This window comes from Streptococcus sp. 'group B' (assembly GCF_002073795.1).
Taxonomy (GTDB): domain Bacteria; phylum Bacillota; class Bacilli; order Lactobacillales; family Streptococcaceae; genus Streptococcus; species Streptococcus agalactiae.
This window is the reverse complement of the sequence record NZ_CP020432.1, coordinates 988529-1103871: the sequence shown is the minus strand read 5'-3', so window position 1 is coordinate 1103871 and position 115343 is coordinate 988529. Positions and strand designations below refer to the sequence as shown.

Below are 115343 nucleotides of genomic sequence, written 5' to 3'. Positions count from 1 at the left end.
CTGCAATACGAGCACCAGGAACCGCTACGATAACATTAATACCAGTCTTGACATTTGGAGCACCACAGACAACTTGACGAAGTTCATCGTCCCCTGTATCAACTTGACACAAATGTAAGTGGGTATCTGGAACATCTTCACACGAAACAATATGACCTACAACTAATTTTGATAAACCTTCCGCTGGTGTCTCCACACCTTCAACCTCAATACCAGTGGTTGACATTTTCTCAGCTAGTTCTGCTGTTGTGACATCAACATCCACTAACTCTTTTAACCATTTATACGATACTAACATGTAATTTCTCTCTATTTATTTTCTTTTATTTTTATACAAGTGCTTTGTAGTTTTTAGTGTAAACTTTTTCTTAATAACCAATCCGTATCCACTTTATCACCTACTGAAAATTGGTGCTCAGAAAATTTTTCAAATCCGTATTTAGCGTAAAATGCCTGAGCTTTATGATTAAACTCCCAAACACCTAACCAAGCCCAATCTAAGCCTGATTTATAAGCTAAATCCAAAGCAAATTCGAAAGTAGCCTTACCTATACCTTTCCCTTGGTAGGCATCTAGAAGATAAATCCTTTGAATTTCAAATGCTTTATCAAGTTTTTTTCAGTTTGCTGACTTCCCCAGTTTACTTTTAAATAACCCACTAAATCTGTATCAAGATAAACAAAATAAGTATCAGATTCAGCATGGGTAATTTCCGATTTTAATACTGGTAAAGTGTAAGACTCATTGAAAAATGCTTGAAGTTGTTCCTCACTATTATCATGAGAAAACGTCTGCCGAAAGGTTTCTATAGCAAGATTCTGTAAAATATTCACATTATCAAGGCCAACCTTTTTAAAAGTAATTTGAGACATTAGAAAACCTCCTATTGAGTAAGGTAATAGCGTTAACATAAATTTATCATCACACCAATGATGCTACTTGCTATCTAAAATCTTAAAATTGATCTGTGAAGCGAACATCACCTTGATAGAAGCCACGAATGTCATTGATACCGTAGCGTAACATTGCAATACGTTCTTGACCTAAGCCAAAGGCAAAACCGGAGTATTTCTCAGAATCAATACCAGACATTTCCAAAACACTTGGGTGAACCATACCAGCACCCAATATCTCAATCCAACCTGTCTGTTTGCAGACATTACATCCCTTACCTCCGCACTTGAAGCAAGAGACATCAACTTCAACTGAAGGTTCTGTGAATGGGAAATATGAAGGACGAAGTCGGATTTTACGCTCTGCTCCAAACATTTTTTGAGAAATCAGTTGAAGTGTTCCTTTGAGATCGCCCATTGAAATATTTTCTCCAACAACTAAGCCTTCAATTTGATGGAATTGATGGCTATGAGTAGCATCATCAGTATCACGACGGAAAACACGTCCAGGAGAAATCATTTTTAAAGGCCCTTTAGAAAAATCATGTTGGTCCATTGTTCGTGCTTGAACAGGCGAAGTATGAGTACGTAGCAAGATTTCTTCTGTAATATAAAAAGTATCTTGCATATCACGGGCTGGATGATCTTTTGGTAAATTCATTCGTTCAAAATTATAGTAGTCTTTCTCAACTTCAAAACCATCAACCACTTGGAATCCCATACCTAAAAAGATATCTTCAATCTCTTCGCTAGTTTGTGTTAAGACATGACGGTGACCTAATGTCATTTGACGACCAGGCAAGGTAACGTCGACACTCTCAGACTCTAACTGTGCTTGAATCTTCGCAGCTTCCACTACTTTAGCTTGTTCCTCAAACGCTTTTGTTAAAATATCACGTACTTCATTGACTTGTTTTCCAACAACTGGTCGTAAATCATTAGATAAATCTTTCAGACCTTTTAGTAATTCTGTTAGAGAACCTTTTTTTCCTAAAACTTGTACACGTAAGTCTTGTAATTCTTTAGTGTGGTTCCCAGTCATTTCTTTAAGCTTTTCTTGAGTTGATATTTTCAACTCTTCTAATTGTTTTTGTAAATCCATCTTTCCTCCAAGTCAAAATAAGTAGCTTTGAAAACAAAAAAAGCGTGCCACTCCCCCTTAATCGGAGCGTTGACACGCGGTACCATCCGTTTTCTATCTGATCGACCAATCAGACCTTAATTATAGTCCTATTTGTGAGTGAATTCCACCCTCTTTCACTGATTCAGCTTGCAGTCACGGCTGAACTCCCTAAGCAGCTTCCCTTGGTTTACTAGTCTCACAGACCTCTATTCAATTAAGGACTATTTTATCAAATTTTTCAGTCTTTAACAAGCACTATTAGATAAAGATTACTTTGTCTGCTTCACTTTTCCTGTTGCATAATCAAATAATAATCCCGATTGTACATTAGGAATAAAAACATTAAATTCTAAACTTCCATCTGAAGATTTAGCCTCAATATGTGATCCCGAAGATAAAAGATTATCTCTGTCATAAATTAAAGTCACACGATACCTAACAGTTTTATGACGATCCAATGCTTTACGAACTAAAGTTTCATAATAATTTTGCCCTGTTGATTGGTTGCTATTAGCTTGGTTTGCCCAAGCTGCTTGTGTGGCAATATTTTCAGGATTACTTGTGGAGGCATCAAATCCTCTTAAACTCCCTACTAAAGCATAACCAATTAAATGGCCTCTGTCCACAGCGTGGTTATAGCTCCCTTTTAATCCATTTATCTGATGCCATCCAGCTGGTTTCCAATAAGTTCTACCATTCCCTGTTTCTTCTCGATTTCGATATTGACGAGTTGCTTTTGTTAATAAGGCATTTGCTTTAGTTGGAACAATTTGGTTATTAACCTTCTTTATTTCATTAATAGCATATGGTGCACTTGACACTTTAGCATTCAAATCTGTTTTATTTTGATTAATGATAAAAGCACCTGACTGGTTCCAAGCTATATTTGTTCCCAATTGTTTTTTAACATTGCTAGTCAAAACAGATTCAGATAACTCTCTACTAGGGGTTCCTGATATATTTTTAAGGGAAGTATTTTTGCCAGATTCATTACTAATAATTAAATCTGTCACCTGTTTTAAAATGTGATCATTAGGCAAAGATTTACTTTCACCTAACCCTATTGCCAGTAATGAAAAAAGCAAAGTTACAATCGAAGCTGTTATTTGTTTTTGTTTTTTTGTCATTGTATTATTCTACTGCTAAAATTAACTCTCAAAGGAAACCACTATAAGCATCAAATAACTTATAGTGGCTCTTTCTATTTTCCTAAAAATTTTCCAATAATATTTTGCCATTTATCCAGCGATAAAATAGAGTAAGCATGCTCTCCGTCACCAAAAACACTATAACCCAACATCAATCCAACCGCTAAAAACAGCAAGGCTAACAGTATGACTAATACTATTAGACCGATTTGTTTTAGTACATATTTCCAACCACTAGATGCCATATTACGCCTCACTTACACGTTTAATATTAGCACCAAGAGCCGCTAATTTTTCATGGAATTGATAATAACCACGGTCTAAATGGGTTAATTGGCCAACTACTGTTTGCCCTTGCGCAACCATTCCTGCCAAGATTAAAGCTGCACTAGCTCGTAAGTCAGTAGACATGACCGGTGCACCTTGTAAGGCTCTCCCACCATGAATCATTGCAGTATCTCGTAAAATTTCCGTTTGTAATCCCATGCGACGCATTTCTTCCAAATGTTGAAAACGATTTTCAAAAACTGTCTCAATCATAGTTGATTCGCCATTAACTACTGCCATTAGAGCTGTAAATTGAGCTTGCATATCAGTAGGAAATCCTGGATGAGGGAGTGTTTTCACAGTCACTGGCTTCAATTTTTTAGTATCAGCTTTTACACGAATACCATCTTCTTCCTCTGACACTTCAACACCCATCTCCATCAATTTAGAGATTAAAGGACGGTTATGTTCCCAAATAGCATCCTTTACTAGAACATTTCCAGAAGTCATAGCAGCTGCCACCATAAAGGTTCCAGCTTCAATACGATCTTGGACAACATCATGTTCTGTACCATGTAAAGCATCAACACCAATGATCGTTAATGTTTCCGTACCAGCACCCTTGACTTTAGCTCCCATTTTATTTAGTAACTGCGCAAGGTCTACAATTTCTGGTTCACGTGCAGCATTCTCTATCGTTGTTGTGCCTGAAGCAAGTGTAGCAGCCATCATCAAGTTTTGAGTGGCACCGACTGAGGGAAAATCCATGTATATATTAGCCCCCTTAAGCTTTTCAGCTTGGGCAGTAATATCACCACCATTTTGTGTAATCGTAGCTCCCATAGCTTCTAAACCTTTAAGATGAAGGTCAATTGGTCGGCTACCAATTGTACAACCGCCTGGCATTGAAACCTTAGCATGGCCATTTCTAGCTAAAATAGGTCCCAAAACAACAATAGAAGCTCTCATTTGACTAACAAATTCATAAGGTGCAACATCTAAAATATCACCTGAGGCATCCACTAAGATTTCTTTTTTATCGCAATTAAAGTCAACTTGAATATCTAAACCACGAACAACATTGTTCATTGTAAATACATCAGACAAGATAGGAACATTGGTCAATAATGTTTTCCCTTGGCTTGGTAAAATTGTGGCTGCTAAAAGAGGTAAAACTGCATTTTTAGCTCCTTCAATAACAACTTGACCTTGAAGCCGCGTTTGCCCACCTTCCACAATAATTTTATCCATTTGAATCTCCATTCTTATAACAATAGTAAGTTGATTATATCATAGTTCAGCTAATATTTCCTTTATTGGAGAGCCCAAAAGATTGATTGACACAACTGAATCACTTCCAATAAAAAATGACTAACCACATAGCCACCAACTATACTTATCAACAAAATAAAAACTTTTAATTTTGAGATGTTTTGAGGGGACATTTTAATCATTTTAGACCAGTCAAATAAATCTACAAAAAGTTGATAAAAAAGGGCAATAAAAATAAAATTACTAACTATAGTTACTATATTTAATATCATATTCATGCCTTCTATTATACACTAAAAAAGCCTAATTAGTCACAAAACTAATTAGACCATTTTTCTACTTTTTACCGACGCTAATACGGTTAATTGCGCGACGAAGAGCAACCTCAGCTCTACGCATCTCATCAATATTCTGAGTTGTTTGAGCTTTTTCTAATGCACGCTCAGCGCGTTCCTTAGCCCGTTCTGCACGGTTAAGGTCTATATCACGTGCTCGTTCTGCTGAATCCGCAACAATTGTCACCTGATCCTCATTAACTTCAATTATACCACCATTAACAGCTACCCAGTCTACACCTTCTTGATGAGAACGATTAATCTTCATCTGATGAACAATAAGGGGAGCAATCAAATTTATGTGACCTGGTAAAATTCCCATTTCACCATCTGGCGTTCTAACAGTAATGAGACTAGCGTGATGGTCATATCTAATACCATCTGATGTTACTACTTGAACAGTCAATTGTGCCATAGCATCACCTCATTAATAGTTCATTTTTTCTGCTTTTGCGATAACATCCTCAATACCACCAACCATACGGAAGGCATCTTCTGGAATTTGATCATGTTTACCATCTAGGATTTCTTTGAATCCGCGAACAGTTTCTTCAACCGGAACATATGAACCTGGTTGACCAGTAAATGTTTCTGCAACATTGAAGTTTTGAGAAAGGAAGAATTGGATACGACGTGCACGTCCAACTAACGTTTTTTCCTCATCTGATAATTCATCCATACCTAAAATCGCAATGATATCTTGTAACTCACGGTAACGTTGAAGAACACGCTGTACTTCTGTTGCAACTTCATAGTGCTCATCTCCAACGATTTCTGGTGTGAGTGCACGAGAACTTGAAGCTAATGGGTCAACGGCTGGATAAATCCCCATTTGTGTCAATTTACGTTCAAGGTTAGTTGTTGAATCTAAGTGAGCAAAGGCTGTAGCTGGCGCAGGGTCAGTATAGTCATCTGCTGGCACATAAATAGCTTGGATTGATGTAACAGAACCTTTTTTAGTTGAAGTGATACGCTCTTGTAATTGTCCCATTTCTGTAGCAAGTGTTGGTTGATAACCAACGGCTGAAGGCATACGACCTAAAAGCGCTGACACTTCTGACCCCGCTTGTGTGAAACGGAAGATATTATCAATGAAGAGAAGCACATCTTGTCCTTCTACATCACGGAAGTATTCAGCTATTGTAAGACCAGTAAGTGCCACACGCATACGTGCTCCTGGTGGTTCATTCATTTGACCAAAGACCATAGCCGTTTTTTCAATAACGCCAGATTCTTTCATTTCCCAATAAAGGTCATTCCCTTCACGAGTACGTTCTCCTACACCAGTAAATACTGAAATACCACCATGTTCTTGGGCGATGTTGTGGATTAATTCTTGAATAAGAACGGTTTTACCAACACCCGCACCACCGAAAAGCCCGACTTTACCACCTTTTAAGTAAGGTGCTAATAAGTCAATAACTTTAATACCTGTTTCTAAGATTTCTGATGATGTTGATAATTCATCAAACGATGGTGCTTTTTTATGGATTGGTTGACGTTCTGCATCTTCTGCAAAAGGCTCTTCAAGGTCAATAGCATCTCCAAGAACGTTGAAGACACGACCCAAAGTATCCTTACCAACCGGCACACTAATTGCGCGACCAGTATCTAATACTTCCAAACCACGTGTAAGCCCATCAGTTGATTCCATAGCTATTGTACGAACGAGGCCGTCACCAAGTTCAAGAGCAACTTCAAGTACTACTTTTTGTGACTTATCGCCATTTTTATAGACAATCAATGCATTATTAATCTCAGGAAGTTTGTCGCCACTTGCAAATACAACGTCAACGACAGGTCCAACTACCTGAGCAATTTTGCCTGAGCTCATGTATTTCTCCTTATCATATGATACAAAGGATTTAAAATACCTTTGTTCACTATTTTTTCTATAGACTAATTAATTATTCAAGTGCATTAGCACCTGCAACAATTTCTGTAATTTCCTGTGTGATAGCTGCTTGACGAGCACGGTTATATTGAATAGTTAAATCATTGATAACATTTTTAGCATTATCGGTTGCAGTCTGCATAGCTGTCATACCAGCCGCATGCTCTGCTGTTTTAGCATCAATAATAGCTCCATAAATCAAACTCTCAGTATATTGAGGCAATAATTGCTCCAATATAACTTCACGGTTTGGCTCAAGTTCAAAACCAGTAATCACTCTATCCTCAGAAGCCTCTTCTGCATCCAATTCTTTGATAGGAAGCATTTGTTGCATTCTGACTTGGCTAGTTAAACTGTTAACATGGTGATTGTAGCAAACATATAATTCATCGAACAACTCATTTTTGTACATTTCAACTGCTTGAGCAATAATTTTACCAACTTGATCAAAACTTGGTTGGTCCTCTAAACCACGTAATTCGAAAGAAACATTCATTCCACGTGCTTTGAAAAAATCAGAACCAACACTACCAATTGAAATAATGGCATAATCATCATTCTCAGTATGATAGTCAGTTATAGTGTCCATCATCGCTTTTAAGATTTTTGAATTGTAACCACCAACTAAACCCTTATCAGAAGTAATAACAATATAACCTGTCTTCTTCACCGGACGTGAAGCTAACATAGGGTTATCTGATCCAGATACTAAGTCTGACTTCAAGAGGTTAGTAGTAATTTGACGAATTTTAGAGGCATACACTTGAAAATCTCTAGCAGCTTGTTCAGATTTAACCAACTTGGCAGATGAAACCATCTGCATCGCACTAGTAATCTTACTTGTTTTTTCTGTAGAAAGAATCTTGTCTTTAATTTCACTAAGAGAGCCTGCCATATTAGAACCCTCCTATTATTTAAATTGTGATTGATCTTTAAATGCTTGAATAGCAGCATCTAATTCTGCTTCTTCTGGTAAATCTTTTGTTGTGCGGATTGTTTCGAAGAGATTATCATAATGAGCATCAAAGTAATCATACAAAGCTTCTTCAAAAGCTAAAATATCATTTACAGGTACATCATCAAGGAATCCATGTGTTAGAGCATATAAAATCACAACTTGTTTCTCAACTGGCAATGGTTTGTGTAATGGTTGTTTTAACACTTCCACTGTGCGACGACCACGATTTAGTTTTGCTTGTGTTGCTGCATCAAGGTCTGAACCAAATTGAGTGAATGCCTCAAGTTCGCGATAAGAAGCAAGATCTAGACGAAGCGTACCTGCAACTCTCTTCATCGCTTTAATTTGCGCTGCACCACCAACACGAGATACTGATGAACCTGCATCAATCGCCGGACGAATACCTGAGTTAAAGAGATTTTCTTGCAAGAAAATTTGGCCGTCAGTAATTGAAATAACGTTTGTAGCAATATATGCTGAGATATCACCTGCTTGTGTTTCAATGAACGGAAGCGCTGTAATCGAACCTCCACCTAAAGCATCTGATACTTTAGCTGAACGTTCCAAAAGACGACTATGAAGATAGAAAACATCCCCTGGGTAAGCTTCGCGACCTGGAGGACGGCGAAGAAGAAGCGAAAGTTCACGATAAGCTACGGCTTGTTTTGATAAATCATCATAAACAATCAAAACGTGTTTCCCGTTATACATGAATTCCTCAGCCATTGCTACTCCTGCATATGGAGCAATGAAAAGTAATGGAGATGGTTGTGATGCTGAAGCTGTCACAACGATTGTGTAATCAAGGGCACCATATTTACGCAAAGTTTCAACTTGTGTACGTACTGTAGACTCTTTTTGACCGATAGCCACATAGATACAGATCATATCTTGACCTTTTTGATTCAAGATTGCATCAATCGCTACAGACGTCTTACCAGTTTGGCGGTCACCGATAATCAATTCGCGTTGCCCACGTCCGATAGGAACCAAAGCATCAATCGCTTTGAGACCTGTTTGAAGAGGCTCAAAAACTGATTTACGTTGCATAACACCAGGTGCTGGTGTTTCAACTGGGCGTGTTGCTGTCGTCTCAATTTCACCTAGTCCATCAACTGGTTGACCAAGCGGATTGACGACACGTCCAATCATAGCTTCCCCTACTGGTACTTCCATAATTTTACCAGTACGTTTTACCACATCACCTTCACGAATTTCTGAGAAATCACCCAAAATAATGATACCCACGTCATTAGACTCAAGGTTTTGAGCCATACCGTACGCACCATTTGAAAATTCAAGAAGTTCTCCACTCATAGCATTATCTAGCCCACGAGCACGAGCAATACCATCACCGATATATGTAACAATACCAGTTTCTGTGACGTCAAAATTTGGCTGGAAGTCTTCAATTTGCTTTTTAATTAAAGCGCTAATTTCTTGTGCATTAATTGCCAAAAGTCACACCACTTTCTATTTTAATTTCATTTTAAATTGATGTAATTGATTACGAACACTTGCATCAATTACTTTATTGTTTGCATTGACAACAAATCCACCAACAATAGATGGGTCAATGTGCTCAACTAACTGTCCATTTGGTAAAGCTAATTTAGTTTTAGCAATATCAAAAAGACGTTCTTTTTGTTCTGGAGACAAAGCAACTGCAGTTGTAATTTGAATTGGATATTGACCATTCACTTTGATAAGTTCCTGATCAACTGATTTCAAAATAGGATATAGAAGTGCTTCACGTTCATTTTGTACAATAACCTCAAGGAAATTAACAAGATAAGTTGAACATGATGTTTGCAATGTCTTCACAAAATGTTGTTTTTCATCATGTGAAACGGCAAGACTTGACAGGACACCCTCAAGCTCGCTTGTTTCAAAAATATCAATTAAAGCTGCTACTTCTTGTTGGATTTCTTCAACAATTTTATGTTCAATGGCAACTTCAACAAGGCTTTTTGAATATTGCTCAATTAGAGCCTGCGTCTTTTTATTCATTAGGCATCTCCTAGCTTTTTAATATAGCTATCAATGAGATTACTCTGAGCTTCTTTATCAAGATTTGATACCATAATTTTTTCAGCTAATAAAACTGTTAAATCTGCTACTTCACCCTTAACATCTGCTAGTGCTTCTGCCTTATTTTGGGCAATATCTTGATGTGCTTTTTCTTTTAATCGATCAGCTTCAGTTTTTGCTTCTGAAATAATTTGATCACCTTTTGCAAGACCTGTCTCTTTAGCATTATCAATGATTTGATTAGCTTCAGTTTTAGCGTTAGATAGTTCTTCCTCACGCTTAGTTGCAAAAGCTTCAGCTTGTTGACGTGCCTGTTCAGCAGTATCAATATCATTAGCTATCTTTTGTTCACGGGCTTCAAAAATACCTGTGATTTGTTTCCATGCAAAAGTCTTAATTAAGATAAATAAGAGAAGCACAGAGCCAGATACGATAATGATATCACCAATCGTTGTACTATTAATAAGTATTGACATATTTCTCCTCTCTTTTCTTATTCTTCTTCGTCACCATGAACTTTGTGTCCAATATAACTTGAGCTCAAGATAATGAACACATACGCTTGGATGAAACCAATAAACATTGAAAATGCTGTCCAAACGATATTCAATGCAAAAGCTAGTGGACCTGTAAATGGTGATAAAACTGCAAGTTGTAAAAGTAATCCAGTGACAACTTCACCAGAAAAGATATTACCAAAAAGACGCAATGCTAATGAAGCAACATTAGTAACTTCTTCCAATAAATTCATCGGAAGCATTGCTGGTGTTGGTGATAAGAAACCTTTGAGATAACCACCAATTCCTTTTTTGCGAATACCTTCAATATGACAAATAAATGCTACTAATAATGATAATGTAATATCTACACCAAAATTAGCGGTCGGAGATGTCCAAAAATTATGCTCATGTGTTTTCAATGATGTCATCAATCCTAAGTTGTTAGCAATGAAGACAAAACTGAATAAAATAAACATCAATAAACTATAATTTTTAGTATAATGTCCTAAATTTTGTGAGATTGTATTATTAACAAGCTCATAGACATATTCTAAGACATTCTGCTTACCTTTTGGTTTTATTGTCATCTTACGACTAGCCCAGAAGACTAAGATAAAGATAATAGTAATTGTCAAGAGAGACATAGCTAGGATGGTTAAATCAAAATCGATGCCTAAAAAAGATACGGTTGGATTACTTGTAGATTCCAATCCTCATCCCTCCTTTTTTCTAAATTGTCGTCTATCTTACTAAGAATGTAAACGCAAATAGAACGAAGAAGGTACCTTCAATGAAGGCCACACCTGTAAACATCAATGTTTGCAGTTTGCTAAACATTTCAGGCTGACGAGCCGCTGATTTGGCAATATTTGCAACCAAAATTCCTTCACCGATTGAAACACCCATCACGGCGAAACCAAGTGCTAAAATAGCTAAATTCATAATAGAATTCTCCTTTAAAAAATATTTACTCCGTTATTTTATTCCTATTTCTTGTGCATGTCAATGAATTTCCTCATTTGATTACGTTTTCATGAAATAGTTTGAGATGGTTTACACAATCCTTTTCAAATAACAATTTTTAGTTTTTTTAGCTTTAATTTAATCCCTTATTAAGATATGACAACACTTTATTTTTGATATAGTGTCTCTTTACATTAATAATATTTTACCTTATAAGATAATAAAATCTCTATACTAAAGTGGTTTTACATAAGAAACGTTTAGCATAGAGATTCGATAAGCTTATCAACTAATCACTAAAATAAAGTGATTATTGTAGTTGCTGATACAGTTGTTCGTAAGCAACACATGCTGTATCCCATGAAAAATCTTTTGACATAGCTTGCCATTGTAACTTTTTCCACGCTTCAGGATAATCATTATAAACTTCTAATGCTAGTTTTAGAGTTTGCATTAACCAATAGCCTGAAAAATGATTAAATGAAAAACCTGTACCACTACCATCAAATTGATTGAAGGCTACCACAGTATCTTTTAATCCTCCAACTTCATGTACCAAGGGTAAGCTACCATATCTCATAGCCATCATCTGCGAGAGACCACAAGGTTCAAAAGCACTTGGCATCATGAAGATATCTGAAGCCGCATAAATCTGTTGCGCTAATCCTAAGTCAAAAGTAATATTAGCAGATAGTTTTTCAGGGTAACGACTAGCAAAATAAGAGAACGTTTCTTCAAAATGGTGATAGCCTGTTCCTAAAATAACCATTTGAATATCTTGTTGAAGCATATTGTCCAATTCAGAAGCAATAATATCAAATCCTTTTTGATCGGTAAGTCGTGAAACAATACCAATTAATGGTACATTTTTATCTTGAGGCAAGCCCAAATTTTCCTGTAAAGCCAACTTATTTTTAATTTTGCCCTCTAAGTTGCTTTTTGAAAAATGATATGGCAAAAAAGCATCTGTTTCTGGATTTAACAAATCGCTGTCAATACCATTTACGATTCCAGATAATTTACCTGCTTCCATACGCATAATTTGGTCTAAACCTTTACCAAATTCTGGAGTTTTTATTTCATTTGCGTAGCTTGGTGATACCGTTGTCACTCTATCTGAGTAAAGAATTGCTGCTTTCATCCAATTAAGACAATTATTCCATCTAAGAGTTCCATCTTCATATCTCTCAGCGCCAACTCCAAATAAATCTCCTAACATTTCTGGACCAAACTGCCCTTGAAATTCAATATTGTGAATAGTAAAAACTGCTCTTATATTATTATAGGCCTGAATCCAGTGGTACTTCTCTTTCAATAAGAAAGGAATCATTGCTGTATGATAATCATGGACGTGTAAGACATCGGGAATAAAATCTATTTTCTCCATCAACTCTAAAGCAGCTAATTGGAAATAAGCAAAACGCTCCCCATCATCCCAATCACCATAGACATGACCTCTATAAAAATAATATTGATTATCAATAAAGTAGAACGTAACATTATCTTGAGAAAGTCTCTTAACTCCTACATATTGATGACGCCAGCCAACATCTGTATAGAAATACATGAGGTTTTCTATTTGGTCTCCAAATTTTTGGTCTACCATATCATAATATGGCATGACAACAGCGACATCATGACCTTTTTTACTAAGTGATTTTGGGAGTGCGCCAATCACATCTCCCAAACCACCTGTTTTAGCAAAGGGAGCACCCTCTGCCGCAACAAACATTATTTTCATTGTATAATATCCTCATTAATCTCTGAAAATTTAGGAATCACTAACGGTTTATCTAAACTACCTTTCAATGTAACTCCGGATGCAACCTTAACGCATTTGTCAATAATAGTATTTTCAATGGTTGCCCCTTCTCCGATTTTTACTTTTGGAAAGATAATACTATTGACTACTCGAGTCCCTTTTTCAAGGAGACAATTTCTAGAAACGATAGAATGGTCTAAATAACCTTTAATAATACTTCCATAGGCTAGTTGCGAATTAGAGACATTTGATTGTTTATCAAAATAAGTAGCTTCCTCATTTTTCACCTTAGTATAAACTTTTTGGTTTGAAAAGAAGAGCGAATAAAATTTATTTGGTGTTAACATGTCCATGTTAGCATCATAATAGGATTTAATAGAAGAAATGTTTGACAAATAACCAGTGTATTCAAAAGCCAAAGCATTACTTTCAACAATTAAATCACGAAGTAAGAAGCGGAGTTTACGTGGTTCATTATTTTGAGCTTCCTCTTCCATTTTTTCGATTAACCAAGGTGTATCGATAACATAAATCTCAGCAGACATTTTTTGGTTATCGTCATTATCTACAGCTTTACCTAGACTCACTACATGATCAGATTCATCAATGGTCAAGACTTGATTAGCCTCTGCAATAGCTGATCTCGGCATTTTTTTATAAACCACGGTGGCTTGCACACCATTTGCATTATGCAAGTGGATTACTTGACTTAAGTCAATATTACAAAGCATATCACAACTCATATATATCGTCTGGTCGCTACCCGAACGCCTCAAGTAAGTTAAAATTTAATCGTAATAATCCCCATTGACTGTACGAGTATCATCGTCTGTATCATAGAATCCTAAAGAATAGTGACTCAACAGTGTACCTAAGCCCCACTCACGACCACTTCTAATATGGTCAAAAACAGAGCGAACATTATTCCCACGAAAAATACCATAAATACTTCTAACGCCTGCATTAGCTAAAGAGGATAATTGAAAATCAATTAAACGATACTTACCATCAAAAGGTAGAGAAGCAAGCGGACGATTATCCGTCAAACTGTGCATATCTGGGTAACTAACAGTATTTCCTAAAATCGCAGTATATTTATCAATCTTCATTTGGAACCCCCGCTACTTCTTTATAACCAATAACTTCTACTTCTTTACTTCCATCAATCACAACACCATCACCAATAACAGCATCCTCACCGATAATAGCTCGATTTATCTTTGCACCTTCACCGATAGTCGCGCCACTCATAACAAAGGAGTCTTTAATAATAGCATTTGGTTTTACCTGGACATTAGTTGATAAAATGGAGTGCTCAACATTTCCTGCAACAAAGCATCCATCTACAACTAAAGAATCTTTAACATTTGCATCTTCTGTCATGAAATTAGGTGGTGCAATCAAATTTTTAGAATAGATTTTCCATGAACGATCACGACTATGTAATTTGTTATCTTCTCCAATATATTCCATATTAGCTTCCCAAAGGGATTCAATAGTACCAACATCTTTCCAATACCCATCAAAATTATAGGTATAAACACGTTCACCCGATTCAAGGTATGCTGGTATAACATTTTTACCAAAGTCTGACATGTCTATGCCGTTCTTTTCACCATCAATTAAAACTGTCCGTAATCTCTTCCAGTCAAAAATGTATATTCCCATTGAAGCTTTTGTTGACTTAGGATGTTCAGGTTTTTCTTCAAATTCGACAATACGGTCGTTTGAATCAGTATTCATAATTCCAAAACGGCTTGCTTCTTTTAAAGGAACATCTAAAACAGCGACTGTTAGGCTTGCTAAATTATCTTTATGCGTCTGTAGCATGTCATCATAGTCCATTTTATAGATGTGGTCCCCAGAGAGAATGAGTACATATTCTGGATTAATACGATCAATGTAGTCAATATTTTGATAGATAGCGTGGCTGGTACCTTGAAACCAGCGATTACCTTCTGTTGCAGAATATGGCTGTAATACAGTTACTCCCGAATCGATACCATCTAGTCCCCAGCTAGATCCGTTTCCAATATGAGTATTGAGTTCCAGCGGTTGATACTGAGTAATAACTCCAACATTATTAATACCTGAATTCGCACAATTTGAAAGCGCAAAGTCAATAATACGGTAACGACCTCCAAATTGAACAGCAGGTTTCGCAATGCTCTGAGTCAATTTTCCGAGTCGAGTGCCTTGTCCTCCGACGAAAATGAGTGCTAACATTTCATTTTTCATATTATTCTTTCCTTTCAAAATGAGGTTACTAAATTGCAGACTTATTTACGAAGCCGACGTTTTATTCTCCAAACACTTGCCCCAAGGGCTGGTAATGTAAAACTTAAAGTATGATCATAATCTTTCCATGTAGCCACTTGTGTTTTCGTTACAGGATTGTGGTTTTTCCAAACACCTCCAAACTCTTCCATTTCAGTATTTAAAACTTCTTCATAAATACCCGCTTGCGGAACACCAATAGTAAAGTTAGGGCGTTCTACAGGAGTCATATTAAAGACACAAAGTAACAAATCGCCTTTATCATCTTTTCGTATAAAAGATAAAACAGTTTCAGATTTATTATCCGCATCAATAATTTCTAGCCCGTCAAAGGAATCATCAATACGCCATAGGCACTTATGATCTTTATAAAATTGATTCAATTGTTTAGTATAGCGTTGCATCTTTTGGTTCATATCATCATTTAAGTTTTCCCATTCTAGTTGATCATTATATTTCCATTCTAAAAATTGACCAAACTCACTTCCCATAAAGAGAAGTTTTTTCCCAGGATGACACATTTGATATGCATATAAATTACGTAAACCAGCAAATTGATTATAACGGTCACCCCACATTTTATGCATCATACTCTTTTTACCATGTACTACTTCATCATGTGAAAAAGCTAGTACAAAGTTCTCATTGAATATATACATAAAACTAAAAGTCACTAAATTAAAATCATATTGCCTATAGAGAGGATCTTCTTCATAAAAACGCAGGATATCATTCATCCAGCCCATATTCCATTTAAAGTCAAAACCCAATCCTCCAGACTCTAAGTCTTTAGTTATTGGGGTAGAAGCTGTTGACTCTTCAGCAATCATCATAACATTAGGATGACGCTCTTTAATTACTTTGTTAAGTTTCCTTAAAAAGTGATATCCTTCCAAATTACGATTATCCCCAAATTGGTTAGCTTCCCATGGTCCTTCATCATAATCGAGATATAACATATTACTAACCGCATCAACACGAATACCATCAATATGATAATGTTCAATCCAGAACAAGGCACTCGAAATCAAAAAGGATTGTACTTGATTTTTTCCTAAATCAAAGTTCAGAGCTCCCCATCGATAGTTATGCGCACGATCATGATTTTGATACTCATAAGTAGCAGTTCCATCGAAATAGGCTAAAGCATCGTCATTCTGAATAAAGTGTCCTGGAACCCAATCTACAAGAACTCCTATATTATTTTTATGACATGCTTCTACAAAGTCTTGAAATTCTTCTGGAGTACCATAGGTATGTTCAAAAGCAAAATACCCCATTAATTGATATCCCCAACTCATATCAAGCGGATGTGCCATTAAGGGCATAAATTCAACATGAGTATAATTCATCTCAACAAGGTAGGGGATTAAGTAATCTTTTAACTGAGAAAAAGTCATAGGATGTCCAAAATCATCTTTTTTCCATGAACCAGCATGAACTTCGTAAATATTAATTGGACGCTTCTGAAAACCCAGACGTTTGCGCCTTCCCATCCAAAGACCATCTTCCCACTTTTTATTTCTAAGAACTTTAATAACACTTGCAGTTCCAGGACGTCTTTCCATATAAACTGCCATAGGATCGATTTTCTCAACTACTTGACCACCTTTACGAGTAACCAAATATTTATATAAATCACCTTCGCGCGCATCCAAACTGTTAGCTTCCCAAACTCCTGCTTGAATTTTGTTCATTTGGAGAGGTCGATTTCGCCAATCTGTAAAATCTCCAATAACTTGAACATTTTCAGCATTAGGAGCCCAAACTCTGAAACAAAAGCTTCCATTTTCGCTATGTACGCCTAAATAATTCTGGAGATGAAAATTTTCACCTATTCCAAAAGTATATAACTCATCTTTATTGGACATCTACTCACCTCACAGGTCTACTAGTCAATATAAGACAAAAATATTTCCTCAATGGTACAAAAAAAGAGGAATGCATTTTCCTCATACAGACGCATCTGAAAATATTTCACCCTCTATATTTCCGAAAAATTAACTAAAATATAAGAAACTCAAATTCAAATCAAATTCCTTAATATACACAAAAATAACCTGAATGTTTTCAGGTTATTTTGTGATATCAAGGATCATTACAGAAAGCTCATCATCTAATGAATCTATCGCTTTTCCTTCTTCATGATTTGATATTATTATATCACCTATGAAAGGATCCTGCAAGCGTTTTCCTTTAATATTGAAAATTATTTTTATTTTCTTATGTTCTTCGACTGTAAAACTTATGAAACCTGAATGGTATTGAGCAGACTCTACAAAAACATGTTTGCGAATCTCTTCAAAGCTAGAGTAAGAAAAGTAAGGAGAGTTTGTCTTCAAAGTAATTATTTTCCTAATAAAATTAATAGTACTCTTATGAAAGGTAACATTATCCCAGTTGACCTGATTAACTTGGTCTGGGGCATTGTAAGAATTCATAGCTCTTTCTTTATCTGCTTGAGTAAGTTGACCTTTATCACCTGTAGGATAACACTTTGTTCGAAGAAACTCCTGACCTAATTGCATGAAAGCCATCCCTTGCATCAATAGATTCATAGCACTAGCTACTTCAACTCGGTAAATATGTTGTTTCTCGTTGTCATTAGGATGTAATTCCCATAGCAAATCATTTAAGTTGTAGTTGTCATGTGCTTCAACATAATTTAAAACTTGACTAGGATCAATGTATGATACTAACTCATCACTTCCTAAAATGCCTTTTGCAACAATATCTTCTGTACTGTTTCCAGAAACTAAGCCTTTTTTAAATTCTCCGTAAATTTCCGCACCTTTGACAGCGTCTCTTACATCATCATTGAAAAAGCCAATTCCAGGCATCTGATAAGCATTATCTTTTTTAGCTTTATTTTGAGGCGTGAGACCAGCTCCCATGTCCCATCCTTCTCCATAAACCAAAATACGAGGGTCGATTTTATTTAGCTCATTTCTTATAATGTTCATCGTTTCTACATCATGTAGTCCCATCAAATCAAATCGAAAACCATCGATATTATATTCTTTCACCCAATACAAAACTGAATCAAGAATATACTTACGACACATTTCTTTTTCACTAGCTGTTTCATTACCACAGCCTGAACCATTTTGAAATGTTCCATTGTGATTCATTCGATAATAATAATCTGGAACCGTTAGTTGAAATGCAGAATCAGTTGATGAAAAAGTATGATTATAGACAACATCCATAATAACACCAATGCCTGCATCATGGTACGCTTGGATAGCAGATTTTAATTCTAAAATACGCGTTGCAGGTTCATGTGGATTACTAGAGAAGCTTGCTTCTGGAACGTTGTAGTTTTCAGGATCATATCCCCAATTATAAGCATAGTGACCATCATCATCAAACGTCTGATGATGATCGAAAATTGGTTGAAGTTGGATATAGTTAACTCCTAAGTCTTGCACATAATCAAAGGTCGTTTTATCACCATGCTGATTAACTGTATCTTTTTGATGCAATCCCTTAAATTTTCCTTGATAATCTGTCTTAACTCCTGAAGTCTCAGATATCGAAAAATCACGCACATGCATTTCGTAAATGACTGCTTGATTGGGGTTTTCGAGCCGCCACTTAGCTTCTTTTCCATGACTTATTTTAAACCCTTCCGGAGTTAATGCTTCTGGAGCAATAACAATAGACCTTTTACCATTTGCAGTCGTTGCAATGGAATAAGGGTCTCTCGTAATTTTAAAGGTACGTCGTCTATAGTAGACTCGATAAGTATATGCTTGGTAATTATAGTTTCCTTCAAGTTCAGTAAACCAGACGCCATGGGTGTTTTCTTTATGATTTTTATAATTGACGGCTGTCCCTCTTTTCATAGAAAGAACTTTTGATACACTTGCTGTTTCATCTGTCGAATGATATAAAATCAGTTCTACACGTTCCGCAGTAGGGGCCCACAATCTAAAAGCCGTTTTAGTTTCTGAATATTCAAAACCTAACCAACCATCAAATCCCCATTTTTTATCAAACGCTCTACTATTGATTGCCATATCGTAGGCATGAGGTTGGCGTCTACTATAATGATGGCTACTAACTGCTGCTTGACGAGAATAATACAGATTGTCATCCCCATCTACAATCCAAACTTCTTTACGTGCACCACCTTTAGTACAATCAATGCGATAATCTATTGTTTTATGATGCCAATTTTTATCCTTAACAATCACATAATAATGGCTTAAAAAATATGGCAAGGGATATTTTAGTATCGCAACAGCACCGAAACTGTCAAACCGTGAAAAATGAGCATCTTGACCCTCTGAGCCATCGCGCCACTGCCATAAACTTAAATTAAAGTAATTTTTCTTTCGGCTATGGTAATGTACAATGACAGTATTATCCATTCATCAATCTCCTAATCCTTCTAAATCATTTACCTCATTAGCAAACTTCTGTGCAATAGCTTCTATCGCTAATTCATCTTTATCTAAAACTAAAGCATCATCCGAAATTTCATCAGTATTAGCAAAGAACCTAATATGATTTTTAAGGTTTGCTAGAGTAATGGGAGCATCTCCTCCATATTCTCCATCTAAGTTAATCATCATACGCTCGTCTGATAGGGGTTCGATAGTTAGATAAGACGTTTTAATATACTCTACTCGTTTATCATTAATATGTTTTCCACCTGCTAGCACCAAACGAATGAGATGCATAATCTCAATAAGATTTGCAGTTTTTACTAAAATAAGGGTAAATTTCCCATCATCCAATTTGGCATCAGGTGCAATTTGTTCAAACCCTCCTACAGAATTTGTGATGGCAACAAAAATCATTGAAGCATCACCGATAAATTCACCCTTATCGTGAGTAATTTTGACTGGTACTTTTCGAACTCGAGGTAATAATTCAACACCTTTTGCTAGATAAGCAAGATAGCCAAACGTTGTTTTCAATTGACTTGGTACACTATAAGTTAACTCTGTCAAACTACCTGCAGCTGCAATATTAATAAAATAATTGTCCTCTTGAGCTTGACCAATGTCCATCTTAACGATTTGATTTTTACCAATTAATTTAGTTGCTTCAATAGGATTACCTCGCGGTATTTTTAAGGCACGAGCAAAATCATTAGTTGTTCCAGTTGGAATAATTGCCATCTTAGGACGACGTTTCAAAGGAGCAATACCATTAACAACTTCATTAATAGTACCATCTCCACCTGCTGCAACAATCAAATCAAAACCAGCTTGAGCAGCTCTAGCAGCTTCATCTCTGGCAGAATTTTTAGTTGGCGTTGTTTGAAAGGCTGATGTTTCATACCCAAATCCTTCAAGTATATCAAGAACTTCCGCTACATTTTTTTTCATAATTTCTTGACCAGAAGTTGGGTTATAAATTAAACGCGCTTTTTTTTGTTTCTTCATTTCTTCCTCACTTAAAGGTTGAGTAACCAGTCTTCATCTTGTATTGTAATCCCTAAATCTTGAGCCTTGGTTAGTTTACTTCCTGCATCGCTTCCTGCAACAATTAAATCAGTCTTTTTAGAAACGCTACCTGTCACCTTAGCACCAAGGTTTTGTAATTTCTCTTTTGCTTCATTACGAGTCATCTTTTCAAGTTTTCCGGTTAAAACGACTGTTAAACCTGAAAGTTGTGCATCTGTACTAACTCGTTTTCCTAGATAATTAAAATTAACGTTATAGGAAGTTAATTCCTCTAGTAGTTTATCTACCTCTTCTTTTTCAAAGAACGTATGAAGTGATTTGGCAATAACCCCTCCTAGTCCATCAATTGAGGCAATACTTTCTTGACTTGCTTGACTTAGTTGCCTCAAATTACCAAATTCCTCCAATAAAAGGCGGCTCGCCTTGCTTCCCACATGACGAATACCTAGGCCAAAAAGAAGTTTTTCAGCAGAATTTTCTTTTGAAGATTGGATTGCATGATAAATCTTAGTTGCAGATTTCTCTTTAATACCATCTAAAGTTAATAAATCCTCTATACTTAAACGATAAATATCTGCAACATCTGCTATTAAATGAGCATCAAATAATTTTTCGACTAAGGATGGACCAAAACCTGTAATATTCATAGCATCCCGGCTAGCAAAATGAGCTAAACGTTCTTTGATTTGGTTGGGGCACAGCGGATTAATACAACGTAAAGCCACCTCATCTTCAAAATGAACTAATTCACTACCACAAGAAGGACATAGTTTAGGAATAAGCATGACTTCTTGCTGGTTTCGCTTACTCATAACGACATTTAAGACTGCAGGGATGATATCCCCTGCTTTGTATACAACAACAGTATCTCCAATACGGATATCTTTTTCGGCAATATAATCTACATTATGCAGAGTGGCCCTACTAACGGTTGTCCCTGCTAGTTGAACTGGAGTTAGGTTAGCTGTTGGTGTTACAACTCCTGTTCGCCCAACTGTCCAATCAACAGATAATATTTCTGCTTCCTTTTCTTCAGCAGGGAATTTATATGCAATCGCCCAACGAGGTGCCTTTACAGTGAAGCCCAACTCTTCTTGCATTGCTAAGCTATTAACCTTAATAACAATACCATCGATATCATAAGGGAGGGAAATTCTATCTTTTTCTATAGTTTGGATAAAATCCCAAATTTTCTCCATAGAAGAGCTAATTAAACGATGATGATTGACTGAAAAGCCATAGCTTTCTAGCTCTTTTAAAACATCATCTTGTGTTTCTTTTTGCGTAGGGCTAGCTTCTTGATAAAGAAAAGTTGCTAATTTACGTTTCGCAACAATCCCTGTGTTTAATTGGCGCAAGGTTCCTGCTGCTGCATTCCTAGGATTAGCAAATTCCTGCTCACCATTTGCACGTTTTTCTATGTTAATAGCTTCAAAAGATTCTTTGGGAAGGTAGCACTCTCCGCGAACAGTAATATCTAAACTTTGGTCTAAATGTAGAGGAATATCATGAACACGCTTTAAATTTTCAGTAATATTTTCTCCAATATTGCCATCACCACGTGTTGCCCCAACCTGTAAAATACCATTTACATAAGTCAACGAGACAGATAGACCATCAATTTTCAGCTCTGCCATATAAGAAGCAGTTGGAAACTCTGCTTTAACACGTTTATCAAAGGCTATCAATTCTTCTTTTGAGAAAGCATCCTGCAATGAATACAAAGGATATTCATGTTGGTATTTTTCAAAGCCTTCTAAAACTAAACCACCCACTCGATGTGTGGGACTATTTGGCAAAATGTTTTCTGGATGTTGCTCTTCTAATTCTACTAACTCTCGATATAACTGGTCATATTGACTGTCAGAAACTGTGGGATTATCTTGTGTATAATACTCTTTTGCGTACTGATTCAACAAAGATACTAATTCATTCATACGATTTTCCATATTTCTATTTTATCACAAAGACTAAGGATATTAATAAAAATTGGAGCATTTCTCATAAAAGTTGCAGCATTTTCTAGCTATGCTAACTATAAAACCAAACAAAAAAGCCGAGATCAATGTCTCGCGCTTTATAATATATTTATTTTGTAAAATCGACGTGTCTACTCAACTTATCCACAAGGACTGCTCCAACCAAAAGTGAAGTCAATTCACCAACAGCTGTCGTTAACCATGTTAATAATAAAGGTAATCCTGCTACAATTTTCAATTCAACTGCTACCGTAATCATTGAAGCAGCAAAGAAGAAAGAAAAGAAAAAGAATGCTTTGTTAATAAGGCCATTAAATAGATAATCTTTTTGATATTGCTTGAATAAAATGGTTCCAAGATAAACAAAAAGTAAAGTTGAACCACCACCTACAAAGACATCAATCATTCCAAAACTATAAAGATTAGAAATCATACATCCTAACGTTACCGCAAAAAGGTATTTTCGGTGATAAAAGGCCAAGAAATTTAGCATTTCTGAAACACGGAATTGATAAGCACCATAAGCAATAGCATTAAAAGGTGGCGTTATGGTTAAAACGATATAGATAGCTGTTACAATAGCCATGTGAGCGTAATCGCGAGTTGTAAATGTGTTCATAATTTCTCCTTTAACGTTTAGACAGTTAACACTTCTAACGTTTGTAATATGCTTGATGAAAGGGAACTAAGCATCAAGGGTTGTGTAAAACAACTTACTAAGTATATCACAAACAAAAAGTAAAGCCAAGCTTATGGGAGATTTCCTCATCACTTTGAAGCATCCGTGATATAATAAAAATATGGTTAAATTAAAATCGTTACTGAAAAAAAGTATTCAAAATGAAGTCAGCTTATATTTACTGTTCGGACTATTAACATCCCTTCTTTATTTAGTTATTCGACAAGGGATTTTTAATTTCTCGCAGGACGCTCCATTCTCTGCAATAGTTGCTAACATAATAGCTATACTTTTTGCTTTTTTTACAAATGATCGATTTGTTTTTAAACAAACTAAAATTGGACAGTTTCAACGCTTACAAACATTTGTCATCGCTAGATTAGGCACATTAGGATTAGATTTGATATTAGCTGTTATTTTTGTTGATCAATTTCCTTCTATTATCGGACAATTCGTTCAGCACAATTTAAATAAAATCAACACCATTGAAAGCCTTGTATCTCAAATATTAATTATTTTACTCAACTACATCTTGAGCAAATTTGTTATTTTTAAAGACAAAAAAAGGCAACTCTAACAAGAGCTGTCTTTTCTTATTTTTCTTCTTTGGATTTTTGGATAAGAGACATAATATCTCCACGCCTTGATTCAATTTTTCCTGTCGCAATTTCTTGAACGCTGGCATTCAGTATTGCACCTAAAATCATAATGTGGGCTAAGAAAATAAACCATAGCATTAAGATAAAGATAACGACCGAACCAAACGTTTTAATATCTACCATTTTTTCAACCCTATTTAAGACGTATTGGCTAATTAAATTACTAAAAAAACCAATAACAAACGTTGAAAATAATGTCCCTGGAATGACATAACGTACTTTTCTAATTCGTGCGTTAGGTAAAATAAAGTATAAAATTCCAATACCTAAAAATATAGTCAAAAATGTAACTGGTTGTGCAAGATTTAAAAGCCACGCCGTTAGAGTATCTCCCAAATCATACATGTTTACAATTATCTGTAAAACTGGTTTTGAAAAGGTTGAAAAAATTAAAACAAAAGTCAGTAAAAATAGGATGATCAGCCCAGTCCCCACACCCACTAAACGACTAATCACAAAGTCTCTGTGTTGGTCAACACCGTATGCTTTATTAATGGCTTTTTGAAGAGAGGTCAAACTTTTAGACATTGTCCAAAAAGCTGTTAATGACGCGAATCCCAAAATGCCGGTAGACGGTTTCGAAAAAGCATCTACTGCTAAGCGTGAGGCAGGTTCATAAATATTTTTCGGAAGATTTTTTTGCATAAGTGACAATAAATCCGACACATTAATATGAAAATAAGGAAAAATATTAGCAGCAATAACTAGTAATGGAAAAGCTGTCACTAATAGATAATAAGCAACTGCTATGGCTGATAAGTCCATCTCTGCACTTTGAAAATGACGCATAAAAACTTGAATGGGTCTATATTCTAGTTTAGCCAGCAAATCCTCAAAGAATTTTTTTAATTTCATTTTAGTAAGTTCTTTCTTCTCCTTGACTCGTTAAAATAACAGGACCATCTTTAGTGATAACAAATTGATGTTCATATTGACAAGAAAGACCACCATCTAAGGTTTTATGTGCCCAACCAGTTTTCATGTCTGTATCAATTTCCCAAGTACCAGTATTAATCATTGGTTCGATGGTTAAAACCATCCCCTCACGAAGACGGAGACCTCGACCTGCTGTACCATAGTTAGGCACCATAGGCTCTTCATGCATTGTTGGACCAACACCGTGACCAACCAAATCACGAACAACTCCATAACCACGACTCTCTGCATAATCCTGAATAGCAGCTCCAATATCACCAATACGGTTTCCGATAACTGCTTTTTCAATCCCAATATACATTGCTTCTCTTGTCACAGACATTAAGTCTTTCACCTCTTGTGAAACTTCACCTACAGCATAAGCCCAACATGAGTCTGCCAAACCACCACTATATGTTTCCGTGTACTTTTTCATTTGAGCCACGTTGTCAAAGTTTAACGATGAAACATCAACAATTGATTTATCTAAAGGTTCGCTTAAAACCATATCTACTTTTAAAAGGTCACCTTGTTTTAGGGTATAATGACGAGGAAAGGCATGAGCCACTTCATCATTAAGCCCACAACAAGTAGCATATGGGTAATCCATAACTGCACCATCAACCCCGATTTGCAATGGCAATACGTTTTCTTCTTTACAACGTCTACGAACGTATTCTTCAACTTCCCACATATCAACTCCTGGTTTGATAATATCACGAAGTCCAATGTGGATGCTGGCTAAAAAATCACCTGCTCTATCCATTGCTTCAATTTCGCGTGCTGACTTTAATGTAATCATTTTCTATTTATTCTCCTTATATCTAATTAATTTTTACCGCTATCATAGCTTTAGCAATAATTTTATTTTCTAATTTTAATTCTAAATCGAGTGTAGCTTCGCGCCGTTTTTCTGAAATAATTGTTGGCGTTACCATTATTATTTCATCAATTTGAACAGGTTGCAAGAAATAAAGTGTCATTTGTTTAACAACAATACTGCGTTGATGCTTACGAGTTAAGACACGAATACAAATTTCTTTTAAGAACTCCGTCAAAACTCCTTGTGTTAAGCTACCTGTATGGTCAATCATAGCGGGTTCTACTAAAAACGAAAAGTGACCATCTTCAATTTGTAAATTAGACAAGATTTGATCACTATAGGTGTATAAAGCTGTCCCTTGCGACATCGATAAATTTTCTACAGCTTGTCGTCTTGTAATAACGCCTAATAATTCAAAGTCATCCGATACTACTGGCATCATATTCAAATCTTCAAAAATCATTTTTTGACTGATATTAGCTAGACTCATTCGAGGTTTAGCAACAATGATATTTTTTGACATGACTGTTGCCAATTTTACTTCTTTATCTTTTCCAAGAATATCTTGCACACTAACAACACCAACGACAACATTAGCTTGGTTGACTATTGGAAAACGAACATTTTTAGTTTGTTTAACAAGAAGATTAAATTCTTTTACGGTATCATCCTGCGCTAAGAAACCGTAATCCATTTGCGACTGATAGACTTGTTCAACGGTCTTTAAATCAGTACGAATTTTGGCATTTGACAAAGTGTGATTAATCATCGTTGATACTGTGAATGTATCATAGTGTGTTACCATTACGGGAATTTGAAGTTTATCTGCTAAACGACAAACAGATGGGGAAACATTAAAGCCACCTGTAACTAAGATAGCGTTTTGATGTTGTAAGGCTAAATGTTGTATTTCATCACGGTCGCCAACAATCAATAACCCTCCTTGCACCAAATATTTTTCAATATTTCTGTGAGTCATTGCACCTATAGAAAATTTACTAAACTCCTTGCTGAGCCCCTCTGTTCCTGCAACAACTTGTGAGTCACTAATCCTTGCAATTTCAGCATAAGTCAGTTTTTCAATATTAACCTTTGCTTTTTGAGCAACACGTACTGTCCCACTACGCGGTCTAGTCTCAACAATACCCCTATTTTCTGCCTCTTTTATAGCGCGGTATGCAGTGCCATCACTCACCTTTAAATGATTTGAAATACTGCGTACACTAACCCTCTTACCAACAGCTAAATTTTCTAGGTACTCCAAAATTTCTTGATGTTTACTCATAACGATAATCACCCCTAGTTAATTGAAACTCAATATAGTCTCTTATACGGCGTGTATAACGGTCGCTTCCTTTAAAACTCCTAGATTGTTTGAAATGCGCCTTCAAAGCAACCTTCTGACTAGCAATATTCTCTTTATGTGTTACTATGATCAATTTGTCCATCCCAAACTCTTGAAAAGCAAAAAAAGAAAGTGTCTTTAGACATTCAGTCATAATGCCTTGACCCCAAGAACTTTCTTTCAAAAAATAGCCAATTTCAGCTGTCTTTTTAGATAAATCAATGTTTTCAAAACGGATAACTCCAAACATTTTATGACTAACTTTATCTTCAATCGCCCAAACTCCCAACGGCTCTTTCATAAAAGAATGAACTAAAAGAAAATCACTTTCCTTCTTACTGGTTTGAACAGGAAAAATAAATTGTAAATTTGTCCTTTTTGAAGCTATTCGCCAAAAAGCTTCCCTATCAGTGTAGGCAACAGGACGTAGGTTAACATGTTCTGTTTCAATGAATGCAAACCGTCCTAAATTTGTCCATATATCCATGATAATATTATACCACAAGAGATTTCAAATACCTATAAGTGACTTAATCTAAAACAAGAAGAAAAGAGCTAAGAAATATTCTCAACTCTTTGTTATATATACTATTCCTCAACCAATTGGATATCCGCACCCAATGATGTTAGTTTCTCGATGATATTAGAATATCCACGTAAAATAAACTCGATATTCGTAATTTCAGTTCGTCCCTCTGCCATTAAGCCAGCGATAACTAAAGCAGCGCCTGCACGCAAATCTGTCGCTTTTACAGGTGCACCAGATAATTGATTAGGACCACTATAAACTATTTTGCCCCCTAGGGTAGAAATATTAGCTCCCATACGTGCTAATTCGGGAACATGATTAACACGTTTCTCATAGATAGTATCTAATAAACTCCCGTTTCCTTCTGCTGTTAGTAATAAAGGGGTTAGAGGTTGTTGTAAATCTGTAGCAAATCCTGGGTAAGGTGAGGTTTTTATGGATACAGCTTTTAACTTTTCTTGTTCTTCGACAAAAATTGAATCCTCTTCAACTGTCATTCGAACTCCCATCTCATCTAACTTAGCAATGAAACTCTCAAGGTGTTCATATAACACATTGGTCACTTTTATTCCTCGTCCGATAGCTGCTGCCATAGCAATATAAGTTCCTGCTTCAATACGATCTGGAATTACTTGATGACGCGTGCCATGGAGCGATTTCACACCTTCAATTGTAATAACATCAGTCCCAGCACCACGAATATGAGCTCCCATATTATTTAAAAGAGTAGCCACGTCAATAATTTCTGGTTCACGCGCAGCATTTTCAATAACCGTACGACCATTTGCCTTAGCTGCTGCGATCATAGTGTTAATTGTCGCACCAACACTGACAGTATCCATATAAATATTTGCTCCTTGCAAAGGCTTTCCGTTTGTTGCTAGACGCATTGAATCACCTTCATAAGAAACACTAGCTCCCATCGCTTCAAAAGCTTTTAAATGTAAATCAATCGGACGGGGGCCTAAATCACAACCACCAGGTAAACCTAATGTTGCTTGACCATAACGCCCCAATAAGCTTCCATAGAAATAATAGGATGCACGAAGACTATTGATTTTGCCATAAGGCATTGGAATATCTTTAACGCCACGTGGATCAATTTCAAGCGTCTCACCATAACGCTTAATCTTAGCTCCCATAGTTTCCATAATGTCAACTAAACTGTCAACATCAGAAATAGCCGGAACTCCATCTAAGACCACAACATCATCAGCAAGAATAGTGGCAGGAATCAAGGCAACTACACTATTTTTGGCACCCGATACAGCAACTTCTCCCGTCAGTTGCTTGCCACCGTTAATAATAATTTTACGCATACTTTCAAATCTTTCTTTAACTAGAATTCAACTCTACTATATTATCATAGTTTAAATTCTTTTTCAAATACCAGTATTGTGTGATGATATAATATCTTAAAAATTCTTATAATTAACGATGTAGCCTTATTTGATTACATCACTGTGTTTTTGCCTATTAACCAGAGCTTTTTCAACTTCATAGCGCAATTGTCTGGTTGCATCTACAATATGATTTGCTTTTGAAATAGCCGATATAACAGCAATCCCATCTGCGCCTGATTCTATAATATCATGAACAAAATCACTAGTGATTCCGCCTATTGCAACGATTGGAATATCTTGATTAATTTCTCTAACTGCCTTTGTTGTCCTATTGCCAACAGCAGGCTTAGCATCTGCTTTTGATTGTGTCGGATTAAAAGGACCAATTCCGATGTAATCAACAACAGATAATTGTGATTTCTGATATTCAGCCATTGTACTCACAGATAAACCGATGATTTTATCTGGTAAACGTCTCCGTGCCTCATCAACAGGTAAATCATTTTGTCCAATATGAAGACCATCAGCATCAATTAACTCAACTAAGTCAATGTCATCATCAATAATAAAAGGAACTTGATATTGCTTACAAAGTATTTGGAGTTGCTTAGCCATAGCAATTTTTTCCTTACCTTGTAATGCTGTAAAACCTTTTTCTCTAAATTGAAATAGAGTTATACCTGCTTGTAAGGCTTCTTCAACAACAGTCAATATATTCTTCCTAGAGCAATCCACAGTCCCACAAACAAAATATAATTTCAATGTATCTTTCATCTACTGACACCGCCTATTTGTCCATAATCATTTCTGATTTCATCTGAGAAAGGGCATCTAAAAATGCAACTTGGAAACTTCCCACTCCCTTACCTTTTGCCACTTTCTCTGCAATTTCTCCAGCAACATTATAAACAGTCATGGCCTCTGTCAGACAAGCAAGATCATCGCTTCTGTCAGAACTACCAATAAAAGCAGCCAATACTGCCCCTAATAGACATCCAGTTCCTGTAACAAGTGGCATTAAAGGACTACCATTTTGTAATAAGCGAACTTCTCCTCTAACAGCGATAGCATCAGTTTCTCCTGTGACAACCACTGGCACATCAAAAACTTGATTGGCTTTTACAGCAATTGATTCTAAATCAGCCACTTTTCCCCCATCTGCCCCTTTAGACGCTTGTTTTTCACCAACCAAAGCAGCGATTTCACTACCATTTCCTCTAAGTAAACTAATAGGATAATTCTTCAATAAATCAAGTGACACTTCTAATCGAAAACGACTTGCTCCTGCCGCTACAGGATCTAATACAACTGGAACTTGGTTTTTATTTGCTATTTTGATTGCTTCTTGGTAAAGTTGCCAACTTTCTTTTGTTAGTGTTCCTATATTAATTAATAATGCATCTGCAACTTTTAACAAGTCTTCTAAGTCCTCTATGCACTCGCTCATAGCCGGAGAAGCTCCTAAAGCTAATAAACCATTGGCTGTAAAGTTTTTGACCACATTATTAGTGATACAAATGGTTAAAGGATTTACCTCTTTTAGTTGTTCTAAATACATTTTAGTCTCCTTGATAGCTAGTATGATTGACAGGACCGTTTCCAAGACCCAACTCAGGCGCTGTTTCGATAGCTGAAGTAATAAATGATTTAGCGGTACTTACCGCGTTTAGAATTGATTGCCCTTTAGCTAACTCCGCTGCAACGACTGCTGCAAATGTACACCCAGTCCCATGAGTATGAATAGTATTGATACGTTGATTACTAAGAGTTATCAACCCTTCTTTTTCCAAAAATAAATAATCTTTAGCCAAACCATCTAGATGTCCTCCCTTTATAAGAACATTTCTAACAGAATATTGTTTTTGAATATCGTAACCTGCTTTAATAATACTTACTTCATCTGATAAGTCATATCCCACTAAAACCTCAGCTTCTGGTAAATTTGGTGTGATAATAGTTGCTAATGGCAATAAGTCTTCTTTTAATGCTTCTACGGCATCTGAATCAATTAAACGATGTCCGCTAGTTGCCACCATAACAGGATCTAATACATAAGGTTGCGGATATTTTTTTAAATATGAAGCGACTAAACTAATCGTTTCCCTCTCCGCTAACATTCCTGTTTTGACCGCCTTTGGCTTAATATCATCATAAACACAAGCTAGTTGTTGATCAATGATAGCTGTTTCTATATGCTGAACGCCTCTAACCCCACAAGTGTTCTGAGCAACAACACTAGTCACAACAGCCATCCCGTAAGTCCGACGAGCTTGAAATGTCTTTAAATCTGCCATAATCCCTGCTCCACCGCTAGGATCAGTTCCTGCAATAGTTAAAACTGGTGCTAAATAAGTCATATTAATCCTCCCATTTTTCTTGATTTATTGCCATTTGAAAAAAACGTCTCTCATGCTGACAAGATTTCACAAAAGCATCTACCAAATCAGCTTGCTTCTCTTTTGACAAATTCTGCGCATAATAATCCATCATACGAAAATAGTTTTCCATTAACTCTTCAACTGTATCGTTAGCATAAAAAGTTATCCAATTATTAAAAGGGTTACCATTCAAAAACTGGTTCTCCTCAATTATTTTTTTAGCCAATTGATGGTAAATCCATGGACATGGGCTCATTGCAGCTAAAGCACCAGCAATACCATTTTCGTAAAAATGAAAATACATATGTTTAATGTAATGATCTGCTGACGGGTACCATACAGCCTTTTCGATAATATCCTGATAAGATCGATTAGTATAAGCTGCCAAGGCTTGATGTGGACCTTCACCATCTGCTAACTCCCGATTTAATGTAAAGTCAACTTGTTCAAGGAAAAATTGTTTATCTCGTAAATTATCAGATTTTGCCAAGCACAGGGCATAAATATCAGCAAATTTCCCAAGGTAGATATTATCTGCCTGTAAATAATGGCAGATTACGTCATGGTCTAAACGCCCTTTTACAATTCCTTGAATAAATGGATCTTGATAGATGGATTGTATATATTTTGTTCCTTTAGCAATCATCTCATCTTTTAACATAGTAATCTCCTTTGTTATGATCTCATGAGCAGAACATGCTCACTCTATATAAATGCACAATTGTATTACTAAACTAATTGTACTTATTTAAAAATCATTCCTATAGCCAATAAAATACTCATACCAAGTAAACTATAATCTCGAAAACGAACGGGATAAGTTGAAGCATGTGTTCGCTCTTTACCCACTTCAAAACCTTTAGAAAGCATTGCTAACTCTAACTGTTCTACCCAATATATCGTCTTTAATAAAACTGACAATATTAGTCTAGGCGATAATGCCCAAGTTACCTGATTCTTCAGTCGGAATGCGAGTCGATTACGTTGGTATTGTAATTTAATTAATGGTAAAAGATTAAAGACCGCAAAAATACCATATGCAAAATGACTAGGCACTTTGAAAGTTTGATAAAGAGATTCTATAAAATCATAATTAGAATGTGATGCATGAAATAACAAACCCACGTTCATAAAAATAAGCGGACGACAGGCCACTAGACTAGCTAAGACGAATTGATGGGGTAATTTCCCCCAAAAATACGTCCCTAAAAATAAAGAGAGTCCCATCACAAATGAGATCAAATTGACCTTCGCCCAAGTTTTTAAAGAAACCTTTACGAAGCATTGCAGTGTTACTACTATAATTAGAAATAACAAAGACGTTCTTAGCCTCAATGTGAAACTAAACGAAAAGGTTGGTATTAATAAACATAGGAAGGTGATAGCTGGATGATAGTTTTTCAAATTGAACAAGATGACACCTCCAAGAAACGTGTTGCAAAACACTCTTTTAAGTGAGGATCATGGCTAGTAAAAATAACCCCACAATGATTTTTGTGACAATAACTCAAAAGAAGAGTCGTAATCATATTAGCGTGATAGGCATCTTGTCCATAAGTTGGTTCATCTAATAATAGAAGTTTACTATCACTAGCTAAAATACTGCCAATGGCTAATCGCCTCTGTTGGCCTTGACTTAGTTGAAATGGTGAAAACTGTTTTTTATCCCAAAGATTTATGGTTTCCAAAATATCCCTCGCTTTGTTACTATCCTTGCAAACCTGAAAAATTTCGTCATAAACTGTTGAAAAAATAAATTGATCTAAGGGATTTTGAAATAAAAAGCTTATAGGAATTTGCTTTCTATGAGTAAATTGTTTCTTTCCTTTAGTCCTATAGAGCCCTAACAATCCCATAAAGAAACTAGACTTCCCCACGCCACTTGGTCCATCTAAGCACAACCTCTCCCCACTTGCTAAATCAAAATCAAGGTAAGAGATGAATTTGTTTTTTGAAAGTTTAACTTGGAAATCTTTAATTGATAACAGTTTGTCACCTGTATTATGACTTTTCTTTTCTAATTCGAAGACATTCAAACGATTGAGCATATAATCAAAATCGACCCTTATCAACCATTTTTCCAACCAAAAATAGTGATCCATTATATCTTGATAATAAGTAATCAAATGATCGATTACAATCAGCATTGATTGATTGTTTGCTTGATAATTAAGAACTAATTGTAATAGTTGACTGGCACTCTCTTGATCCAAATTCGCAAAAGCTTCATCTAAAATAATAAGTTTAGGAGATTTTAAAAAAATAGTCGCCAATGCTAATCGCTGTTTTTCACCTTGAGATAAAGTATAAATCAAACGATTCTGAAATCCTTTTAAACCAACTTGTGCCAATACAAACTCACTTCTATCTTGCATTTGCTCCGGTTCTATTTGTAAATTTTCTAAAATAAAATACAACTCATGCGCCACAGTATCCATACAAAATTGCAAATCAGGATTTTGAAAAAGAAAACCCACATCGCTTGGTTCTATTAATGAGCCGTTTAATAAAACTTGACCTTTCCCACTTTCTTTTAACCCTGATAGTAAAAGAGCCAATGTACTCTTACCACACCCTGAATAGCCACTAATTAAAATTCGTTCTCCTGGGTTAAGACTAAAAGTCACTTCATCAAATAAATAATGACTATCGCCATGGGTGTAAGCTAATTTTTCAACAGATAGCATAGGCTACTTCCCTTCATGAATCCCATAAGCATTCAGTACACCACTTCTATGCAATTGGTCACATATATTCTTTGTTAATAAGAAGAAAATAATAGATGAAACAGTTCTTACTATAAGCATCAGAATGTTATATGAAAATGAAAATGCACTAAGTCCATTGGCATAAAAACTCCATGCAAAACTAAAAATTGATGTCAAAATAGCAGACAATATAAAAGCTGGCAACTTGTAATTATGATACCTAAACAGCGTAAAGCCTAATTCTGACCCTAAACCTTGAAGGGTACCAATAACGAGTACACTTGGTCCATAAATTGATCCAATTAAAACCTCTATCAAAGCAGCTAACAATTCTGCTACAATAGCGGTTCCTGGTTTCCTCAATATATAAAGAGCCATTGGACCTGCCACAAACCAAATACCATAAATAACTTCATGCGCTATAGGACCTACAAAAGGTACAAAAACATTTGAAATATAGCCTGCTCCAAAGTAAACAACGCCCAGAACAACCGCTAATAAAGCAATCAATAATACATCTTTTAAACCCAATTTCATTTTACTTTTTCTCCTTTAAATAATGCTTGTATTGTCATAAATACAGGAACCCGCTTTAATCCCTGAAGTAGCAACAAAGCAATAACACCGCCAATTATAGTCGCCCCTATAAACCTTGGCATAAAAAGAAAAATGGATTGAGCTGCAGATGCTTTAGCTAACACTTCGTGATTTCCATCCGCTGTCCAAGTCCAAAACCAGACCATAATTGGAGCTGATAAAAGTGCTCCAATTATCCCTGTTCCTATAAACTCACCCACCCAAGACATCCAGTCTTTCGCATAAAACCGATAAAACCAACCCGCTAAGAAAGCTCCTGGACCAGCTCCTAGAATAGCTAAAGGTGCAACAGATGCTACTCCTGCTTGAGTTAAAATACGAATAAAAGCCGTTACAAGTGCCATAACTAATGCATAGATTGGTCCCATTATAACTCCAGCGATAATATTAACCACACTAGACATAAAGGCCATGCCTTCTATTCTAAAAATGGGCGTTAGAAAAACATCTAAAGCAATCATAATTGCTAAAACCGTTAATTTTTTTGTTTTATGATTAGTCATCATAACTCCTTCTCTATGACAGATAAGGGGCAACAACCTATAAAAAATTTTGACGACAAAAAACTCCATCTGCAAGCAAACGGAGTTTATTATCTGATTAACTAGAGCTAGCTGTCTCCTAAGAAGACACTACGCCCTTTTCCATTACAAAAAACTTGTAATGGCACACATTTCCCTTCGACAGTACTAACTGTATCAAGTTCAATGGGTATAATCTCAGCTGTTACGCACCCCAAATGTCCTATTTAATTTACTTAAGAATAATAACATAGTTCCTTTGAAATGACAAGGCTTACATTCTGAGCAGAAAGCTATTTAAAACAGTAAAACCCTACTCACTAATCAATAAGTAGGGTTTAATGTCTTATATTTAGGAATGTTTGTTAGTTTAGAAACTAATTATATTTTTGGATATTTCTGTTTATCGCCTCCACTCTACTTTCGTTGAGATAAACATGTTCATACATATCGTCCAACTCAGCATAAAAGTTTTTTAAGTCTGTATTACCTTGATGCGATGCAAGTAAGACTTGAACCTTATCACGTGTAGATTTGATTTTTTCAAATAAATCATAGTTGCGTTTATACAAAGCCTGAGCTTCATTAACAATATCTGAGACATTTTCCAAAGAATAGGCATTATCAATACGTTGGATGAACCCTTTAGACTCCTGAGAAATAAGAATGCCTAAATTGTAGATATCATTCCTAGCCTTTTCTTGTTTAAGAGGTAGTTGATGCCTTATTTCTGAATTATTAAAAGTCTTCACAGTAGTATGTGTTTTACGTTGTTTTTCTTGTAATCTTTGATAAAATGCTTTTGATTTTTCACTCATTTTAACATAACGCGTTGGTACTTCAAAGTTATCATCAGCTTTAACCGATGTCGTTGCAACTAGTAATAAGCTACTAGCTAAGATTAAAGTTGTTATTTTTTTCATATTAGTCTCTTTCTATCTTTTAGGTTAGCTCAATACAAAAGTTTAAGATCGCCTTGATAGCAGTGTCTATTCTTTTATACGCGATGAGATTGATTTACTCATCTCAGTAACTTCTAATAAACTAGCTACAAAAGCTTGATCCATGTGGCGCGCTCCGATACGATTGTCCAAATGGCTAATTTTAGCTTGAGAACCTGCTAAAATAGCTTCAATATCATTATCAACTGGAACTGTTTCTGACTTCATTTGGTTATTATAAGTATTACGAGCGACGTTGAATTCTTCAATAGCTTGGTAAGCACGATTCCAAATCATATTCTCAAGACGAGATGTATCTTCTCTCAATACATTGACTGCACCATTATTAACCTTATTATTCCCTAAAGCTTTCTCAACATCAGAAAGATTAGAAGTTTGAGTATTAATGAGCGAGGTCATTTCCGCAGTTGTTACACCGGCTGTATTAGCAATATTGACTGTTGATTTATACGCTGAAATGGCATCATGTGCTGCATTAATCTCCTCTTGAGAAGCTTTAGATTCTTGAACAACTGGTTGAACCGGAGCTGGCTGTTGGACAGAAGTTTGCGCAGTTGAACTTTGTTGTGGAGTTGCCACAGTTTCAGATTTCTTTTCTACGTTTTGAGTCTTCCCAGATATTTTTTGCTCAGTTTGTTCTTTTACAGCCTCTTTTTGAGGAGTTGGCGATTTAGTTTTTTCCTGTTCTACTTTTTGTTTTTGGGAGCCATTCAACCTTATTTTTTTTATTTCTAAATTGTCTAAATTAGAATAAGGATTAAAATCTTCCACAATTTTCTTCTGTTCAAACGGTTTTAATATAGTAGAAGTTGTAATATTAACAGGTAAAACTTCATTCTTAAGCTTATTGTAACTTAGAAGTTCATTTCCAAACTCTTCTTCATCATCTTCAAAACTATATTTATCTTCTTCCCTTAAAATTAATTTATTTTTATATGGAATATTGGGGACTAAAAATTTTTCTTTATTTTCTAAGTAACTAGTTAAAGGTTCCGTATTGAATCTTAGTTCCTCATAATTAACTTTCTCTCCTTTGTATTCCTTTAAAGAATTCTCTAATGAAAACAACTTATCCTTAGCAATCTTTAAATTAGGGACATCCTCCAATAAAATAAGCCCTGTATGTAGTTTATTCACTTCATAGTATGGAGTTACTCTGTAATCTCTCTTTGAAAGATTTAGAATAATATTTAATTTTTCCCTTAGCAATTCTTTATTTCCTTTTTCGTAATCATCATCATCTATAGAGATATCAGAAGTGCTCTGATTAAGAATTTTTTCAATCTCATGCTTTTTAGATAGTATTTGACGAATAGTGTTTTCATAATCCTTAACTACTTCTTTTACATTTCCTTCATACCATAAAGAATTTAATAGATATGAATAATTATAATAATCATGGAAGTTTTGATAAAATCCTCCTTGAATGCCTACAGAAGCGGCGATTTCATTCGTTCCAACAGTTCTGTAACTTTTCTCAATCCAAAACGCAATAGGGATTAAATCTTTATTTACTTTCTGTTTCTCAAAAATATTCTTTGAAAATTTTTGTAAAGCAACACTCATTCTATTCACAATCGCTTCATACTGATTAACTGTTAATTTAGTTATGTCACGATTGTTAATTAAAAATTTCTCATACGGAAAAATAAAACTTATCAATTCTTCGCGCGCATCACTATATAAAGGATCTTGAAATTCTTCTTTATTTACTAAATATTTAGCAGTATCCAATAAATAACGAAAATCAAATTCTACTTTATTTTTCCATCCATACGCTATTTTATGACCGAAATTATTTTCTTGTAAATACTTTTTTACTTTTTCATTTCGGTTATTATAATCTTTAGTTATCCCGGCTACCGGCTGACTTGTAGATACTGCTGTTACTGCTAGCGATAGAATCGCTGCTGATTTTAAAAATTGTTTTTTCATTTCCATCTCTCTTTTCTTTTTCATGATAATTTTTACATCAAAAACTTATCACGAGATAATATATTAGCATAAGATTAGTAACATGACAAATTGATTAAATTACGAACTTTTGTTTTTGTTTTCATGTTTTAAGGACAAAAATGTTCGGTTATAACAACTAACGCTATTTGTTGATATGGAATTTTTACTTTTTTTATAAACTTTGTATTTTTATTAAATACATTTGAATCAAATAAAAATATCATTTTTTTATTTTTTTTACATTTTATACTTATATAATATTTTTATAAAAGCTCTATTTATTTGACAATCAAATGATTTGAGCATGAAATTATTTTTTTGAAAAATTTTTCGATAGGAAAATTCAATTAACTTGGTCATCATTTTATTCACAATATACACCATATTTTCAAGAAATATGCAGTATTTCCTATACTTAACCAGTTTATTATAAGATTTTATAAATGTTCTATAAATTATCATGAGCAAAAAAAGCGTAAACTTTCGTTTACGCTTTTTATTATTTGCTAGCAATAAAATCCTTTAAGGCCTGGACTTTATCAACTCGCTCCCATGGCAAATCGATATCAGTACGTCCCATATGCCCATAGGCTGCTGTTTGTCGATAAATAGGTCGTTTGAGGTCCAACATATTAATAATGCCTGCTGGTCGCAAATCAAATATTTGGCGTACAGCTGCCTCTAGGTCTGCTTCTGCTATAACACCTGTTCCAAATGTATCTACACGCACAGAGACAGGCTGAGCAACACCAATTGCATAAGCAAGTTGTACTTCTACTTTTTTAGCTAAATCAGCTGCAACAATATTTTTTGCAATATAACGAGCTGCATAAGATGCTGAACGATCTACTTTAGTAGCATCTTTACCTGAAAATGCACCACCACCATGACGAGAATAACCACCATAAGTATCTACAATAATCTTACGACCTGTTAGTCCTGAATCTCCTTGAGGGCCTCCAATAACAAAGCGCCCTGTAGGATTGATAAAGAATTTTGTTTGGTCATCTAAATAATGGCTTGGAATAACTTCATTGATAACTTTCTCAATCACGTCCTTATGGAGTTGGTCATTAGTTACATTAGGATCATGCTGTGTCGAAATAACTACTGCATCCACACGAATTGGTTGATCATTATCATCATATTCAACCGTTACTTGAGATTTTGCATCTGGTCGAAGATAGGTGAGTTCCCCAGACTTACGTAGATCTGTCAATTTCTTAACTAACTGATGAGCTAAAGAAATTGGCAATGGCATTAACTCAGGTGTTTCATCAACAGCAAACCCAAACATCAAACCTTGGTCACCTGCACCAATTAAATCTAAAGGATCTTGTTCAAGAGAACCACGTACCTCAAGAGCTTCATTGACTCCCTGTGCAATGTCTGGCGACTGTTCAACGAGTGACGGATGCACTCCGACAGATTCAGCTGAGAAGCCATATTCAGCTTTATCATAGCCAATTTCAGCGATTGTGTTACGGACAACTCGGTTAATATCAACATAGGCTGTCGTTGATATCTCGCCAAATACATGAACCGAACCTGTATAAACAGCTGTTTCGGCTGCTACGTGGGCATCTGGATCTTGCTCTAAAATTGCATCTAAAATCGCATCGGAAATTTGGTCAGCAATCTTATCGGGATGTCCCTCAGATACTGACTCAGACGTGAAAAGTTTACGTTCTGACATAAAAATGTCCCCCCTAAAATGTAAAATGTGTCGAGTTACAAAGAACTAGCCTCTAGGCTACCTTTTCGGGACTCATATAGCTATTGTACCACTATTTCATCTTTTGTGAAATAAGTTACCAATAAATAAAAAATTATCTCTATTTTCTTTAGTCTTTTTTCTCGATTTATACTATACTAGATTTATGAAAACCTACGAAAAAATTTATCAAATACTATCAAAAAATAACAACTTTATTAGCGGAGAAACTATGGCAAATCAACTTAATATTTCCCGCACAGCTATTTGGAAAGGTATAAAAACGTTAGAAGAATTAGGCCTAGAGATTGAGTCTGTCACTAACAAGGGCTACCGATTGGTATCAGGTGACATATTATTACCAGAACAACTCGAACAAGAAATTGGTATTAAGGTTAGTCTTAATAATAATAGTGCTTCAACCCAACTAGATGCTAAAATGGGGATAGAAAGCAAATTAAAGACTCCACACCTTTTTTTAGCTCCTAATCAAAAAAAAGCTAAAGGACGTTTTGATAGACCTTTCTTTACATCAAATCAAGGCGGCATCTATATGTCTCTTTTATTACAACCTAATGTACCGATTGAAGATATAAAACCTTATACTGTCATGGTAGCCTCTAGTGCTGTAAAAGCTATCTCACGGTTAACAGGAATTACTCCTGAAATTAAGTGGGTCAATGATATTTATTTAGATAATAAAAAAATAGCTGGTATTTTAACCGAGGCTATCGCTTCTGTTGAGAGTGGATTGGTAACGAATGTTATTATAGGATTAGGTATCAATTTCTATATCAAAGAGTTCCCTAGGGCGTTAACTAAGCGCGCAGGTAGTCTCTTTACAGAGCAACCGACCATAACTAGAAATCAATTGATTACAGAAATCTGGAATCTCTTTTTCAATATTCCACTAGAGGATCACTTAAAGGTATATAGAGAAAAATCCCTAGTCTTAGATAAAACCGTTAGCTTTATGGATGGTCAAACAATGTATTCTGGGAAAGCTATTGATATTACTGATAAAGGATATTTAGTGGTTGAGTTAGATGATGGTCAGTTGAAAACACTTCGCAGTGGCGAAATCAGTCTTTCTTCTTGGTAGATTTGATAAGCTCTTTTGTGAATTTTGAAATCGCATACACCTTTTGAAGATCTCGAAGTAATAAAACTCCCCAAAAAATAGCAAAAATCCAGGAGCCATCCATAACGGATTGATTGAAAAAATAAGTTTCAAAAGAGCATAAAAGCGCCATAAAAATAAATTGTCGTTTTGTCATATCACCATTATAACAGAATCTACTAAATAATTAAAAAACTTATCAAAAAAATAGTTGCCTGTTACGGGCAACTATTTTTAGTTACGTTTTAATCTTCAACGATTGCTATTCGTTCTGCTAGATAAGAAAAGTCTTCTGGAATCTGATGATTAACTTCAGGTTCTGTTTCCGTCTTTTGAGCTTTCATTTTCTTTGCAAAATCGCTCCGAATTTGATTAAAATCATTTCTAGGTACAGCTAAAATATTAGGTGAAAAACCTGCTGCTTTACTCATAATATTACCAAATATATCATTGAGATCGGTACGTTTCATAGCTTGTTCAGCATTAAAGGCCGCATCAAATGCCAAAATAGCATTCTCGCTATTAGCTAAGACAGGTTCAGATCCCATTAATAAGGCTCTATCTTGAGCCGTAATATTATCTAATATCTCGTTCCAAGCACTCTTTAAAGCTTCTAAATATTCACGTGAACGTTGGCTATCTACAACCGTTTCTTCCATAATGGTCAAAATCTTTGTACGGTCAACTTTGAATGTGAATGTCTTATTATTAACCTTTACTTTTTGAGTTGATGAACTTTGATCTGCTCGAGAGAGTTGGCTCATTTCGTTTTTTAACGATTTTAACTCTCGACGAAGACTATCTAATTCTGCTGTCACATCTGCGGGTATGTTTGACGAATTTTTTTCTACCATTTCAGACAATTGAATGGTCATCATCTCTGCATAAACTTTAGGATGGCTACCATTTTTTATCTCAGGAAGAACAGATGTCACTTTATCAATCATTTCAAATAAAATATCTTGTTTAACATCAAGATTGGCCATAAAAGTATCACTTGAATGACTATTTTCACCACCTGCTTGAACAACAAGTAAATCTCTTAAGTACATCAATAAATCTGTTGCAAAACGACTCATACTTTTGCCACTATCAAAGATTACTTCAAGTTTAGCGAGTGCTTCAGTTGTATCGTGAGCCAATATATTCGATACATAATCATCTATAGCAGATAAGGAAATGCTCCCTGTAATTTCTTCTGCTACATCTAAAGAAATGTGGTTATCTTTCGCTAAACTCAAGGCTTGATCGAGAATTGATAAAGCATCACGCATACCACCTTCGGCTCGTCTAGCGACTAGTGTCAGAGCATCCAAATCATATGAAATAGCTTCTTTATCTAAAATCTGTGCTAAATGATCTCGAATAGCTAATAATTTAATCGCTTTAAATTCAAAGCGCTGGACACGAGATAAGATTGTTGCAGGGATTTTATGGAGTTCTGTTGTTGCTAATATAAAAACAACATTTTCTGTTGGCTCTTCAAGTGTTTTCAATAGTGCATTGAAGGCACCTGTAGACAACATATGAACTTCATCAATAATATAAACTTTATAGGTTGCCCTACTTGGAGCATAAGTTGATTTGTCCCTGATATCACGAATTTCATCGACACCATTATTTGACGCAGCATCAATTTCAATGACATCCTCTAAACTACCATTTGTAATATCTCGACAAATATCACAATGATTACAAGGTTCGCCATTAACTTGATTTGGGCAATTCATCGCTTTTGCAAATATTTTAGCAGCACTTGTTTTTCCAGTTCCCCTAGGTCCTGAAAAAAGGTAAGCATGGCTAATTTTTTTGCTGGACACAGCTTGCTTTAAAGTAGTTGAAATAACACTTTGTCCAACCATTTCATCAAATGTTTGGCTACGATATTTCCGATAAAGGGCCTGATACATTACTTTTCAACTCCAAACATATCCAAATTCCAAATCGTATGTTCTACTAGAATACCTACAAATTTTTCTAAGTATTCTTGATCAATCTCATCATAATCTGCTACTAAAGAAGAATCTAAATCTAGAACTCCTAGAAGTTTGCCATTTTTAAACATGGGTACTACGATTTCACTCATAGCTTTTGAATCACAGGAGATATAGTTAGCATGCTTTGTAACATCATCAACAATCAGCGTCTTAGCAGTTTGTGCAGATTCACCACAAACACCTTTTCCTAAAGTAATATGCACACATGATACACCACCCTGAAAAGGGCCAAGAATTAACTCCTCTCCATCAAATAAATAAAAGCCTGTAAATACAGAATTTGGAAGCATAGCATTTAGCATAGCTGAAGCATTTGATAAGTTGGCAAGAGCATTTGTTTCATCTGAGAATAGAGCTTGCGCTTGTAGTAATAATAATTGATAATTTTCGATTTTCTTAGACTTGTTCATAGCACTTATTATAGCATAATTTGAAAGTTACTAAAACTAAATAACCATCCTATATAAAACAAAAAAATAAACACAAACCATTGTGTTTATTTTGCTTCATTTAAGATGCTAGCCACTTTGGTATTGATTAAATCAATAGCGACAATATTACTTACTCCTTCTGGAATTACAATATCCGCATAACGCTTTGTTGGTTCGATAAATTGATGATACATAGGTTTTACAACTTCTGTATACTGTTCAATAATACTATCTAAACTTCTATCGCGCTCTTCCATATCACGCTTAATACGACGAATAATACGAATATCATCATCTGTATCAACAAATAATTTGATATCCATTAAATCACGCAAACGCTGATCTTCTAATACCAAAATTCCCTCAACAATAATGACATCCTGAGGTTCTTGGCGGATAGTTCTATCACTACGGGTATGTTTTGTGTAATCATAAACCGGAATATCGACCGGACGCCCCTCAATCAATTCGTTCAATTGCTCAATCATCAAATTGGTATCAAAAGCAAGGGGATGATCATAATTGGTTTTTACACGTTCTTCAAAAGTCAAATGACTTTGATCTTTATAGTAAGAATCATGTTCAATCATGATAATTTTTTGATCTGGGAAATTTGATAAAATCGCCCGAGAAACACTGGTTTTACCACCACCAGATCCACCTGTAACACCAATAATAATAGGTTTTTTACGCATTTGTCACTCCAAATTAAATTTATCCTCTATCTATTGTACTATAAACTTATTTTTTTTAAAGTCTAAATTTTATTGAAAACGCTCTAAAAATAAAAAGCATGTTATAATAACAATGACAACATATAAAATAACAAGAGGATTCTTATGATAACAAAATTTCCAGACCAATGGCAGGATAAATTAACCCAGCGTCAATTTGATGATCTAACAGATATTCAAAATAAACTTTTTCAACCTATTACTGATGGTGATAATATCCTTGGAATTAGCCCTACAGGTACTGGTAAAACTCTAGCATACCTTTTCCCAACGCTTCTTAAGTTGCAACCTAAAAAGAGCCAACAACTCTTAATTTTAGCTCCAAATTCAGAATTAGCTGGACAAATCTTCGACGTTACAAAAGAATGGGCTGAACCATTAGGACTGACAGCACAACTATTCCTTTCAGGGTCTAGTCAAAAACGCCAAATTGAGCGACTAAAAAAAGGACCAGAAATCCTTATAGGAACTGCTGGACGCGTATTTGAACTTGTGAAACTAAAAAAAATAAAAATGATGAACATTAATACTATCGTCCTTGATGAGTTCGATGAATTACTCGGCGACTCACAATATCATTTTGTGGACAATATTATTAATCGCGTTCCTCGTGATCAGCAAATGATTTACATTAGTGCCACCAACAAACTGGACAATAGTAAACTTGCCGATAACACTATAACAATTGACCTATCTGATCAAAAACTTGATACTATAAAACATTATTATATTACAGTTGATAAAAGAGAGCGTACTGACTTACTTCGTAAATTTTCAAATATTCCTGATTTTAGAGGTCTTGTCTTTTTTAACAGCTTATCAGACTTAGGTGCATGTGAAGAACGTTTACAATTTAATAGGGCCTCGGCAGTTTCTTTAGCAAGCGATATTAATATTAAATTCCGTAAAGTTATCTTAGAGAAATTTAAAAACCATGATATTTCATTACTCCTAGGAACTGATTTGGTAGCTCGTGGCATTGATATCGACAACCTAGAATATGTGATTAATTTTGATATCGCACGCGACAAAGAAACATATACACATCGTTCTGGACGAACTGGTCGTATGGGGAAAGAGGGATGTGTTATTACATTTGTAACACATAAAGAAGAGCTCAAACAACTTAAAAAATACGCCACCGTTGCAGAACTTGTACTTCACAATCAAAAATTACACTTAAAATAAAAAAGAAACAAGTAACTTGTTTCTTTTTTTATTAAGGCGTTGAATATAATTCACCTACAGTAACAAAATAATAACCCTGGGTTGTCAGATAATCCATAATTGTAGGCAAAGCATCTATGGATGTCTGGTGAATATCATGCATCAAAATCACTCCCCCAGGACGTAATTGTTTTTTGATATTGGTCATCATTGCTTGTGTATTATGATTTTTCCAGTCTTCTGTATCAACTGACCACAACATTTCTTTCAATCCTGTCACTGTTTTTACAGTAGCATTTGTTGCTCCGTAAGGGGGACGTAAGTACACTGGTTTTTGTCCTGTTGCTTTCATGATTAGATCATTAGTCTTATGAATCTCTTCCTTGATTTTCTCCGCTGGTAGTTTGGTTAAATTAGGATGATCCCATGTATGATTACCAATCTCATGACCTTCAGCATGCATCCTTTGTAAAATATCTGTGTGCCCTACAGCACTTTGTCCCATTATAAAGAAAGTCGCTTTAGCATTATATCTTTTAAGGATTTCTAAGGCTTTAGGAGTCGTTTTTTCATTTGGTCCATCATCAAAGGTAAGTGCAACACGTGGTGCTTTAGCTTTTAAGTTAGAAACTAAATCTAGATCACTTGATTTTAAATATGACTCATCGATCACATTATATAATTTATCAAGTGGTAATTTTAAATCATTAATAATTAACTTACCATCTTTAACATCTAGCCCATCTGTTACTCTTCCAGTTTTTAAAAATTCTTTATTGCTATCATGTTCCTTTAGTTGAGTTCCTGGAGCTATATTTTCTAAAATAGCCTTAAATCCAGATATATTATGAGCTAAAAGCTCATCTAATTCAAAAGGTTTCTTATTTTGATCAAGTAAGTAGGTTCTCAAAAGGCGACTTGATTTTTGAAACATACTTCCTTTTTCTTTTTGATATAAGATTTGATAAATGGATAATTTTTTAACATTTGCAAAGTTAGAATCTGCTAATTGAGGACGTAGAATAATGTATTGATTGTCATAAAATTTTTTATGCTCAAAACTTTTTTGATTCCACTTTAAAATATCAGCGCTTAGACTTTTGTCATATCCTTTAGGTTCAAGAAAAAGAACACGTTCAGTTTTCTGTCTTTTCACCACTTCTACCGTTTTCTCGGCTATGCGAATTTCTTTTTCAACAACAGCTTGTTGAAGTTTTATTTCCTTATGTTTCAAAAACGAAAAACCTTGCCAAGCAAGAATCGCTATAATAATTAGACTAAAAATACCTATAATTAATTTCTTCATATAATGACTCTTTTGTTATTTTTTATGACAATTATATCACAAAAATAAAACCACTTTAGAAGATTATATAATTCTTTATTTTTAATGTAAAAGAGGTTTATAAAACGACTCAACTGACAATCGTTGAGTCGTTTTACATCTATTTCATATCAAAAACAATCGATTTTACATTTGTCATTGCTTCAATTGAATATCTGATACCTTGAACACCTGCACCAGATCCTTTGAGTCCTAAGAATGGGAAGTTATCAGGACCACGTCCAGTCTTATTGTTAATGTGAACTGTACCAACTTCAAGTTTATTTGCTATATCAAATGCTTTTTGGAAATCACGTGTAAAGACTGATGATTGTAATCCAAAATCAGATTTGTTGGCAATAGCAACAGCTTCTTCTGCATCCTTGACACGAATAATTGGGAGAATTGGTCCAAAAGGCTCTTCCCAAGCTAGTTTCATATCTAAAGTAACATGATCAAACAATCCTGGAGTTAATAGACGACCATCACGTTTAAATTCATTCAATTCTTTCGCACCTTTTTGACGTGCATCTACTACTAAGCTTTCAATAAAGTCAGCTGAATTATCATCAATAACCGGTGTCACCGTTGCATTATCAAATGGATCACCTACTGATAATTTTGCTACATTTTCAGATATTTTTTCTGCCAATTCATCTGCAACTTCTTCAACGACAAGCACACGCTTAATTGCCGTACAGCGTTGTCCAGAGTAATCATAAGCACCTGCAACGATTTGTTTAGCAGCGTTATCAAGGTCAGCATCAGCTAAGACGATACCTGCATCCTTACCGCCCAACTCAAGCATAATTGGACGCATTCCTGCCAACTTACCAATACGTTGTCCAACTGGCGTTGATCCTGTAAAGTTAATAAAATTAACTTCTTCATGCTCAACAATGTAATCTCCAATCTCAGAACCGCGTCCTGTAATAGTATTAAAGACACCTGCTGGAAGACCTGCTTCTGCAAAAGCTTTTGCTAAAACAAGTCCTGAGACTGAACCTTGTGTTGGTGGTTTAAACATCACAACGTTTCCACCAATTAGAGCTGGCGCAATTTTTGATCCTGAGAGGTTAACAGGGTAATTATAAGGTGCGATTGCTAAAACGATACCTACTGGTTGACGACGAATAACAGCCAACTTATGACCTGTTGAAGCATCCATTTTTCCACCTTCGTCAGCTGAAGTTGATAAACGAATTCCTTCTTCTGCTGCATAACGAATAAGATCAGCTGTCCTTACAACCTCAGTTACTGAAGCATTGTAAGCTTTAGAAATTTCTTTTGCTAAAACAGTAGCAATTTCTTCTTTATCACGTTCAATAATGTCTGCGGCTTTATGAAGGTATTGTGCACGTTCATATACTGTTAAAGCAGCCCAAGCTGGTAAAGCCTCACGACCCGCTTTCATAGCATGATCAACTTCTTCTCGAGTCATCGCTGGCACGAATCCCAATGAAGAATCATCAATTGGTGACAAAATCTCAATCTGATTAACAGATGATTTCCATTCGCCATTGACATAATTTTGATATTCTTTTGTCAAAGTAAATCTCCTTTTACATTGTAATAGGTTTATTCTATCACTTTATCTATTTATTTCAATTATCTGACATATTTTTCTTAGAAACTTAACAATATCCAAACTTTCAATAAAAAAGTAGAGATTTTTAGGGGCGTTCACTTAGGGATTTAATTCCTAAAAAAATTATCGGCGTAATCGGTATTACTACCGGCTACGCCGATTTTACTTATGGAGTGGAATATCAACTGCACCTATGTAATTCCACTGTATCCATATGGTTTGTTTCTTGGTTCTTGTACCTGCTACCTTTTCAGATTTTTCAACATAAATCTTATCTACAAAGGTTCGAATGATCTCTGCATTAAGTTCTTGTATATCTGTGTATTGTCGTACTAATTTCAAGAAAGAATCTACGTTGAGACATTCCTCTTGCGCTTTAGAAATAAAGGCTTCAAGGGATTCAATCTTGCTTTTCAGTTCAGCTTGTTCCTTGTCGTAGGACTCAGACATGCTCTTAAATCGTTCATCAGAAATTTTACCGTCTAAGTTGTCTTCATAGAGATGCTGAACAATTGTGTCAAGTTTGCTAATTCTTGCTTTTGCTTGCTCGAGTTCCCTATTAGAGGACTTTAACTTTTGGGTTAGTTCTTTCTCGCTTTTCTTCATCACAAGTCCCACGAACTCTTCTTCGTGCTGTTTGGCAAATGAAGTAATAGTTCTAAGCTCGTGAAGCAGTATTGCTTCGATCTGAATATTTCTAATTTGATGTGATGAGCATTTGCCTTTTTGCTTACGATAGGTAGCACAGACAAAGTATTCTTTATCATGGCTCCAATCTTTTCCTCGAACCTGATAAAGCTTGTTACCACAATCCGCACAAAATAGCATTCCTGATAACACTGGCATTTCTCCAAGATTGGCACGCACTCGTCTACCATCTCTTATACGTTGAACTATGTCAAAAGTTTCCTGGTCAATAATTGCTTCGTGTGTGTTTTTGAAAATTAGCCAGTCTTCTTTGGGATTCAATAATGTTTTCTTGCACTTGTACGATTTCTTTCTTGTTTTGAAATTGACCGTATGCCCAAGATATTCTTGCTTTTCAAGCATATTAGAGATAGTTTTTTGATTCCAGACTCCCTTAATCTCCGATTTCGCGGAAGGAATTTTAATACCAAGAGAGAAAAAATGCTCAGAAGGTGTTGGAATATTCCTTTTGATTAGCTCATTGGCAATCTGGCTAGGCCCATACCCATTAACGCAGAGTCTAAAGATTTCACGCACTACACTGGCAGCTTCTTCATCTACAATCCAATGATTTTTATCTTCAGGATCCTTAAGATATCCGTAAGGAGGATTGATGCAGAGCGGCTTCCCACTTTGTCCTTTTGCTTTAAACACAGCTTTTATTTTTCTGCTTGTGTCTTTAGCATAAAACTCATTGAAGATGTTGATGAAAGGTGTCATGTCGTTGTCTGACTGATTATTGCTATCTACGCCGTTATTTATTGCAATAAAGCGAATATCAGCGTTAGGGAATACCATCTCTGTATACATACCAACTTGCAGATAATCTCTACCCAAGCGTGACATGTCCTTGACGATAATGGTTCCAATCTTTCCTTCGTCAATGAGAGTAGTTAATTTAAGCCAATCAGGTCGCTGGAAATTAGTACCCGAGTAGCCATCGTCTACAAAGAACATAAGATTGTTGAAATGATTGTCCTCGGCATACTTTTTCAGCATGCTCTTTTGATTGATGATGGAATTGCTGTCACCTTGTAATTCATCGTCTTTGGATAAACGGCAGTAAAGTGCCGTTATCTTGCCTACATTATCTAGAGTATAAGAAGGCTGTCTATTTAGTTTATTCATCTGTTTTCCTCCTTTCCGACAGCCTTCAAGCGGTCAGTATATATTCCCGTATAACTCAGAATTTATCAAGTTATTTAGCTTCTATTACATGGTTTAAATTGCTTAAAATAAGGTGTTTGATTAGGTCTTTGACACCTTTCTTAGCACTCTTGCTTTCAAGAGAGTGAACCGTAAATTCAGTATTTCCGATTCTTAACACTTCGGTTTTTACCGGTGTATCCTTAATTTGTTCATCCATGCATTTTGACCTCTTTTTTAAGAAAGTTGCAATACTTTAATTGCTTCAGGATGTACCAGTTTCCCATCCAAATACTCAAAAGAGAGGTAACCTATCTGGTCTATAAGAGAAAATATTTCGTTTAGAACCTTGATGGTTGGGTTATGGCGTTCGATAATCCAATAGTTGGAAAAATCACCAAAGGCGATAACTTTCGCTCCCTTTTGAGAAGAAGGCATGGCATTGTCAATGACCACAGGTCTGCCCATTAAGTTGCCATCAAAATCAGATAGGATGTATGATCCGGTAGTGTCCTTTAAGGTTTGAAGATAAAGAGCAGTTTCATCATTCATAAGCCACGTGGCATTTTCTCGATACTTACTATCTAGCGAGAAGAATAAACGTTTGATGGCATCTGCGGAAATCTCTTTTGCTTGCACAGCAACCTCAGCACCTGATGTATCTGATAAAATTCCTGTCGGTTTAGTTATTCCATCACCATTTATAAAAGCTTCTGACTCACTCAATATGAATTGCTTTGTCAATTCGCTTGTTATGAACTCTTCGATATCAAAGTCAAGGTCAGCTGCAAAATCCGTACCCAAACGAATGAGGTTAACTAGGGTATACTCCGTTACATCAATACGCTTAAAACCATCTTTAATAGGCATATACGTCATGATGCTTGTGTCATAATCTTTCATCCATTTGGTGAACGGTGAGGCTTCATAGATGAACAATTTACTTGCTTGGGAGTGTGCTTTTACCACTGTACACAGTTTTCTAAGATTACTTTTGTTTGCAAGTTTTGCTTCGAGTTTTGCTAGAGAAGAAGTCGGCAAATCATATGCACCTGTATGAATGTGGCGCAGTTTTCCTGCAATATTGTTCGCATTACCATTTGCGTCGCGCAGTACGTTCCAAAACGTGTTGTGGTAGTCCTGACTTGCTAGTTTCATTTCTTTTTCAATATCTCTGTTAATCATAATTGTTAGTTCCTTTCATTACTGTTTTCTGCAATTACTGCAGTAATTTGCTTGATTTTGCCCATTTACCCTTTTGAATTCGCTGTTTTTGCACGCAAGACCCTGCGCCCGTTCCCGAAGGGGTACTCTTTAGAGATTTGACCCCCCCTAGGGGGTTAGGTTCAGAAAGTAGTATGCGAATAAATTTCTAACAGCACAGTACCTAGGCAGGTTTTCTTTCTTCAATGTTGTCAAAAAGCTGAAATCATTTCAGTATTTTGATTTGTGCATGATAGTATTTCTTCTTCATGTTCAACACAGGTTTGCGATACGAATTACGCAATCATAGGCACCACCTCCTTAAACGTGGCATGATGTGGCAGTTAAATTTCGTTATTGCCTTATAGGGTTATATGGGGATATAGGTTATTAACTGCCACTAGTTGCCACTTAAAAAATCGCTAAACTCACTTTTAAGCCTGTAGCCTTTAAGAAGCGTGGTTTTTTCTCCGCCTGTCTTGGGACGCTTTCTTACAACCTCGGCAAATTTTCTTAATTCCTGATTGAAGTTTCTGCTGTTCTCAGAAAAACAGCCGTTATCAATGCACCACTTCTTGTAGTGGTCGTATACAACTGCCGTTCGAATCTCAGAGCTCTGGTCTTTAACGAGTACATCTTCAGCAAACTGTGCCATCTTGTCACTGTCGTGGGCATAACTAAAAATGGCATCAAGAACGCTATTAGGCGGCTTAAAGCCTTCATCTCGGAGGTGGGTAAAGCCTTCAAGAAGCCAGTTTAAAATGGCACTTTGCACCTCTTTTTTAGAAAACTCCGCCTTTAAGGTTTTATCCTGTTCCCACGCTTCAAAATGCCTGTTAAAGGGAATAATCTGCATGCGGTCGCTACTAAACACTGTCATATCGCTGATGACGGGCAGATAATTGGTGTTCACGTACAGTTTGAACTGTGGTTTAAAGTCAAAACTGTTCTCATGCAGGAATCGAGCGTTTAAGGTATCACTTCCCGTCATGTATTTAACTTGGGCTGAATTAAGGAATAGTCCTCGGCTCGGCTCAGATATATTGGCAAAGCGAACACCGGCAAGGCGTGCTACATCCTCGGTCGGCTGTGAGCTATTAGGGTTCTTCTTTAGAGCAATGGTTTCCGCGCGTACCGCTTTTCCGTAATCGCCCATCACAGACAGAACGCTTTCCATGAGTGTGCCTTTACCGTTTCTTGTGCTTTCTCCAAAAAGAAAGAACATGCACTCATAGCGTGTATCACCGCTTAACGCATAGCCTAATGACTTTTGAAGATACAAGGCTTTCTCACAATCTCCGCTCATAATTTCATCGACAAACTGGCGAAAACGTTCACTTCTTGCCTTCGGGTCATAAAACACAGGTGATACTTTGGTAATAAGATCTGTTGCTAAGTGCTTGCGAAATACACCGTGCTGAAGGTCTAAAGTTCCGTTTTGGCAGTTAAATAGATAAATGTTCTTATCGAACGCTTCCATCGAAATGGGGTAAACGCTTTGAGCTTCCTTGATATAAATCTCACGGTTACGACGGCTGCTCCATTTGTTCCAATACTCAACAAGCATGGAACGGGTTCTCTCGTCTTTAATGACACCAGCATAACGTATAAGAGAAAGAGCTAAATCCTTGCATAGTTCCATCGTTTTAAGCGTTCCAATATCGCAAGTCCAACGTACACCATCGAAGATGAACCACATTTTGCGCTCCGGTACATAGTGCAGAATGTTTTGGAAAATATCAGCAAACAATCTGCCATTACCTAAATCACCGTTGCGATATCGTATATTTTCATCAGGCTTTAGTTCCTGTAATTTAGATAAGAGATCATCAAAGTCTTCCTCAGCACTTGCATTATGGAAAGGCTCATAGAAGGTATGACATTTAGAAACAGCTTTCTGAATGGTTGTGTTGCCATAAGTATCCGCGCCACGGTGTTCATCCCACTTAGGACGGAATAAAGCAGACTTACGAAAAAGTCGGTCTATTTGCTCCTTGTTACCGCCACAGTAAAAGGCAAGAATAGACACAAGCGCGGCATCTGCTTCGCTATGAGAAGGGTAAGCCGAAATGTCACCATGCCAAAGTGCTGTAAATTTAGCTCCATTTATGGCGTTGCCAGCTTTTTCAATAACAGATGTATCGCTTAAATATGACCTTGTACACGCGTTATTTTCTTTTTCATGAGTGTTTATGTTTCGCTTCATGTACGTGTCTAAAAGCCACATGATGGCTTCATCGTCTTCTAAAAGCTCGCCTTCCTGATACACGTCGCCCGTAACTGTTAGATAGCGATTCGTAGCTAGAGCGCTGTAAACCTCAATATCCCCATGCTTGATGTAATAAGACTTTTTATCGTATGCGCCGTTAAACAGAAGCAAGATATGAAAGCCATGCTTACTTGGGCTGTATTCGATATAAGCGTGCTTGAAATGGGCAATAATCTCTTTTGCCCAGTCTTTAATGATGCCATTATCGATGCAGTGGTCTAAATCGATGCCTAAGAGGTTATCAACAAGCTTTATACCAATTCCGTCGTATTGGTCTTTTACTTTCATGGCATCATCAAGCGAGGTGAAATCGCTTAAGTTGTCTGTAGCTGCTTTCTTTCCCGTTATGGGGTTATAAGGCGGCTTAGTGAGCCTACCGTTTTCTTGCTGCTCGTACTTCCATGAACAAAAGATATTCTTGTTCTTTAGTGCTTTTGGCAGTTTCTCTAGATCCATATTTGATCCTCCTTTTCTAGAAGGCTTATCCCTTCTACATCACAGGCAAAAGAAAAAGCCGACTTTTTAACCTGTCTTAAAAAGTTTTTTTGGTCTTCTACTTGGTAGCCATGAAAGAGGGTGTAATCTGACGGTTTTAGAAAAAATTTTTGACAATAAAAATCTCCTAAGCATTCATTAGGCATTTGCCTTGAATGAATAGCAAAGGAGACTTTTTTAATCTGCTATATTCCGGAGTGGCTAGCTCTTTATATCGTTGATATACTCACAGAATCGTGATAATATTTAACTATTAAAATAAGGAGGGAATTATGGCTGTTAGTTATAAAAAACTATTACATCGCATGATTGAAGAAGATATTTCCAATCAGGACTTAATGAGAATGAGCAATATTTCCGCCAACATTATTACGAAACTACGCACTGGGCAATATATATCACTGGAAAAAGTGGAAGGTATCTGCACAGCTTTACACTGCACGCCCAACGATATTTTGGAATTTATAGCGGAGGATGAAAAGTAATGGCTAATAATCAAAAACTGGAACTTACGTGGCTTGGTAAGGATAAAGAAATCAAAATAGAGCCTAGGATTCTAGTTGAGGATAAAGAAAAATCAAACTGCAAAAATGATCCTAATACAGAAAACATGCTCATACATGGAGATAACCTACTCGCACTAAAAGCGTTAGAAAACAAATATGCAGGTAACCGCGATCACTTCTTCATATTTGAAGTAAGTACCGTAGATGAGAATCCGCTAATCTATCATTATACATATAAGAAAACTACAATATATTTAGCAGAAAAATAGGAGCAGTTCAATTGACTGTTCCTATTTTTAATATTCATAAAATCTAAAGTCTTTATACTCTTTAACAATGGAGTCGCCAACCAGAACAGACTATACTGACCAGCGACTACCTTAAATTTAATGTTTCAGATTTATTTTCTTATCTCTAATTTCATAAACTACATCTGCTACATTTTCGAGTAATCGTTTATCGTGGGTGATAAACACGATAGTTCCGGTGTACTCCTTCATTAGTATTTCCAAAGCCTCTAAACTTGGTATGTCAAGGAAGTTACTGGGTTCATCCATTATTAGGATGTTATATCTACCCATGAGCATTTTAGCAAGCAACAATTTTATAATTTCTCCACCGCTTAAAACAGATAAACTTTTTCCAATATCGTTCTGTTTGAACCCCATAGATGCTAGCACTGAACGAATTTCTGATATATTGTAGTCACAATCCTTCTGCATAAACTCCATAACATTCTGATTACTGTTGTACTTGTAACCATTCTGTGCAAAGTAACCTATTTTTGCCTTAGGCGAAATAGAAATTCCTTCTTCATGGTTTAAGATCATTTGGATTAAAGTTGTTTTTCCGATTCCATTACCACCAGTTAACGCCACTTTTGCTCCTAACGGAATTTGAAAAGATGCATTTTCAAACAGAGCCTTATCCCCAAATACTTTATTAATTTCTGCACCGACTATAGGGTATGGATTATGGAGCTCCAATGCTTTACTTTGCCTGAAACGAATTCTGCGAATGCCTTCCGGAGCTTCTACTTTTCCTAAGGCCGCAATCCTGTGCTCTAGGGTTTTAGCAGCATTATACATCTTTTTTTCCTTACTTCCTATTGATTTTTGATGAGCTAAACGCCCTCCGTCTTCAGTACTTTTTTTCTTTGAAGAACCTTTTGCCTTCTGTTCTATTTTACGAGCCTGTTTTCGCTTTTCCTCCGCAGCCCTTTCCAATCGGGCACGTTCCGCAATAAATTGTTCGTATTCTGCAGCTTGGCTCTTACGTTCTTCCTCTTTCTGACGAAGATAATCAGAATAGTTTCCCCAATACTCAGTGATTTTGCCATCTTTCAGTTCCCATATTTTATCTACTATTTCATCAAGAAAATAGCGGTCATGGCTAATAACTAACAGTGCACCTGTAAAATATTTTAGCTGTCCTATTAGAAAATCAATTCCTTCACGGTCTAAATGGCTCGTAGGTTCATCCGCTAAAATACCATGAACCTGTGCCGATAAGGCCTGTGCTATTTTAAGCCTTGTTTCTTCACCACCGCTCATAGTCTGTATATTTAATTGCTCAACACCTAGCTTGCCTACAAGTGCAAAATCTTTTTCCTCCTGCAGAGTTACTTCGTCCAACTGGGGAATATAGGCAAGTTCACCCAGACGATTCATTTTACATCCTGGGGGAGTTAATTCTCCTAAAAGTACCCTGAGTAAAGTGCTTTTTCCAGCACCATTTGCTCCTACTAAACCAATACGGTCATAATCATATACTTCTAATTCATTTATATCTAAAACATCGCGTCCTTTGAATTCCACACGAATGTCTTTTGCTTTTAATATTAATTCCATAACATTTCCTCCTGTCTATAATCGCATGCTTTCATTTGCTTGTATGCAGGGAAAACCCTGCGATTTTAGCAGGAAGAGTTACATGAAAATAAGATACATAAATATTCCTCCAATATTGTTTATTTTAAATCTAATTTTCTAACCTCAGTTATCATTTGGCAAACTATAGCAATGCCAATAATTAAAATACCTGATAGTAAAAACCAATGATTTACACCGATTTTATCAGCAAAGAATCCAGAAAGAATTAACCCAATTGGCATAGCAAGTGACATGATACTTCCGATCAAAGAAAATACACGTCCTAAATATTCAGGCTTAATTTTCTCCTGAAAAAGAGCTGTTTGCACACCGCTATAAAATGGCACCGAAAGCCCCATTATTGCACAGCAAACTACGAATATTACAAATCCATTTGGAGGAAGTATTCCCGAAACGGCTAAACTGGTCCCCATTATAAAAAATGAACTTGTTATTAGTAATACATGCTTTTCGAAGCCCCCTAATCTTCCTAATAATAAGCCTCCTGCTAGCATCCCAAATGCAAAGGAAATTTCCGTAATAGAAATATGCACAGGCGTTCCATTAAAGTGTTCCATGCTTATTAAAGGAAATAGTGCATTGATTGGCATATAAACAAAAGTATATAGTGTTCCTAAGAGTAATAAGGCAAACAATCCTTTGTTTTGTCTCAGAACCACAACTCCTTCTTTCATCTCCCTTATGAAATTTGGTTCTAAACTTTGCACTTGATTACCCAGCTTAGGTATACGTACAATTGCTACCGTAATAGATGCAATCACAGCACCCAATACGTCGATGGCAATAATAGCATTTAAATCCCAAACGGAGTATAAGAGTGCTGCAACTGCCGGACTAACAATATAGCTTATAGACTGCAAAGACTGACTATAGCCTGCGCATTTCGTTAGCTGTTCTTCTGGTACTAAAAGTGGTGTAACCGCATTGAGTGCTGGGGTATGAAAAGCTGTTCCAATGCTACGGATAAACAATACTATCATAATCATCCAGACAGGTAGCTCCATACAGAATGCAACAATAGCAAGCACTGCACCAGCTGCTGCGATAATTAAATCGGCACCAATCATTATCTTCTTCCTATCATGACGATCCACTAGCACACCAATGGCAGGTCCCAAAATCGCATAGGGTAAAAAACCTACTAATGAAGCCATAGACAAGACCATCGCAGATCCTGTTTTTTCTGTAAGGTAAAAAATAATCGCCATTTGCAGGATGGCACTAGTGATTAATGATACTGCTTGCCCTGCCCATATTGCATAAAATTTTCGTTTCCAATTGTTGTATTTTTCCATTTATATTATCTCCTGCATATTATTTTGCTTGAATTTCTATTTTGAATAGCATTCTAGGCAATAAAAAATGCAGGCCAAACCCCACAATGTGGCTTTTGGTCTGCATACATACAATTTGGAAACATTCATATTAAAGACATAGTTAAATAAAGGTATAGTTAAATAACCAATATCCTCACCGTAACTAATGAATGCTCAATATCGTATAAATAAGCACAACAAAAAAGCCTATCATCGGGTATAGATTCTGCTTTTTTTATTGCCAGCTTATCTTAAACGCATTGAGGCTGTCATAGTTTCGGTTCCTCCTACATCTTTGTTTATATCAATTTATAGTATAACACAACAAGATGATATGTTCAATATAAAAGTTATGGAATGAGACTCATACTTCCAATTCGATGCCAGATTTAAAGGATATGACGAAGTTTTCTTCATAGACTGTAACGCTCTGGATTATCTTCCTTAGTAGCAAGCGATTAGCTTTCACAAAATCTTCTGTTTGTAGTTTTAAAAATTCATCAGGATTTTCTAACTCAACCTCAAAATATTTCATTTTACATTCCCTCATTTCATTTATTGATAAATTGAGTTTGCAAAAAAGAGTGGACAATTTTTGTCTACTCTTAACCTTTAAAATAGTTTTTTTTTTAATCGATTTGAAGTTGCCTAAATTATTACTTATTCGGTAAAATGAAGTATTGCTTTCAACAGATTTCCTTCAACTACACTTCACTTGATTCAAACAAGGTGGGTACATTTCTATTCCCACAAACTCCTTGTCAATGGAAACAAACACGTACCCACAGGGTAAATGGAAATAGAAACTGATAATTTCTAGCTATCACTTCTACTCATTCCAAAAATTTTCTCACTCTGATACTTACCCACCATAAAGCAAAAAGCCTTGCAATCAAGGCTTTCATTATCCCTTTCGTTCAAAGGTTTCTAAGCTTTTACGAGCAGAGCGACACACTCAGCGGTTCGCTATCTCCGTTCTGTCTGCGTGCTAGCACTTGTCAATCACGGACAGCTATCGCATGGGCGGAAGTAAATGCTAATCTTCGTCGTTTTACTCCTTGACTAGCAAACTTACCGCCTCAACATGCTACGTTTGTAGGTTTCACAGGAACTCCTATTGCCGAAACATATCAGACCTTTGGTCAGGAAATTGATAGATACACTATGGATCAGGCGGTCGCAGATGGACTAACTGTTTCTATTAAGTATCATCCTCGTATTGCCAAGGTGTTACTTGATAAGACCAAAGCTAAAGAAATTGAAAATTACTATAAAAAGTGTGCCGATGATGGTGCAACGTATGATGATATTGAAGCCAGTAAACGTGCAATGAGTTCTATGGAAGTTATCCTTGGCGAGCCTTCTCGCTTGGAGAGGCTTGCTATAGATATTCATGACCATTATATTTCATCTTGTGATAGTGACCCAGATAGAATTCAGAAAGCAATGATTGTCTGCTCTAGCAGAAAAATTGCATATTCACTTCTTTTGAAATTCAAGGATAAATATCCGGAATGGTTTGAAGAAAAGAAAACTCCTGACGGAGTTACTGCAACAGATGAAGAACTTAAAGAATTAAAGCCTATGCCATTTATGGCTATGGTATCGAGTGTTGGAAGTAATGATGAAGCTGAGATGTATAACTATCTTGGTGGAGTTAAAAATGATAAACGTTGCGAAGAACTGGATGCAGCCTTTAAACAGGAAAAGTCTAATTTCCATATTGTTATCGTAGTTGATATGTGGATTACGGGATTTGATGTTCCGTCACTTACATATTTATATAACGATAAGCCTTTGAAGAAGCACTTGCTGATTCAAACTATCAGTCGTGTAAACAGAAAATATCCCGGCAAAGAATATGGTATGGTTATCGACTATATTGGCATTCGCGATAATATGCGTGAGGCCATGAAGGTTTACGGTGGTGATACATCAGTTGCTCCCACATCGGATGACGTTGAGCAGGCTACCTCTGCATTCAGGGAGGAGATTGAAATACTTAAAGCACTGTTTACAGATTATGACTTAGCTCCATTCCTTAATACGAAATGTGACCCTGTTGAAAGATATAAATTACTTTCCAAAGCGGCTGAGTATGTCTTTACATCAGCACAGGTCTTGCAGACAGAAGGAAACGGAAAAACTAATCAGGTCTCATTTAAGACATATTTCTTAAAGTCTGTTAAGAGAATGAGAAGTGCTTTTGATATTTGCCAACCTTCTGGAAATCTGGGCGAAGAAGAATCTGCGCTTGCACAGTGCTTTATGGCTATAGCAGGCTTCGTTCGTAAAATGAGTGGAACCAGCGATGTTGATGCTGAAACTATGAATCTTGTGGTATCAAAGATGGTTGAAGAGGCATTAAAATACAATAAGGTAGAAAGTGTTCTTGAAAGTGGCGAGGAAGAAGATATCTTCTCTCCTGAATACTTTGAAAAATTATCAGATGTAGAAATGCCTGCTACAAAGTTAGAATTACTTATCAAAATGCTCCGTAAGCAAATAAAGGAATATGGCAGGGTTAACCAATTAGCAGCGAAATCTTTCCAAGAAATGATTGAAAAGACTATTGATGAGTACCATGAAAGACGTAAGCACCTTACTGCTGAAGAAGCCGGGGCAACACAGGAAGCTGCCTCAGAAGATATTATTAAGGCTGCAACTGAACAAGCTTTAGTGATACTTCGTCAGATGAACGAAAATCGTGAGAGTTTCCGTAAAATAGGATTAACCTTTGAAGAAAAGGCATTCTATGATATTTTGATTGCTCTTCGTGACCAGTATAAGTTTGAATATGGCATTGACAAAGAAGTTAACGGTGTTGTGATAAACGATAAATGCAAGACACTTGCTAAAAAAGTTAAGGAAATAATAGATACCGAGTCTTCATTTGTGGACTGGCTCAACAATCAGAATGTGCGTAATCAGTTAAAATTGAAGATAAAGATTTGTTTGGTTAAGAACGGCTATCCGCCACAGTATAGTCCTGAAGTGTTCACAAAGGTGATGGAGCAGGTAGAAAATTTTGAGGAGCATTCTGAAACAACTTCAGAAAGTTAGATTATTCCTTTTCCTTATTGCTTCTATGTGAAGAACTATGATGTTTGCTGAGAATAGTGCCCTATATGGTAGAAAGAAGGATGGTGAATAACATGGGAAGTATTGTTTTAGAATTACAGAATGAAATTGTGTCATCAAATTGCGATGTTGTTAATATATTACGCAAAGCACATTTGATTGCATCAAAATTAAAGCTTGCTGATTTTGATCAATGGATTCAACACGAATTAAATGGTTATCCTGACCCAGAATCTTGCCCTGAGTATAGAAAGGTTCGTGGAAGTTTAAAAACTTTCAATCCTTATCGCGGTTGGATTCCAACCTCAATACAGGATAATGAATACGAAAAAAAGATTTGTGAAAGAAAGTTAGTAAATTCAATTTCTGAAATCATTTCTTTATGTCAGTCCTCAGGAAATGTATTAACTTTAGATTTTTCAGGCGAACAACTTGCATTGTTTGATAAAATGGCTGATTCGCTACTTCCAATGGATTATGCATTACATGTACCTACAACTGCAGTTAAAGACATTGAAGAAAAAGTCAAAAATACTATTTTAGAATGGACATTGAAATTAGAATCGGAAGGTATTGTAGGGGAAAATATGGTTTTCTCTGAGACTGAAAAAGAATCCGCAGTGAACATGCCGCAAACCGTGAATAATTATTACGGGAATACAAGTGTGATCAATTCGCCATCCGATAATGTACAGATAGTGTCTGGAAGTGAGAATACAGTTACATTTTCCTATGATAAAGTTAAGGATGTAGTTGATGCCGTTGAAAAAAGTATTAGTGAATCTGATTTATCAAAAGAGGATATAGAAACCGCAACAGAATTATTAGCTGACATCAAATTAAAAATTGAAGAAGAGAAGAAACCGCATATTTTAAAATCAGCATTGGTTGGACTAAAAGACTTTTTAATTAATACAGGTGCCAGCGTTACTGCAGTGTTAATACAAGCTCAAATACAAGGTTTGTTCTAAAAATCTCAAATACTATTTCGGTATCTGAGTATAAGAAAACGGCCACACAGAGTATCTCTACTCTTGTATGGTCGTTTTATTTCTTATGTTCCCGCTTAAAGGCTTTCAGTTGGTTTTCTTTTAATCCCTTACTGAACACTCCTTTTAATCCCTACTTTTTTATTATTCTCAGTCAAAGTCAACGTATTCTTTTTGAAGTTCGATAACTTCTTCCATAGTTGAACACTCTGAAAGAGCACGATTAGCGTATTCTTCCATTTTAGCTGTGTCCAATTTTTTCATTAAGCTACGTGTACGAAGTACTGAGGTTGCTGACATTGAGAATTCATCCAATCCCATACCAACAAGAAGTGGAACCGCAGTTTGATCACCGGCCATCTCACCACACATACCTGCCCATTTACCTTCAGCATGAGCAGCTTTGATAACGTTGTTAATCAAACGAAGGATTGATGGATTGTATGGTTGATAGAGGTATGAAACTTGCTCATTCATACGGTCCGCAGCCATTGTGTATTGGATAAGATCATTAGTACCAATTGAGAAGAAATCAACTTCTTTTGCAAATTGGTCTGCAAGCATAGCTGCCGCTGGGATTTCAATCATAATACCAACTTCAATGCCTTCAGCTACTGCTACACCGTCAGCTAACAAGTTCGCTTTCTCTTCTTCAAATATAGCTTTAGCAGCACGGAATTCTTTAAGCAAAGCAACCATTGGGAACATGATGCGTAGCTGTCCATGAACTGAAGCACGAAGAAGTGCTCGGATTTGTGTGCGGAACATTGCATCACCAGTTTCAGAAATTGAAATACGCAATGCACGGAATCCTAAGAATGGGTTCATCTCTTTTGGAAGATCAAAGTAAGGAAGCTCTTTATCTCCACCGATATCCATTGTACGAACAACAACTGGTTTACCATTCATACCCTCAAGAACTGCTTTATATGCTTCATATTGCTCATCTTCTGTTGGGAAATCTTGTGAATCCATATATAAGAACTCTGTACGGTAAAGACCAACTGCTTCTGCTCCATTTTCGTTAACACCCTCAACATCTTTAGGTGTACCGATATTAGCAGCTAATTCAAAATGTTTACCATCAGCAGTAACTGTTTGTGCATCCTTAAGAAGTGCCCATTCAGCTTTTTGCTTGGCATAAGCTTCACCTGCTGCCTTGAAGGCTGAAATTTGAGCTTCAGTTGGTTCAATGATAACTTCACCAGTAATACCATTAACAGCAATCAACTGACCATCTTGAACACGTTCAGTAATATCATTTGTACCAAGAACAGCTGCGATTTCGAGTGTACGTGCCATAATAGCTGAGTGACTTGTACGCCCTCCAATATTTGTTACAAAAGCTTTAACAAATTGTTTATTTAATTGAGCTGTATCAGAAGGTGTCAAATCGTGTGCAATAACGATTGATTCTTCATTGATAGTTGCCGGGTTTGGTAATTTAACACCCAAAAGATGTGCTAAGACACGTTTGGCAACATCACGGATATCTGCTGCACGTTCTTGCATGTATGGGTTATCTTCCATACCTTCAAAGATAGTGATGAACATATCAGTCACTTCTTTAAGACCTGTTTCTGCATTTACTTGTTTTGCACGAATAGTCTCTTTAATTTGATTAATCATTTCTGGGTCAGAAAGAACCATTAAATGAGCATCAAATACAGCTGCGGCTTCTTCGCCTAAGCTTTCTACTGCCTTCTCACGGATAACAGAAAGCTCGTCTTGTGAAGCTTGGAGTGCAACATCAAGGCGAGCTTCTTCTGCGTTTGTATCTTCGACTGTTACAGTCTCAAATGACAAATCCGGTTGGACAAGTAGATATGCTTTAGCAACTGCAACACCATCAGAGGCTGCGATTCCTTTAAGCATTTCTGTCATTTTCTTATGCCAATCCTTCTTTTGTCATTGTTTCTTCGATAGCTGCAATTGCATCATCTGCATCTGCACCTTCTGCTGAAATAGTAACATCAGCACCTTGACCAACACCAAGACTCATAACACCCATGATTGATTTAAGGTTTACTGCTTTACCTTTGTAATCAAGCGTGATGTCTGAAGCAAATTTGCTAGCTGTTTGGACAAGCAAAGTAGCTGGACGTGCGTGAATACCTGTTTCTGCAACAATGTGGAAATCTTTTGAAGCCATATTATGGTTCTCCTTTTGTCATTTGTAAATATTTGAGTCACCTATTGGTAACCCTTACAAGTTAAAAGTATAACATATTGCTTTTTATTTTTCAAGATTAAATGTCTCAAACAGAAAAAAACTTGAATGTTTTCCACAGCTTTTCATATTAAAAATGAGAGTCTTAGAATTTAAAAATAGAATTCTAAAAATGATTTTTTTATGTTCTTCTGAAAGGAATTGGAAAACAGGCTGAAAGCTTTTAAACTAACCCTAAAAACGAAATATAGTGTCTCATTTTATTTTAAGACACTATATATTGTGTTTTGTTAGAAATAAAACACTTGCTTTTTCCATTCTTTTTTTATATGCTATTACCATGAAAAAAAATTAGGAGGACAACATGGCAGCTATTACTGTTTTTTCGAAAAACAACTGTATGCAATGTAAAATGACTAAGAAATTTCTTGACCAGCACGGCGCTGATTTTGAAGAAATTAATATTGATGAAAAACCAGAAAAAATTGAATATGTGAAAAATCTCGGCTTTTCTGCGGCTCCAGTGATTGAAGCTGGTAATGTTGTTTTTTCAGGTTTCCAACCAAGCAAACTAAAAGAACTTGTTTAAGCAAATTAGAGTCTGGGAATAAAGCAATTAATTGCTTTATTCCCATTTTGTATTGTTAAGTTAAGAGGATAAATTCAATGAGTTTAAAAAATATTGGCGATGTATCTTACTTTCGCCTAAATAATGAAATTAACCGTCCTGTTAATGGACAAATCCCACTCCATAAAGATAAAGAAGCCTTAACTGCTTTTTTCAAAGAAAACGTACAGCCTAATTCAAAAGCTTTTGACTCAATCACTGATAAAATTGCTTACCTCCTTAAGTATGATTATCTTGAAGAAGCTTTCCTCAATAAATATCGTCCTGAATTTATTGAAGAATTATCTACCAAACTCTTCGATAAAAAGTTTCGTTTTAAATCCTTCATGGCAGCCTATAAGTTTTATCAGCAGTATGCATTAAAAACAAATGATGGAGAATACTATTTAGAAAGTATTGAAGATCGCGTTCTCTTTAACGCTCTTTATTTTGCAGACGGTGATGAAGAACTAGCAACTGACTTAGCTCTAGAAATGATTTCACAACGCTATCAACCTGCAACACCAAGTTTTTTAAATGCTGGTCGAAGTCGTCGCGGAGAATTAGTCTCATGTTTCTTAATCCAAGTAACTGATGATATGAATGCTATTGGTCGTTCGATTAATTCAGCTCTTCAATTATCTCGTATTGGTGGTGGGGTTGGAATATCACTTAGTAACCTTCGTGAGGCTGGAGCTCCTATCAAAGGTTTTGCTGGTGCTGCTTCTGGAGTCGTTCCAGTCATGAAATTATTTGAAGACAGTTTTTCTTACTCCAACCAACTTGGACAACGCCAAGGTGCTGGAGTTGTTTACCTTGACGTTTTCCATCCAGATATTATTTCATTCCTATCAACTAAAAAAGAAAATGCTGATGAAAAAGTACGTGTTAAAACATTGTCATTAGGGATTACTGTACCCGATAAATTCTATGAACTAGCACGTAACAATCAAGAAATGTACTTGTTTAGTCCTTATAGTATCGAACGTGAATATGGTGTTCCTTTCAGCTATATTGATATTACCGAAAAATATGATGAATTAGTCGCTAACCCTAATATCACTAAAACAAAAATCAATGCTCGTGATTTAGAAACAGAGATTTCTAAACTTCAACAAGAATCTGGTTATCCTTACATCATCAATATTGACACTGCTAATCGTACTAATCCTGTTGACGGAAAAATTATTATGTCAAATCTTTGCTCTGAGATTTTGCAAGTACAAAAACCAAGTCTTATCAATGATGCTCAAGAATACCTTGAAATGGGAACTGATATTTCTTGTAACCTTGGCTCAACTAATGTTTTAAATATGATGACATCTCCTGATTTTGGAAAATCAATTAAAACAATGACTCGTGCTCTAACTTTCGTTACTGACTCATCAAATATTGAAGCTGTTCCAACTATTAAGAACGGAAATGCTCAAGCACATACATTTGGACTTGGAGCAATGGGACTCCACTCCTATTTGGCAAAAAATCATATCGAATATGGTAGTCCAGAATCAATTGAATTTACTGATATTTATTTCATGCTAATGAACTACTGGACCTTAGTAGAATCAAACAATATTGCCCGCGAACGTCAAACAACATTTGTAGGTTTTGAAAAATCAAAATACGCTGACGGTACATACTTTGATAAATATGTATCTGGAAAATTTGTTCCACAATCTGACAAAGTAAAATCCCTATTTACTAATCATTTTATCCCCGAAGCTAAAGATTGGGAAAACCTTAGATACGCAGTTATGAAAGACGGACTATATCATCAAAATCGGCTTGCAGTTGCTCCGAATGGTTCTATTTCGTATATCAACGATTGTTCAGCATCTATCCACCCTATTACACAACGTATTGAAGAGCGTCAAGAGAAAAAAATCGGGAAAATTTATTATCCAGCTAATGGCTTAGCTACAGATACTATCCCTTATTACACTTCTGCCTATGATATGGATATGCGTAAAGTAATAGACGTCTATGCCGCAGCAACTGAGCACGTAGACCAAGGTCTCTCAATGACACTCTTTTTACGAAGCGAATTACCAAAGGAGTTGTACGAGTGGAAAACAGAAAGTAAGCAGACTACTCGCGACCTTTCAATCCTACGTAACTATGCTTTCAACAAAGGTGTGAAATCAATCTACTATATCCGTACTTTTACAGATGATAGTAGCGAAGTCGGAGCTAATCAATGCGAAAGTTGTGTCATCTAACGAAGAAACTCTACTTAAAACATCAGAAACTAGACTGAGATAAACTATCTCAGTTTCATGATGTTATCTTATTTTCTAAGGTATTTTCATCTTTATTTTTCTAAAAATCGATAATACTTGAAATATTGCTAGATCAGAATTCTATATTCTACTCTTCTTCCATCATCATTATATAAAAACCTATTTACCATTGGAGAAAACCATGACAACTTACTACGAAGCTATAAACTGGAACGAAATTGAAGATGTTATTGATAAATCAACTTGGGAAAAACTAACCGAACAATTTTGGCTCGATACACGTATCCCTTTATCAAATGACTTAGACGATTGGCGCAAACTTTCCGCTCAAGAAAAAGATCTTGTTGGCAAGGTTTTTGGAGGCTTAACCCTACTTGATACCATGCAATCAGAAACTGGTGTTGAAGCTATTCGTGCCGATGTTCGCACGCCTCACGAAGAAGCTGTCTTAAACAATATTCAATTCATGGAATCTGTTCACGCTAAATCTTATTCTTCAATTTTCTCAACTTTAAATACTAAATCAGAAATTGAAGAAATTTTCGAGTGGACTAATAATAATGAGTTCCTTCAAGAAAAAGCACGTATTATCAATGACATTTATGCTAATGGAAATGCCCTTCAAAAAAAGGTGGCTTCCACCTACCTCGAAACTTTCCTTTTTTATTCTGGCTTTTTCACACCTCTTTACTATTTGGGAAATAATAAGTTAGCAAATGTTGCTGAAATCATTAAATTAATTATTCGTGATGAATCTGTACATGGTACTTATATCGGTTACAAATTCCAGCTTGGTTTTAACGAATTACCAGAAGATGAGCAAGAGAATTTTCGTGATTGGATGTATGACCTCCTTTATCAGCTGTATGAAAACGAAGAAAAATACACCAAGACACTTTATGATGGCGTAGGATGGACTGAAGAAGTTATGACCTTTTTACGCTACAATGCTAATAAAGCTCTTATGAATTTAGGACAAGATCCTTTATTCCCAGATACAGCAAATGATGTCAACCCAATTGTTATGAATGGTATTTCAACAGGAACATCAAACCATGACTTCTTCTCTCAAGTAGGTAATGGTTACCTACTTGGTAGCGTTGAAGCTATGCATGATGATGACTATAACTATGGATTATAAGAAAAAGACACTGATTTAGTGTCTTTTTCTAGTTAAATACAAATTTCTTGACAAGCAAACCCTTTCAAGATAGAATGTTAGAGTAAATACACAAGGGAGTGCCTTGAGCTGAGATTGCAGATATGCAAAATCCTCTAACCTGATCTCGTTAGGACGAGCGTAGGAATTGTGGTTTGAATTGGTTAAACATGACAAATGACAAAAGAATCTCCTTTGCTGTATAAAAAAGGAGATTTTTTATGTCAAAAAATAACAACACTACCTGTCTTATTGAAACTGCTATTTTTGCAGCGCTTGCTATGGCTTTATCAATGATTCCTGATTTTGCGTCATGGTTCACTCCCTCTTTTGGAGCAATTCCTCTGATACTTTTTGCATTACGTCGTGGTACAAAATACGGTCTATTTGCTGGCTTAATTTGGGGCTTATTGCACTTTGTTCTTTCCAAAGTATATTACCTTAGTTTATCCCAAGTTTTTATAGAATACATCTTAGCATTTATAAGTATGGGACTTGCAGGCGTATTTTCTGCTAAATTTAAAGATGCACTTAGCAGCAGCTCTAAAACTAAAGCTTTATCATTAGCATTATCTGGAGCAATATTAGCAACATTTGTTCGTTATGTTTGGCATTATATCGCTGGTGTTATTTTTTGGGCTAGTTATGCACCAAAAGGTATGTCTGCTACATTATACTCATTAAGCGTCAATGGTACTGCTGGTTTGTTAACTCTATTTTTTGTAGTCATTAGTATTATTATTTTAGTTATCAGCTACCCTAGCTTCTTTTTACCTAAGAAATAGAAAAAATAAAAGGACTGATTTTCAGAGAATCAATCCTTTTATTTTACACTAATATAAGTTTTTTGATAAAAAATCTAGCTACTACTATCTATAAAAATGACGTGCTGCTTTTAAAGACTTAATGAGAATGTAGATATGAATAGATGTTGTTATAATAATTGCTACAATCTCCACTTTTTGAAAAACAAATGAGATAAAGAATAATACAAAATAGATCGTAGGGAAAATAAAACCACTTAAATTCATGACAATATCAAAACACATCTTATAATTTGATTCCAACTCTGCTTCGTCCAATTGTAAGACATTGTTTTTCAACTCTTTTAAAGTTGGAGCGACTGTCATTTTTATACCTCGGATATTCCGATATACCTTTAAAAAATATATATGTAAACCCAATAAAACAAATAACAGTGATAAATCATATATTGGAATAACTAAAGTAACTGAATCATCAAAAATATTTAGTTTATAGTTAAATAAAGTATTAAATATACTGAGTACTATTGAAATTGACACAAAAGTCATCCCATAAGAATGTCTTAAATTAATCTGGCGATAAATTTCTTCAGATTGACTTTCATCAACATTGAAAAAAACTTTCTGATATTTTTGAATCTGATAGAGGTAGATGAGACTAAAGAGAGCTGTTATAATTACAACAATACGACTAACCCATAGGAAATATTGAACAATATTAATTTCAGATAAGTACTTATCTTGACCAAATATGTTAAAAAGAGCTCCTACGGAACCAAGTATGGCCCCTATAAAACCACCAATTAAAAGACTTTTGATAATTCGAACAAATGTAGTATCACTTTGTTTTATAAAATTTTTCATCGTTATTCCTCCGTTGACACTAAACTAAAAACATTCTCTAGGGATTCTTTAAATACTTGAGAAATCTTCATAGCAATAATAACAGATGGCGTATATTCTCCGCGTTCAATTAGGCTAATTGTTTGTCTTGAGACTCCCGTTAATTTGGCGAGTTCTGTTTGATTGATACCATCTCGTGCACGCAATTCTTTGAGCCTGTTTTTTAAAATTAATCCCATCATTTTTCTCCTTTATAAAATGATATATAGATTTATTCCTCACTCTATTTATTGACTGGACGCAATTCCTTGATATCATGAATACGGAGAATACGTACCTCCTCTTTACTTCGTTTCAAGTTGCGACGAATCTGTACCCAATCCTCATCTACCTTTAAAATCTCATAAGGATGCGTTTGAAAACCATCCTCTAAATAAATCATACATGTGCTTCCTACTAAATCTTGAATCATTTGTGACATAAGTGTTTTTCCTCCCTGATTTATTTTTTCTAATTGTTTACCCCTACGACTGAGTGCCTTTTGCTCTTTAGGTACACCAATATACGTCATGACCATAAAAAGCCATTAAGCCAAAAATTCCATCTATCTACTCCCTTTCTTTTTGCAAACAAAACTCAAGCCCTGCAATTGATGCTACCAACACACAAAATACAATTTCATTTATTTCTATTATATCAAGCATATCAAGAACAAGATTACTTACCATACATAAGCAAACTAGGGTTTCCATAACTCTTGCAACCATCCGACCTGTAATAATAAATTCCTTTTTCATTTGAGTAACTCCTAAAACCATTATGCTTTTGAAACAATGATTAATTTGATTGTTCAATGATTAAGTGATTTTAACACGCTCCTCCTTTGATATTATTTTTCTTTTTTATAAATAATTATTAGCAAAGATTATTGATATCATTAAAATATCACCCCAAAAAAAGTTACTAAATAGAAATAATTTAGTAACCTTTTAAATCTTCAATTTTTAGTTAAAGCCTCTTTAGCCATAAACTTATAAAGGCCCGAGTAACGTCCTCTATAATCTTTTTTCCATGGTTTATCTCGTCCTGCAAAATGTAAAAAAACAGTATGGTTAATAACCCACTCTAAATCCCATTCATTGCGACTTTTTAATTGATAAATAAGACTATACCTAGCATCATAATTATAAATTTCATCAGGTATTGGTTTAACCAAATTAGCGTATAAGCCATTTAAGATATCCTGATCTGGTAAGATTAGACGACCACGGTTTTGCATTATGTAATCTAAGATAGTTTGTTGATGAACAACTTTTCGTATAGCAGGCAAGTTCATCAAGAGTACCCCTGTATTGAAATAAGAGGATTCTAGCTCTACATTTTTTAACCGTAATTTATTGACATAATCTAGAAACTTACCATCAGTATTATGACTTGCCGCTGCATATAGTTGATCACCTAACTCCATGTCATATAAACTTGAGAAATCATTTAAGCAAAGCATATCTGCATCTAAATAAAGTATCCTATCTAAGGTCTCAGGTAAAAATTTATGAGCCAAAAGTCGATAATATATTGTATCTGGATAGCGATCAGTTGTAGGTGCCTGAGCAAATACTTCGGTACCTACAATTATTGGATGATAGCCAACTTCTAAATTTTGAGTATATTGAATAAGTTCTGTATGACGTTTGAGTAATGTTTTTTGTAAGACATATATCTCTAACTTACGATTCTTGGTTTGTCGGACAAGCGAATAAAGCATCACTTTAAAATGATCTACGTACATATCATCAATAGAAAATAATAGATTCATGAGTTGGATCCTCTCCGTAGTATATCTTCTTTCATCCTAACATATGTCTAAAGAAAAACCAAGTTTGAGTTAAAACTTGGTTATCTTTTATATAAAACTTCCCCATAATATAGCTAAAATAATTGCTGGCAACATATTGATAACTTTAATATTTAGGTTAAAGAGTAAATTAACACCGACACAGAATATAAGCATATTTCCTACTAAGTTAAGGTAATCTAAAGATGATGGATTAAGTAGGCTCCCCATGAAAAAAGCAACAATCGTAAGGCTACCTTGTAGTAAAGCGACAGGAAGTGCAGAAAATAGAGCCCCTTTCCCTAAAGACACTGTCATAATTGCAATAATAATCATGTCTAACATTCCCTTAGCAAATAAAATCGAATGATCTGCTGCTATACCATCTTGAATGCTACCAACAACGGCCATTGCTCCAATACAAACAGTACAAGTTGAGGTGACGAATGCTTCCACAAATTTAATATCGTTACCACTTCCTGTTTTTTGCTTAAGATAGTCCCCAAATCTATCAATATACGAATCTAGTGATAGCAACTCTCCAAGTACCGTACCTAGAGCAAGAGTAATAATCATCATATTTGTATGATTAGAGATGAGATGTGACTTTTCGACTAACATCATTTTCTCCAAAACACCTGATATTGAAATAAATAAAACTGCGACTCCCATGGCTTGCATGAGGCTCTTTTGAAGTGATTCTTTCAAAAAATTTTTCAAAAATAAACCTACAAAGCCTCCAACTATAATAAGAATAACATTGATAACTGTTCCTAAACCAACCATATTTCTCCTATATACACAAAGGAACAGAACGATGTTCTGCCCTTTGCCTGTTTTATTTACTAACTAAATGAGAGGTACTTCTTATAAATTTTCTGCAACTGCTGCTAGCAGCTCTGCAATTTTACTTGCATCGCTACCACCTGCCATAGCCATGTCTGGTTTACCACCACCACGACCTGCTACAATTGGTGCCAATCCTTTGATCATGTTACCAGCGTGGACATCTTTAGTTTTGCTTGCAACAAGGACATTAACCTTCTCACCAATAGCTGCTACGAGAACAAGCACATCAGAGTAGTCTTTTTGTTTCCAGTTATCAGCAAATGTACGAAGTGCACCTGCGTCTGCAACATCAACTTGACTAGCAATGAAGCGCACGCCCTTAGCTTCTTGAATATCTTTAAAGACATCACCAGCTGCTGCTGCTGCTGCTTTTTCTTTAAGCTCTACATTTTCTTTTTGAAGATCACGAAGTGAATCGCTAAGAGCTCGTACTTTAGCTGTTGCATCTTTCAATTGCGGAGCTTTTACAGTAGCAGCGATCTCTTTTAGTGCATCCTCTTGGTTACGATAAGCTTCAAAAGCTTGTCTACCAGTAACTGCAATAATACGACGAGTGCCTGAACCAATACCTTCTTCTTTGACAATCTTGAAGAGACCGATTTCTGAAGAATTATTTAAGTGAGTTCCACCGCAAAGTTCAACAGAATAATTACCAATTTGAACCACACGAACCACTTTACCATATTTCTCACCAAAAAGTGCCATTGCTCCCATCTCTTTTGCGGTTTCAACGTCAGTTTCAGTCGTTGTGATTGTAAGAGCGTTCCAAATTTGCTCATTAACTTCTTGTTCAATGTGACGAAGTTCCTCATTGCTTACTGCTTCAAAGTGAGTAAAATCAAAGCGCAAGAATTCTTCTTCGTTCAATGAACCAGCCTGAGTTGCGTGTTCACCGATAACATTGTGAAGGGCTGCATGGAGCAAGTGAGTTGCTGTGTGGTTTTTCTCAACAGCCAAACGACGCTCTTTGTTGATTTCAAGTGTGTAGTTTGTTCCAACTGAAAGTGATGCCAAAACGTTTACAGTGTGTAGAGGTTGACCATTTGGTGCTTTTTGAACATCAACAACCTCAGCAACTGTGTCACCCTTATCATTTTTGATTCTACCTGTGTCAGCAACCTGTCCACCCATTTCAGCATAGAATGGTGTTTGAGCAAAGACAAGAAGGGCTTGACCTTCTGAAACAGCCTCAGTACGTTCATTATCAGCAATGATAACTGAAAGACTTGATTCAAGACTATATGTGTCGTATTCGAATCGTGATTCTTCAACAATACCAGCTAGGGTTTCATTTTGCATCCCCATCGAACCACCCTTAACAACAGCTGCACGCGCACGGTCTTGTTGTTCTTTCATGGCTGACTTAAAGCCTTCGTGGTCAATCTTATAGCCTGCATCTTCTGCCAATTCCTCTGTCAATTCAACTGGGAATCCATAAGTATCATAAAGTTTGAAGATATCTTTACCTTCAAGTGTGTCTTTACCTTCAGCCTTAAGCTGCGCAAGCAATGAATCTAAGTGACCGCTACCAGCATCGATAGTACGAGCAAATGTTTCTTCCTCACGTTTAACGATTTTCTCAATAAAATCACGTTTTTCAAGCACTTCTGGATAGTAGCTTTCCATGATTTGTCCAACAGTCGGAACCAATTTGTAAAGGAAAGTTTCGTTGATGCCAAGACGGCGACCGTGCATAACCGCACGACGGAGAAGACGACGAAGAACATAACCACGACCTTCATTTCCAGGAAGCGCACCATCACCGATGGCAAATGAAAGCGCACGGATGTGATCAGCGATAACCTTGAAGCTCATGTTGTCGCCATCTGGATCGTAAGTTTTACCTGACAATTTCTCTACTTCACGGATGATAGGCATGAAAAGGTCAGTTTCAAAGTTTGTTTTTGCCCCTTGCATAACAGCTGCAAGACGTTCAAGACCCGCACCCGTATCAATGTTTTTGTTTGGCAATTCTTTGTATTCTGAACGTGGTACGGCTGGGTCAGCATTGAATTGTGAGAGAACAATGTTCCAGATTTCGATGTAACGATCGTTTTCGATATCTTCAGCCAAAAGACGAAGTCCAATATTTTCTGGATCAAAATCTTCACCACGGTCGAAGAAAATCTCAGTATCTGGACCTGAAGGACCAGCACCGATTTCCCAGAAGTTATCCTCGATTGGCACCAAGTGACTTGGTTCAACGCCACAAGCAATCCAACGGTTATATGAATCCTTGTCATCTGGGTAATAAGTCATGTAGAGCTTGTCTTTAGGGAAGTCAAACCATTCAGGACTTGTCAAGAGTTCAAATCCCCACTCAATAGCTTCATCACGGAAATAGTCTCCAATTGAGAAGTTACCAAGCATTTCAAACATAGTATGGTGACGTGCTGTTTTACCAACATTTTCAATATCATTAGTACGAATTGATTTTTGTGCATTGGTAATACGTGGATTTTCTGGAATCACTGAACCATCAAAATATTTTTTCAAGGTTGCAACACCTGAGTTGATCCAAAGAAGCGTTGGGTCATTAACAGGAACCAAGTTAGCTGAAGGCTCAACGGAATGTCCTTTGGATTTCCAGAAATCCAACCACATTTGGCGGATTTGTGCAGACGATAATTCTTTCATTATTCTCTCCTAAAATTAGTTTGATGCATTTTTTTCTAACTCTTTGACATAGTCGATCGCTATGACAAGCGAAATTGTCAAATCGTTGTAAGTTTCACTGTAAACTTCTACCTGATAAGTTGAAGTCATACGAAACCACTGTTGAGATATGTTTGCTATAACTTGATTGTCTTTTAAGAGTTGGAAATCCATATCCCAAAAATTTCCCTTAACTTCCATATCAAGGTCTTCAATGGTGTAATGAGGTTTCAAAAATGAGAAATCTTTCTTAATCGTGAAATGATTCCCATTGGCTAATGTCACATTAAACTTTGGTAAAAAACTTAAAACCTTCTTCTCAATCTGACTAATGAGATGTTCCTCTTCGTCAAAGACTTTAAAAGTCTTAGGTAGAGGGAACAAACTTCCTTCAACGTGATAACAGGGAAGCCCAGTCAGGTCTGTAATAGTAAATTTACCGCCTAGAGAAAACATTTTTTCTTTAATTTGAAAAGTAGCCATATCTCTTCCTCCTCGAAAGTTGACAAATAGCAAAAGACAAGTCCATTACGAAGGGCGAAAACCGCGGTACCACCTTCATTCAATGAACTTGTCATTCTCATTTATTTTTAGTTTTACCCCATTGAGTAGCATCTTTTTCTGATTATCCATGACTCGCAGCAACCGTCACTTTTCTGTATCTAATCGTTGAAATTTCATTCTCAATAGTATTAATTATACAGTCTTTTTAAGACTTGGTCAACTATTTTTTAAGTGATGATGAACCACTTGTTGTAGCATATTGTGATAAGATGCCTGCAAATGCTTTATCTTTAATCTTAACGTTAGCTTTTTCTAAGGCTTTTGAAATCACTTTATTTTGGAAGGATCTATCGCTTGTTTTATCCTTAAGAATAACTTCTTTTAAGCGATTTTTGTAAGATTTCCAATCAGATTTTTTCTCTGTCTTATCAGTTACTTTAATGATGTAGTAACTTGTTTTATAAGTTGTTGAATCAACCGTTGAAACCACATCTGAAACACCATTTTTATCTAGCTTAAAGGCTGCTGACATAACTTCTTTAGGGAGGCTTGTCCCTGCAGAATCAAATTTATACTCAACTTTTTTATCAGTAGCTGTTGTTTTTTCTTTTGCAATCTTTGCAAAATCAGCTCCATCAGCCTTTACATCTTTAAGGACAGATTTAGCTTTATCTTCTGCATCCAATTTGATTACTTGTACAGAAGTTTCAGGAGTATAGTTTTTATATGCTTCTTTATAGTTTGCTTCTGTTAATTCTTTCTTAGCTGCTTCTTTTACAGCATATTCCACAAGCATAGTTGTGCGAATTTGTTGTTTGTAACCTTCCGGAGTCAAACCTGCTTGTGAAAGTGCGCTTGAAAATGAATTACCATAGCCTTTAGCTGTCTTATTATAAGCTTCTGATACTTTTTTATCTGAAACTTTATCACCATACTGTGTATCAAAAACACGTGAGAGGATCAATGTAAGCATTGATTGTTGTGCAGCTTTTGATGTTTTTACTTGATCATAAAAATCAGAGACTGTAATAGTGTCGCCCTTCATTGTAACAACATTTGTTCCATTTGATGTTTTACCTGAGCAGGCAGCTAATGTGGCAACTGACATAAGTGTCAAAAAGCCTGCTGCAAGTTTTGATCTTGTTTTCATGATTTATAACTCCTTTTTGTCATTAACTCCATTATTATATCATAATTTCTTAAAAATGCCTTAATCTTCTAGTACAATATGATCTGCATTTTTACGAATCATCAATAAACCATCTCCCAAAGGTACCAAAGTAGCAGTTAAATCAGGATGTTGCAAAGTCGAGTCAAATAAACGTTGCAGACCTCGGTAGATAGTTCGCTGACCCCTTCTCACTTCATCGATAGGTTTTGCAATATCTCCACCTTGGAAAATATCATCTAAAACAACTACTCCTCCAACATCTAAATGCTTTAATACTTGAGGTAAAAAAACGATATATTTAGACTTAGCAGAATCCATAAATACAAAATCGTAAGATTTATCCAATGTTTGTAACACATCCACAGCATCGCCTTCCAAAAGGGTTATCTGATTGTGATTATCATATTTTGCAAAGTTTTCCTTAGCCAAGACAATCATCTCTTCATTACGATCGATTGTTGTTATCTTTGCTTCAGGAGCATTTTCTGCCATCAAAAGGGCCGAAAAACCAATAGCTGTTCCGATTTCTAAAATGTGCTTAGGTTGTAATGTTTGCATCAAAAAACGAAAATAAGTCGCTGTTTCATGAGGTATAATGGGGATATTTTCCTGTTTAGCAAATGCTTCTAACTCTGCTAAACAGCCATTATTTTGTTTTTGGTGCTGACGCATATATTGAACAATTTCTTCTTTAACTACTGGACGGCGCATATTATGATTAGCATTTTTACTGTAAGATTGAACCACTTTTGGCTCCTCTTTTCTATTTTAAATAATAACTTTTTTATTATAGCAAAAAATGTCTAACTCTGAGAATGATTTAATCCAAACGAGTGAAATCAAGTGATATTATATCTTTGAGACTTGAAATATTATAGTTTTCTTTGGAATTCTCTAACCTTAAGTTTATGGATTTTATACCAGCATTTTGAGCAACCTCCAAATCTAGTGGACGATCTCCTATGTAATAAGTCATTGATTTATCTAAAGAATATCGTTTAACTAAATAATTAATCCCTTGTGGATGTGGTTTTCGCTCGAATCCCGAAACACCAGTTAAAATTTCATCAAAATAATGAGAGATCTGCAAGGTTTCCAACACTGAATGCGTACTTGCTCCTTTATGTGTATACATAAAATTGGGAATATCTTGTTCTTTGGTCCATTCTAAAATCTCTTTTGCATATGGCATTAAATGTATTTTAGAATCTCGACTTTCTTGTTCTTTTGTAAAATATGCTTTCAGTTTTTCATGAGGTATTTGCTCTTCCTCTGAAAGGTTTACCAATAATTGCCCCACTGATTCCTGTAAAATATATTCATGGATTAATTCTTTATCAAATATTAAGCCAAAATGACGATAGGTTTCTTCAAGAGCTTCCATAATTGGTACATACGAATCTATTAATGTCCCATCTAAATCCCAAATAAAAGTAAGCTTTTTCATCCTATTTCCCTTCTTTTTTGACAATAGCAGTTTTGGTCTCATAAAAATCATAGCTTGGGTAGGTATTTCCACCTATTGAGTTTTCCACTAACTAACTTTACCAAAACCACTCTCAAAACAAACTATAAAATAACTGATCACTATCAAAAACCAGTCTAGTTGACTGGTTTTACTTCAATAGCTATATTTTCAACTTAATCATTATGGACGCCTTTTGTTACAAGATTTTCCAGTTCCACTAAACGCTCTTCAAATACTCTAAAAGCTGCATCCAGATAGTCTGCACTAGTCATATCAACACCGGCTTTAGCAATGACGTTTAGAGGGTAATCTGAATTCCCAGCTTTAAGGTAATTTAGGTAGGCCTCTTTATCCTCCGGATTACCGTTTACAATACGCTCTGCTAAATAATTTGCTGCTGCGAAGCCGGTTGCATATTGGAAAACATAATAATTGTAGTAAAAGTGTGGAATTCTTGCCCATTCATATTGAATAAAATGATTATCTTCTTTAGTCAAACCATAATATTTTTCATTAAGCTCAGCGTAAAGGTTGTTTAAGTATTCGCTAGTTAGTACTTGCCCCTCCTGATCAGCTACATGAATGGCATGTTCGAATTCAGCGAACTGTGTTTGTCTAAAAATTGTTCCTTTGAAACCGTCCAAATAATGATTGAGAATTGCAAAGCGATTTTTATCATCTTTAACTTCTTTCAAAAGGGTTTCTGTTAATATATTTTCATTTGTTGTTGATGCAATTTCAGCTAGGAAAATAGAATAATCACCATAAACATAAGGTTGATTTTCACGAGTAAACGTCGAGTGTAGACTATGTCCAGTTTCATGCACCAGCGTATAAAGATTGTCTAAAGTATCTTGCCAGTTAAGAAGCATGAAAGCATTAGTGTCATAAGATCCACCTGAATAAGCGCCTGACCTCTTTCCTTTGTTAACATGGACATCAATCCAACGTTCAGTAAAAGCACGATGAACACGTTCAGAATATGCTTCGCCAAAAATAGCCAGAACCTTCTCTGATTTTTTTAGAGCTTCATCATAAGTAAAACTCATATCCATTTGAGAAAGGGGTGTATATACGTCATACATCTTCAAATCATCTAGCCCAAGAACTTTTTGACGCAACTTCATATACCGATGTAAGAGCGGTAAATGATGATTAACTGTCTTAATTAGAGTTTCGTAGACCTCTTCTGGAATAAAATTGGCAGATAGAGCTGATTGGCGTGCTGATTGATAATGATGCACACGAGCCTTAAAATTTTGAGATTTCACATTTGTTTGTAATGTTTTAGCGTAAGTATGCTGGAATTGTTCATATGTGCTATACATAGCTTGATATGCTTCTTTTCGAACCGTCCTATCGCTAGATTCCATAAGGGAAATGAAATTACCATGTGTAAGCTCAACTTCCTCACCTTTTGCATTTTTTACAACTGGGAAGACCATATCTGCATTATCAAGGATTTCAAATGTCTCACCAGCTGCTCCAAAAATCTCACTAGCACCAGCTAACAATTCTTCTTCGTTTTGAGATAAGACATGAGGTTTATTTGCAAATATTTTCTCAAAGAAATGATCATATTTTTGCAAGTCAGGCATTTCTAAAAGGAATGACTGGTAATCAGACTCTGAAAGTTGCAATAGTTCTGGCTCGTAAAACGAAAATGTTTCACTAAATTTTGCATAGAGCGCTGTCGCTTTCGCTTGAAATTCTTGATATTTCGCAACAGTGGTGTCTTGGTCATTTTTCATTGAAGCATAGACATAAACTTTTTCTAAACGGCGAGATAACTCTAGTTCAACCTCCGTAATCTCCAATAAAGATTGGCTTGAGTCCAACAGATGACCTGAAAAACCCTTTGCGTCATCGATGGCTTGAGTAAGCTCTACCACTTCAGTTTCCCATAACTCATCAGTCGCAAAGACAGTAGTTAAATCCCATTGGTATTTTTCTTCAATATGTGAGCGATTGTCTGACATTTTGTATCCTCCAGTTTAATTCTTAGTGACTATTTTATCATAAAATACAGGGGGATAAAGTGTTTGGTCCAAGTTATTCTTATTTTTTTGATAATAATTTGTAAAATTCTGATAAAACGATGTCAGAGAATTTGTTATTTGACAAAAATCAGTATCTACACGTGGTGGCTGTATTTGAGGAAAAAACATCATTAGCTCTTGGGTTAATAGATTCTGACCAGAAAGGTAGGCCTTTTCTTGTTTTCGTAACCAAAATTGATTGCCATAGCGTAACTGCTGACGCACATAATCTCTGATATTTCTGTCTTGTTTAACCTTATAAAAATTTAGATTTTTTGATTGGTATGGCCACTTCAAAAATGCTAGAACGTCTCCACTAAGAGGGCAAGTTTTACTTAAGTAATAGACATGTCCGCGTAAATCTTCGTAAATCAAATATTTTAGTCTCAGTACTTCTAACCTCAAATCTAACTCCCAAATATGAAATCCGATACTTTGAGAAAATTGTAAAAATTGTTTATGTAGATTTGTTAAACGATGCTTTAACCAGAGTTTTTCCCCTAGTAACCATCTCACTTGAAAGTCTGCCTGTAGATATGCTTTTGTTCGCTCCCTGAGTCGCTGCTCTGATAGTCGGCTACACTGAACTTCTAAAGCCAATGTCTCATTCACAAATAAATCTGCAATCTGATTAATTTCTGGCAAATGATGCTCGAGCATAGTTTCATTCTCTCTACTTAAACTCATATATAACTTTGCTTTTAATTGCAAGTGCTCATTAGACTCATTTTCATGATGAAACTGACAATTTTTTAGACTAATATGTGCAAAGTGTCTTCTCATGATTCGACCTGCTTTTAACCTTACAGCTGAACAACAAGTTGGACAAAAATACTGTCCCTTTCCCGGATGAGACTCGAGTAGATTAATTAAATTTCCTTGTTTGTCTTTAGCAATTAACATTTTTTCTCCTACTTTTACTATTCGAAAAAAGCTATCCTTTCGGATAACTTTTTATTTATTTTTTGACATTAAAACTAGGTAAACAAAGACATTAATCACCATCAGCCCACTTGTTATTAAAAATGGTGTTATAAAAGGTTCCAGATGTAGCTGGCTTGGAAGTTTCGTTAAAATAAGCGGTGTCAAAATAACTCCTATATTACCAGCTGTTAAGGCAAGGCTTGTGATAAAGTTATTATGTTCTTTTGCATAGTTTTTTGAAATATAAAAGAATACAGAAGACATGGTGCCAACAAAACTAGCTCCTATTAAAATACTAGCTACGATAAAAATGATCTGATTATTAGCTAAAGCAAATAGCACATTACCTATTCCCATAGCTAGAATCATGATTAATAGCGTCTTCTCTTGGAATGCTTTGACTAATTTTCCAAATACAGATCCAACTAAAATACCACTAAAAGCAAGGAGAGTTAACATATTACTAGAGAAGCTCGTCGCGTAGTGATATTTTGTCACTAGTAAGGTTGGAATTTTGACAGTTGCTCCTATATAAGCAATACCTACTAAGAACGTGATGAGCATCAACAAAGCCGCTTTAGTATCAAATGTTGTACTAGCTTTAAGGGTATGTGTTTGATTTTCAACCTCTGGAACATTTTTCCAAAAGAAAAAGAAAACAGGAATAACCAGAAGGTAAACCAAATAAATATAATTCACACCAATAGCTAAAACCAATCCAACAATAAATGTAGTTAAGGCTTTACCGATATTAAGTGATGCTGTTCTAAGACCAATCATACTGGCTCTCTCATCAGCCTCATATAAATCCGTTATGATACTAATTGATAGCGAATTATAGAGACCAATACCAATACCCAAAAGTAGTCGACTAGCCATCGCAAGTGAAAAATTACTTGTAAAAAATGAGATAAACCCAGACATTAAGATTAAACATAAACCAAGTAAGACCGTGTTTTTTTTGCCAAGTTTTGTGACTACAAAATTACTCAAAATAACAAAAATAGTAATCATCATAGCTGGAATAGTAACTAAACTCTCTACTGAAGCTAGTCCAATATGAGGGTTTTGAGTATGGTAAAAGGCATACAATTTAGGAATTGCAGGAGCAATTGCTAAGTGAGACATCAAAAAGATAGAAATCGATAAAATAGTCAATTTCAATGAAAGTTTTGAATTCAATAGTTTTCTCCTTTAAAATAATCACTTATAAGTATATGAAGAATACTAAGCAAGGTCAAGTGAGTCGTTTCACTAATCTAAATACCTTTTTAAGATAGCTGCCTCTGAATCTCTCAATCTACGATACTGACCTGGTTTCAAATTCATATCAAGCCTCAAGTCACCAAAAGAAATACGCCTCAAGTATATAACTTTAACGCCATATGCAAGAAACATCTTTTTTACTTGGTGAAATTTCCCTTCTGTGATAGTTATTCTTGCGGTACTTTTGTCATTATTAGCCGTATCAATCGTTAATTCAGCTGGTTTACACTTTGTTCCATCGTCAAATACAACTCCTTCTTCAAAAAAGGTAATAGCATCTCTTTCCAAGAAACCATTTACTTCAACATAATACGTTTTTGCAACGTGGTGTTTTGGATGTAACATTCGGTAACCCAGTGGACCATTATTCGTGATTATTAAAAGCCCTTCCGTATCACGATCTAGACGACCAATCGGATACAATCCCTCCACCTTATCTTTTTCGCTAATTAAGTCTATGACTGTTTTATGTTCTGAATCTCTAACTGCTGAAACAACTCCTGATGGCTTATAAAGAAGGTAATAAGAACTTTCTTTTAGGCAGACTCTCTCTTTTCCTACAAAAATCGATTGTAGACCACTATCTACAATAACATTATCCTTTGTAACAATTTGACCATCTACAGAAACTTGCCTAGAACGAATTAATTTCTTAACCTGATTTCTAGACCCAAATCCTGCCTGACCTAATAATTTATCTAAACGCATACCCTTAGTTTACCATACTGTAAGTTAAACATTTGCTAATTCCTTTTAAAATCTTTATACTACTAATTAGTAATAGAAAAACAAAGGAGATTATCATGGGACTTTTAGTAGATGGCAAATGGGTTGATCAATGGTATGATACTGCATCAACTGGTGGTAAATTCGTCCGAACCGTTACACAATTCCGTCATTGGGTTACTAAAGATGGTTCAGCAGGGCCTAGTGGGGATGCAGGTTTTAAAGCAGAATCTGGACGATATCATCTCTACGTTTCACTAGCCTGCCCTTGGGCATCACGTGTATTAATCATGAGAAAGCTTAAAAATCTAGAATCTCATATCTCTATCTCCATTGTTAACCCTTTAATGTTGGAGAATGGTTGGACTTTTCAAGAATATAAAGGCGTTATTCCTGATATGATTAACCAAAGCCAATACCTTTACCAAATCTATCAAGCAAGTCAAAGTGATTATACAGGACGCGTGACAGTCCCTGTTCTTTGGGATAAAAAATGCCATACAATCGTTAACAATGAATCATCTGAAATTATGCGCATGTTAAATACTGCATTTAATCATATTACTGGAAATACTGACGATTACTATCCCGATTCCTTACAAGGACAAATTGACGAAATGAATAATTTTATTTATCCAAAAATAAATAATGGTGTCTATAAAGCTGGTTTTGCTACTTCTCAGAACGTTTATCAAAAGGAAGTTGAAACCTTATTCACAGCTTTAGATCAGTTAGAAAAACACTTATCTGATAACCATTATCTTGTTGGAGAACAATTTACCGAAGCTGATATTCGCCTTTTCACAACTTTAGTTCGCTTTGACACCGTTTATTATGGTCATTTTAAATGTAATTTAAAAGCGCTACATGATTACCCACATTTATGGCATTATACAAAACGTATTTACAACCTACCTGGAATTGCTGAGACAATTAATTTTGATCATATCAAAAAACACTATTACGGTAGCCATAAAACCATTAACCCTACCGGTATTATTCCAGCTGGACCTAACTTAGACTGGACAATTTAATAAAGCATAATAAAAAAGTAAGAATGAATTTTTTCTCATTGAGATTCATCCTTACTTTTTTATTATTTACTTTACAACTTTGATGCCGCTGCTTCATCCACAATAATCACAACATCATCATGTTTTTGGAGGATACTTGCTGGCATATCTTCTGTGATAGGTCCTTTAATCATACTTGCAATCGCTTCTGCTTTTTCAATACCATACGCCACTAATACGATTGTTTTTGATTTCATAATAGAACCTATACCCATTGATAAGGCTTGCTTTGGTACATCATCAATACTATTAAAGAAACGACTATTAGCTTCAATTGTACTTGGAGCTAAGTCAACCACATGTGTTGTAATATCAAAAGGTGTACCTGGTTCATTAAAACCAATATGACCGTTACGACCAATTCCAAGAATTTGAAAATCAATTGGATTAGCATTTATGACAGCATCGTATCGTTTTATTTCTTTTTTCAAATCTTTAGCCAAGCCGTTTGGAAGGTTATTTTCCTTAAAAGGTTTAGCATCAAAAAGATGTTTATGCATAAAATAAGAGTAACTTTGATCATTACTTGCGGCAATTCCAACATATTCATCAAGGTTAATAGAAACCATATTTGAAAAATCAAGGTTACTTTTTACAATCTCTTCGTAAAAGGTGATTGGGCTACTTCCTGTTGCCAATCCTAAAGTTTGAGCACCAGTTTTCATTTTCTCTTCTAAAAGAGTAAATGCAATTTTTCCCCCCTCAATGTCGTTCTTAACTGTAATAACTCTCATGTTTACTCTCCTTTTATTTGGTATAGACCTTTATGATTATATTATATGGTATATACCAATTTTTGTCAATAAAAACTTCTTAATTTCGTTATAAAACTAAAAAGAATTACTGTCCATTCTAGTTTAGACAATAACTCCACGATTAATATTTTATATTGAAAATAATTGTCCAATGACATAGGTTGCCAACATTGTCAAACAACCAATCATCACATTTCGACGCATGGCAGGTACTGTAGGGGCTTGGCCTAACTTAGCACTTACATAACCAGTTGATAATAGTGAAACAATAACAATTATTACCGTTCCTACAATTCGTACCGAAAATGGTAATAACAGAATAGTTATAGTTGGAAAAATTGATCCGATGGCAAAAGCTATAAAACTAGATATAGCAGCATGCCAGGGGCTTGTATATTCACCGAACTCAATACCATATTTTTCTTCAACTAAATGCTCAATAGCATTCTTTGAAAAAGCCTTGTCAACTAGCCATTGAGCATGTTCGTGACTTTCTCCTTTTGCTAAGTAGATATCAACTAAGGATTTTTTGGCAAGTTCTGGATTATTTTCTAGTAGTTTCTCTTCACGCGCAACTGCTGCTTGTTCAGTATCTTTTTGAGTAGAAACACTAACATACTCCCCGCCAGCCATAGAAAATGCACCAGCTAAAATCGCGGAAGCTGCTGATAAAAAAATAATCCAAAGGTTATGAGTTGCACTCGCAACACCAATAACAACACCAGCTACAGAGATGATACCATCATTAGCACCAAGAACACCAGCTCTTAAAATATTCAATTGTTGGGAAAAATTTTTTGCTTCTTTCATCTTCTCTACTTCTCACTTTCTGACAATTATTATACCACTTATTTAGAATGATTACAATTATTTTTTATAATCATTCTAAATAAGAAGATTAGTTGGGTCATTTTTACCGAACGTGATATAATAGAAAAGCTTACTTATAGATAGGAGAAATCATGAATACAAACGATTTTGATTTTTATTTACCAGAAGAACTTATTGCCCAAACACCACTTGAAAAAAGAGACGCTTCTAAACTATTAGTCATTGATCATAAGAATAAGACGATGACAGATAGCCATTTCGATCATATCTTAGATGAACTCAAGCCTGGTGACGCTTTAGTAATGAATAACACACGTGTTCTGCCCGCTCGCCTTTATGGTGAAAAGCCAGATACACACGGCCATGTAGAGTTATTACTTCTCAAAAATACAGAGGGCGATCAATGGGAAGTGCTTGCTAAACCCGCTAAACGCTTACGCGTAGGGAACAGAGTTTCATTTGGTGATGGTCGGTTAATAGCAACAGTCACAAAGGAATTAGAACATGGTGGGCGTATTGTAGAATTCTCATATGATGGTATTTTTCTAGAAGTCCTTGAAAGTTTGGGCGAAATGCCACTTCCGCCATATATTCATGAAAAACTAGAAGATCGTGACCGCTATCAGACTGTGTATGCAAAAGAAAATGGTTCTGCTGCTGCACCAACAGCCGGTCTTCATTTTACAAAAGAACTATTGGAAAAAATTGAAACAAAAGGTGTGAAGCTTGTCTATTTGACGCTTCACGTTGGACTTGGAACTTTCCGTCCTGTTTCAGTTGATAATCTTGATGAACACGAAATGCATTCTGAGTTTTACCAATTATCTAAAGAAGCTGCTGATACTCTCAATGCAGTTAAAGAATCTGGTGGACGTATTGTAGCTGTTGGTACAACTTCTATTCGCACATTAGAGACAATTGGTTCTAAATTCAATGGTGAATTAAAAGCCGACTCAGGGTGGACAAATATTTTTATCAAGCCTGGTTATCAGTTCAAGGTTGTAGACGCTTTTTCAACCAACTTTCACTTACCAAAGTCTACTCTTGTCATGTTAGTATCAGCATTTGCTGGACATGACTTTGTACTAGAAGCTTACAACCATGCAGTTGAAGAACGATATCGTTTCTTCAGTTTTGGTGATGCTATGTTTGTTAAGTAAGAATAGGCTTTCAATTAGGAAAAAGTTTTATCGTTTTTTAACACGATTGACATACTATAACGCCTCCAAAATGCTACAATATGATAATGAGTAATCGAAGTATTTTAGACGAGCGATTATGTTTTACGGTTAGTGAAACACATCGACTTTTCAATAAATTTTACCAAAAAGCTTTGGATGAATTTCAATTGACTTATCTCCAATACGTTATCTTGTTAGTCCTTTGGGAAGAGGATCATCGGCATATGAAGGAACTTAGTTATGCACTATCTCTTAATTCGAATACCCTAACTCCAGTTTTAAAGCGTATGGAAAATCGTGGGTGGATTGTACGAGAAAAACCAAGAGATGACAAAAGGCAACTCATTATTCATCTAAGTAACAAAGGTATTGAGTCACAAGATGCCGTTGTCAATGCGGTGCAATCGTGCGGGTATTTTTTCTCAGAAATTAGTCCTGAATCTTATCAAAAAACTGTTTCTGCCCTTTCTTCACTTAATCAAGTTATAAAATCACATTTATAAAAACCTCTTAGATAGTTAATCTAAGAGGTTTTTATTATTTTGATAGATTTATTTCTAATTCATATTAACACGATGCCATTGATTAATAACAAAACATAATTGTTCTAGCTGATATAGTCCCACTCCATTAATTTCTGAATCTTCCTGAGTAGAGCCACCTAAACCTGCAGTATAAATAGCAACGATATAAGGCACTTCTTCTTTGACAATTGCTCCAACATTCAACGCCTCACGGACATACCCTGGCTTTTGAGCAACAACAACATCAGATGGTATCAAAGCACGATAATAATCCGTTGGAAAAGCTTCTTCTAAATAAGTAATTAAACTATTATACTTTTTACGATGTTTCCAGAGATAGTCTAGCACTTGAATATAGTAATCTGTTGTCACTTTATTACCGTTTTTTTGTATATTTTTGATGTCTCCTTTAGATTGGCCATAACGACCAAACTTTGAATAAGCACTATCCATGCCACCAATACGCTCAGCTAAAGCATAGGCGGGTGTATTTTCTGAATAAACTAAAGAGTATTTTTGCATATCATCAATAGACATTGCCCCCGAGAAAGCAGCAACATAATTATTATGTTCACCAATATATTCATAGTCAGTCTCGGTAATATCAAAGCGTTCTTCCATGGACAACTTGCCCTTGACCACTGCATCTACTACCAACATGTTAAGAGGTAACTTATAGGTGCTCCCTGCTGTCATAGCCTGAGTATCATTCATAGCGTCCCTTTGTCCTGTTTTTAAATTTTTATAAGAAAAAGCAACACTATTTTTTTCAATGCCATATTCAGACATATAGGCCAGAACAACCTCTTTCAAGGACAAATGGGCATAATCATAATAGAGCCTATAGGCATTCATCAATTCCATATCTTGTTCCATGACCATTTTCTTTTTTTCAAGAGACTTTTCTACAATTTTTTGATCATGTGAGCTACTGGATGTCCTTGTGGTTGAAGTAGATAATATTCTTCTATCTTTTGTCTGCTTCAACTTAGAGTTACTGGACTTATTAAACATTACTAAAAAAATCAGCATGATTAATAAAGTAAGGGTAATAATAATGGTTAATCCTAAAATAAATTCTTTCTTTGTTTGTTTCACAACACCTCTCCTACTAATTTATTATAGTAAGAAAATTAGAAAAAATCAATGAGAATTCTATTCAAACAGTGATAATAAACATCACGTATTCATCCAAATTTTACCCAAAGAAACAATAGTAAACGACAGCAACTATTGTGCTAGTTAATCCAATCAAAGCTTCATAGCTAATTAGTTTCATACGTTCTTTTATAGCCATATTGACAGCTCCGCCTGTCGCATGGAAGAAGGATCCATGAGGTAGCGAATCCAGAACAGTCGCACCTGCGTGAATCATAGCTGCACCCGAAACCGCCGGTACCCCTGATTTAATCAAGGTTTCAGCAAACGTTTGTGAAGCAATAGTTGTTCCAGAAGTCGTTGATGCTGTTGCTGCTCCCATAAAAATACCTGAGAGTGGGGCAAGGATAAAGGTCGGCATATTTAAAAATTCAAGGAGATGAATCATATCAAATTGTAGATTAGATGCTTTAATAATACCTGAAAGTGTACCTGTTCCAATCAAAAGAATTGAAACGCCAACAACTTTTGATAAACCGTATTCAACAAACGGTACCGTTTCTTTTAGGTAACCTGTTGCTAAAATACTAATTAGACCACCCAACGGCAGTGCAATCAAGGGATCAATAGTGATTCCAAATAAAGGACGAAGAGCTAATAAGCAGATAACCACAAGTGGACCAGAAATAGCCGGTAAGAATGCTGGCAGATCAGAGCCCACTTGCTCCTCACTATCATAAGAAATATCGTTATTTTTCTTGGAAACAATCTTTGCTAATATAATCGTAACTACTAAAGCTGCAATTGCAGGAATAATATTTTGTACCATTAAGCTTGTTAAATCAACCTTAAATGCTTCTGAAGCAGCAATTGTATTAGGATTGGGTGAAATAATATTCCCAGCCTTACCACCACCAATCATTGCTAACAGTATGCTAGATTTAGAAAGATTAGCTTTTTTACCTATTGCTAATGCAATCGGAGCAACTGTAATAACTGCAATATCAATAAAGACACCTACTGCACAAATAATCATTGTTGCGATGGCTAAAGCTGTGATGGCTCGCTGTTGTCCTAATTTTTTAATGATACTTTCTGCAATTTTTTCAGCTGATCCGGTTTTAATTAAAGCACCCGCTAAAATCCCTGACGTTAAAATGCGTAATATGGATGACATCATCCCTTGCGCACCTAATACCATAGTATTAACAATTGTAACTAAATCACCGCCACCAATCAAACCACCAACTAATGCTCCAAGAATGAGACTATAGGCAGGATGAACTTTTTTGATAATCAGTAAAATAGCAAGCGCTAATCCTATTAAAGCCCCTGTTGTTGTAAATGTAGCTTCCATAATTTATCAGAATTCCTTTCAATATTAATGATTATACAAATTGATTAATCTAAAGACTTGAGTAGCAGTTTCTTTCATATTTTTATAAGCTACCTCTTTAGACATAGCCTCATCTAAGCTGATAAGGCGTCGTACGATTGGAAAAAAAGCATCAATACCATGTTGATTACAAAGTATAGCATCTTCGGTGACAGATCCAGAGAATGCCACTACTTTCTTACCATATTTTTTAGCTAATTTTGCTACGCCAATTGGAGCTTTTCCCATCACCGTTTGCCCATCCAAACGACCTTCACCAGTAACTACTAAATCAGCTTCAGAAATCGCTTTTTCTATGTTAATTTCTGATAGAATAATATCAATACCAGGTTCTAAGGTGGCATTTGTAAAGGCTAAAAAGGCAAATCCAAGCCCACCCGCTGCACCTGTTCCTTCAATAGTTGCATCTGCTTTTTCACTAACTGAAGTAGCTAAAGTAGCATAATTACTTAACCAAGTATCCATTTTTGTAATCATATCTTCATCAGCACCTTTTTGCGGTCCAAAAATCGAACTACAACCTTGAGCACCACATAAAGGATTTGTTACATCACATGCAATTTTAAAATCGCATTCTTTTAATTCCTCAATAACCTTATCAGTAGAGATAGATTTTAAATCTGCCAATCCTTGTGCTCCCAAACTGATTTCTTGATTATCTTTATCTAATAATGCATATCCCAAAGCTTGTAGCATACCTGCCCCACCATCATTAGTAGCACTACCTCCAATACCAATAATAAAGTGCCTACAGCCTTTACTTATAGCATCATTTATCATTTCTCCAACTCCATAAGTGGTTGTGTGGAGAGGATTTCTCTCTTCAGTAGCAATTAGGGTAATACCAGCAGCTGCAGCCATTTCAATAATAGCTAACTGACGCTGTGGAATAATACCATAACTCGCATGTACTTTTTCTCCAAGAGGCCCCTTAACAGGGATTATTTCGATCGTCCCCCCCATACCTAGCGTCAAAGCTTCAACAGTTCCTTCTCCCCCGTCTGCTAATGGATGTACTTCCACATCCGCCCCTGGGATTACTTCATTAATTGACTCCTTTATAGCATTGCCAGCTTCTAAAGAAGAAAGACTCCCTTTCAAAGAATCAATAGCTACTACTACCTTCATTTGAAAACCTCCTTGAAAATATTTTGTGAATCTTTGTTATTTTTTCACTATTTTATATCACTCAATTATAGTAACAAAATCAAATAACAAAAAATATAGACTATAGAACAAATGTTAGCGTTTTTATGATATGATATTTGTTATATATAACAAAAGGTAAGCTGAATGAAATTAAGAAAACAACTCGCACAACAAATCGTTACCTCTATCAAAGATGTTTGTCAACAAGATATTAATTTTATTAATACCAAAGGAATCATTTTCGCTAGTACCAATCCAAAACGTGTTGGAGAATTCCATGAAATTGGTTTAAAAGTAGCACAGACAGGACAAATGATTGAAGTAACAGATCAAGAATCTTATTTTGGGACACAAGCAGGGATCAATATTCCTTTCTATTATAATTGTGAATTATTAGCTACTATTGGGATTAGTGGAAACCCCAACCAAGTAGGAAAATATGCTTTACTTGCTCAAAAAATGACTCGACTCATCTTAAAAGAGCATGAATTAGATTATCTGGATTTCGGGCGAAAAAACGAAGCTTCTATTGTCTTACACCATCTTGTTGAAGGCAGAGAGTTAGACTACTATTACCTCAATCAATTTTTAAACCAATACCACCTATCAGAAAAAACTGACTATCGTCTACTCACTTTTGAAATCAATAGTCAAAAACAAAAATTACTCTTAAGTCAATCTGAAATGTCACTCTTGAACTTTTTTGATAAACTTGACACTGCTATTTATACCTTTAATTATCCCAATCAATACTGGCTTTTACTTTCTGACCAGATGTTTGACTATTATTATCCAAATATCCTATCAAAGTTTGAATGCGAAAAGGGTCTCTATAAAGTTGGTATCGGACAAAAATCATCTTTATCACTTTTAAAAAGATCATATGAAACGTCTATCTTAGCCCTGAAAGCTTTAAAAGGTCAACAAAAGGTCAACCTCGTCGACGACCTTGATCTTGAACTGTTATTAACAAGTATTGATTCTAATATTAAACAATATGTGCTAAATAAAGCGCTTGTAAACTTATCTAAAAATGATAAGATCTTGCTTAACTCATATTTTAAGCATAATCTATCATTAAAAGAATGTAGTCAGGAACTTTTTATCCATAAAAATACTGTTCAATATAGGTTAAATAAGATTTATGAATCAACGCAACTCAATCCAAGAAACTTTAAGGATGCAACTTTATTGTATCTAGCACTTAAATCAGAAGATATTTACCTTCATAAATTATAATAAAAAGGAGTAACCTATGGATACTCCTTTTTATATTAAATTGAAACAGAGACTAGTTGTTTAACATGTTATCTGTTATGATGTTCAAACAATGATTGGCCATTTGTCTTAATCACTTTTTGGTACCAACCAAATGACTTCTTCTTGTAACGTTGTAGACTCCCTGTTCCATCATCATTTCGATCAACATATATTAGACCATAACGTTTACTTAGTTGAGCTGTAGACATGGATACACAATCAATGCATCCCCAAGATGTATATCCCATTATTTCAACACCATCTTCAATAGCTTTAGCAACTTGAACTAAATGTTGATTCATATAATCAATACGATAATCATCTTCGACAGTATAATCACCGTCTAGTGTTTCTATCAATTGATCTTTTGCTCCCAATCCATTTTCTACAATAAACAACGGAATCTGATAACGTTCATAATACTGATTTAAGACTAGGCGTAGCCCTATGGGATCGATTTGCCATACCCATTCTGAAGTTGTTAAATAAGGATTAGTCAGGCCTCCAAGGATATTTCCCTGACCACTTTGATAATTTTCAAAGTCATAAGCTTGTGTCACGCTCATATAGTAACTAAACGATAGGAAATCTACTGTATTTTGTGCCAATACTTCCTCATCTCCTTCTTCAAATTTAATTTCAATACCATTATTTTTGAAATAGGACTGAATATAAGTGGGATATTTACCTCTGACATGTATATCTGAAAATAGCAGATTATGTTGTTCAAATTGTCTTGCAGCCAGAACATCTCTTGGATCAGATGTCATAGGATAAGCTGGCATAGCCAGAATCATACAGCCAATTTTAAAATTAGGGTTGATAGAACGCCCTAATTTTGTCACTCTAGCCGATGCTACTAATTCATGATGAATAGCTTGATAAAGCTCCTGAGGACTTAGTTGTGATTTGTCGGCCATAATAGCACCACTGGTGAAAGGCATATGTAAAATAGAATTCACTTCATTAAAAGTTAACCAATATTTTACCTTATCTTTATAACGCTCCATGACTGTTTGAGCAAATTTCTCAAAAAATGCTATCAAACGTCTATCAGCCCAACCATTATAGGTCTTTGCAAGATGAAGCGGTGTTTCATAATGAGATAAGGTAACCAAAGGCTCGATATTATATTTAAGCAACTCGTCAAATAAATTATCATAAAATTGTAAGCCAGCTTCGTTTGGAGCACTATCATCACCATTTGGAAAAATTCGAGACCAGGCAATAGAGGTTCTAAAAACTTTAAAGCCCATCTCTGCAAACAGTTTTATATCATTTTTATAGTTATGATAAAAATCAATTGCTTCTAGCTTCAAATTGTCTGGAGTAGGTTTGGCGGTAAAATCGCCTAGACCACCATTTGGAAGTACATCTTGTACAGATAAACCTTTGCCATCTGTTCTAAATGCACCCTCTACCTGATTGGCAGCAACTGCACCTCCCCATAGAAAATGTTTAGGAAAAATCGTCATATTATCATCCTTCCTTTTAAAGAATTACAAGTAAATCATCTTCATTTGTAACCATTGTCTCTTCGTCTTTAACGATAATTTCAAGTTGGTCAATTGAATTTGTAACTACAACTGGACTAATAAGAGAATACCCCTTTGAACTAATAAAATCAATATCCATTCGCAAAAGTAACTGTCCTCGTTTAACAAAATCGCCAACTTTAACCAATTGTTCAAAACCTTCTCCATTTAGTTCTACAGTATCTATTCCAATATGGATTAACACTTCAACTCCCTTATCATCCTTTAAGGCAATGGCATGTTTTGTAGGAAATAAACTTATAATTTCACCATCAAATGGTGCATAAACTTCACCCACACTAGGAGTGATTGCTAAACCTTCACCTAGTAATTTAGATGAAAATGTTTCATCGGGTACTTTAGATAAAGGTAATACATTGCCTACCATAGGTGAATACAATGTCTCTTTTTTTGATAAACCACTTCTAATATGTGTGTACTCTTGAGCATTAATACTACTTTTTTCGTTTTCTCCTTCATCAATTCCCAAGAACCATGTAATAATGAAAGTCAAAATAATAGTAGCTATTGCTACAATAACAGCATTACTGAAATTATTGCCCCCCTGTGGATTGATGTATTGTGGCAAACCAATAATAGATGGCACTACAAATGTATAGGAAGCAATATTAACTAATCCAATATAAGCTCCTACTAAACCACCTGATATCATTGCAGCGTATAAAGGCTTCTTGAATTTCAGTGTGACACCATAAAGTGCAGGTTCTGTGATACCAGCTAGTAGTGCTGATAAACCTGCTGCAAAGGCCACCTGACGTGTCTGTTTTTGTTTAGCCTTAACTGCAACAGCAAGGGAAGCTGCACCTTGAGCTAAATTAGAAGCTAACATTGCTGGTAAAATCAAAACATCTGGTGTCGTAACAGAAGCAGCTAAAAAGATTGGAGCAAATGCCCAGTGCATTCCTGTCATAACAACCAATGGCATAATAGCACCAAGAATAGCTAAAGCTAACCATGGTGCCACATGGTAAATCGAAAGCATTGCACTAGACAATCCTTTACCAATAATTACTCCCAGTGGCCCCACGACCACTAAGGCTAAAAAGCCAGAAATGAGAATAATCAAAGTCGGTTGTAAAAAGCTCTTCATTACACTAGGAACAATTTTATTAATCCATCTCTCAATGTATTGCATAAGAAAAACCATAATTAAGATTGGAATAACAGAAGAACCATAACTAGCCAGTGTAACCGGAGCTCCAAAGAAAGATAATGGTTTTCCTTCAGCTACCATTGTCACAAAAGCAGGGTGTAAGAGAATCCCTCCTACTGTAGCAGCTAATACAGGTGTAACTTTAAATCGTGACGCAGCTGAATAAGCAATCATTATTGGCATAAAATAATAAGCGGCATCACCAAAAAAATTGATAAAAGCTACTGTTTGAGAACTAGAGCTTGTTATACCGAGCATAGGGAGCAAAATACCTATAACCTTGAGCATACCTCCTCCTAGAAGAGCAGGTATAAGCGGCTTAATGACTCCTGCAATCGTTTCAATTAATTTCTCAAATATTGAACTCTTTTTTTGTGATGAAAATTCTCTGGTAGTATTTTCAAAATGACCTAAGGCCAAAAAAGCATTATAATAATTATTGACATCATTTCCCAAAATAATTTGGTATTGATCATTTTTACGCATAACACCGATAACATTCGGAATAGTTTTAATAACCTGATCGTTGACAATTTCATCATTGTCTAAAACTAATCGTAATCGTGTCACACAGTGGGTTACGTGTTGAATATTTTTTTCTCCCCCTACTGCTGCTAAAATAGCTTTAGCAGTCTCTTGGTATTTAGTCATCTGATATCTCCTTTAAATTTTTAACTAATCGTTTAACATGCACCGTCAGATATAGGAGTTCACTTGAATTAAGTTGATATTGGTATTGGATAGCCATATTGTTGCCGATCTCTTTAACACATTTATATTCTCTCGGATATTTTTTCTTAACTACCAAAAGTAAATCAGCATCATCATCTTCGTATTTCATTCCTGATAAAACGCGTTGAGCAAATAATTTGGTATGTGTCATGAAACGATAATAATCAATTGAACTTTCATCTAGTTCTGTTCGAAAATCTATTTTTACTTTCTGTTCAATGTAAGATACAATCTCAGTGATTTTATGCGCTTCATTAAACGGATTATCCAATCCAGCATTTACAAAGTGCATAGCAATAAAAGCTGACTCATCAATTGTTAAACAAATACCCAATTCATCCTTTATAAGTTCCAGAGCCTTCATCCCAATGGAGTATTCATCAGGATAGTAACGCTGGATTTCCAACCTTAGTGGATTTTGGATAACCATTCTTTGTTCATGTCTTTCAATAGCCGAATGAATATGATCTGTCAAATTGATATAAAGAATTTCATCTAAGTTCTTACCCAATTTGATTTTACCTAGGTTGATAATTCGTTCTGAACATGCAACTACTTCTTCTGGAACAGTAATAAATAACTCCGTAAAACGGTTCATGTTATCACTATTTTTTAAAACAAATGACTTCTCAATAGCATCGCTATTAATCCTATCACCTATTCTTTTCTTAAATGCAATTCCTTTCCCCATCAGTAACACATCTAATCCTTGATGTGTTACTGATATGACTGCATTATGATTTAATACGCGTTTTATAATCATTAAAGTCCTAGTCCTTCACTCGCACAATAAAAAATGACCCATCCAAGACACAACAAAAAGTCGTCGTTGAATAGGTCCCTGCTCACAAAATGTGATAACATCCTTTATTATGCAATTTTATCTGTTATCAGCTTGCTTACCTTAAATAATAACACCTGAAAACGTCTTAATTTTATCATTTCTTACTAATCTTGTCAAGCGCTTTCAATAAACTTATTCGCTTAATTGAAGATAATAGGACTGTTCTAGTTCTATCTGAGTTTGGATTTCTAGACTTTTAAAAACATTATCAACTTTTAGAATAATAAAAAAACGAGCCTATCGACTCGTTTTTTTATTAAGCTTTAGCAGCTTGGTAAAGTTCATTTACTTTATTCCAGTTAATAATTTCAAAGAAAGCTTTGATGTAGTTAGGACGAACATTACGATAGTTTAAGTAATAAGCATGCTCCCATACATCAAGTCCTAAAATAGGTTTCTTACCTTCCATAATTGGAGTATCTTGATTGGCAGTTGAAAGCACTTCAAGTTTGCCTTCAGCATTAACAACAAGCCAAGCCCAACCTGAACCAAAACGTCCTGTTGCTGCTGCTGTGAAAGCAGCTTTAAAGTCTTCAAATGAACCAAAAGTTGCATCAATGTCTTCAGATAACTCTTGTGAAATTTGAGTTTCTTCTGGTGACATCAATTCCCAGAAAAGAGCGTGGTTAAGATGTCCACCACCGTTATTGATGACTGCCTGACGAATATCTTCTGGAATTTGAGAAACATCAGCTAAGAGCGCCTCTAAGTCTTCTCCAATTTCAGGATGTTTCTCAAGAGCAGCATTTGCATTAGCAACATAAGTTGCATGGTGCTTATCATGATGTAGTGTCATTGTCTCAGCATCAATATGTGGCTCAAGCGCATCATATGCATAGGGTAAATCTGGTAAAATAATTGCCATGTCGAAATCCTCTTTTCATCTATTGTTACCCTTATTCTATAGGAATTTGGAACAGCTTTCAACTCTTTTGTTTCTTTAATTAGGGCTTTTTATGAGCAATTTTTAATAAGGCTAAATCAAAGAGATAATCCTTATCATAAGTCCCTCTTTTAATAGCATAGTCAGTCTCGATTAAAATCCTAATCGCTTCTTTTAAAAAAGCAAGGGGAAGGTTTCTAGAATCTCTGACAGCAAATTTTACTTGATAAGGGTTGATTTTACGTCCTATGTAATGGGATAGTTCAGAAACAATTTGACTCTCTGACTTTCCTTTACTAGCCAATATTTTAACTTGCAAAAACATCCGAAACTGTCCTAACATGATTGCAATCAATTTGATTTCGTCTTCGCCTTGTAGACGTAAATCTCTTACTAAATCACGCGCTAAATCTATCCTACCAAGTAAGACATCTTGAGTCAAATCAAATATATTATCTTGCAGGCTTTTAGGGATAGCCTCTCTAACATCATTAGACGAAATATGACCGTCTGTTTTATATGACTTTAAGAAAGCGATATTAGTTAAAGTATCACTAAAATCATAGTTAGACTTAATCAATAACTCATCAAAAACACCTGCTTCAAAAACTAATCCTTCTTGGTGAGCATATTTTTGAAAATACGTCTTTAAATCTGATTCTTTTAAAGTATTAGCCTCTAAAACACGAGCATCACGTTTCAATAACTTTACAAGTCGACGTTTTCCATCAAGTTTTCCTGGAGCACAAATAACAAGTCTCGTAGTATCTACAGGATTCTGCAAGTAGGCTTCCAAGCGCTTCATTGCTTGTTCATCTAAATAAGTTTTTTTATCAGTTGTAATATCTTGAAACTGATCAAAAATAACAACCTTGTAGTCTGATAAAAAAGGTAAACTTTCTAAGTCTAATTCCGCATTTTGATATTCTTCTTCACTTAAATCAAAATAAGAATAGGCTAAATCGTCTTTATTGAATCCAATTACCTGAAATAGCTTCTCTTTCATCTGAGCATATTGCCCTAAATCTTCTCCTGCTAAAACAGTTACTAACCCTAAATTATCTGGGGTAATTCTCCCAATTTCTTCAATCGCAATCATATTCCTTATTATACCATAAGGAAACTTTTCAAGGTGTCAAATAATACTTAAAATCATTCATCAACTCTATGAGAAATAATTCCAAATTGACAATCTCGGATAAAATGGTCATTATTCTCTTCTAATTCTTTTTGTAAATTGACATCTTCTAACCCCTGAAGGTCACTATATTTTTGTATTCTTTCTTTCATGATATTTAGTAGCCAAGATAGATCTGTACCAGTTTGTGACGTTTGAATGACATTTTCTGATACAAAATGGTCAACGATTAAGCCTGCTTCTAACATTAATTGCTCAAGTTGACTTCCAATATGAATGTGTCCTCCTTCCTTCTCAACAGTTTGCCAGATTAGTGATTGTATTTTATTCATATTTACAAAGCTAGGCTTAGCTAGTTCTAAACACATTGCATCACTTTCTTGAAAAACATAAAAACCATTTTGCTTTAACAAAGGTGTTAAACTTTCTATTACTTTCTTTGGATTTTTTTGATACATTAATACACGACGTCCAATAATAGCATCAAAACTTTTTGTTTCAAAGGAGGAAAGTGCTGCTAAATCTGCATTTTGATAACTAACATTAGCATAGCCATTATCATGTCTAGCTTGCCATAAAAGTTGCTCATTAATATCAATTCCTACAACATCACCTTCTTTACCAACGATATCAGCAGCCAAACGCGTTAATTCCCCACTACCACAACCAATATCCATAACTCTCATACCGGGCTGCAAAGCTTTTTTTAATAATGCTTTTGAAAAATCTTCTCTGTGAAACATAATAACACTCTCCTCTCTTCTATTTTAGCAAATTAAAGGTTCATACGTACTATCAGCAAAAAATTATAATAGGTTGAAATTTTATAGCATTATTTTCTTGTTTTCGTATCTACTTTATTATAGAATAACAACTAATCATTTTTAGCATGACGAGCTCAATTACAAAAGGATAATCATGAAAAACTATCGAAAACTTATTGTACTACTACTTCTAATCTTTTTTGCCATTTTTATGGGAGCATATGCTTACACGCATATTGTTGAAAAAAGATCCCTAACTAGCAATACTATTGAAAAAACTCTACCTGTGGTAAATCAGATTAAGCCTCAAACCATTAAAGAATACCAAAATTACTTAACTAAGGTAGCTAAACGTAATGTTCTTCCTGTAGACATTCCTCAGGCATTAAATAATGAAAAGGTAGAAATTACTGCTACTGATGGCATGCAAACATTCACTTGGAATGATAAAAATAATCCTAAGCAAAAGGTTATCTTCTATGTTCATGGAGGATCATATATCCATCAAGCTTCCGAATTACAATATATTTTTGTCAATAAACTAGCTAAAAAATTAGATGCAAAAGTTGTCTTTCCTATTTACCCTAAAGCTCCTACATATAATTATAGTGATGCTATCCCCAAAATTAAAAAATTATACCAAAATACATTAGCTAGCGTCACATCTCACAAACAGATTATCCTAGTAGGTGAAAGTGCAGGCGGAGGCCTTGCTTTAGGTATTGCTGATAACCTTGTCACGGAGCATATCAAACAACCAAAAGAAATTATTTTAATATCACCATGGTTAGATATTGCTACTAATAATCCAAAGATTGAAAAAGTTCAAAAAAAAGATCCCCTTCTTAAAGCTTGGCAATTACAACAAGTAGCTCCTTACTGGGCAAATGGAAAAAAGAATTTTAAAAATCCTCAAGTTAGTCCTCTTTACAGTAGCCAATTTAACAAGATGGCTCCAATATCATTTTTTATAGGAACGCACGATATTTTCTACCCCGATAATCAATTATTACATCAAAAATTAGCAAAAGAAAACATTAAACACCACTATATCGTTGGTCAAAAAATGAACCACGTTTATCCAGTCTTACCGATTCCTGAAGCAGAGACTGCTTTCAAACAAATGCTTAAAATTATCAATCATTAAATAAAAAGGTTTCCAATCAAGTTTAGTTGGAAACCTTTTTTCTATTACTTTTGAATGACTAATTATCTTGAGATAAAAACTCTGAGAATAAAACTTCTTGACTAATCTTTTCAGCTAAAGCCTGTTTAAAAGCTAATTTCCCTAAATAATAGGATTTGTGGTCAATTGTTGGGAGTTTCAAAAGTTGCCCAACTAATAAACATTCCTGACCAATAATATAAGGACATTTTTTCCTACTTTCTTCATAACCTTTTATTAGCCCTGCCGCAACTTCATCACTTGTAGCTAATATACCATCTATACTAACTTCTTTTACCAATTGATAAGATAAATTTAGTCCATCATTAAAGTCATGAACATTCCCAACTACCATATATGGAGAGGATAGTTGCCCATAGACCTCTTGATAAGCTAATAATGCGGATTGATAGGTAGCAGAGGATTCATTATTCCTTGAAAATAATAAAACTAAGTGCTCCAAACCTCGTAACTTCATATCAGAAAATGCCTCTAGAAATGAAGAATAGCGATCAAGGTAAGCAGAGGATAGATGATTATATTCCTGCAATTTTTCACAAACTACTATTCGTCCATATTTTGCATAAGTTTCAATAATGTCGAGGCTAATTGCTCTTGAAGTGAATATTAAAGCATCAATAGCTTCCATCTTGAGCTGTTTCAAGTAGGAAAGTTCTAATTCTTGGTTGTAATCCGAAGGCATCACAACAAGTTGATAGTCGGTAGTTTTAGCAGCATCTAATAGGCCATTTATTAATTGTGTAAAATAAGGATGGCGCGTGTGGGGAATGACGACACCTATTTTTTGTGTTTTGCCTCGACTTAAATCCCGCGCTAGTTGATTTGGTATATAATCCAATTCGGTGATAAGAGCCATTACTTTTTGTCGCGTCTCATCAGAAACATGTGGGTGATGATTGATAACACGGGAAACCGTTGATTTAGCAACACCTGCCTTTTTAGCTATATCACTAATACTTGTCATTATAAGGCTCCTACTTTAAAAATTTTTGAATCCCATATCCCACTCCGTCTTCATCATTAGACTTAGTTAGTTGATATGCTATCGCTTTGATATCATCAAAAGCATTATCCATAACAATAGGGTAACCTACCATTTCAAGCATAGGCAAATCATTATGTCCATCTCCAAATGCAGCCGTTTCTTCTCTAGCTAACTGCTCTTTTTGAAGGATGTAAGCAATTCCTTTAGATTTTTTGGCTAAGAGATGTGTAATTTCAAGATACGCTTTACCTGAACGTTGAATAGTGATTTCTGGTAACTCCAAACTTTGAAGATATTTTTCTAATTCTAGCATATTTGCTTCATCGAAAGTAATCATCATAATTTTAAAAGTATTTGTGTGACCTTCTAAAAACTGATCCTCATTATGAATAAACGTTGGGCATTGTTGAGTTAAACTATGTTCGTATCGGATTCCTTCATCTATTTTATCACAATACCAGTTATTAAGATCGTAATAAGATAAACTAACTTGAGGAAAATGGAACCGTATTCCTCTTAGCAATTGTTTTACTGTGCTTTTTTTAATGATTTGTGTATGAATAGGTAGAACTTGATTATTATCTCCTATTCTATAAATCAATCCTCCATTAAAAGCAACTTGGACTCCTCCTAATTGAAGTGCATCTACGGCATCCTTCATTTCCATAGGTGCCCTAGCAGACACTAAAGTTACTGGAATCGCTGCCTCACGTATTAAGGTAGCGTTACTTTTACTCACTTGTCCTTCACTATTTAATAGTGTACCATCCATGTCACAAAAAATACGTTTGATAGTCATAAAAAATACCTCTCTTCTTCTGAAATCAGTATAAATGCTGGAACCCGTTCCATGTCAAGCTTAAAATTACTGAATCCTTGCGAAAAATAGATTGTATTTAACAGATACGCAATCATTTTAATAAATCAACGAACTGTCTGAATATGCCACTTCCACCATCCTGTTAGCCTAATTGTACCTGATTGATCCGTTCGGAAAATCTTGCTTTTAATCTTTTGGAACCTTTGTAAAGTCTCTTGATGAGGATGCTGGTAACGATTATTTTTACCAGCTGACACTAGAACCACACTAGGAGACAACTTTTTCAGAAAGGATAGACTTGATGAGCCCTTAGAACCATGATGTCCTGCTTTAAGGATATCTACTGATAAATTAGGATAAGCTTCTAATAACTGCTTTTCTCCCTCTTCCTCCAAATCACCGGTAAATAAGAAGCCTTTTCCTAATAAATGTCCATATAAAACAATTGAATCATTATTTTTTCCATCACCCTTGTGCCATGGGTAAAGTACTTGTAAATAACTTCCCATGACAGAAAGTTTATCACCAGCTTCTATAGATTTTACAGCTACTCCTATCTTTGATAAACGCTTAACGTACTGCGAATTCGTTAAAGAACCTGAACTTGTAATCAAACGTGCAACTTTAAAATGCTTTGAGATAACTTCCATATCCCCCATATGATCTGTATCGGTATGAGTTATCACTAAATTATCTATCTTGCTAATACCTCTGCTTTTCAAGTAAGGAATGAGCGTTCTCTCAGCATTAGACTGGTTTACTTTTTGTTTCCATTCTTCAGGCTGTTCAAATCTCACCCTTCCCCCAGTATCAATTAAAATTGTTTTTCCTAACCAATCCCTCACTAAAATACTATCTCCTTGTCCAACATCTAAAATCGCAACCTCGTTAGTAATTGGATTCTTAGTGATAAAAAACAAGGTAAAGATAATAAGAAGGGAGCAATAACGAAAACATTTAGAATGATAATAATCATAAAGTAATCCCAAAATTATAATCATGACTATTAAAAGAAAAAGGCTGGGCTTTCCAAAAATAAGTGGTCTTGGAAACAGTTGCCCAGTCCATTTTAATAATACTTCTAGGATTTCAAACAAACTATTAATACAACTTAATTTAACGAACGGTGATAAGACAAATATAACAGTTAATAAAGGCAAAAATATAATATCAAATGCAAAAGATAAAAGTGCTGTTAATATAATTGATATTGGTTGAAAACCCGAAAAATAGTAGGTTAGTATGGGAAGAATTCCTACAGAGACTGTCAAAGATTCGATAGCTACTTTTTTTATACTCGAAAAATGATCAAAGGAGGTCATCGTAAGTATAAAAGCATAAGCAAAGCTAAGAACTCCTCCCGTAGTCAAAAGTGAGTGGGGGAGAGAGATAAGACAAATTAACAAGCAGAGAGCAAAGTTCTCATCTTTCTTGACACCGCTATGTGATAATAAAGATTGAATAAGTGCCCTAACGACTGAGATACTAAAGCCTGTTAAACCAGCATAAATTAGCGAGAATGGTATTTGAAGTAACCAAACATGGTCTAGACGTAAGCCAATACGTAGACAGATATAACGAAAAATACCGAGAAAAAAACCTACTTGCATACCTGACAAAGCAAATAAATGTATAATACCTAGACTACTATATAAATCGGACATGTCATCAAAGGTCTTATCTAGATATCCAAACAAAAGCCCTGACATATAGTGACGCATAGGATTTGGAAAAGTTTGACTAATAACAATTGCACTTCTACGCCACTTAAACATAAGATCAAAGAAAGACCTATGTTGAAATAAGCGTATCTGTTTTATCTTTGTCACTTTGGCGATACGATAAATTCCATGTCTTTTTAAATACTGACGATAATCAAAGCCATTAAAATGCCTTCTCTCCTCTGCTTCTTCAAGTTTGATATCTGCAATTATCATTATATTATTATCAAGATTTTGAAAATAATCTTTCTCACTTTTATTTTTTAATGTGTAAAAAGCTTGATAAGTGTTACCTGAAGCATCTGCCTGGAATGATAAAACATCACCATTGATAGAAATAGTATCAATACGCACTTTAATCTGGCTAATATGATTCGGTACTCTTTGATATTGGACATTCATATTGTGATTTTGCCATAAAAAATAAAATAAGAAAAAAATTACTATTGTTATTGTTTTAAAAATAGTTTCACGATCATATTGATAAATCAGAAAAATAAAAGTAAATAAAAGAAAGGCACAACCAAGCATTGTCCAAGAAAACACTAGTAAGTAAATTTGGAAGACCAACAATGCTAAATAAATAGGTTTTAGAGGAAAATACTTAGTCAAGTGTAACATCTTGACGTAATTTTTCTAGTGTTTTCTCACCAATACCTGATACATTTTTGAGGTCATCAATAGTTTTAAAACCACCTTGACTATCACGATAATCTAAAATATCTTGAGCTCTTTTAGCTCCAACGCCTGATATGGTCTGAAGACTTGATAAATCTGCTTTATTAAGATTAATTTTCCCCTTACTATTTCCCTGAGTAGCAATATTATTTGCTTTCTCCTCTTCCACAACAGTTATTTTTTCACCTTTTTGAGCAACATAGATAACCGTCTCATCTTGTAATTTCTGTGCTAGATTAACGGATTTACTATCAGCGAGATTGCTTAGTCCACCTGCACGCTTAATCGCATCTGTTACACGACTTTGAGAAGGCAAACTATAAACACCTGGATGATTGACTGCCCCTTTTACGTCAACCGTTACTTGATTAGATACTTTATCTTTGACGTGACTAATCATTGGTACCTTTTTTTCTGTTATAGTTGATACTTTTTTCTCTAAATTGATATTTAAATCGTCTTCTTTATGATGAGTGCCAAAATGATTTAAACCCAAAATTCCAAACAATAAGAGTCCTACAATAATTCCTGTTGTCTCCCATTTATGCGATTTAATTTTTTCCAATACTATTTCAAACATAAAAATATTCCTCCATTTACTTATTCGTAACTAAAGAGATTTTCCTATTAAAAACAAAAAAAACTATTTACTAAAAAGTAAATAGTTTCCATGTAACCCTTATTTTAGATGTTTTTGTGGATCCCACACAAAGCTTGCTAAATAACTAAAAATTAGAGTTAGGACAAGCAAGACAATAGCTATAATTGCTAAAGGTAGACGATAAATATAAGTCAATGGATTTAATTTCTTACCATCATCATAAGTTTCATTTTCTCTATCTAAACGATCAAATTCTTCCTGAATACGACGAGATACTTCTGCAATCCCTTCGGCATCCATACGCTTAATATCAGAAACATCAATAGGGTTACCAAAATTCATATCAACACGATGCCCCTTTAATAGATTTTTAAAAACCATAGGACCTCTATATGCTGCTGGCATAATTCTGACTTTTGCCATTTTTGCAATAACAGCTACGCCTCCTTTGACATCTTTGGAGTGGCGGCTTCCACTCGGAAACATCACCAAAGAACGGTTACTATTTTTCAGCATCTTTACAGGATATCGAATAGCGTCTTGCCCTGGCTTTTCACGATCAATAGGGAAAGCACCGCACATTTTAATCCACCAACCAAACAAACGATTCGTGAATAATTCTTTTTTGGCCATAAAAACAAACTGTTTGGGTCTAGCAGCAAAAGCCATGTACACAGGATCCCAAAATGTTCTGTGTGGAGCTACTAAAATATAATTTTCATCATCTTTTAACATTTTATCTTCATTATGATAGTGCGCATTACCATTAGCCACCCAAATCAAGAACATAACTAAAGTACGTAAGTAAGTATAGAACATGTTTCTCCTCTACCTTTCATCAAGTAACTTCTATTTTATCATGCTTCCTTTTTTTTAGAAAGAATTATCTTAAAATCAACCTCCACACTTTCAAAACTAGTGCTAGGAAGCTGTAATTTTGCTATAATAAGCCTATGATAGATACAATTTTAAAAGAAAATGAACGCATTGATCAGCTTTTTTCAACTGATGTCAAAATCATCCAAAACAAAGAAGTTTTTTCCTACTCCATAGATAGTGTTTTATTGTCTCGGTTCCCTAAACTTCCTTCTCGTGGTCTTATCGTTGACTTATGCAGTGGTAATGGTGCTGTCGGTTTGTTTGCCAGCACCAAAACAAGTGCGACAATTATAGAGATCGAACTACAAGAGCGCCTTGCGGATATGGCTAAGCGTTCAATTAAGCTCAATAAATTGGAAAAACAGGTTACTATGATTAATGATGATTTAAAAAATCTTCTTGATCATGTTCAACGTTCAAACGTTGATTTAATGCTTTGCAATCCACCTTATTTCAAAGCAAGCGAAACCTCTAAAAAAAATCTAAGCCCGCATTATCTCCTTGCAAGACATGAAATAACAACAAACCTTAGAGAGATTTGTCAAATTGCTCAACATGCTCTAAAAACAAAAGGACGTATCGCTATGGTACATCGTCCAGACCGTTTCCTTGAAATTATTGATACGATGCGTCAGTTCAATTTAGCACCTAAACGTATCCAATTTGTTTATCCAAAATTAGGAAAGGATGCTAATATGCTTTTAATTGAAGCTATTAAAGATGGCTCGACAGAAGGTATGAAAATACTTCCTCCTCTTGTTGTTCATCAAGATAATGGAGACTATACTGAGACTATTTTTGATATATATTTCGGGGAAAACGGAAAATCTCATGATTAAAGTTCCTGCTTATATGTATGTTTTAGAATGTTCAGATGGAACACTTTATACAGGTTATACTACAGATGTCAAGCGCCGTCTCAATACACACAATACCGGAAAAGGTGCTAAATATACTCGTGCGAGATTGCCAGTAAAACTTCTTTATTCTGAAGCTTTTAATAGCAAACAAGAAGCAATGAGGGCAGAAGCATTATTTAAACAAAAGACTCGGAAAGCAAAATTGACTTATATTAAACAACATAAAAATGAACAATAATACGATAATATACTAAGTGCAATGAGCCTGTCCTCGCTTCTTTAACTTTTAAATTTCAACCTCACTTTAATCTTTTGTCTTCATTCTTAAAGTTATAAGGCAATTTTACGGATATCACTATCTACGCTTTATCTTAAAAAATAAAAAAGGAGTCGCTCAGCAACTCCTTTTTCGTAATCCTCTTATTTATCGCCTTTGTTGCGAATAACAAATCCAGTTTGTTTTTCACTTGAAGTGTTTTTATGAGGTTTTTTATTTTCTTGACGACGATTATCTTTCTTGAACTTATCATCACGACGTTTAAAATCACGACGACCTCCACGATCATCACGGTCACGATTTCCACGACGATCACCACGATCATTGCGTCGACGATCGCCACCACGGCCATTACCTCGTCCACCTTTACCTTTAAAGCCACCACCTGATGGTTTAAATGGTAATGGTTTTTCACGTGTGATTTCAACTTCTGGTAACGATTCTGGATCCTGAACTGTTAAGCTTAAGACATAAAGAGCAAGTTCTTCTGGTGTATATTGAGTTGCTAATTCTAAAGCATCGGCTTTAAATTTATCAAATTTAGAAACTAATTCTTGATCCTCAAAGTCACGTGCAATACGTTTCAATGCAACTTTTTTCTTAGCCTGAAATGCTTCGCTTGCAGTAGCAGGCTTCATTCCAGTCATACGTTTTTTAGTTAAGTTTTCAATAATTGTCAAATATCCCATTTCGTTTGGTGAAACAAAAGTGATAGATTGACCAGATTTACCAGCACGACCAGTACGTCCAATACGGTGAACATAACTTTCTGGATCTTGGGGAATATCATAGTTGTAAACATGTGTAACGCCTGAAATATCTAAACCACGCGCAGCAACATCTGTGGCAACAAGAATATCAATATGGTCATTTTTAAAGTCTCTGATAACACGAAGACGTTTATTTTGATCTAAGTCTCCATGAATTCCTTCTGCTCGGAAACCACGTAATTTTAGACCACGAGTTAATTCATCTACACGACGTTTCGTACGTCCAAAGACAATTGACAATTCTGGTTGATCAACGTCCATCAAACGTGTCATAGTATCGAATTTTTCATTTTCCTTAACGCGAACATAATACTGATCAACATTCACATTAGTTAATTCAGTTGCTTTAATTTTAACATGCTCAGGATCTTTCATGAATTTAACCCCGATACGTTTGATTGGATCAGGCATTGTCGCTGAGAATAAAAGAGTTTGACGTGCTTCTGGTACACGACTAATGATTGCTTCAATGTCCTCTAAAAATCCCATGTTAAGCATTTCGTCTGCTTCATCAAGAATAAGAGTTTCGATGTGATTAAGTTTAAGTGCTTTACGTTTAATTAAATCAAGTAATCGACCTGGAGTTCCAACAACAACGTGTGCTCCTGAACGTAATGCCTTGATTTGTTTTTCAATACTTGACCCACCATAAACAGAGCGGACCTTAACACCTTTATCGCGTCCAAAACGGAACAATTCTTCTTGTGATTGTACTGCAAGTTCACGTGTAGGAGCAATAATAAGTGCTTGAATAGTATTATCTTCAGTATGAATTTTATTTAAAGTTGGTAACCCAAAAGCTGCAGTTTTTCCTGTACCTGTCTGCGCTTGACCAATGACATCTTTGCCTTCAAGAGCAAGTGGGATAGTCATTTCTTGGATTGGTGATGGCTCTACAAAGCCTGCTTTTTCTACCGCTGAAAGAATATCTTGCGATAAGTTAAGTTCTGTAAATTTCAAATGTTTCTCTTTTCTAAAAGACAGTGCGAAGCTGCCTTATGAACCTTTATTAGTTATCTTTTCTGACAACCTACTTAGTGTAACACAATTAAAAGTAAAAAGATATAAAATAAGGTCAATCTAATAAATAACACGCTTTCATAAATTGCTAGTTCTATTAGTTGCTTCAGAAAATAGAAAAAAGGCAATAAAAACCCTCCATCTATAAAGAAGGAGGGTTCATAGTTTATCTATCTAGAACGCAACGTCTGCTTCACTTGGAATCTCCTTAGTGATATAGTGACGAATCTCTTTACTTGTTAGTACTTCTTTAAGTACTTTTATTTTATCACTATTTTTATTATCTTCACGAGCTACCAAGGCACCTGCAAAACGGATATCTGGTTTTTTCTCATATAATAATCTATCCCTTTTAGGAACTAGATTGATTTTTGTCACATATCCAGGGAAATTAAAGACAAGGTCATATTCAAAATAGGCCTGATTGAGGTTAAGTAATGCTACAGGTTCAATTCGTAATTTTTTAGGGTTAGTAATAATATCTTCGATAGCCTTGGTCTTTTTGGACGTATTCTTTAAGGTGATAAGTTTCTTTTCTTGCAATAATAGCAGAGCTCTAGTCATATTGGCAGGATCAGACGGAATCGCTACCTTAGCACCGTCTTTAAGCTCGGCAATATTTTTCAAATGTTGACCATAAAAACCAGCCAATGAATGATAAATTGGTGTAATTGACACTAGATGACCATCATTTTCCTTATTAAAGATACTCATGAAAAATTCATGTTGTAAAAGGTTAGCATCATGTTCTTTGTTTTCTAAAGCAATGTTAGCCTGAATATAGTCAGAGACCATGACAACCTTTAAAGTATATCCTTTTTCTTTTACATTATCTTTAATCAAATCTAAAAAGGTAGATGTAGGTTTGCTGTAAGTTGCAACAGTAATCACCTTTTCTTTACTATTCTTATCTTTAATTTGCTTAGACGACATTGCTTGCTTAGACGACATTGCTTGCTTAGTACATGCCACTAAACATAAAGACATCATGATTAGACATGTTAGGGAAAGTAATTTTTTCATAGTTCCTCTTTTCTTTTATTTTCTTGAGTAGCGGTTTGCTATAAAATAGCCCAAACTCTGTAAGATAAACACATATATTATAAATAAGACAACAATCAAGTACATAACTGGGTAGTCATACTCTTGATAGCCAAAACGATAGGCATATTCACCCAAACCTCCTGCACCAATAACTCCCATTATTGTCGAGTAGCCAAGAATACTTATAGCCGTTGCAGTAAATGATAAAACAAGGTCAATCTTGATGGAGGGGATTAAAAAATAATAAATTATCTGTCTCTTGTTAGCCCCTAGACTGAGAGCTCGATCTACAACAACTTGAGGTATATTTAATAAAGCTTGTTCCACATAACGTGCATACAAACTGACTGAAACCAAAGTAAGAGGTAAGATTGCCGCTATCGTTCCAAATGAGGTCCCAAAAATTAATCGATTGAGAGGGATTAAGATAAAAATAAAAATAAGGAAAGGGACACTCCGTAACGTACCTAAAAATAAATTTAGTAGTTGATAGGCTAAAGAATGTTTAATCAAGTAAGACTTTCTCAATGAAAACAATAAAATACCTGTTGGAAAAGCAATTAGAAAACAAAGAATCAAGGTTAACCCTAACATTAAATTGGTTTCCCAAAATGATTTTAAGATACCTTCGCCATGTTTTTCAATAATGTCAATCATGTAACAAAAACTCCTTTACTTGATCTACGTAGTTTGACTTTAATTGATTCAGAGTTGCTTTCACTGGAACAACAGTATCTACAATAGTCTGGTGATCCAAAATCATTACACGATCACAATATTGTTTTAAAAGAGATAGGTGATGAGCAATCATCAAGATAGAGATACCATATTTTTCACGAAGATCAGACAACAAGTTAAATATCTCTTTTTCACTATTAGTATCTAAGGCAGAGCTGATCTCATCACATAGAATAAGTTTCGGTTTTTGCAAAACAGCCATAGCGATTGCAACTTTTTGTTGCTGCCCACCACTCAAACTATGGCATTTCACCTGTTTTAAATCCATCAAACCTAAAAAATCTAAGATATCATTAATTGCGTCATGATTTACTTTTTGATGATTTAATTTATAAACTAAAGCTAGATGATAATATACACTTTCTCCTGCTAACAAATTATGATTTTGAAAAATATAAGCAATATCTTTACGCATCTGACGTAACTTATTATCAGAAAAAGACTTCACTTCTTTTCCTTGATAATAAATATTTCCTTTATCATAAGGGATTAAGCCATTAATCATCTTCAAAATAGTACTCTTTCCAGTACCATTAGAACCAATCAGACCAACTATCTCGCCTTCTGCTATATTAAAAGAAATATCATCTAATCTAAACTGTGATTTTGGAAAAATTTTCCCAACACTCTTTAATTCTATTATCATTATTTAATACTCCTCAAAAAAATATCTTATCAAAAAAATACAGCGTTTTCAAAATATATGCTTGAGGCCTACTATACTTCAAAATAAAAGCAGTGATAAAAATCACTACTTTTATTTTGAAAATGAGAATTTAGCACTATTAAAAGTTATAATTAAAACAAATAACTCTTAGTAGCAGCACTTGCTAAATTGTTTATTTTAAAACAGCTATCGCCAAAGCTTTCTGTATACTCACTATGTTACGGTCGTTCTTAAACTGAAGTACTTCTGCTGGTTCTATTGCTGATGATATCCAAATCTTTAACTCAGCATCTAAATCAAAATGACCACTAGTTTCCACTGTAAAACGTGATATAGAAGCATAAGGTATAGAATTATAAGAAACCTTTTTACCTGTCACCCCCTGTTTATCGACTAAAATTAAACGATAATTAGTAAAAACAATCAAATCACGAATTAAAGTATAAGCTAAATCAACCTGTTCACCTGGAATCAGAATATCAGATAACTGATTCTCGACTTTATCGGTATCCACTTGTGAAGCATTTCCCATTAATCCCGAAAAAATTCCCATGTTAATCTCCAATCTTTTCTATGTATTATAACTATTTTAGTCTAAAAAACTTAAAAAGTCACTCAAATTTGAGTGACTTTAAATTTTACATTTTTTCTTCAAGCTTCACATCAGGATACTTATCAGCAAACCAGCGAAGTGCAAAATCATTTTCAAATAGGAAAACTGGTTGGTCAAAACGATCTTTTGCTAAAATATTTCGGCTTGAGGACATGCGTTCGTCTAAATCGTCTGAGTTAATCCAACGTACAGTCTTTTTACCCATTGGTGTCATAACAACTTCAGCATTGTATTCACCTTCCATACGATGTTTAAAAACTTCAAACTGAAGTTGACCCACAGCACCCAGCATGTATTCGCCTGTCTGATAATTCTTATAAAGCTGGATTGCTCCTTCTTGTACTAATTGCTCAATACCCTTGTGGAATGATTTCTGCTTCATAACATTTTTTGCTGATACTTTCATAAATAATTCTGGGGTAAAAGTTGGTAATGGTTCAAATTCAAATTTATTTTTCCCAACCGTTAAGGTATCCCCAACTTGATAAGTTCCTGTATCATAAACCCCGATAATATCCCCAGCAACAGCATTCGTCACATTTTCTCGTGATTCTGCCATAAATTGAGTAACATTGGAGAGCTTAGCGCCTTTACCAGTGCGTGTCAAATTAACTCCCATGCCGCGCTCAAATTCACCAGAAACAATACGAACAAAAGCAATACGGTCGCGATGACGTGGGTCCATGTTAGCTTGAATTTTAAAGACAAAACCTGAAAAATCTTTAGCTAAGGGGTCAATAACATTACCTTCTGTAGTCTTGTGACCATGAGGTTCTGGAGCAAACTCCAAGAAAGTATCAAGAAAAGTCTGAACTCCAAAGTTCGTAAGGGCAGAGCCAAAGAATACTGGAGTTAGGTCACCATCAAGAATAGCTTGTTCTGAAAAGTCATTACCTGCTTCTTGAAGAAGTTCAATATCTTCTTTGACTTGTTCATAAAATGGATTATTGGCAAACAGCTGATCACCGTCTTCAATACTTGCAAAACGCTCGTCTCCTTTATAGAGTTCTAAACGTTTATTATGTAAATCATAAAGCCCTTCAAATGATTTCCCCATACCAATTGGCCAATTCATTGGATAAGAAGCAATACCTAGTACTTCTTCTAACTCTTCAAGCAAATCCAGTGGCTCACGTCCATCACGGTCCAATTTATTAATAAACGTAAAAACCGGAATATTACGATGCTTAACAACTTCAAAAAGTTTTTTAGTTTGAGCCTCAATACCTTTAGCCGAATCTACAACCATGACAGCTGCATCCACAGCCATTAAGGTCCGGTATGTATCTTCCGAGAAATCCTCATGTCCAGGTGTATCCAAAATATTAACACGTTTACCCGCGTAATCAAATTGCATAACAGATGAAGTAACAGAGATACCCCGTTGCTTTTCAATATCCATCCAGTCGGACTTTGCAAAAGTACCTGATTTTTTCCCTTTTACTGTCCCTGCTTCTCTAATTTCACCACCAAAATATAATAATTGCTCAGTAATAGTCGTCTTACCAGCATCCGGGTGAGAGATGATGGCAAAAGTACGGCGTTTTTTGATTTCGTCTTGTAATGTCATATTCAATCCTTAGCTTTTATCCATTTCTTAGTATTAGTTTCAGTAGTCTCAACTGAAACAATAATCTTGTCTATAGCTTTATTATTATAGCGAATTTAACAACATTCTTCAAGTTCAATCTATTTCCGAAGAAAGAAGAGAAGCCTGTGTCTAAAGACCCAAGCTTCTAAAATAAATTATTTTGATCGTGATTTTTTAAAGAAGCCTAACATAATCGCTAACCCTGTTACAATAAAACCAACCAAAGTTAAAATACTAATGGCTTGATCACCAGTTTTAGGCAATTTTTTAGCTAAGGCTGTCATAGCTTTTGGCTTAGCACCTATAGCCTTAACACTTGACTTCAAACTAGAAGGTTGACTTTTCGTAAACTTCTTAGGGGAATCGTCCTTTTTATTTTTAATTGGTGCTGTTGGTTTCGAAGTAGGTGGTACTGGTTTTGGAGTATCTAAGAGCTCCTTTTCCTTCTCTTGGTTCATTTCTTTATCCAATTTATCAGGAGTAACAGGTTTTTCTTTCTTAATTTGTTTATCTGTTAGAAAAACACTGACATCACTACCAACAAGGGCAGTTTTAGGCATCTCAATACCATTTACAAAAATATTGTATAACGTTCCTCCCATTAATTTATTGGCGAACCTTGCTTTGCCATCTTTTTCAGTCAAACCTTTTGCAACAATTGTCCCATTTGAATTAGTTAATGTCACTTCTTGGTTTGCTATAGTATTTCCATTAGCATCGTAAATAGTTACAACCGCTGCTTCTGCACTAAATTGAGGTGCTTTGGTACCTTTACCATCTACATAGAATGCAGCCGCTTTATGAGAGCCTGCTACATCAGTTCGAAGAGTATAGCCCTTTGATTTTCCATCAATTGAAACACTGATATTTCTTGATAATGGTAGGTTGGTAAAGATAGCTTGTCCATTATCATTCGTTTTTAAAGAAGCAAGCGCTACTGCTTTACCATCAGTAATATCAGTCAACGTTACTTCTTTTCCCTTAACAACAAGTCCATCTTTATCTAAAGCAGTGACTGTAAAGGTAAAATAATCTTTTTTAGGTGCAACATTAACATATGCACTTCTTGATTCTCCAGGTACAATATCACCAATTTTTTCCCATCAACAAAATATTGGTAGAATGTTCCATCTAGTAAACGATCAGTAAAGCGAGTTAATCCATTGTCACCAGAAACCAAGCTAGCAATCTCACGACCAGCATGTGTTTTTAAGGTAACTGTCCTGCCTGAAACAGGTTCAGCATTTTGGTCTCTCACTGTAATGTCTATGGTTTTTTTTGAATACGTTGGCTCATTTGTCCCTACTCCTGTTGCTGTAAAACTAGCTGCTTTACTAGAGCCTGCTACGTCAGTTCGAATAGTATATCCTTTTACTTGTCCATCAACAGACACACTAAGGTTACGTTTTATAGGGAGATTATTAAAAATAGCTTGTCCGGC

General features: G+C 35.4%; 108 protein-coding genes, 3 pseudogenes and 3 riboswitches (2 of these 114 running past the window's edge). Of the genes and pseudogenes, 18 read left to right on the top strand and 93 right to left on the bottom strand.

Going from position 1 to position 115343, the window contains the following annotated elements:
- The 23 genes and pseudogenes from pheT to A6J68_RS05900 all read right to left on the bottom strand — a co-directional run.
- Positions 1 to 298: the 5' portion of a phenylalanine--tRNA ligase subunit beta gene (gene pheT / locus A6J68_RS06010; protein WP_000961583.1), read on the bottom strand. It extends 2108 nt beyond the left edge of the window; only the first 298 of its 2406 coding nucleotides appear in the window; its start codon is at positions 296 to 298; its stop codon lies off the left edge, out of view.
- A gap of 53 nt (positions 299 to 351) precedes the next feature.
- A pseudogene (locus A6J68_RS06005) lies at positions 352 to 872 on the bottom strand (GNAT family N-acetyltransferase).
- A gap of 82 nt (positions 873 to 954) precedes the next feature.
- The gene (gene pheS / locus A6J68_RS06000) at positions 955 to 1995 is read right to left on the bottom strand and encodes a phenylalanine--tRNA ligase subunit alpha (RefSeq protein WP_000365655.1); all 1041 of its coding nucleotides are present in this window, start codon (positions 1993 to 1995) and stop codon (positions 955 to 957) included.
- 290 nt (positions 1996 to 2285) lie between these two features.
- Positions 2286 to 3143, bottom strand: a complete 858-nt coding sequence (locus A6J68_RS05995; protein WP_070469378.1) for a DNA/RNA non-specific endonuclease — start codon at positions 3141 to 3143, stop codon at positions 2286 to 2288.
- 74 nt (positions 3144 to 3217) lie between these two features.
- Positions 3218 to 3409: a DNA-directed RNA polymerase subunit beta gene (locus tag A6J68_RS05990; RefSeq protein WP_000168511.1), complete on the bottom strand. Its 192-nt coding sequence runs from the start codon at positions 3407 to 3409 to the stop codon at positions 3218 to 3220.
- Position 3410: 1 nt separating this feature from the next.
- On the bottom strand, positions 3411 to 4682 hold the full coding sequence (gene murA / locus A6J68_RS05985; protein WP_000357880.1) for a UDP-N-acetylglucosamine 1-carboxyvinyltransferase: 1272 nt from the start codon (positions 4680 to 4682) through the stop codon (positions 3411 to 3413).
- Positions 4683 to 4744: 62 nt separating this feature from the next.
- Positions 4745 to 4975 carry a DUF1146 family protein gene (locus A6J68_RS05980; RefSeq protein WP_000602601.1) on the bottom strand — a complete coding sequence of 77 codons (231 nt, stop codon included), beginning with the start codon at positions 4973 to 4975 and terminating at the stop codon, positions 4745 to 4747.
- Between the two features lie 64 nt (positions 4976 to 5039).
- Positions 5040 to 5453, bottom strand: a complete 414-nt coding sequence (locus tag A6J68_RS05975; RefSeq protein ID WP_000068055.1) for a F0F1 ATP synthase subunit epsilon — start codon at positions 5451 to 5453, stop codon at positions 5040 to 5042.
- A gap of 12 nt (positions 5454 to 5465) precedes the next feature.
- Complete coding sequence (gene atpD, locus A6J68_RS05970) at positions 5466 to 6872, bottom strand: F0F1 ATP synthase subunit beta (protein ID WP_000094375.1); 1407 nt, start codon at positions 6870 to 6872, stop codon at positions 5466 to 5468.
- 73 nt (positions 6873 to 6945) lie between these two features.
- A complete protein-coding gene (locus A6J68_RS05965) occupies positions 6946 to 7827 on the bottom strand; it encodes a F0F1 ATP synthase subunit gamma (protein WP_000919083.1) in 882 nt (293 codons plus the stop codon).
- A gap of 15 nt (positions 7828 to 7842) precedes the next feature.
- Entirely contained in the window at positions 7843 to 9348 is a 1506-nt protein-coding gene (gene atpA, locus A6J68_RS05960) for a F0F1 ATP synthase subunit alpha (protein WP_000996613.1), read from the bottom strand.
- Positions 9349 to 9363: 15 nt separating this feature from the next.
- On the bottom strand, positions 9364 to 9900 hold the full coding sequence (locus A6J68_RS05955; protein ID WP_001036757.1) for a F0F1 ATP synthase subunit delta: 537 nt from the start codon (positions 9898 to 9900) through the stop codon (positions 9364 to 9366).
- Positions 9900 to 10397: a F0F1 ATP synthase subunit B gene (gene atpF, locus A6J68_RS05950; RefSeq protein ID WP_000025478.1), complete on the bottom strand. Its 498-nt coding sequence runs from the start codon at positions 10395 to 10397 to the stop codon at positions 9900 to 9902. The genes A6J68_RS05955 and atpF overlap by 1 nt, the downstream gene beginning before the upstream one ends.
- Positions 10398 to 10414: 17 nt before the next feature.
- On the bottom strand, positions 10415 to 11131 hold the full coding sequence (atpB, locus tag A6J68_RS05945) for a F0F1 ATP synthase subunit A (RefSeq protein WP_000446421.1): 717 nt from the start codon (positions 11129 to 11131) through the stop codon (positions 10415 to 10417).
- 31 nt (positions 11132 to 11162) lie between these two features.
- Positions 11163 to 11363, bottom strand: coding sequence for a F0F1 ATP synthase subunit C (locus tag A6J68_RS05940; protein WP_001046538.1), 201 nt, complete (start codon positions 11361 to 11363; stop codon positions 11163 to 11165).
- A gap of 331 nt (positions 11364 to 11694) precedes the next feature.
- Positions 11695 to 13125: a glycogen synthase GlgA gene (gene glgA / locus A6J68_RS05935; protein WP_000699857.1), complete on the bottom strand. Its 1431-nt coding sequence runs from the start codon at positions 13123 to 13125 to the stop codon at positions 11695 to 11697.
- Positions 13122 to 14255: pseudogene (gene glgD, locus A6J68_RS05930) on the bottom strand (glucose-1-phosphate adenylyltransferase subunit GlgD). The gene glgA and the pseudogene glgD overlap by 4 nt, the downstream one beginning before the upstream one ends.
- Complete coding sequence (locus A6J68_RS05925; protein WP_000787243.1) at positions 14245 to 15384, bottom strand: glucose-1-phosphate adenylyltransferase; 1140 nt, start codon at positions 15382 to 15384, stop codon at positions 14245 to 14247. Before A6J68_RS05925 ends, glgD begins: the two are co-directional and overlap by 11 nt.
- Positions 15385 to 15425: 41 nt before the next feature.
- Positions 15426 to 17294, bottom strand: a complete 1869-nt coding sequence (gene glgB / locus A6J68_RS05920) for a 1,4-alpha-glucan branching protein GlgB (protein WP_000066077.1) — start codon at positions 17292 to 17294, stop codon at positions 15426 to 15428.
- A gap of 204 nt (positions 17295 to 17498) precedes the next feature.
- On the bottom strand, positions 17499 to 19799 hold the full coding sequence (gene pulA / locus A6J68_RS05915) for a type I pullulanase (protein ID WP_000370739.1): 2301 nt from the start codon (positions 19797 to 19799) through the stop codon (positions 17499 to 17501).
- 3 nt (positions 19800 to 19802) lie between these two features.
- Complete coding sequence (locus tag A6J68_RS05910; protein ID WP_000744289.1) at positions 19803 to 20822, bottom strand: diacylglycerol kinase family lipid kinase; 1020 nt, start codon at positions 20820 to 20822, stop codon at positions 19803 to 19805.
- 11 nt (positions 20823 to 20833) lie between these two features.
- Positions 20834 to 22792, bottom strand: coding sequence for an NAD-dependent DNA ligase LigA (gene ligA, locus A6J68_RS05905; protein WP_001873803.1), 1959 nt, complete (start codon positions 22790 to 22792; stop codon positions 20834 to 20836).
- A gap of 139 nt (positions 22793 to 22931) precedes the next feature.
- Positions 22932 to 23441 (bottom strand): QueT transporter family protein, encoded by a 510-nt coding sequence (locus tag A6J68_RS05900; protein ID WP_001091615.1) that lies wholly within the window; start codon positions 23439 to 23441, stop codon positions 22932 to 22934.
- A riboswitch (PreQ1 riboswitch) is annotated at positions 23439 to 23552 on the bottom strand. (Overlaps the previous gene by 3 nt.)
- A gap of 70 nt (positions 23553 to 23622) precedes the next feature.
- On the opposite strand from A6J68_RS05900, the gene A6J68_RS05895 reads away from it, so the two are divergent.
- Positions 23623 to 24078 carry a GtrA family protein gene (locus A6J68_RS05895; RefSeq protein ID WP_000239848.1) on the top strand — a complete coding sequence of 152 codons (456 nt, stop codon included), beginning with the start codon at positions 23623 to 23625 and terminating at the stop codon, positions 24076 to 24078.
- 16 nt (positions 24079 to 24094) lie between these two features.
- On the opposite strand, the gene A6J68_RS05890 is transcribed toward A6J68_RS05895, so the two are convergent.
- The 17 genes from A6J68_RS05890 to metK all read right to left on the bottom strand — a co-directional run bounded on the left by A6J68_RS05890 (position 24095) and on the right by metK (position 39933).
- Positions 24095 to 25015 (bottom strand): YihY/virulence factor BrkB family protein, encoded by a 921-nt coding sequence (locus A6J68_RS05890; protein WP_000768440.1) that lies wholly within the window; start codon positions 25013 to 25015, stop codon positions 24095 to 24097.
- A gap of 1 nt (position 25016) precedes the next feature.
- Positions 25017 to 25877 (bottom strand): methionyl aminopeptidase, encoded by an 861-nt coding sequence (locus tag A6J68_RS05885; protein WP_000631567.1) that lies wholly within the window; start codon positions 25875 to 25877, stop codon positions 25017 to 25019.
- Positions 25878 to 25899: 22 nt separating this feature from the next.
- Positions 25900 to 27183 (bottom strand): CBS-HotDog domain-containing transcription factor SpxR, encoded by a 1284-nt coding sequence (gene spxR, locus A6J68_RS05880; RefSeq protein ID WP_000033794.1) that lies wholly within the window; start codon positions 27181 to 27183, stop codon positions 25900 to 25902.
- Positions 27176 to 27730: a GNAT family N-acetyltransferase gene (locus A6J68_RS05875; protein ID WP_000355951.1), complete on the bottom strand. Its 555-nt coding sequence runs from the start codon at positions 27728 to 27730 to the stop codon at positions 27176 to 27178. The genes spxR and A6J68_RS05875 overlap by 8 nt, the downstream gene beginning before the upstream one ends.
- Positions 27731 to 27831: 101 nt before the next feature.
- Positions 27832 to 29091 carry a UDP-N-acetylglucosamine 1-carboxyvinyltransferase gene (locus A6J68_RS05870; RefSeq protein WP_001226243.1) on the bottom strand — a complete coding sequence of 420 codons (1260 nt, stop codon included), beginning with the start codon at positions 29089 to 29091 and terminating at the stop codon, positions 27832 to 27834.
- Between the two features lie 126 nt (positions 29092 to 29217).
- Positions 29218 to 29889: a thiamine phosphate synthase gene (gene thiE, locus A6J68_RS05865; protein ID WP_001869769.1), complete on the bottom strand. Its 672-nt coding sequence runs from the start codon at positions 29887 to 29889 to the stop codon at positions 29218 to 29220.
- Positions 29890 to 29902: 13 nt separating this feature from the next.
- Positions 29903 to 30673: a hydroxyethylthiazole kinase gene (gene thiM, locus A6J68_RS05860; RefSeq protein WP_000280416.1), complete on the bottom strand. Its 771-nt coding sequence runs from the start codon at positions 30671 to 30673 to the stop codon at positions 29903 to 29905.
- A gap of 1 nt (position 30674) precedes the next feature.
- Positions 30675 to 31472 (bottom strand): bifunctional hydroxymethylpyrimidine kinase/phosphomethylpyrimidine kinase, encoded by a 798-nt coding sequence (gene thiD, locus A6J68_RS05855; protein WP_000221577.1) that lies wholly within the window; start codon positions 31470 to 31472, stop codon positions 30675 to 30677.
- 1 nt (position 31473) lies between these two features.
- On the bottom strand, positions 31474 to 32154 hold the full coding sequence (tenA, locus tag A6J68_RS05850; protein WP_000910129.1) for a thiaminase II: 681 nt from the start codon (positions 32152 to 32154) through the stop codon (positions 31474 to 31476).
- Between the two features lie 83 nt (positions 32155 to 32237).
- Entirely contained in the window at positions 32238 to 32906 is a 669-nt protein-coding gene (locus A6J68_RS05845) for an energy-coupling factor transporter transmembrane component T family protein (protein ID WP_000482626.1), read from the bottom strand.
- The gene (locus tag A6J68_RS05840) at positions 32894 to 34180 is read right to left on the bottom strand and encodes an ATP-binding cassette domain-containing protein (RefSeq protein WP_000953604.1); all 1287 of its coding nucleotides are present in this window, start codon (positions 34178 to 34180) and stop codon (positions 32894 to 32896) included. Before A6J68_RS05840 ends, A6J68_RS05845 begins: the two co-directional genes overlap by 13 nt.
- A 3-nt stretch (positions 34181 to 34183) precedes the next feature.
- Entirely contained in the window at positions 34184 to 34738 is a 555-nt protein-coding gene (locus A6J68_RS05835; protein ID WP_105253168.1) for an ECF transporter S component, read from the bottom strand.
- A complete protein-coding gene (gene thiW, locus A6J68_RS05830) occupies positions 34735 to 35301 on the bottom strand; it encodes an energy coupling factor transporter S component ThiW (RefSeq protein ID WP_000181409.1) in 567 nt (188 codons plus the stop codon). Before thiW ends, A6J68_RS05835 begins: the two co-directional genes overlap by 4 nt.
- Positions 35302 to 35456: 155 nt before the next feature.
- A riboswitch (TPP riboswitch) is annotated at positions 35457 to 35546 on the bottom strand.
- Positions 35547 to 35696: 150 nt separating this feature from the next.
- On the bottom strand, positions 35697 to 36242 hold the full coding sequence (locus A6J68_RS05825; RefSeq protein ID WP_000724547.1) for a GA module-containing protein: 546 nt from the start codon (positions 36240 to 36242) through the stop codon (positions 35697 to 35699).
- Between the two features lie 66 nt (positions 36243 to 36308).
- The gene (gene fbsB, locus A6J68_RS05820; RefSeq protein ID WP_000743859.1) at positions 36309 to 38216 is read right to left on the bottom strand and encodes a fibrinogen-binding surface protein FbsB; all 1908 of its coding nucleotides are present in this window, start codon (positions 38214 to 38216) and stop codon (positions 36309 to 36311) included.
- Between the two features lie 258 nt (positions 38217 to 38474).
- Positions 38475 to 38750 (bottom strand): hypothetical protein, encoded by a 276-nt coding sequence (locus A6J68_RS05815; RefSeq protein WP_000880724.1) that lies wholly within the window; start codon positions 38748 to 38750, stop codon positions 38475 to 38477.
- Complete coding sequence (metK, locus tag A6J68_RS05810) at positions 38737 to 39933, bottom strand: methionine adenosyltransferase (protein ID WP_000003952.1); 1197 nt, start codon at positions 39931 to 39933, stop codon at positions 38737 to 38739. Before metK ends, A6J68_RS05815 begins: the two co-directional genes overlap by 14 nt.
- A 184-nt stretch (positions 39934 to 40117) precedes the next feature.
- Between metK and birA the strand changes: the two genes are divergently transcribed.
- Complete coding sequence (birA, locus tag A6J68_RS05805; protein ID WP_001873801.1) at positions 40118 to 41053, top strand: bifunctional biotin--[acetyl-CoA-carboxylase] ligase/biotin operon repressor BirA; 936 nt, start codon at positions 40118 to 40120, stop codon at positions 41051 to 41053.
- Here the strand turns inward: birA and A6J68_RS05800 are convergent.
- The 4 genes from A6J68_RS05800 to udk all read right to left on the bottom strand — a co-directional run bounded on the left by A6J68_RS05800 (position 41034) and on the right by udk (position 44194).
- Entirely contained in the window at positions 41034 to 41228 is a 195-nt protein-coding gene (locus tag A6J68_RS05800) for a DUF3272 domain-containing protein (protein WP_000166926.1), read from the bottom strand. The two genes, birA and A6J68_RS05800, sit on opposite strands and share 20 nt — an antisense overlap.
- An 88-nt stretch (positions 41229 to 41316) precedes the next feature.
- The gene (gene dnaX, locus A6J68_RS05795; RefSeq protein ID WP_000283822.1) at positions 41317 to 42981 is read right to left on the bottom strand and encodes a DNA polymerase III subunit gamma/tau; all 1665 of its coding nucleotides are present in this window, start codon (positions 42979 to 42981) and stop codon (positions 41317 to 41319) included.
- The gene (locus A6J68_RS05790) at positions 42981 to 43478 is read right to left on the bottom strand and encodes a GAF domain-containing protein (RefSeq protein WP_001043210.1); all 498 of its coding nucleotides are present in this window, start codon (positions 43476 to 43478) and stop codon (positions 42981 to 42983) included. The genes dnaX and A6J68_RS05790 overlap by 1 nt, the downstream gene beginning before the upstream one ends.
- An 86-nt stretch (positions 43479 to 43564) precedes the next feature.
- Complete coding sequence (gene udk / locus A6J68_RS05785; RefSeq protein ID WP_001227819.1) at positions 43565 to 44194, bottom strand: uridine kinase; 630 nt, start codon at positions 44192 to 44194, stop codon at positions 43565 to 43567.
- A 144-nt stretch (positions 44195 to 44338) separates the two neighbouring features.
- On the opposite strand from udk, the gene A6J68_RS05780 reads away from it, so the two are divergent.
- Positions 44339 to 45421 carry a DEAD/DEAH box helicase gene (locus tag A6J68_RS05780; protein WP_000628858.1) on the top strand — a complete coding sequence of 361 codons (1083 nt, stop codon included), beginning with the start codon at positions 44339 to 44341 and terminating at the stop codon, positions 45419 to 45421.
- Positions 45422 to 45452: 31 nt separating this feature from the next.
- Here A6J68_RS05780 and A6J68_RS05775 read toward each other — a convergent pair whose 3' ends face one another.
- From A6J68_RS05775 to A6J68_RS05755, 6 genes are all read right to left on the bottom strand, one after another.
- Entirely contained in the window at positions 45453 to 46706 is a 1254-nt protein-coding gene (locus tag A6J68_RS05775) for a polysaccharide deacetylase family protein (protein WP_000733371.1), read from the bottom strand.
- A gap of 139 nt (positions 46707 to 46845) precedes the next feature.
- Positions 46846 to 48273, bottom strand: coding sequence for an NADP-dependent glyceraldehyde-3-phosphate dehydrogenase (locus tag A6J68_RS05770; RefSeq protein ID WP_000159913.1), 1428 nt, complete (start codon positions 48271 to 48273; stop codon positions 46846 to 46848).
- A 201-nt stretch (positions 48274 to 48474) separates the two neighbouring features.
- On the bottom strand, positions 48475 to 50127 hold the full coding sequence (locus A6J68_RS05765) for a recombinase family protein (protein WP_105253167.1): 1653 nt from the start codon (positions 50125 to 50127) through the stop codon (positions 48475 to 48477).
- Positions 50128 to 50197: 70 nt separating this feature from the next.
- Positions 50198 to 50365 carry a hypothetical protein gene (locus tag A6J68_RS11500; RefSeq protein ID WP_180947200.1) on the bottom strand — a complete coding sequence of 56 codons (168 nt, stop codon included), beginning with the start codon at positions 50363 to 50365 and terminating at the stop codon, positions 50198 to 50200.
- 17 nt (positions 50366 to 50382) lie between these two features.
- Positions 50383 to 51330, bottom strand: coding sequence for a phage major capsid protein (locus tag A6J68_RS05760; RefSeq protein WP_070469374.1), 948 nt, complete (start codon positions 51328 to 51330; stop codon positions 50383 to 50385).
- 418 nt (positions 51331 to 51748) lie between these two features.
- Entirely contained in the window at positions 51749 to 54073 is a 2325-nt protein-coding gene (locus tag A6J68_RS05755; RefSeq protein ID WP_004121944.1) for a phage/plasmid primase, P4 family, read from the bottom strand.
- A 311-nt stretch (positions 54074 to 54384) separates the two neighbouring features.
- Between A6J68_RS05755 and A6J68_RS05745 the strand changes: the two genes are divergently transcribed.
- Both A6J68_RS05745 and A6J68_RS05740 read left to right on the top strand, forming a co-directional pair.
- Positions 54385 to 54597 (top strand): helix-turn-helix domain-containing protein, encoded by a 213-nt coding sequence (locus tag A6J68_RS05745; protein WP_004121956.1) that lies wholly within the window; start codon positions 54385 to 54387, stop codon positions 54595 to 54597.
- The gene (locus tag A6J68_RS05740) at positions 54597 to 54887 is read left to right on the top strand and encodes a DUF5960 family protein (protein ID WP_004121959.1); all 291 of its coding nucleotides are present in this window, start codon (positions 54597 to 54599) and stop codon (positions 54885 to 54887) included. The genes A6J68_RS05745 and A6J68_RS05740 overlap by 1 nt, the downstream gene beginning before the upstream one ends.
- A gap of 117 nt (positions 54888 to 55004) precedes the next feature.
- On the opposite strand, the gene msr(D) is transcribed toward A6J68_RS05740, so the two are convergent.
- From msr(D) to A6J68_RS05725, 3 genes are all read right to left on the bottom strand, one after another.
- Positions 55005 to 56468 (bottom strand): ABC-F type ribosomal protection protein Msr(D), encoded by a 1464-nt coding sequence (msr(D), locus tag A6J68_RS05735; RefSeq protein ID WP_000420313.1) that lies wholly within the window; start codon positions 56466 to 56468, stop codon positions 55005 to 55007.
- A 119-nt stretch (positions 56469 to 56587) separates the two neighbouring features.
- Positions 56588 to 57805: a macrolide efflux MFS transporter Mef(A) gene (gene mef(A) / locus A6J68_RS05730; RefSeq protein WP_000417519.1), complete on the bottom strand. Its 1218-nt coding sequence runs from the start codon at positions 57803 to 57805 to the stop codon at positions 56588 to 56590.
- 385 nt (positions 57806 to 58190) lie between these two features.
- Positions 58191 to 58361 (bottom strand): hypothetical protein, encoded by a 171-nt coding sequence (locus tag A6J68_RS05725; protein WP_000873143.1) that lies wholly within the window; start codon positions 58359 to 58361, stop codon positions 58191 to 58193.
- Between the two features lie 581 nt (positions 58362 to 58942).
- Here A6J68_RS05725 and A6J68_RS05720 point away from each other — a divergent pair.
- Together A6J68_RS05720 and A6J68_RS05715 are read left to right on the top strand one after the other, a co-directional pair.
- Positions 58943 to 60889 carry a type I restriction enzyme endonuclease domain-containing protein gene (locus A6J68_RS05720; protein WP_225791482.1) on the top strand — a complete coding sequence of 649 codons (1947 nt, stop codon included), beginning with the start codon at positions 58943 to 58945 and terminating at the stop codon, positions 60887 to 60889.
- A 92-nt stretch (positions 60890 to 60981) separates the two neighbouring features.
- Entirely contained in the window at positions 60982 to 61878 is an 897-nt protein-coding gene (locus A6J68_RS05715) for a hypothetical protein (protein WP_004122116.1), read from the top strand.
- 168 nt (positions 61879 to 62046) lie between these two features.
- Here A6J68_RS05715 and ptsP read toward each other — a convergent pair whose 3' ends face one another.
- Both ptsP and A6J68_RS05705 read right to left on the bottom strand, forming a co-directional pair.
- Positions 62047 to 63780, bottom strand: a complete 1734-nt coding sequence (gene ptsP / locus A6J68_RS05710) for a phosphoenolpyruvate--protein phosphotransferase (RefSeq protein WP_000138153.1) — start codon at positions 63778 to 63780, stop codon at positions 62047 to 62049.
- Positions 63781 to 63784: 4 nt separating this feature from the next.
- Positions 63785 to 64048: a phosphocarrier protein HPr gene (locus A6J68_RS05705; protein ID WP_000146945.1), complete on the bottom strand. Its 264-nt coding sequence runs from the start codon at positions 64046 to 64048 to the stop codon at positions 63785 to 63787.
- A gap of 382 nt (positions 64049 to 64430) precedes the next feature.
- Here A6J68_RS05705 and A6J68_RS05700 point away from each other — a divergent pair, with 382 nt between their 5' ends.
- The 4 genes from A6J68_RS05700 (at position 64431) to thiT (ending at position 68857) form a co-directional block, all read left to right on the top strand.
- Entirely contained in the window at positions 64431 to 64655 is a 225-nt protein-coding gene (locus A6J68_RS05700) for a redoxin NrdH (RefSeq protein ID WP_000719060.1), read from the top strand.
- 77 nt (positions 64656 to 64732) lie between these two features.
- Positions 64733 to 66892 (top strand): class 1b ribonucleoside-diphosphate reductase subunit alpha, encoded by a 2160-nt coding sequence (gene nrdE / locus A6J68_RS05695; RefSeq protein ID WP_000053864.1) that lies wholly within the window; start codon positions 64733 to 64735, stop codon positions 66890 to 66892.
- Positions 66893 to 67094: 202 nt separating this feature from the next.
- Positions 67095 to 68054, top strand: a complete 960-nt coding sequence (nrdF, locus tag A6J68_RS05690) for a class 1b ribonucleoside-diphosphate reductase subunit beta (RefSeq protein WP_000214845.1) — start codon at positions 67095 to 67097, stop codon at positions 68052 to 68054.
- 84 nt (positions 68055 to 68138) lie between these two features.
- Positions 68139 to 68237: riboswitch (TPP riboswitch) on the top strand.
- A gap of 56 nt (positions 68238 to 68293) precedes the next feature.
- The gene (gene thiT / locus A6J68_RS05685) at positions 68294 to 68857 is read left to right on the top strand and encodes an energy-coupled thiamine transporter ThiT (RefSeq protein WP_000042136.1); all 564 of its coding nucleotides are present in this window, start codon (positions 68294 to 68296) and stop codon (positions 68855 to 68857) included.
- A gap of 84 nt (positions 68858 to 68941) precedes the next feature.
- Here the strand turns inward: thiT and A6J68_RS05680 are convergent, their stop codons facing one another.
- The 15 genes from A6J68_RS05680 to A6J68_RS05605 form a co-directional block, all read right to left on the bottom strand.
- Positions 68942 to 69700, bottom strand: coding sequence for a DUF3169 family protein (locus A6J68_RS05680; protein WP_000787658.1), 759 nt, complete (start codon positions 69698 to 69700; stop codon positions 68942 to 68944).
- Between the two features lie 2 nt (positions 69701 to 69702).
- On the bottom strand, positions 69703 to 69918 hold the full coding sequence (locus A6J68_RS05675; RefSeq protein ID WP_000522958.1) for a helix-turn-helix transcriptional regulator: 216 nt from the start codon (positions 69916 to 69918) through the stop codon (positions 69703 to 69705).
- A 44-nt stretch (positions 69919 to 69962) separates the two neighbouring features.
- On the bottom strand, positions 69963 to 70256 hold the full coding sequence (locus A6J68_RS05670; RefSeq protein WP_000245555.1) for a hypothetical protein: 294 nt from the start codon (positions 70254 to 70256) through the stop codon (positions 69963 to 69965).
- Between the two features lie 31 nt (positions 70257 to 70287).
- Positions 70288 to 70476 carry a hypothetical protein gene (locus tag A6J68_RS05665; protein WP_000711348.1) on the bottom strand — a complete coding sequence of 63 codons (189 nt, stop codon included), beginning with the start codon at positions 70474 to 70476 and terminating at the stop codon, positions 70288 to 70290.
- 200 nt (positions 70477 to 70676) lie between these two features.
- Positions 70677 to 71495 carry a glycosyltransferase family 8 protein gene (locus A6J68_RS05660; protein ID WP_001050371.1) on the bottom strand — a complete coding sequence of 273 codons (819 nt, stop codon included), beginning with the start codon at positions 71493 to 71495 and terminating at the stop codon, positions 70677 to 70679.
- An 87-nt stretch (positions 71496 to 71582) separates the two neighbouring features.
- Positions 71583 to 72299, bottom strand: coding sequence for a DUF554 domain-containing protein (locus A6J68_RS05655; RefSeq protein ID WP_000232927.1), 717 nt, complete (start codon positions 72297 to 72299; stop codon positions 71583 to 71585).
- 81 nt (positions 72300 to 72380) lie between these two features.
- Positions 72381 to 74999 carry an alanine--tRNA ligase gene (gene alaS / locus A6J68_RS05650; protein ID WP_105253166.1) on the bottom strand — a complete coding sequence of 873 codons (2619 nt, stop codon included), beginning with the start codon at positions 74997 to 74999 and terminating at the stop codon, positions 72381 to 72383.
- Between the two features lie 15 nt (positions 75000 to 75014).
- The gene (locus A6J68_RS05645; RefSeq protein ID WP_000190192.1) at positions 75015 to 75500 is read right to left on the bottom strand and encodes an LURP-one-related/scramblase family protein; all 486 of its coding nucleotides are present in this window, start codon (positions 75498 to 75500) and stop codon (positions 75015 to 75017) included.
- A gap of 241 nt (positions 75501 to 75741) precedes the next feature.
- On the bottom strand, positions 75742 to 76671 hold the full coding sequence (gene prsA / locus A6J68_RS05640) for a peptidylprolyl isomerase PrsA (RefSeq protein WP_000857818.1): 930 nt from the start codon (positions 76669 to 76671) through the stop codon (positions 75742 to 75744).
- Between the two features lie 60 nt (positions 76672 to 76731).
- Positions 76732 to 77439, bottom strand: a complete 708-nt coding sequence (locus tag A6J68_RS05635) for an O-methyltransferase (protein ID WP_070469373.1) — start codon at positions 77437 to 77439, stop codon at positions 76732 to 76734.
- 73 nt (positions 77440 to 77512) lie between these two features.
- Positions 77513 to 78139 carry an HAD hydrolase-like protein gene (locus A6J68_RS05630; RefSeq protein ID WP_000736939.1) on the bottom strand — a complete coding sequence of 209 codons (627 nt, stop codon included), beginning with the start codon at positions 78137 to 78139 and terminating at the stop codon, positions 77513 to 77515.
- 194 nt (positions 78140 to 78333) lie between these two features.
- On the bottom strand, positions 78334 to 80139 hold the full coding sequence (gene pepF, locus A6J68_RS05625) for an oligoendopeptidase F (protein WP_001282899.1): 1806 nt from the start codon (positions 80137 to 80139) through the stop codon (positions 78334 to 78336).
- Between the two features lie 15 nt (positions 80140 to 80154).
- Entirely contained in the window at positions 80155 to 81102 is a 948-nt protein-coding gene (locus tag A6J68_RS05620; RefSeq protein WP_000903639.1) for a competence protein CoiA, read from the bottom strand.
- A 51-nt stretch (positions 81103 to 81153) separates the two neighbouring features.
- Complete coding sequence (locus tag A6J68_RS05615) at positions 81154 to 82305, bottom strand: MFS transporter (RefSeq protein WP_001086198.1); 1152 nt, start codon at positions 82303 to 82305, stop codon at positions 81154 to 81156.
- 72 nt (positions 82306 to 82377) lie between these two features.
- A complete protein-coding gene (locus A6J68_RS05605) occupies positions 82378 to 83097 on the bottom strand; it encodes a 16S rRNA pseudouridine(516) synthase (protein ID WP_001234961.1) in 720 nt (239 codons plus the stop codon).
- Between the two features lie 95 nt (positions 83098 to 83192).
- Between A6J68_RS05605 and A6J68_RS05600 the strand changes: the two genes are divergently transcribed.
- Positions 83193 to 84149, top strand: coding sequence for a glutathione S-transferase family protein (locus A6J68_RS05600; protein ID WP_000523782.1), 957 nt, complete (start codon positions 83193 to 83195; stop codon positions 84147 to 84149).
- Between the two features lie 71 nt (positions 84150 to 84220).
- Here the strand turns inward: A6J68_RS05600 and A6J68_RS05595 are convergent, their stop codons facing one another.
- On the bottom strand, positions 84221 to 84922 hold the full coding sequence (locus tag A6J68_RS05595; protein WP_001263964.1) for a glucosamine-6-phosphate deaminase: 702 nt from the start codon (positions 84920 to 84922) through the stop codon (positions 84221 to 84223).
- 150 nt (positions 84923 to 85072) lie between these two features.
- Positions 85073 to 85753 (bottom strand): VIT family protein, encoded by a 681-nt coding sequence (locus A6J68_RS05590; protein WP_000656582.1) that lies wholly within the window; start codon positions 85751 to 85753, stop codon positions 85073 to 85075.
- A 152-nt stretch (positions 85754 to 85905) separates the two neighbouring features.
- Between A6J68_RS05590 and queA the strand changes: the two genes are divergently transcribed.
- Both queA and A6J68_RS11750 read left to right on the top strand, forming a co-directional pair.
- Entirely contained in the window at positions 85906 to 86934 is a 1029-nt protein-coding gene (gene queA, locus A6J68_RS05585; protein WP_001095267.1) for a tRNA preQ1(34) S-adenosylmethionine ribosyltransferase-isomerase QueA, read from the top strand.
- A gap of 80 nt (positions 86935 to 87014) precedes the next feature.
- Positions 87015 to 87458: a MarR family winged helix-turn-helix transcriptional regulator gene (locus A6J68_RS11750; RefSeq protein WP_000606029.1), complete on the top strand. Its 444-nt coding sequence runs from the start codon at positions 87015 to 87017 to the stop codon at positions 87456 to 87458.
- 54 nt (positions 87459 to 87512) lie between these two features.
- On the opposite strand, the gene A6J68_RS05575 is transcribed toward A6J68_RS11750, so the two are convergent.
- The 3 genes from A6J68_RS05575 to A6J68_RS05565 all read right to left on the bottom strand — a co-directional run bounded on the left by A6J68_RS05575 (position 87513) and on the right by A6J68_RS05565 (position 91101).
- Positions 87513 to 88577 (bottom strand): serine hydrolase, encoded by a 1065-nt coding sequence (locus A6J68_RS05575; RefSeq protein WP_000814860.1) that lies wholly within the window; start codon positions 88575 to 88577, stop codon positions 87513 to 87515.
- A gap of 100 nt (positions 88578 to 88677) precedes the next feature.
- On the bottom strand, positions 88678 to 89934 hold the full coding sequence (locus A6J68_RS05570) for a GntP family permease (RefSeq protein WP_000388412.1): 1257 nt from the start codon (positions 89932 to 89934) through the stop codon (positions 88678 to 88680).
- A gap of 24 nt (positions 89935 to 89958) precedes the next feature.
- Positions 89959 to 91101: a glycerate kinase gene (locus A6J68_RS05565; protein WP_000869897.1), complete on the bottom strand. Its 1143-nt coding sequence runs from the start codon at positions 91099 to 91101 to the stop codon at positions 89959 to 89961.
- A gap of 165 nt (positions 91102 to 91266) precedes the next feature.
- On the opposite strand from A6J68_RS05565, the gene A6J68_RS05560 reads away from it, so the two are divergent.
- Positions 91267 to 92361 (top strand): CdaR family transcriptional regulator, encoded by a 1095-nt coding sequence (locus A6J68_RS05560; RefSeq protein ID WP_000776698.1) that lies wholly within the window; start codon positions 91267 to 91269, stop codon positions 92359 to 92361.
- Positions 92362 to 92429: 68 nt separating this feature from the next.
- Here the strand turns inward: A6J68_RS05560 and A6J68_RS05555 are convergent, their stop codons facing one another.
- The 6 genes from A6J68_RS05555 to A6J68_RS05530 all read right to left on the bottom strand — a co-directional run bounded on the left by A6J68_RS05555 (position 92430) and on the right by A6J68_RS05530 (position 99431).
- Positions 92430 to 93857 carry a glycoside hydrolase family 1 protein gene (locus A6J68_RS05555; protein ID WP_000151867.1) on the bottom strand — a complete coding sequence of 476 codons (1428 nt, stop codon included), beginning with the start codon at positions 93855 to 93857 and terminating at the stop codon, positions 92430 to 92432.
- A 16-nt stretch (positions 93858 to 93873) separates the two neighbouring features.
- Entirely contained in the window at positions 93874 to 95742 is a 1869-nt protein-coding gene (locus A6J68_RS05550) for a PTS beta-glucoside transporter subunit IIBCA (RefSeq protein ID WP_000170535.1), read from the bottom strand.
- Positions 95735 to 96586, bottom strand: a complete 852-nt coding sequence (gene licT / locus A6J68_RS05545; protein WP_000584614.1) for a BglG family transcription antiterminator LicT — start codon at positions 96584 to 96586, stop codon at positions 95735 to 95737. The genes A6J68_RS05550 and licT overlap by 8 nt, the downstream gene beginning before the upstream one ends.
- A 337-nt stretch (positions 96587 to 96923) precedes the next feature.
- Positions 96924 to 97532 (bottom strand): superoxide dismutase SodA, encoded by a 609-nt coding sequence (sodA, locus tag A6J68_RS05540; RefSeq protein ID WP_000974717.1) that lies wholly within the window; start codon positions 97530 to 97532, stop codon positions 96924 to 96926.
- Positions 97533 to 97611: 79 nt separating this feature from the next.
- Positions 97612 to 98649 (bottom strand): DNA polymerase III subunit delta, encoded by a 1038-nt coding sequence (gene holA / locus A6J68_RS05535; protein ID WP_000560298.1) that lies wholly within the window; start codon positions 98647 to 98649, stop codon positions 97612 to 97614.
- 53 nt (positions 98650 to 98702) lie between these two features.
- The gene (locus A6J68_RS05530) at positions 98703 to 99431 is read right to left on the bottom strand and encodes a methyltransferase domain-containing protein (protein WP_000468967.1); all 729 of its coding nucleotides are present in this window, start codon (positions 99429 to 99431) and stop codon (positions 98703 to 98705) included.
- A gap of 175 nt (positions 99432 to 99606) precedes the next feature.
- On the opposite strand from A6J68_RS05530, the gene A6J68_RS05525 reads away from it, so the two are divergent.
- Positions 99607 to 100599: an alpha/beta hydrolase fold domain-containing protein gene (locus A6J68_RS05525; RefSeq protein WP_000800989.1), complete on the top strand. Its 993-nt coding sequence runs from the start codon at positions 99607 to 99609 to the stop codon at positions 100597 to 100599.
- Between the two features lie 58 nt (positions 100600 to 100657).
- On the opposite strand, the gene A6J68_RS05520 is transcribed toward A6J68_RS05525, so the two are convergent.
- The 5 genes from A6J68_RS05520 to A6J68_RS05500 form a co-directional block, all read right to left on the bottom strand.
- Positions 100658 to 101602 (bottom strand): LacI family DNA-binding transcriptional regulator, encoded by a 945-nt coding sequence (locus A6J68_RS05520; RefSeq protein WP_000200834.1) that lies wholly within the window; start codon positions 101600 to 101602, stop codon positions 100658 to 100660.
- Positions 101603 to 101612: 10 nt separating this feature from the next.
- On the bottom strand, positions 101613 to 102422 hold the full coding sequence (locus tag A6J68_RS05515) for a Cof-type HAD-IIB family hydrolase (RefSeq protein ID WP_000153219.1): 810 nt from the start codon (positions 102420 to 102422) through the stop codon (positions 101613 to 101615).
- A 125-nt stretch (positions 102423 to 102547) separates the two neighbouring features.
- Positions 102548 to 104785, bottom strand: coding sequence for a DNA internalization-related competence protein ComEC/Rec2 (locus A6J68_RS05510; protein WP_000902956.1), 2238 nt, complete (start codon positions 104783 to 104785; stop codon positions 102548 to 102550).
- Complete coding sequence (locus A6J68_RS05505) at positions 104769 to 105422, bottom strand: helix-hairpin-helix domain-containing protein (protein WP_000461741.1); 654 nt, start codon at positions 105420 to 105422, stop codon at positions 104769 to 104771. The genes A6J68_RS05510 and A6J68_RS05505 overlap by 17 nt, the downstream gene beginning before the upstream one ends.
- Positions 105423 to 105521: 99 nt before the next feature.
- A complete protein-coding gene (locus tag A6J68_RS05500) occupies positions 105522 to 106262 on the bottom strand; it encodes a lysophospholipid acyltransferase family protein (RefSeq protein ID WP_000500222.1) in 741 nt (246 codons plus the stop codon).
- Between the two features lie 134 nt (positions 106263 to 106396).
- Between A6J68_RS05500 and A6J68_RS05495 the strand changes: the two genes are divergently transcribed.
- Positions 106397 to 107161, top strand: a complete 765-nt coding sequence (locus tag A6J68_RS05495) for a tRNA1(Val) (adenine(37)-N6)-methyltransferase (RefSeq protein WP_000567428.1) — start codon at positions 106397 to 106399, stop codon at positions 107159 to 107161.
- Positions 107154 to 107420: a GIY-YIG nuclease family protein gene (locus A6J68_RS05490; protein WP_000598735.1), complete on the top strand. Its 267-nt coding sequence runs from the start codon at positions 107154 to 107156 to the stop codon at positions 107418 to 107420. The genes A6J68_RS05495 and A6J68_RS05490 overlap by 8 nt, the downstream gene beginning before the upstream one ends.
- A gap of 182 nt (positions 107421 to 107602) precedes the next feature.
- Here A6J68_RS05490 and A6J68_RS05485 read toward each other — a convergent pair whose 3' ends face one another.
- From A6J68_RS05485 to A6J68_RS05455, 7 genes and pseudogenes are all read right to left on the bottom strand, one after another.
- On the bottom strand, positions 107603 to 109189 hold the full coding sequence (locus A6J68_RS05485) for a DEAD/DEAH box helicase (RefSeq protein ID WP_000673086.1): 1587 nt from the start codon (positions 109187 to 109189) through the stop codon (positions 107603 to 107605).
- A gap of 234 nt (positions 109190 to 109423) precedes the next feature.
- The gene (locus tag A6J68_RS05480) at positions 109424 to 110272 is read right to left on the bottom strand and encodes a MetQ/NlpA family ABC transporter substrate-binding protein (protein ID WP_000735508.1); all 849 of its coding nucleotides are present in this window, start codon (positions 110270 to 110272) and stop codon (positions 109424 to 109426) included.
- 15 nt (positions 110273 to 110287) lie between these two features.
- On the bottom strand, positions 110288 to 110950 hold the full coding sequence (locus tag A6J68_RS05475) for a methionine ABC transporter permease (protein ID WP_000565395.1): 663 nt from the start codon (positions 110948 to 110950) through the stop codon (positions 110288 to 110290).
- Complete coding sequence (locus A6J68_RS05470) at positions 110943 to 111677, bottom strand: ATP-binding cassette domain-containing protein (RefSeq protein WP_000582849.1); 735 nt, start codon at positions 111675 to 111677, stop codon at positions 110943 to 110945. Before A6J68_RS05470 ends, A6J68_RS05475 begins: the two co-directional genes overlap by 8 nt.
- Positions 111678 to 111870: 193 nt before the next feature.
- Complete coding sequence (locus tag A6J68_RS05465; protein WP_000510902.1) at positions 111871 to 112251, bottom strand: PH domain-containing protein; 381 nt, start codon at positions 112249 to 112251, stop codon at positions 111871 to 111873.
- A gap of 85 nt (positions 112252 to 112336) precedes the next feature.
- Positions 112337 to 113881: a peptide chain release factor 3 gene (locus A6J68_RS05460; protein WP_000174832.1), complete on the bottom strand. Its 1545-nt coding sequence runs from the start codon at positions 113879 to 113881 to the stop codon at positions 112337 to 112339.
- Positions 113882 to 114057: 176 nt separating this feature from the next.
- Positions 114058 to 115343, bottom strand: a pseudogene (locus A6J68_RS05455) (LPXTG cell wall anchor domain-containing protein) (it continues 252 nt past the right edge of the window).

Excerpts from the sequence above, each read along its gene's own strand:
- pheS (WP_000365655.1), bottom strand. The coding sequence starts at position 1,995 with ATGGATTTACAAAAACAATTAGAAGAGTTGAAAATATCAACTCAAGAA.
- A6J68_RS05995 (WP_070469378.1), bottom strand. The coding sequence starts at position 3,143 with ATGACAAAAAAACAAAAACAAATAACAGCTTCGATTGTAACTTTGCTT.
- A6J68_RS05990 (WP_000168511.1), bottom strand. The coding sequence starts at position 3,409 with ATGGCATCTAGTGGTTGGAAATATGTACTAAAACAAATCGGTCTAATA.
- murA (WP_000357880.1), bottom strand. The coding sequence starts at position 4,682 with ATGGATAAAATTATTGTGGAAGGTGGGCAAACGCGGCTTCAAGGTCAA.
- A6J68_RS05980 (WP_000602601.1), bottom strand. The coding sequence starts at position 4,975 with ATGATATTAAATATAGTAACTATAGTTAGTAATTTTATTTTTATTGCC.
- A6J68_RS05975 (WP_000068055.1), bottom strand. The coding sequence starts at position 5,453 with ATGGCACAATTGACTGTTCAAGTAGTAACATCAGATGGTATTAGATAT.
- atpD (WP_000094375.1), bottom strand. The coding sequence starts at position 6,872 with ATGAGCTCAGGCAAAATTGCTCAGGTAGTTGGACCTGTCGTTGACGTT.
- A6J68_RS05965 (WP_000919083.1), bottom strand. The coding sequence starts at position 7,827 with ATGGCAGGCTCTCTTAGTGAAATTAAAGACAAGATTCTTTCTACAGAA.
- A6J68_RS05955 (WP_001036757.1), bottom strand. The coding sequence starts at position 9,900 with ATGAATAAAAAGACGCAGGCTCTAATTGAGCAATATTCAAAAAGCCTT.
- atpF (WP_000025478.1), bottom strand. The coding sequence starts at position 10,397 with ATGTCAATACTTATTAATAGTACAACGATTGGTGATATCATTATCGTA.
- A6J68_RS05940 (WP_001046538.1), bottom strand. The coding sequence starts at position 11,363 with ATGAATTTAGCTATTTTAGCACTTGGTTTCGCCGTGATGGGTGTTTCA.
- glgA (WP_000699857.1), bottom strand. The coding sequence starts at position 13,125 with ATGAAAATAATGTTTGTTGCGGCAGAGGGTGCTCCCTTTGCTAAAACA.
- A6J68_RS05925 (WP_000787243.1), bottom strand. The coding sequence starts at position 15,384 with ATGAAAAATGAAATGTTAGCACTCATTTTCGTCGGAGGACAAGGCACT.
- glgB (WP_000066077.1), bottom strand. The coding sequence starts at position 17,294 with ATGTCCAATAAAGATGAGTTATATACTTTTGGAATAGGTGAAAATTTT.
- pulA (WP_000370739.1), bottom strand. The coding sequence starts at position 19,799 with ATGGATAATACTGTCATTGTACATTACCATAGCCGAAAGAAAAATTAC.
- A6J68_RS05910 (WP_000744289.1), bottom strand. The coding sequence starts at position 20,822 with ATGAAGAAACAAAAAAAAGCGCGTTTAATTTATAACCCAACTTCTGGT.
- ligA (WP_001873803.1), bottom strand. The coding sequence starts at position 22,792 with ATGGAAAATCGTATGAATGAATTAGTATCTTTGTTGAATCAGTACGCA.
- A6J68_RS05900 (WP_001091615.1), bottom strand. The coding sequence starts at position 23,441 with ATGAACACATTTACAACTCGCGATTACGCTCACATGGCTATTGTAACA.
- A6J68_RS05895 (WP_000239848.1), top strand. The coding sequence starts at position 23,623 with ATGGTTAAATTAAAATCGTTACTGAAAAAAAGTATTCAAAATGAAGTC.
- A6J68_RS05890 (WP_000768440.1), bottom strand. The coding sequence starts at position 25,015 with ATGAAATTAAAAAAATTCTTTGAGGATTTGCTGGCTAAACTAGAATAT.
- A6J68_RS05885 (WP_000631567.1), bottom strand. The coding sequence starts at position 25,877 with ATGATTACATTAAAGTCAGCACGCGAAATTGAAGCAATGGATAGAGCA.
- spxR (WP_000033794.1), bottom strand. The coding sequence starts at position 27,183 with ATGAGTAAACATCAAGAAATTTTGGAGTACCTAGAAAATTTAGCTGTT.
- A6J68_RS05875 (WP_000355951.1), bottom strand. The coding sequence starts at position 27,730 with ATGGATATATGGACAAATTTAGGACGGTTTGCATTCATTGAAACAGAA.
- A6J68_RS05870 (WP_001226243.1), bottom strand. The coding sequence starts at position 29,091 with ATGCGTAAAATTATTATTAACGGTGGCAAGCAACTGACGGGAGAAGTT.
- thiE (WP_001869769.1), bottom strand. The coding sequence starts at position 29,889 with ATGAAAGATACATTGAAATTATATTTTGTTTGTGGGACTGTGGATTGC.
- thiM (WP_000280416.1), bottom strand. The coding sequence starts at position 30,673 with ATGTATTTAGAACAACTAAAAGAGGTAAATCCTTTAACCATTTGTATC.
- thiD (WP_000221577.1), bottom strand. The coding sequence starts at position 31,472 with ATGACTTATTTAGCACCAGTTTTAACTATTGCAGGAACTGATCCTAGC.
- tenA (WP_000910129.1), bottom strand. The coding sequence starts at position 32,154 with ATGTTAAAAGATGAGATGATTGCTAAAGGAACAAAATATATACAATCC.
- A6J68_RS05840 (WP_000953604.1), bottom strand. The coding sequence starts at position 34,180 with ATGCTATCTGTTGAAAAATTAGCTTACACCCATGGCGATAGTCATTAT.
- A6J68_RS05835 (WP_105253168.1), bottom strand. The coding sequence starts at position 34,738 with ATGAAATTGGGTTTAAAAGATGTATTATTGATTGCTTTATTAGCGGTT.
- thiW (WP_000181409.1), bottom strand. The coding sequence starts at position 35,301 with ATGACTAATCATAAAACAAAAAAATTAACGGTTTTAGCAATTATGATT.
- A6J68_RS05825 (WP_000724547.1), bottom strand. The coding sequence starts at position 36,242 with ATGAAAAAAATAACAACTTTAATCTTAGCTAGTAGCTTATTACTAGTT.
- fbsB (WP_000743859.1), bottom strand. The coding sequence starts at position 38,216 with ATGAAAAAACAATTTTTAAAATCAGCAGCGATTCTATCGCTAGCAGTA.
- metK (WP_000003952.1), bottom strand. The coding sequence starts at position 39,933 with ATGTCAGAACGTAAACTTTTCACGTCTGAGTCAGTATCTGAGGGACAT.
- birA (WP_001873801.1), top strand. The coding sequence starts at position 40,118 with ATGAAAACCTACGAAAAAATTTATCAAATACTATCAAAAAATAACAAC.
- A6J68_RS05800 (WP_000166926.1), bottom strand. The coding sequence starts at position 41,228 with ATGACAAAACGACAATTTATTTTTATGGCGCTTTTATGCTCTTTTGAA.
- dnaX (WP_000283822.1), bottom strand. The coding sequence starts at position 42,981 with ATGTATCAGGCCCTTTATCGGAAATATCGTAGCCAAACATTTGATGAA.
- A6J68_RS05790 (WP_001043210.1), bottom strand. The coding sequence starts at position 43,478 with ATGAACAAGTCTAAGAAAATCGAAAATTATCAATTATTATTACTACAA.
- udk (WP_001227819.1), bottom strand. The coding sequence starts at position 44,194 with ATGCGTAAAAAACCTATTATTATTGGTGTTACAGGTGGATCTGGTGGT.
- A6J68_RS05780 (WP_000628858.1), top strand. The coding sequence starts at position 44,339 with ATGATAACAAAATTTCCAGACCAATGGCAGGATAAATTAACCCAGCGT.
- A6J68_RS05775 (WP_000733371.1), bottom strand. The coding sequence starts at position 46,706 with ATGAAGAAATTAATTATAGGTATTTTTAGTCTAATTATTATAGCGATT.
- A6J68_RS05765 (WP_105253167.1), bottom strand. The coding sequence starts at position 50,127 with ATGAATAAACTAAATAGACAGCCTTCTTATACTCTAGATAATGTAGGC.
- A6J68_RS11500 (WP_180947200.1), bottom strand. The coding sequence starts at position 50,365 with ATGGATGAACAAATTAAGGATACACCGGTAAAAACCGAAGTGTTAAGA.
- A6J68_RS05760 (WP_070469374.1), bottom strand. The coding sequence starts at position 51,330 with ATGATTAACAGAGATATTGAAAAAGAAATGAAACTAGCAAGTCAGGAC.
- A6J68_RS05755 (WP_004121944.1), bottom strand. The coding sequence starts at position 54,073 with ATGGATCTAGAGAAACTGCCAAAAGCACTAAAGAACAAGAATATCTTT.
- A6J68_RS05745 (WP_004121956.1), top strand. The coding sequence starts at position 54,385 with ATGGCTGTTAGTTATAAAAAACTATTACATCGCATGATTGAAGAAGAT.
- A6J68_RS05740 (WP_004121959.1), top strand. The coding sequence starts at position 54,597 with ATGGCTAATAATCAAAAACTGGAACTTACGTGGCTTGGTAAGGATAAA.
- A6J68_RS05725 (WP_000873143.1), bottom strand. The coding sequence starts at position 58,361 with ATGAAATATTTTGAGGTTGAGTTAGAAAATCCTGATGAATTTTTAAAA.
- A6J68_RS05715 (WP_004122116.1), top strand. The coding sequence starts at position 60,982 with ATGGGAAGTATTGTTTTAGAATTACAGAATGAAATTGTGTCATCAAAT.
- ptsP (WP_000138153.1), bottom strand. The coding sequence starts at position 63,780 with ATGACAGAAATGCTTAAAGGAATCGCAGCCTCTGATGGTGTTGCAGTT.
- A6J68_RS05705 (WP_000146945.1), bottom strand. The coding sequence starts at position 64,048 with ATGGCTTCAAAAGATTTCCACATTGTTGCAGAAACAGGTATTCACGCA.
- A6J68_RS05700 (WP_000719060.1), top strand. The coding sequence starts at position 64,431 with ATGGCAGCTATTACTGTTTTTTCGAAAAACAACTGTATGCAATGTAAA.
- nrdE (WP_000053864.1), top strand. The coding sequence starts at position 64,733 with ATGAGTTTAAAAAATATTGGCGATGTATCTTACTTTCGCCTAAATAAT.
- nrdF (WP_000214845.1), top strand. The coding sequence starts at position 67,095 with ATGACAACTTACTACGAAGCTATAAACTGGAACGAAATTGAAGATGTT.
- thiT (WP_000042136.1), top strand. The coding sequence starts at position 68,294 with ATGTCAAAAAATAACAACACTACCTGTCTTATTGAAACTGCTATTTTT.
- A6J68_RS05680 (WP_000787658.1), bottom strand. The coding sequence starts at position 69,700 with ATGAAAAATTTTATAAAACAAAGTGATACTACATTTGTTCGAATTATC.
- A6J68_RS05675 (WP_000522958.1), bottom strand. The coding sequence starts at position 69,918 with ATGGGATTAATTTTAAAAAACAGGCTCAAAGAATTGCGTGCACGAGAT.
- A6J68_RS05670 (WP_000245555.1), bottom strand. The coding sequence starts at position 70,256 with ATGGTCATGACGTATATTGGTGTACCTAAAGAGCAAAAGGCACTCAGT.
- A6J68_RS05665 (WP_000711348.1), bottom strand. The coding sequence starts at position 70,476 with ATGAAAAAGGAATTTATTATTACAGGTCGGATGGTTGCAAGAGTTATG.
- A6J68_RS05660 (WP_001050371.1), bottom strand. The coding sequence starts at position 71,495 with ATGAATCTATTATTTTCTATTGATGATATGTACGTAGATCATTTTAAA.
- A6J68_RS05655 (WP_000232927.1), bottom strand. The coding sequence starts at position 72,299 with ATGGTTGGTTTAGGAACAGTTATCAATGTTATTCTTATTATAGTTGGA.
- alaS (WP_105253166.1), bottom strand. The coding sequence starts at position 74,999 with ATGAAAGAATTATCGTCTGCACAAATCCGCCAAATGTGGTTGGATTTC.
- A6J68_RS05645 (WP_000190192.1), bottom strand. The coding sequence starts at position 75,500 with ATGGCTACTTTTCAAATTAAAGAAAAAATGTTTTCTCTAGGCGGTAAA.
- prsA (WP_000857818.1), bottom strand. The coding sequence starts at position 76,671 with ATGAAAACAAGATCAAAACTTGCAGCAGGCTTTTTGACACTTATGTCA.
- A6J68_RS05630 (WP_000736939.1), bottom strand. The coding sequence starts at position 78,139 with ATGAAAAAGCTTACTTTTATTTGGGATTTAGATGGGACATTAATAGAT.
- pepF (WP_001282899.1), bottom strand. The coding sequence starts at position 80,139 with ATGTCAGACAATCGCTCACATATTGAAGAAAAATACCAATGGGATTTA.
- A6J68_RS05620 (WP_000903639.1), bottom strand. The coding sequence starts at position 81,102 with ATGTTAATTGCTAAAGACAAACAAGGAAATTTAATTAATCTACTCGAG.
- A6J68_RS05605 (WP_001234961.1), bottom strand. The coding sequence starts at position 83,097 with ATGCGTTTAGATAAATTATTAGGTCAGGCAGGATTTGGGTCTAGAAAT.
- A6J68_RS05600 (WP_000523782.1), top strand. The coding sequence starts at position 83,193 with ATGGGACTTTTAGTAGATGGCAAATGGGTTGATCAATGGTATGATACT.
- A6J68_RS05595 (WP_001263964.1), bottom strand. The coding sequence starts at position 84,922 with ATGAGAGTTATTACAGTTAAGAACGACATTGAGGGGGGAAAAATTGCA.
- A6J68_RS05590 (WP_000656582.1), bottom strand. The coding sequence starts at position 85,753 with ATGAAAGAAGCAAAAAATTTTTCCCAACAATTGAATATTTTAAGAGCT.
- queA (WP_001095267.1), top strand. The coding sequence starts at position 85,906 with ATGAATACAAACGATTTTGATTTTTATTTACCAGAAGAACTTATTGCC.
- A6J68_RS11750 (WP_000606029.1), top strand. The coding sequence starts at position 87,015 with ATGATAATGAGTAATCGAAGTATTTTAGACGAGCGATTATGTTTTACG.
- A6J68_RS05570 (WP_000388412.1), bottom strand. The coding sequence starts at position 89,934 with ATGGAAGCTACATTTACAACAACAGGGGCTTTAATAGGATTAGCGCTT.
- A6J68_RS05565 (WP_000869897.1), bottom strand. The coding sequence starts at position 91,101 with ATGAAGGTAGTAGTAGCTATTGATTCTTTGAAAGGGAGTCTTTCTTCT.
- A6J68_RS05560 (WP_000776698.1), top strand. The coding sequence starts at position 91,267 with ATGAAATTAAGAAAACAACTCGCACAACAAATCGTTACCTCTATCAAA.
- A6J68_RS05555 (WP_000151867.1), bottom strand. The coding sequence starts at position 93,857 with ATGACGATTTTTCCTAAACATTTTCTATGGGGAGGTGCAGTTGCTGCC.
- A6J68_RS05550 (WP_000170535.1), bottom strand. The coding sequence starts at position 95,742 with ATGACTAAATACCAAGAGACTGCTAAAGCTATTTTAGCAGCAGTAGGG.
- licT (WP_000584614.1), bottom strand. The coding sequence starts at position 96,586 with ATGATTATAAAACGCGTATTAAATCATAATGCAGTCATATCAGTAACA.
- sodA (WP_000974717.1), bottom strand. The coding sequence starts at position 97,532 with ATGGCAATTATTTTACCAGATTTACCCTATGCATATGATGCGCTTGAG.
- holA (WP_000560298.1), bottom strand. The coding sequence starts at position 98,649 with ATGATTGCGATTGAAGAAATTGGGAGAATTACCCCAGATAATTTAGGG.
- A6J68_RS05530 (WP_000468967.1), bottom strand. The coding sequence starts at position 99,431 with ATGTTTCACAGAGAAGATTTTTCAAAAGCATTATTAAAAAAAGCTTTG.
- A6J68_RS05525 (WP_000800989.1), top strand. The coding sequence starts at position 99,607 with ATGAAAAACTATCGAAAACTTATTGTACTACTACTTCTAATCTTTTTT.
- A6J68_RS05520 (WP_000200834.1), bottom strand. The coding sequence starts at position 101,602 with ATGACAAGTATTAGTGATATAGCTAAAAAGGCAGGTGTTGCTAAATCA.
- A6J68_RS05515 (WP_000153219.1), bottom strand. The coding sequence starts at position 102,422 with ATGACTATCAAACGTATTTTTTGTGACATGGATGGTACACTATTAAAT.
- A6J68_RS05510 (WP_000902956.1), bottom strand. The coding sequence starts at position 104,785 with ATGTTACACTTGACTAAGTATTTTCCTCTAAAACCTATTTATTTAGCA.
- A6J68_RS05505 (WP_000461741.1), bottom strand. The coding sequence starts at position 105,422 with ATGTTTGAAATAGTATTGGAAAAAATTAAATCGCATAAATGGGAGACA.
- A6J68_RS05500 (WP_000500222.1), bottom strand. The coding sequence starts at position 106,262 with ATGTTCTATACTTACTTACGTACTTTAGTTATGTTCTTGATTTGGGTG.
- A6J68_RS05495 (WP_000567428.1), top strand. The coding sequence starts at position 106,397 with ATGATAGATACAATTTTAAAAGAAAATGAACGCATTGATCAGCTTTTT.
- A6J68_RS05490 (WP_000598735.1), top strand. The coding sequence starts at position 107,154 with ATGATTAAAGTTCCTGCTTATATGTATGTTTTAGAATGTTCAGATGGA.
- A6J68_RS05480 (WP_000735508.1), bottom strand. The coding sequence starts at position 110,272 with ATGAAAAAATTACTTTCCCTAACATGTCTAATCATGATGTCTTTATGT.
- A6J68_RS05475 (WP_000565395.1), bottom strand. The coding sequence starts at position 110,950 with ATGATTGACATTATTGAAAAACATGGCGAAGGTATCTTAAAATCATTT.
- A6J68_RS05470 (WP_000582849.1), bottom strand. The coding sequence starts at position 111,677 with ATGATAATAGAATTAAAGAGTGTTGGGAAAATTTTTCCAAAATCACAG.
- A6J68_RS05465 (WP_000510902.1), bottom strand. The coding sequence starts at position 112,251 with ATGGGAATTTTTTCGGGATTAATGGGAAATGCTTCACAAGTGGATACC.
- A6J68_RS05460 (WP_000174832.1), bottom strand. The coding sequence starts at position 113,881 with ATGACATTACAAGACGAAATCAAAAAACGCCGTACTTTTGCCATCATC.